Annotated in this window: 74 protein-coding genes, 1 pseudogene and 1 riboswitch; of the genes and pseudogenes, 46 read left to right on the top strand and 29 right to left on the bottom strand. The window is 54.7% G+C overall.

The window, feature by feature from the left end; genetic code table 11:
• Positions 1-589 precede the first annotated feature (589 nt).
• The 4 genes from metA (at position 590) to aceK (ending at position 6602) form a co-directional block, all read left to right on the top strand.
• On the top strand, positions 590-1519 hold the full coding sequence (metA, locus tag PGS10_RS24135) for a homoserine O-acetyltransferase MetA (RefSeq protein WP_045396850.1): 930 nt from the start codon (positions 590-592) through the stop codon (positions 1517-1519).
• A gap of 260 nt (positions 1520-1779) precedes the next feature.
• Positions 1780-3381 carry a malate synthase A gene (gene aceB, locus PGS10_RS24130; RefSeq protein ID WP_045396846.1) on the top strand — a complete coding sequence of 534 codons (1602 nt, stop codon included), beginning with the start codon at positions 1780-1782 and terminating at the stop codon, positions 3379-3381.
• 31 nt (positions 3382-3412) lie between these two features.
• Positions 3413-4717, top strand: coding sequence for an isocitrate lyase (aceA, locus tag PGS10_RS24125; protein WP_015368800.1), 1305 nt, complete (start codon positions 3413-3415; stop codon positions 4715-4717).
• A gap of 100 nt (positions 4718-4817) precedes the next feature.
• Positions 4818-6602, top strand: coding sequence for a bifunctional isocitrate dehydrogenase kinase/phosphatase (aceK, locus tag PGS10_RS24120; RefSeq protein ID WP_316423591.1), 1785 nt, complete (start codon positions 4818-4820; stop codon positions 6600-6602).
• A gap of 51 nt (positions 6603-6653) precedes the next feature.
• Here the strand turns inward: aceK and iclR are convergent, their stop codons facing one another.
• Positions 6654-7484: a glyoxylate bypass operon transcriptional repressor IclR gene (gene iclR / locus PGS10_RS24115; RefSeq protein WP_045396840.1), complete on the bottom strand. Its 831-nt coding sequence runs from the start codon at positions 7482-7484 to the stop codon at positions 6654-6656.
• A gap of 195 nt (positions 7485-7679) precedes the next feature.
• On the opposite strand from iclR, the gene metH reads away from it, so the two are divergent.
• A complete protein-coding gene (metH, locus tag PGS10_RS24110; RefSeq protein ID WP_047045827.1) occupies positions 7680-11363 on the top strand; it encodes a methionine synthase in 3684 nt (1227 codons plus the stop codon).
• 130 nt (positions 11364-11493) lie between these two features.
• Complete coding sequence (locus tag PGS10_RS24105) at positions 11494-13125, top strand: Na/Pi cotransporter family protein (protein WP_015368796.1); 1632 nt, start codon at positions 11494-11496, stop codon at positions 13123-13125.
• Between the two features lie 70 nt (positions 13126-13195).
• Here the strand turns inward: PGS10_RS24105 and pepE are convergent, their stop codons facing one another.
• Complete coding sequence (gene pepE / locus PGS10_RS24100) at positions 13196-13885, bottom strand: dipeptidase PepE (RefSeq protein ID WP_047046472.1); 690 nt, start codon at positions 13883-13885, stop codon at positions 13196-13198.
• A gap of 145 nt (positions 13886-14030) precedes the next feature.
• Here pepE and PGS10_RS24095 point away from each other — a divergent pair, with 145 nt between their 5' ends.
• On the top strand, positions 14031-14276 hold the full coding sequence (locus tag PGS10_RS24095; RefSeq protein ID WP_020079884.1) for a YmjA family protein: 246 nt from the start codon (positions 14031-14033) through the stop codon (positions 14274-14276).
• Positions 14277-14337: 61 nt separating this feature from the next.
• Positions 14338-15213, top strand: coding sequence for a 23S rRNA pseudouridine(2604) synthase RluF (gene rluF / locus PGS10_RS24090; RefSeq protein WP_045396831.1), 876 nt, complete (start codon positions 14338-14340; stop codon positions 15211-15213).
• Here the strand turns inward: rluF and PGS10_RS24085 are convergent.
• Complete coding sequence (locus PGS10_RS24085) at positions 15210-15482, bottom strand: DUF3811 domain-containing protein (RefSeq protein ID WP_045396828.1); 273 nt, start codon at positions 15480-15482, stop codon at positions 15210-15212. The genes rluF and PGS10_RS24085 overlap by 4 nt on opposite strands.
• A 196-nt stretch (positions 15483-15678) precedes the next feature.
• Between PGS10_RS24085 and PGS10_RS24080 the strand changes: the two genes are divergently transcribed.
• The gene (locus PGS10_RS24080) at positions 15679-16041 is read left to right on the top strand and encodes a type II toxin-antitoxin system RelE/ParE family toxin (RefSeq protein WP_315712882.1); all 363 of its coding nucleotides are present in this window, start codon (positions 15679-15681) and stop codon (positions 16039-16041) included.
• Positions 16038-16376, top strand: a complete 339-nt coding sequence (locus PGS10_RS24075; RefSeq protein WP_063415039.1) for a helix-turn-helix domain-containing protein — start codon at positions 16038-16040, stop codon at positions 16374-16376. Before PGS10_RS24080 ends, PGS10_RS24075 begins: the two co-directional genes overlap by 4 nt.
• Positions 16377-16412: 36 nt before the next feature.
• Here the strand turns inward: PGS10_RS24075 and panS are convergent, their stop codons facing one another.
• The gene (gene panS, locus PGS10_RS24070) at positions 16413-17342 is read right to left on the bottom strand and encodes a ketopantoate/pantoate/pantothenate transporter PanS (protein ID WP_015368789.1); all 930 of its coding nucleotides are present in this window, start codon (positions 17340-17342) and stop codon (positions 16413-16415) included.
• Between the two features lie 97 nt (positions 17343-17439).
• Positions 17440-18789 carry a lysine-sensitive aspartokinase 3 gene (gene lysC / locus PGS10_RS24065; RefSeq protein WP_032709596.1) on the bottom strand — a complete coding sequence of 450 codons (1350 nt, stop codon included), beginning with the start codon at positions 18787-18789 and terminating at the stop codon, positions 17440-17442.
• A 183-nt stretch (positions 18790-18972) separates the two neighbouring features.
• Positions 18973-19206: riboswitch (Lysine riboswitch) on the bottom strand.
• 340 nt (positions 19207-19546) lie between these two features.
• Between lysC and pgi the strand changes: the two genes are divergently transcribed.
• Positions 19547-21196 (top strand): glucose-6-phosphate isomerase, encoded by a 1650-nt coding sequence (gene pgi / locus PGS10_RS24060; RefSeq protein WP_020079879.1) that lies wholly within the window; start codon positions 19547-19549, stop codon positions 21194-21196.
• A 49-nt stretch (positions 21197-21245) separates the two neighbouring features.
• On the opposite strand, the gene PGS10_RS24055 is transcribed toward pgi, so the two are convergent.
• The 6 genes from PGS10_RS24055 to PGS10_RS24030 form a co-directional block, all read right to left on the bottom strand.
• Positions 21246-21701, bottom strand: a complete 456-nt coding sequence (locus tag PGS10_RS24055) for an acyltransferase (RefSeq protein ID WP_047045881.1) — start codon at positions 21699-21701, stop codon at positions 21246-21248.
• Between the two features lie 8 nt (positions 21702-21709).
• Positions 21710-22219, bottom strand: a complete 510-nt coding sequence (locus PGS10_RS24050; RefSeq protein WP_316423590.1) for a GNAT family N-acetyltransferase — start codon at positions 22217-22219, stop codon at positions 21710-21712.
• Positions 22220-22327: 108 nt separating this feature from the next.
• Positions 22328-22708 (bottom strand): RidA family protein, encoded by a 381-nt coding sequence (locus PGS10_RS24045; protein ID WP_045396811.1) that lies wholly within the window; start codon positions 22706-22708, stop codon positions 22328-22330.
• A gap of 20 nt (positions 22709-22728) precedes the next feature.
• Entirely contained in the window at positions 22729-23049 is a 321-nt protein-coding gene (locus PGS10_RS24040) for an AzlD domain-containing protein (protein WP_015368778.1), read from the bottom strand.
• On the bottom strand, positions 23042-23782 hold the full coding sequence (locus PGS10_RS24035) for an AzlC family ABC transporter permease (protein ID WP_047045840.1): 741 nt from the start codon (positions 23780-23782) through the stop codon (positions 23042-23044). The genes PGS10_RS24040 and PGS10_RS24035 overlap by 8 nt, the downstream gene beginning before the upstream one ends.
• 83 nt (positions 23783-23865) lie before the next feature.
• Entirely contained in the window at positions 23866-25143 is a 1278-nt protein-coding gene (locus tag PGS10_RS24030; RefSeq protein ID WP_047045843.1) for a serine dehydratase subunit alpha family protein, read from the bottom strand.
• Positions 25144-25507: 364 nt separating this feature from the next.
• Between PGS10_RS24030 and psiE the strand changes: the two genes are divergently transcribed.
• Positions 25508-25918 (top strand): phosphate-starvation-inducible protein PsiE, encoded by a 411-nt coding sequence (gene psiE, locus PGS10_RS24025; RefSeq protein ID WP_015368775.1) that lies wholly within the window; start codon positions 25508-25510, stop codon positions 25916-25918.
• A 193-nt stretch (positions 25919-26111) separates the two neighbouring features.
• Here the strand turns inward: psiE and malG are convergent, their stop codons facing one another.
• The 3 genes from malG to malE all read right to left on the bottom strand — a co-directional run bounded on the left by malG (position 26112) and on the right by malE (position 29881).
• A complete protein-coding gene (gene malG / locus PGS10_RS24020) occupies positions 26112-27002 on the bottom strand; it encodes a maltose ABC transporter permease MalG (RefSeq protein ID WP_015368774.1) in 891 nt (296 codons plus the stop codon).
• A gap of 14 nt (positions 27003-27016) precedes the next feature.
• A complete protein-coding gene (gene malF, locus PGS10_RS24015; RefSeq protein ID WP_045396803.1) occupies positions 27017-28561 on the bottom strand; it encodes a maltose ABC transporter permease MalF in 1545 nt (514 codons plus the stop codon).
• Positions 28562-28690: 129 nt separating this feature from the next.
• The gene (gene malE / locus PGS10_RS24010) at positions 28691-29881 is read right to left on the bottom strand and encodes a maltose/maltodextrin ABC transporter substrate-binding protein MalE (protein WP_047045849.1); all 1191 of its coding nucleotides are present in this window, start codon (positions 29879-29881) and stop codon (positions 28691-28693) included.
• Positions 29882-29908: 27 nt separating this feature from the next.
• Between malE and PGS10_RS24005 the strand changes: the two genes are divergently transcribed.
• From PGS10_RS24005 to ubiA, 6 genes are all read left to right on the top strand, one after another.
• Positions 29909-30085, top strand: a complete 177-nt coding sequence (locus PGS10_RS24005; protein ID WP_015368771.1) for a hypothetical protein — start codon at positions 29909-29911, stop codon at positions 30083-30085.
• Positions 30086-30251: 166 nt separating this feature from the next.
• Complete coding sequence (malK, locus tag PGS10_RS24000) at positions 30252-31361, top strand: maltose/maltodextrin ABC transporter ATP-binding protein MalK (protein WP_015368770.1); 1110 nt, start codon at positions 30252-30254, stop codon at positions 31359-31361.
• Positions 31362-31460: 99 nt separating this feature from the next.
• Positions 31461-32759: a maltoporin gene (locus PGS10_RS23995; RefSeq protein ID WP_015704036.1), complete on the top strand. Its 1299-nt coding sequence runs from the start codon at positions 31461-31463 to the stop codon at positions 32757-32759.
• A 107-nt stretch (positions 32760-32866) separates the two neighbouring features.
• Positions 32867-33814: a maltose operon protein MalM gene (gene malM, locus PGS10_RS23990; protein WP_045396796.1), complete on the top strand. Its 948-nt coding sequence runs from the start codon at positions 32867-32869 to the stop codon at positions 33812-33814.
• Between the two features lie 188 nt (positions 33815-34002).
• Complete coding sequence (gene ubiC / locus PGS10_RS23985; protein ID WP_015704038.1) at positions 34003-34500, top strand: chorismate lyase; 498 nt, start codon at positions 34003-34005, stop codon at positions 34498-34500.
• Between the two features lie 12 nt (positions 34501-34512).
• A complete protein-coding gene (ubiA, locus tag PGS10_RS23980; RefSeq protein ID WP_045396790.1) occupies positions 34513-35382 on the top strand; it encodes a 4-hydroxybenzoate octaprenyltransferase in 870 nt (289 codons plus the stop codon).
• A gap of 51 nt (positions 35383-35433) precedes the next feature.
• On the opposite strand, the gene plsB is transcribed toward ubiA, so the two are convergent.
• Complete coding sequence (gene plsB, locus PGS10_RS23975) at positions 35434-37857, bottom strand: glycerol-3-phosphate 1-O-acyltransferase PlsB (protein WP_045396787.1); 2424 nt, start codon at positions 37855-37857, stop codon at positions 35434-35436.
• A gap of 130 nt (positions 37858-37987) precedes the next feature.
• On the opposite strand from plsB, the gene PGS10_RS23970 reads away from it, so the two are divergent.
• The 4 genes from PGS10_RS23970 to PGS10_RS23955 all read left to right on the top strand — a co-directional run bounded on the left by PGS10_RS23970 (position 37988) and on the right by PGS10_RS23955 (position 40868).
• Positions 37988-38356, top strand: a complete 369-nt coding sequence (locus tag PGS10_RS23970) for a diacylglycerol kinase (RefSeq protein ID WP_045396782.1) — start codon at positions 37988-37990, stop codon at positions 38354-38356.
• A gap of 122 nt (positions 38357-38478) precedes the next feature.
• Positions 38479-39087, top strand: a complete 609-nt coding sequence (lexA, locus tag PGS10_RS23965) for a transcriptional repressor LexA (RefSeq protein ID WP_015704040.1) — start codon at positions 38479-38481, stop codon at positions 39085-39087.
• Between the two features lie 70 nt (positions 39088-39157).
• The gene (gene dinF / locus PGS10_RS23960; RefSeq protein ID WP_047045853.1) at positions 39158-40483 is read left to right on the top strand and encodes an MATE family efflux transporter DinF; all 1326 of its coding nucleotides are present in this window, start codon (positions 39158-39160) and stop codon (positions 40481-40483) included.
• Between the two features lie 175 nt (positions 40484-40658).
• Positions 40659-40868 (top strand): CsbD family protein, encoded by a 210-nt coding sequence (locus PGS10_RS23955; RefSeq protein ID WP_015704042.1) that lies wholly within the window; start codon positions 40659-40661, stop codon positions 40866-40868.
• Positions 40869-40948: 80 nt separating this feature from the next.
• On the opposite strand, the gene zur is transcribed toward PGS10_RS23955, so the two are convergent.
• Positions 40949-41464 (bottom strand): zinc uptake transcriptional repressor Zur, encoded by a 516-nt coding sequence (zur, locus tag PGS10_RS23950; protein WP_045379090.1) that lies wholly within the window; start codon positions 41462-41464, stop codon positions 40949-40951.
• A gap of 114 nt (positions 41465-41578) precedes the next feature.
• Here zur and PGS10_RS23945 point away from each other — a divergent pair, with 114 nt between their 5' ends.
• The 3 genes from PGS10_RS23945 (at position 41579) to pspG (ending at position 43552) form a co-directional block, all read left to right on the top strand.
• Positions 41579-42067, top strand: a complete 489-nt coding sequence (locus PGS10_RS23945; RefSeq protein WP_015368759.1) for a cupin domain-containing protein — start codon at positions 41579-41581, stop codon at positions 42065-42067.
• Between the two features lie 102 nt (positions 42068-42169).
• Positions 42170-43168: a tRNA dihydrouridine(20/20a) synthase DusA gene (gene dusA, locus PGS10_RS23940; protein ID WP_316423589.1), complete on the top strand. Its 999-nt coding sequence runs from the start codon at positions 42170-42172 to the stop codon at positions 43166-43168.
• Between the two features lie 141 nt (positions 43169-43309).
• Positions 43310-43552 (top strand): envelope stress response protein PspG, encoded by a 243-nt coding sequence (gene pspG, locus PGS10_RS23935; protein WP_045396775.1) that lies wholly within the window; start codon positions 43310-43312, stop codon positions 43550-43552.
• A gap of 193 nt (positions 43553-43745) precedes the next feature.
• Here pspG and PGS10_RS23930 read toward each other — a convergent pair whose 3' ends face one another.
• Positions 43746-44729 (bottom strand): quinone oxidoreductase, encoded by a 984-nt coding sequence (locus tag PGS10_RS23930; protein WP_316423588.1) that lies wholly within the window; start codon positions 44727-44729, stop codon positions 43746-43748.
• A 52-nt stretch (positions 44730-44781) separates the two neighbouring features.
• Here PGS10_RS23930 and dnaB point away from each other — a divergent pair, with 52 nt between their 5' ends.
• From dnaB to PGS10_RS23900, 6 genes are all read left to right on the top strand, one after another.
• Complete coding sequence (gene dnaB / locus PGS10_RS23925) at positions 44782-46197, top strand: replicative DNA helicase (protein WP_015368755.1); 1416 nt, start codon at positions 44782-44784, stop codon at positions 46195-46197.
• 31 nt (positions 46198-46228) lie between these two features.
• Entirely contained in the window at positions 46229-47308 is a 1080-nt protein-coding gene (gene alr / locus PGS10_RS23920) for an alanine racemase (RefSeq protein WP_047067000.1), read from the top strand.
• 184 nt (positions 47309-47492) lie between these two features.
• Positions 47493-48686, top strand: coding sequence for an aromatic amino acid transaminase (gene tyrB / locus PGS10_RS23915; RefSeq protein ID WP_047050620.1), 1194 nt, complete (start codon positions 47493-47495; stop codon positions 48684-48686).
• A 248-nt stretch (positions 48687-48934) separates the two neighbouring features.
• The gene (gene aphA, locus PGS10_RS23910; protein ID WP_047045864.1) at positions 48935-49648 is read left to right on the top strand and encodes an acid phosphatase AphA; all 714 of its coding nucleotides are present in this window, start codon (positions 48935-48937) and stop codon (positions 49646-49648) included.
• Between the two features lie 141 nt (positions 49649-49789).
• Complete coding sequence (locus PGS10_RS23905; protein WP_063415047.1) at positions 49790-50206, top strand: secondary thiamine-phosphate synthase enzyme YjbQ; 417 nt, start codon at positions 49790-49792, stop codon at positions 50204-50206.
• Positions 50207-50209: 3 nt separating this feature from the next.
• On the top strand, positions 50210-50563 hold the full coding sequence (locus PGS10_RS23900) for an MmcQ/YjbR family DNA-binding protein (protein ID WP_020079872.1): 354 nt from the start codon (positions 50210-50212) through the stop codon (positions 50561-50563).
• Between the two features lies 1 nt (position 50564).
• Here PGS10_RS23900 and PGS10_RS23895 read toward each other — a convergent pair whose 3' ends face one another.
• From PGS10_RS23895 to uvrA, 3 genes are all read right to left on the bottom strand, one after another.
• Complete coding sequence (locus PGS10_RS23895; protein WP_045396749.1) at positions 50565-50882, bottom strand: hypothetical protein; 318 nt, start codon at positions 50880-50882, stop codon at positions 50565-50567.
• Complete coding sequence (locus tag PGS10_RS23890; RefSeq protein ID WP_047078468.1) at positions 50882-51289, bottom strand: hypothetical protein; 408 nt, start codon at positions 51287-51289, stop codon at positions 50882-50884. Before PGS10_RS23890 ends, PGS10_RS23895 begins: the two co-directional genes overlap by 1 nt.
• Positions 51290-51421: 132 nt before the next feature.
• Positions 51422-54247, bottom strand: coding sequence for an excinuclease ABC subunit UvrA (gene uvrA, locus PGS10_RS23885; protein WP_045396741.1), 2826 nt, complete (start codon positions 54245-54247; stop codon positions 51422-51424).
• A gap of 254 nt (positions 54248-54501) precedes the next feature.
• On the opposite strand from uvrA, the gene ssb1 reads away from it, so the two are divergent.
• Complete coding sequence (gene ssb1, locus PGS10_RS23880; RefSeq protein WP_015368746.1) at positions 54502-55026, top strand: single-stranded DNA-binding protein SSB1; 525 nt, start codon at positions 54502-54504, stop codon at positions 55024-55026.
• Between the two features lie 79 nt (positions 55027-55105).
• Here ssb1 and PGS10_RS23875 read toward each other — a convergent pair whose 3' ends face one another.
• Complete coding sequence (locus tag PGS10_RS23875) at positions 55106-56686, bottom strand: transglycosylase SLT domain-containing protein (RefSeq protein ID WP_410477093.1); 1581 nt, start codon at positions 56684-56686, stop codon at positions 55106-55108.
• A 449-nt stretch (positions 56687-57135) separates the two neighbouring features.
• Here PGS10_RS23875 and iraM point away from each other — a divergent pair, with 449 nt between their 5' ends.
• Positions 57136-57495 carry an anti-adapter protein IraM gene (gene iraM, locus PGS10_RS23870; RefSeq protein WP_045396734.1) on the top strand — a complete coding sequence of 120 codons (360 nt, stop codon included), beginning with the start codon at positions 57136-57138 and terminating at the stop codon, positions 57493-57495.
• Between the two features lie 64 nt (positions 57496-57559).
• Here iraM and PGS10_RS23865 read toward each other — a convergent pair whose 3' ends face one another.
• Positions 57560-57841, bottom strand: a complete 282-nt coding sequence (locus tag PGS10_RS23865) for a YjcB family protein (RefSeq protein ID WP_015704055.1) — start codon at positions 57839-57841, stop codon at positions 57560-57562.
• A gap of 549 nt (positions 57842-58390) precedes the next feature.
• Between PGS10_RS23865 and PGS10_RS23860 the strand changes: the two genes are divergently transcribed.
• Complete coding sequence (locus PGS10_RS23860; RefSeq protein WP_047045874.1) at positions 58391-59995, top strand: EAL domain-containing protein; 1605 nt, start codon at positions 58391-58393, stop codon at positions 59993-59995.
• On the opposite strand, the gene soxS is transcribed toward PGS10_RS23860, so the two are convergent.
• Positions 59980-60309, bottom strand: coding sequence for a superoxide response transcriptional regulator SoxS (gene soxS, locus PGS10_RS23855; RefSeq protein ID WP_015368734.1), 330 nt, complete (start codon positions 60307-60309; stop codon positions 59980-59982). The two genes, PGS10_RS23860 and soxS, sit on opposite strands and share 16 nt — an antisense overlap.
• 84 nt (positions 60310-60393) lie before the next feature.
• Here soxS and soxR point away from each other — a divergent pair, with 84 nt between their 5' ends.
• The 4 genes from soxR to PGS10_RS23835 all read left to right on the top strand — a co-directional run bounded on the left by soxR (position 60394) and on the right by PGS10_RS23835 (position 65311).
• The gene (soxR, locus tag PGS10_RS23850) at positions 60394-60852 is read left to right on the top strand and encodes a redox-sensitive transcriptional activator SoxR (protein WP_045396728.1); all 459 of its coding nucleotides are present in this window, start codon (positions 60394-60396) and stop codon (positions 60850-60852) included.
• 274 nt (positions 60853-61126) lie between these two features.
• Positions 61127-61795, top strand: coding sequence for a glutathione S-transferase family protein (locus tag PGS10_RS23845; RefSeq protein WP_047045876.1), 669 nt, complete (start codon positions 61127-61129; stop codon positions 61793-61795).
• Positions 61796-62167: 372 nt separating this feature from the next.
• A complete protein-coding gene (locus PGS10_RS23840) occupies positions 62168-63517 on the top strand; it encodes an NCS2 family permease (RefSeq protein ID WP_015704058.1) in 1350 nt (449 codons plus the stop codon).
• A gap of 147 nt (positions 63518-63664) precedes the next feature.
• Positions 63665-65311, top strand: a complete 1647-nt coding sequence (locus PGS10_RS23835) for a Na+/H+ antiporter (RefSeq protein ID WP_015368729.1) — start codon at positions 63665-63667, stop codon at positions 65309-65311.
• Between the two features lie 516 nt (positions 65312-65827).
• Here PGS10_RS23835 and PGS10_RS23830 read toward each other — a convergent pair.
• Positions 65828-66709 carry a LysR family transcriptional regulator gene (locus PGS10_RS23830; protein WP_316423586.1) on the bottom strand — a complete coding sequence of 294 codons (882 nt, stop codon included), beginning with the start codon at positions 66707-66709 and terminating at the stop codon, positions 65828-65830.
• Positions 66710-66812: 103 nt separating this feature from the next.
• On the opposite strand from PGS10_RS23830, the gene PGS10_RS23825 reads away from it, so the two are divergent.
• The 7 genes from PGS10_RS23825 (at position 66813) to PGS10_RS23795 (ending at position 74022) form a co-directional block, all read left to right on the top strand.
• Positions 66813-67223 carry a CidA/LrgA family protein gene (locus PGS10_RS23825; RefSeq protein WP_045398169.1) on the top strand — a complete coding sequence of 137 codons (411 nt, stop codon included), beginning with the start codon at positions 66813-66815 and terminating at the stop codon, positions 67221-67223.
• Positions 67216-67905, top strand: a complete 690-nt coding sequence (locus PGS10_RS23820) for an LrgB family protein (protein WP_047047331.1) — start codon at positions 67216-67218, stop codon at positions 67903-67905. Before PGS10_RS23825 ends, PGS10_RS23820 begins: the two co-directional genes overlap by 8 nt.
• A 555-nt stretch (positions 67906-68460) precedes the next feature.
• On the top strand, positions 68461-69021 hold the full coding sequence (locus tag PGS10_RS23815; RefSeq protein ID WP_316423585.1) for a fimbrial protein: 561 nt from the start codon (positions 68461-68463) through the stop codon (positions 69019-69021).
• A gap of 56 nt (positions 69022-69077) precedes the next feature.
• The gene (locus PGS10_RS23810; RefSeq protein WP_316423584.1) at positions 69078-69767 is read left to right on the top strand and encodes a fimbrial assembly chaperone; all 690 of its coding nucleotides are present in this window, start codon (positions 69078-69080) and stop codon (positions 69765-69767) included.
• Positions 69721-72306 carry a fimbria/pilus outer membrane usher protein gene (locus PGS10_RS23805; protein ID WP_316423583.1) on the top strand — a complete coding sequence of 862 codons (2586 nt, stop codon included), beginning with the start codon at positions 69721-69723 and terminating at the stop codon, positions 72304-72306. The genes PGS10_RS23810 and PGS10_RS23805 overlap by 47 nt, the downstream gene beginning before the upstream one ends.
• A gap of 34 nt (positions 72307-72340) precedes the next feature.
• The gene (locus tag PGS10_RS23800; protein WP_316423592.1) at positions 72341-72910 is read left to right on the top strand and encodes a fimbrial protein; all 570 of its coding nucleotides are present in this window, start codon (positions 72341-72343) and stop codon (positions 72908-72910) included.
• Between the two features lie 20 nt (positions 72911-72930).
• Entirely contained in the window at positions 72931-74022 is a 1092-nt protein-coding gene (locus tag PGS10_RS23795; protein ID WP_316423582.1) for a type 1 fimbrial protein, read from the top strand.
• Between the two features lie 41 nt (positions 74023-74063).
• On the opposite strand, the gene actP is transcribed toward PGS10_RS23795, so the two are convergent.
• The 3 genes from actP to acs form a co-directional block, all read right to left on the bottom strand.
• Positions 74064-75713: a cation/acetate symporter ActP gene (actP, locus tag PGS10_RS23790; RefSeq protein WP_047078461.1), complete on the bottom strand. Its 1650-nt coding sequence runs from the start codon at positions 75711-75713 to the stop codon at positions 74064-74066.
• Positions 75710-76024 (bottom strand): DUF485 domain-containing protein, encoded by a 315-nt coding sequence (locus PGS10_RS23785; RefSeq protein ID WP_045398145.1) that lies wholly within the window; start codon positions 76022-76024, stop codon positions 75710-75712. Before PGS10_RS23785 ends, actP begins: the two co-directional genes overlap by 4 nt.
• Positions 76025-76207: 183 nt before the next feature.
• Positions 76208-78166: an acetate--CoA ligase gene (gene acs, locus PGS10_RS23780; RefSeq protein WP_015704069.1), complete on the bottom strand. Its 1959-nt coding sequence runs from the start codon at positions 78164-78166 to the stop codon at positions 76208-76210.
• 414 nt (positions 78167-78580) lie between these two features.
• On the opposite strand from acs, the gene gltP reads away from it, so the two are divergent.
• Entirely contained in the window at positions 78581-79891 is a 1311-nt protein-coding gene (gene gltP / locus PGS10_RS23775; RefSeq protein ID WP_316423581.1) for a glutamate/aspartate:proton symporter GltP, read from the top strand.
• A gap of 35 nt (positions 79892-79926) precedes the next feature.
• Here the strand turns inward: gltP and PGS10_RS23770 are convergent, their stop codons facing one another.
• Positions 79927-80610 carry a tetratricopeptide repeat protein gene (locus PGS10_RS23770; RefSeq protein ID WP_026612428.1) on the bottom strand — a complete coding sequence of 228 codons (684 nt, stop codon included), beginning with the start codon at positions 80608-80610 and terminating at the stop codon, positions 79927-79929.
• Between the two features lie 371 nt (positions 80611-80981).
• Positions 80982-81070: pseudogene (locus tag PGS10_RS25155) on the bottom strand (formate dehydrogenase); the annotation flags it as partial.

Genomic DNA, 81070 nt, shown 5'->3' with positions numbered 1-81070 from the left:
AAAGGCTCAGTCGCAAGACTGGGCCTTTTGTTTTTGTGTTTTGCGGCCAGACGCGCCGCCGTCTCCCCCGGTGGCGCTGCGCTTACCGGGGCTACAGTCCTGTAGCCCGGAAAAGGTGCGCAGCACCGCCTCCGGGGAAAGCCGCTGCCATATCAACGTAAACAAAGGCTCAGTCGGAAGGCCGGGCCTTTTGTTTTTGTGTTTTGCGGCCAGACGCGCCGCCGTCTCCCCCGGTGGCGCTGCGCTTACCGGGGCTACAGACCCTGTAGCCCGGAAAAGGTGCGCAGCACCGCCTCCGGGGAAAGCCGCTGCCATAGCAACGTAAACGAAAGGCTCCGTCGGAAGACTGGGCCTTTTGTTTTTGTGTTTTGCGGCCAGACGCGCCGCCATCTCCCCCGGTGGCGCTGCGCTTACCGGGGCTACCGCTCCTTCCCCGGGCTATACCGCCTGCGGGAAAATCCCACCTCTTAAATCCTCCTTGAAACTTTCTCACCTTACGCTTGCAGACTCGACATTTTGCTTATTCCTGGTTATTGTCAGCTATCTGGATGTCTAAACGTTTATACGTATGTAATGAGGTGATACAGCTATGCCAATTCGGGTGCAGGACGAGCTACCGGCCGTCAATTTCTTGCGCGATGAAAACGTCTTCGTGATGACCACATCGCGTGCTACAACTCAGGAAATCCGCCCGCTGAAGGTGTTAATTCTCAATCTGATGCCAAAGAAGATCGAGACGGAGAATCAGTTTCTGCGGTTGCTGTCGAACTCGCCGCTGCAGGTTGATATCCAGCTGCTACGCATCGATGCGCGTGAATCACGTAATACGCCGACGGAGCACCTGAATAACTTTTACTGCAACTTCGACGATATTCGCGAACAGAATTTCGATGGTTTGATTGTTACCGGCGCGCCGTTAGGGCTGGTCGAGTTTAACGATGTTGCCTACTGGCCGCAGATTAAACAGGTACTGGAGTGGGCAAAGGATCACGTCACGTCAACGTTATTTGTCTGTTGGGCGGTACAGGCCGCGTTAAATATTCTGTATGGCATCCCCAAGCAAACTCGTACCGAAAAGATCTCTGGCGTTTATGAACACCATATTTTGCACCCGCATGCGCTGCTGACTCGCGGGTTTGATGACACCTTCCTTGCGCCTCATTCGCGCTATGCCGACTTCCCGGCCGGGCTGATTCGGGACTACACCGACCTCGATATTCTCGCCGAAACCGAAGATGGCGATGCCTATCTGTTCGCCAGCAAAGATAAGCGCATCGCTTTTGTTACCGGTCATCCTGAATACGATCCGCATACCCTGGCAAGTGAATACTTCCGCGATCTGGAGGCAGGTTTAGCGCCACAGCTTCCGGACAACTACTTCCCGAATAATGATCCAAACAATAAACCGCGGGCGACCTGGCGCAGCCATGGCAATCTCCTGTTTGCTAACTGGCTTAACTATTACGTCTACCAAATCACACCATACGATCTGCGTCATATGAATCCAACGCTGGATTAATCTACCAGCGCGTACGATCCTAAAGCGTTTCAGCATCTCGCCTCAGGCACCTTCGGGTGCCTTTTTTATTTCCGAAAACAACTTCCCCTTCTATTTTAACTTTAATTCTTTTGTTATCAGTATGTTGATGCAATATTAAATTAAAAATGGAAATTGTTTTTGATTTTGAAAAATTCTTGAGTAGTCTTAATTGTGCTGAGCGAAAAGCAAACAACGATCTTTCGCTCTCGCTATCAGGATCAACCAAGAGGAGCTGCACAATGACGCAACAGGCGACAATGACCGATGAACTGGCATTCAGCCAGCCTTATGGCGAGCAGGAGAAGCAAATTCTGACTGCGGAAGCGGTGGAGTTCCTGACGGAACTAGTGAGCCGTTTTACGCCTGAGCGTAATCAACTGTTGGCAGCACGCGTCCAGCAACAGCAGGCCATTGATGGCGGCAAGCTTCCTGATTTTATTTCGGAAACAGCTTCCATTCGTAATGGCGACTGGAAAATACGCGGTATTCCGACCGATTTACAGGATCGCCGCGTTGAAATCACCGGTCCTGTTGAACGCAAGATGGTGATTAATGCCCTGAATGCTAACGTCAAAGTCTTTATGGCCGATTTCGAAGACTCGCTGGCGCCGGATTGGCACAAAGTGATTGATGGCCAAATCAACCTGCGCGATGCGGTCAACGGCACCATCAGCTACACCAACGAAGCAGGGAAAATTTATCAGCTACAGCCCGACCCGGCGGTACTGGTCTGCCGCGTTCGCGGCCTGCATCTGCCGGAAAAGCACGTCACCTGGCAGGGTGAGGCGATACCCGGCAGTCTGTTCGATTTTGCGCTCTATTTCTTCCACAACTACCAGGCGCTGCTAGCGAAAGGGAGCGGCCCCTATTTCTATCTGCCGAAGACCCAGGCCTGGCAGGAAGCGGCATGGTGGAGCAAAGTCTTCAGCTTTACCGAGGATCGCTTTGAACTGCCGCGCGGCACCATTAAGGCCACGCTGCTGATTGAAACGCTGCCGGCGGTGTTCCAGATGGATGAAATCCTGCATGCGCTGCGCGACCACATTGTTGGCCTGAACTGCGGGCGCTGGGACTATATCTTCAGCTATATCAAGACGCTGAAAAACCACCCAGACCGCGTCCTGCCGGATCGCCAGGTGGTGACGATGGATAAGCCCTTCCTCAGCGCCTATTCACGCCTGCTGATTAAGACCTGCCATAAACGCGGCGCCTTCGCGATGGGCGGTATGGCGGCCTTTATCCCGAGCAAAGACGCCGAGCGCAATCGTCAGGTGCTGAATAAAGTCACCGCCGATAAAGAGCTGGAGGCCAACAATGGCCACGATGGCACCTGGATTGCGCATCCGGGACTGGCGGATACGGCGATGGGCGTCTTTAACCGCGTACTGGGCGAACATCCTAACCAGCTGTTTGTTACCCGCAATGACGACGCGCCGATTACCGCCGAGCAGCTGCTGGCTCCCTGCGAGGGCGAGCGCACCGAAGCCGGCATGCGCGCTAATATCCGCGTGGCGGTGCAGTACATCGAGGCCTGGATCTCCGGCAACGGCTGCGTACCGATTTACGGCCTGATGGAAGATGCGGCGACGGCTGAGATTTCGCGTACCTCTATCTGGCAGTGGATCCATCACCAGAAAACCCTGAACGACGGCACACCGGTTACCAAGGCGCTGTTCCGCCAGTGGCTGGCTGAAGAGCTGATGGTGATTCAGGAAGAGTTGGGAGAACACCGCTTCAGCCACGGTCGCTTTGACGATGCGGCGCGACTGATGGAGCAAATCACCACTTCCGACGAACTGATCGACTTCCTGACTCTGCCAGGTTACCGCCTGCTGGCGTAATTCACCCCATCACTATATGGAGCATCTGCACATGAAAACCCGTACCCAACAAATCGAAGAATTAAACAAAGAGTGGACGAACCCGCGCTGGGAAGGCATTACCCGCCCATACAGCGCGGAAGAGGTGGTGAAGTTACGCGGCTCGGTGAACCCGGAATGCACGCTGGCGCAGCTTGGCGCGGCGAAAATGTGGCGTCTGCTGCATGGTGAAGCGAAAAAGGGTTATATCAACAGCCTTGGCGCGTTAACCGGCGGCCAGGCGCTGCAGCAGGCGAAGGCGGGCATTGAAGCCATCTACTTGTCTGGCTGGCAGGTCGCCGCCGACGCCAACCTGGCCTCCAGTATGTACCCGGATCAATCGTTATACCCGGCTAACTCGGTGCCATCGGTAGTTGATCGGATCAACAACACCTTCCGTCGCGCCGATCAGATCCAGTGGGCGGCGGGGATTGAGCCGAACGATCCGCGTTTTATCGACTATTTCCTGCCGATCGTCGCCGATGCGGAAGCCGGTTTTGGCGGCGTGCTGAACGCCTTTGAGCTGATGAAATCGATGATTGCGGCCGGTGCAGCGGCCGTGCATTTCGAAGACCAGCTGGCGTCGGTGAAGAAGTGCGGACATATGGGCGGCAAGGTGCTGGTGCCGACGCAAGAGGCGATTCAGAAGCTGGTCGCCGCGCGCCTGGCGGCGGATGTGATGGGGGTACCGACGCTGCTTATCGCTCGTACCGACGCCGATGCCGCTGACCTGATTACCTCGGATTGCGATCCATACGATCGCGAGTTTATCTCCGGCGATCGCACCAGCGAAGGTTTCTATCGCACCCATGCCGGAATCGAACAGGCAATCAGCCGCGGCCTGGCCTACGCGCCTTATGCCGATCTGGTATGGTGTGAAACCTCTAAACCGGACATTGAACAGGCACGCCGTTTCGCCGAGGCGATCCACGCCCGCTTCCCGGGCAAGCTGCTGGCCTATAACTGCTCGCCATCCTTTAACTGGAAGAAAAATCTCGACGATAAAACCATCGCCAGCTTCCAGCAGCAGCTGTCGGATATGGGCTATAAATTCCAGTTCATTACCCTGGCGGGTATCCACAGCATGTGGTTCAACATGTTCGACCTGGCTCACGCCTACGCGCAGGGCGAAGGCATGCGTCACTACGTCGAAAAGGTACAGCAGCCGGAGTTTGCCGCCGGGCCGGAAGGCTACACCTTCGTCTCGCATCAGCAGGAGGTGGGCACCGGGTACTTCGACAAAGTGACCACCATTATCCAGGGGGGGACCTCGTCGGTAACGGCGCTGACCGGCTCGACCGAAGAATCGCAGTTTTAAGCAATGCCCGGTAGCGCTGCGCTTACCGGGCCTACAAAGGTGTAGGCCGGATAAGCTAACGCGCCATCCGGCATGATGTTGTGCCGGATGGGGGAAAGCGATGACGCGTGGCCTGGAACTACTGATTGCCCAAACCATTTTACAGGGATTCGACGCCCAGTACGGGCGTTTTCTGGAAGTCACTTCCGGCGCACAGCAGCGCTTCGAACAAGCGGACTGGCACGCCGTGCAGCAGGCGATGAAGCAGCGTATCCACCTCTACGATCACCACGTGGGTCTGGTGGTAGAACAGCTGCGCTGCATTACCGAAGGGAAAAGTACCGACGTCGATTTTCTTCTGCGGGTGAAACAGCAGTACACCCAACTTTTGCCGGATTACCCTCGCTTTGAAATTGCGGAGAGCTTTTTCAACTCGGTCTACTGCAGACTGTTTGACCACCGCTCGCTGACCCCCGAGCGGCTCTTTATTTTTAGCTCCCAGCCGGAACGTCGTTTTCGCACGATTTCGCGACCGCTGGCGAAGGATTTTTATCCCGAACGCGGCTGGGAATACCTGATGCATAACCTGCTTGCCGATTTGCCGCTGCGCCTGCCGTGGCAAAACAAAGGGCGTGATATCGGTTATATCGTCAGCCATTTACGTGAAGCTCTCGGTGGAGAACTGTTGTCGCAGTCGCATCTGCAGGTGGCGAATGAGCTGTTTTATCGTAATAAAGCCGCCTGGCTGGTAGGTAAACTGGTTACACCGATGGCGACGCTGCCGTTCCTGCTGCCGATACATCGTAGCGATGACGGACAGCTATTTGTTGATACCTGCCTGACGACCCACGCCGAGGCGAGTATCGTCTTTGGTTTCGCCCGCTCCTATTTCATGGTCTACGCGCCGCTGCCCGCGGCGCTGGTTGAATGGCTGCGCGAGATTCTGCCGGGAAAAACTACCGCCGAGCTGTATATGGCGATTGGCTGTCAGAAGCATGCTAAAACGGAAAGTTATCGCGAGTATCTGCACTATGTTACCCGCAGCGATGAGCAGTTTATCGAAGCGCCGGGCATCCGTGGGATGGTGATGTTGGTATTTACCCTGCCGGGATTCGACCGGGTATTTAAGGTGATTAAAGACCGCTTTGCGCCGCAAAAAGAGATGACCGCCGCCCACGTCCGCGCCTGCTATCAGCTGGTCAAAGAACACGACCGCGTCGGGCGGATGGCGGATACCCAGGAGTTTGAAAACTTCGTGCTCGATAAGCGGCAAATCGCGCCCGAGCTGATGGCGCTGTTGCAGGCGGAAGCGGGGAATAAGTTGACCGATCTCGGCGATCGCATTGCCATCAGCCATCTTTATATTGAACGAAGGATGGTGCCGCTTAATATCTGGCTGGAGCAGGTGGAAGGCCAGGCGCTACGCGACGCGGTAGAAGAGTACGGGAATGCTATTCGCCAACTGGCGGCCGCCAATATCTTCCCCGGCGACATGCTGTTTAAAAACTTCGGCGTCACGCGCCACGGGCGGGTGGTATTCTACGATTATGATGAAATTTGCTACATGACCGAGGTGAATTTCCGCGATATTCCGCCGCCGCGCTATCCGGAAGATGAGTTGGCCAGTGAACCCTGGTATAGCGTGTCCCCGGGCGATGTCTTCCCGGAAGAGTTCCGCCACTGGCTGTGCGCCGATCCGCGGATCGGACCGCTACTGGAGGAGATGCACGCCGATTTACTGCGTGCCGATTACTGGCGCGAACTGCAGACGCGCATTAAAAACGGGCACGTGGAAGATGTTTACGCTTACCGGCGTAAGCAGCGTTTTAGCGTGCGCTATGGCGCCGACAGTAGGCCGGATAAGGCGTTTACGCCGCCATCCGGCAAGGTGCGCCGATCTGCCTGATGGCGCTACGCTTATCAGGCCTACTCAAAATGCCCCTTTGGGGCATTTTTATTATTTAACCCCGCCGTACGCCAGCGTGACTTCTTTTGCAGCCTTAATAACCAATGCGCCAAGCTCGGTCACCCGGTCATCGGTCATGCGTGAAATCGGCCCGGAGATGGAGATAGCGGCGAACGGTTCGCGGTGTTCGTCGTAAATACAGGAGGCGATACAGCGCAGCCCCAGCGCATGTTCTTCATCATCAAATGAATAGCCGCGTTTACGCGTCTGGGCCAAATCCTCTTTCAAATGTACCGGAGAAACCAGGGTGGCGTGGGTGTAAGCATGCAGCCCTTTCCGATGTAGCAGCGTGGTGACCTCTTCTTCGCTCAACTGCGCCAGAAACGCTTTTCCGGCGCCTGACGCGTGCATCGGCAATTTGCCGCCAATCGGCGCCGACATGCGCATCAGCTGCGTACATTGCACCTGGTCGATAATAATCGCCTGATGATCGCTTTTATCCAGCACCGCCAGGTTGACCGTTTCGCCGGAATCTTCCATCAGCTGGCGCAGGATAGGATGGACAATGGCCAGCAGATTGCGGCTTTGCAGGAAGCTGCTGCCGACGACAAACGCATGCGCGCCGATCGCCCAGTGCCCCAGCTCGCCGACCTGGCGCACAAAACCGAGCTGCTGCATGGTGGTGAGCAGACGATGGGTCGTGGAGTTAGGTAGTCCCGCCTGCTGCGCCAGTTCGGTGAGCGCGACGCTGCTATGCGATTCAGAAATCCATTCAAGCAGTTTCAGACCGCGGGTAAGCGACTGAACTTGCCCGCCAGCCTGTGCGGCAGGGGCGGCAGCAGCGGGTTTTCTGCCGCGTTTGGCGGGAACCGGGGTAGCCATGATGAACTCCTTTTTTCTGTATCGTGGAAATGATTTTCGTTTTATTTGGCGATAATGCAATCACAACCAGACTGATCGGAGGAGTGAAGTTGAACTTGTCTCATGTTGCTGCAGGTTTCCTTTTCCAGCAGGGTGGTTTATGCCAGTATGGTTTGTTGGCTTTTTGGTCTGAGTTGAGCGCTGTCGGGAGTCTGTGTGAGTAACAAAGTAGAACAATTACATCAGCAGTTAAAAGAACGCATTCTGGTTCTGGACGGGGGCATGGGCACCATGATCCAGGGCTATCGTCTGAGTGAGCAGGATTTCCGCGGCGAGCGCTTTGCCGATTGGCCGTGCGACCTGAAAGGCAATAACGACCTGCTGGTCCTCAGCAAGCCTGAGGTTATTCGCGAGATCCACGACGCTTATTTCGCCGCCGGCGCGGACATTATCGAGACCAACACCTTCAACTCGACAACCATCGCGATGGCGGATTACCAGATGGAATCCCTGTCGGCGGAAATCAACTTTGCCGCCGCAAAACTGGCCCGCGCCAGCGCCGACGCGTGGACCGCGCGTACGCCTGAAAAACCGCGCTATGTGGCGGGGGTGCTTGGGCCCACCAACCGCACCGCTTCTATTTCTCCGGACGTCAACGATCCGGCCTTTCGGAATATCACGTTCGATCAGCTGGTGGCCGCCTATCGTGAATCCACCAAAGCGCTGGTGGAAGGCGGCTCGGACCTGATTCTGATTGAAACGGTCTTTGACACCCTGAACGCCAAAGCGGCGATTTTCGCGGTAAAAGAAGAATTTGAGGCGCTCGGCGTCGAGCTGCCGATTATGATTTCCGGCACTATCACCGATGCCTCCGGACGTACACTGTCCGGGCAGACGACCGAAGCGTTCTATAATTCGCTGCGCCACGCCGATGCCCTGACCTTCGGCTTAAACTGCGCGCTGGGGCCGGATGAGCTGCGCCAGTACGTGCAGGAGCTTTCGCGGATCGCCGAGTGTTACGTTACCGCGCACCCGAACGCCGGCCTGCCGAACGCCTTCGGCGAATACGATCTGGATGCCGATACCATGGCGGCGCAAATTCGCGAATGGGCGCAGGCCGGTTTCCTTAATATCGTCGGCGGCTGCTGCGGCACCACCCCCGAGCATATCGCCGCCATGAGCCGGGCGGTAGAGGGCTTGCCGCCTCGCCAGCTGCCGGAACTGCCGGTCGCCTGCCGTCTGTCTGGCCTGGAGCCGCTGAACATCGGCGACGATAGCCTGTTCGTCAATGTGGGCGAGCGTACCAACGTTACCGGCTCCGCTAAATTTAAGCGCTTAATCAAAGAAGAGAAATACAGTGAAGCGCTGGACGTGGCGCGCCAGCAGGTAGAAAGCGGCGCGCAGATTATCGATATCAACATGGATGAGGGGATGCTCGATGCCGAAGCGGCGATGGTGCGTTTCCTCAACCTGATAGCGGGTGAACCGGATATTGCCCGCGTGCCGATTATGATCGACTCCTCCAAGTGGGAAGTCATCGAAAAAGGGCTCAAGTGCATTCAGGGCAAGGGCATCGTTAACTCGATCTCGATGAAAGAGGGCGTCGAACCCTTTATTCATCACGCTAAGCTGGTTCGCCGCTACGGCGCGGCAATGGTAGTCATGGCCTTTGATGAAGTGGGCCAGGCCGATACCCGTGAGCGCAAAATCGAAATTTGCCGTCGCGCCTACAAAATCCTCACCGAAGAGGTCGGCTTCCCGCCGGAAGATATCATCTTCGACCCCAACATTTTTGCCGTCGCCACCGGTATTGAAGAGCACAATAACTACGCTCAGGACTTTATCGGCGCCTGTGAAGACATCAAACGCGAGCTGCCGCATGCGCTGATTTCCGGCGGCGTCTCTAACGTGTCGTTCTCGTTCCGCGGTAACGATCCGGTGCGTGAAGCGATCCACGCCGTCTTCCTCTACTACGCTATCCGCAACGGTATGGATATGGGCATCGTCAATGCCGGCCAGCTGGCGATATACGACGATCTGCCTGGCGAGCTGCGCGATGCGGTCGAAGACGTAATTCTTAACCGCCGCGATGACAGTACCGAAAGATTACTTGAGCTGGCGGAAAAATATCGCGGCAGCAAAGCGGACGATAGCGCGAACGCTCAGCAGGCGGAATGGCGCAGCTGGGACGTGAAAAAGCGTCTTGAATACTCGCTGGTCAAAGGCATTACCGAATTTATCGAGCAGGATACTGAAGAGGCGCGCCAGCAGGCCGAACGCCCAATCGAGGTGATTGAAGGGCCGCTGATGGATGGCATGAACGTCGTCGGCGACCTGTTCGGTGAAGGCAAAATGTTCCTGCCGCAGGTGGTAAAATCCGCGCGGGTGATGAAACAGGCGGTGGCCTACCTCGAACCTTACATCGAAGCCAGCAAAGAACAGGGCTCCAGCAACGGTAAGATGGTGATCGCCACCGTGAAAGGCGATGTGCACGATATTGGTAAAAACATCGTCGGCGTAGTGCTGCAGTGCAACAACTACGAAATTATCGATCTCGGCGTGATGGTGCCGGCAGAGAAAATCCTGCGTACTGCGCGCGAAGAAAACGCCGATCTGATTGGCCTCTCAGGGCTTATCACGCCGTCGCTGGACGAAATGGTCAACGTGGCGAAAGAGATGGAGCGTCAGGGCTTCACTATCCCGCTGCTAATTGGCGGAGCGACGACCTCGAAAGCCCATACCGCGGTGAAAATCGAGCAGAACTACAGTGGCCCGACGGTTTACGTGCAGAACGCCTCGCGTACCGTAGGAGTGGTTTCAGCCCTGCTGTCGGCAACCCAGCGCGATGATTTTGTCGCCCGTACCCGTAAAGAGTATGAAACCGTGCGAATCCAGCACGGGCGTAAAAAACCGCGCACGCCGCCGGTGACTCTGCAGGCGGCGCGGGAAAACGATCTGGCGTTTGACTGGGAGAGCTACACTCCTCCGGTGGCCCATCGTCTGGGCGTGCAGGAGGTGGAAGCCAGCATCGAAACGCTGCGTAACTACATCGACTGGACGCCGTTCTTTATGACCTGGTCGCTGGCGGGCAAATATCCGCGTATCCTGGAAGATGAAGTGGTGGGTGAAGAGGCACAGCGCCTGTTTAAAGACGCCAACGATTTGTTGGATAAACTCAGCGCCGAAAAAACGCTGAACCCGCGCGGCGTGGTCGGGCTGTTCCCGGCTAACCGCGTTGGCGACGATGTGGAAATCTATCGTGATGAAACCCGTACCCACGTGCTAACGGTCAGCCATCACCTGCGCCAGCAAACCGAAAAGGTTGGCTTCGCGAACTACTGCCTCGCCGATTTTGTCGCGCCGAAGCTGAGCGGTAAAGCGGACTACATCGGGGCTTTCGCGGTAACCGGCGGGCTGGAAGAAGACGCGCTGGCGGAAGCCTATGAAGCGCAGCACGACGACTATAACAAGATCATGGTTAAGGCCATCGCCGACCGTCTGGCGGAAGCCTTCGCCGAGTATCTGCATGAGAAAGTGCGTAAGGTTTACTGGGGCTATGCGGCCAATGAGAACCTCAGCAATGAAGAGCTGATCCGCGAAAATTACCAGGGGATCCGCCCGGCGCCCGGTTATCCGGCCTGCCCGGAACACACTGAGAAAGCGACCATCTGGGAACTGTTGGATGTGGAAGCGCATACCGGTATGAAGCTCACCGAGTCCTTCGCCATGTGGCCTGGCGCATCGGTTTCCGGCTGGTACTTCAGTCATCCGGACAGTAAGTACTTCGCCGTGGCGCAGATCCAGCGCGACCAGGTGGAAGATTACGCCCTGCGTAAGGGGATGACGGCGGCCGAAGTTGAGCGTTGGCTCGCCCCTAACCTCGGCTATGATGCTGACTAACGAAATATGTTTCGTTACAACAAACAGGGCGCTCTTTGAGCGCCTTGTCTCTTTATTGAAGTTAACCCCTTATACTGAAGGGAGGTTTAAACCTCAGGAACACTTATAACGATAAGGAGAAGCTGATTCTGTGTTAACGCTGTTACACCTACTTTCCGCCGTAGCCCTACTGGTGTGGGGTACCCATATTGTGCGCACCGGCGTGATGCGAGTCTTTGGCGCGCGCCTGCGTACCGTGCTCAGCAGCAGCGTGGAGAAAAAACCGCTCGCCTTCTGCGCGGGGATTGGCGTCACCGCGCTGGTGCAGAGCAGCAATGCCACCACCATGCTGGTGACGTCGTTTGTAGCCCAGGATCTGGTCGCGCTGGCGCCAGCGCTGGTTATGGTGCTGGGTGCGGATGTGGGGACGGCGCTGATGGCGAGGGTACTGACCTTCGACCTCTCCTGGCTATCGCCGCTGCTGATATTTATCGGCGTTATTTTCTTCCTCGGCCGTAAACAGACCCGCGCGGGTCAGCTTGGGCGGGTCGGTATCGGCCTTGGGCTTATCCTGCTGGCGCTGGAGCTCATCGTCCAGGCGGTGCATCCGATTACCCAGGCCAACGGTGTACAGGTGATTTTCGCCTCGCTGACCGGCGATATCATGCTGGATGCGCTGATTGGCGCCGTGTTCGCCATTATCAGTTACTCCAGCCTGGCGGCCGTGCTGCTGACCGCAACGTTAACCGGCACCGGGGTGATCTCTTTCCCGGTGGCGCTATGCCTGGTCATCGGCGCTAACCTCGGCTCAGGCCTGCTGGCGATGCTCAACAACAGCGGCGCCAATGCGGCGGCGCGGCGCGTGGCGCTCGGCAGCCTGCTGTTCAAGCTGGTGGGGAGCTTGATAATTTTGCCATTTGTGCACGTACTGGCTGATGTCATGCACAAATTGCCGCTGGAAGAGTCGGAGCTGGTTATCTACTTCCACGTCTTCTACAACCTGATCCGCTGCGTGGCGATGGTGCCGTTCGCCGGGCCGATGGCGAACCTGTGTAAGCGCCTGATCCGCGATGAGCCGGAGCTGGATAACCATCTCAAGCCGAAGCATCTGGATCCCTCGGCGCTGGATACGCCGGCGCTGGCGTTGGCCAATGCCGCCCGTGAGACCTTGCGTATCGGCGACGCCATGGAGCAGATGCTGGAAAGCCTGCGCAAGGTGATGCACGGCGAGCCGCGCGAAGAGAAAGAGCTGCGGCGGATGGCGGACGATATCAACGTGCTGTATACGGCTATCAAGCTCTACCTGGCGCGGATGCCGAAGGACGAGCTGGCGGAAGAGGAGTCTCGCCGCTGGGCGGAAATTATCGAGATGTCGCTCAACCTGGAGCAGGCGTCTGACATCGTCGAGCGAATGGGCAGCGAGATCGCCGATAAATCACTGGCGGCGCGGCGCGCATTTTCCGTCGAGGGGCTAAAAGAGCTGGATGCGTTATACGAGCTGCTGCTCAGTAACCTGCAGCTGGCAATGTCGGTCTTCTTTTCCGGCGACGTGCCGAGCGCCCGTCGGTTGCGCCGCAGTAAGCACCGTTTTCGTATTCTTAACCGCCGTTACTCGCATGCGCATGTTGACCGCCTGCATCAGCAAAACGTGCAGAGTATCGAAACCAGTACGTTGCATCTGGCGCTGTTGGGCGATATGAAGCGTCTGAACTCGTTGTTCTGCGCTGTTGCCTATAGCGTGATGGAGCAGCCGGATGAAGACGACGAGCGGGATGATTATTAGCAGGATTTACGCTGGGTAGCCCGGATAAGGCGCAACGCGCCGCTATCCGGGTAATGTTCGTCAAACTAGTCTAGAAACGGTGGCCCGCGGCCAGGGTTACCGCTTCTTCTCCCGCTTTGAACAACAGCGTCGGGTTCGGGCCGCCGAGCGTGGCGTGTCCGTCGCTGACCTGAATCCAGTTCCCCTCCGGCAGGCCAATCACCGTTAATTCCGGCGCCACGACCAGCAATTCGCGAATACGTTGCTCACGGGTCTCACCCTGATGCCCGGTCGGCAGCGCGTTGGTGAAGTGCGGGTTAATCTGCAGCGGGAACAGCCCTAACGCGTCAAACCCCTGAGGATCGACAATCGGCATATCGTTGGTGGTACGAATGGTCGGGCAGGCGAGGTTAGAACCCGCGCTCCAGCCGATATACAACGCCCCGCGTTTGACGACATCGACAATCGGCGCCAGCAGCCCGCGGCTGCGACACTCTTTCAGAAGCTGGAAAGTGTTCCCGCCGCCGACGATGACCATCTCGGTACTTTCAATGGCGGCGATAGGGTCGGCGACGCTGTGAATACCGGTCACGCTGACGCCCATCGGCGCCATGACTGCGGCGGCTTTGGCGGTGTAATCATCCCAGCTTTGCGTCACCCCGGCGAAGGGAATAAATACCGCCGAGCGGCGGCCTTTGACCTGGCCGGCAATCAGCGGCAGCGCATGTTCCATCCAGGCTTTGCCCGGTAGCGTTGAGTTACTCAGTAACAGCAGTTCCATCTTTTCATCCTGTGTAAGCATGTCATTTGACGCAGATTCTATCATTGGCCCGGCCTTGAGGCGCTGATATGGCTCACGGTGCAGGCAAGCTGAATGTTATTATCGGGGCCGAAAGCGCAGATGCTAACCACCCCGGAGACGACCTATGAACAATGAAATACCGCTGAAATATTATGACATCGTGGATGAGTACTCGACGGAGTGCGCGGAAGCGGTAAAAGAGTCCGAGCGCGATTGTCTGGCGCATTACTTCCAACTGCTGATTACGCGCTTAATGAATAATGAGGAGATCAGCGAGGAAGCGCAGCAGGAGATGGCCCGTGAAGCAGGCATTGCCGAACAGCGTATCGACGATATCGCCAATTTCCTCAATCAATGGGGTAATGAATAACGTCATCCCTGTTTTTTATCGCCAGTAAGGTGAGGTATATTTCGCTGTCAAAGGAGAAACTATGCTGACCGACTCATCTACTCGATTAAATAAATACATCAGCGAAAGCGGGATTTGCTCGCGTCGCGAAGCGGACCGCTTTATTGAACAAGGCAACGTCTTTATCAACGGTAAGCGCGCCGCCATTGGCGATCAGGTGAAGCCGGGCGATGTGGTGAAAGTCAACGGTCAGCTGATTGAGCCGCGAGAAGCCGATGATTTGGTGTTGATTGCGCTGAATAAGCCGGTGGGTATCGTCAGCACTACCGAAGATGGCGAGCGCGATAATATCGTCGACTTCGTGAACCACAGTAAACGCGTGTTCCCGATTGGCCGTCTCGATAAAGACTCTCAGGGGTTAATTTTCCTGACCAACCATGGCGATCTGGTGAACAAAATCCTGCGCGCCGGCAACGATCATGAAAAAGAGTATCTGGTCACCGTCGATAAGCCGGTTACCGATGAGTTTATTCGTGGAATGGGCGCGGGAGTGCCGATTCTCGGTACCGTGACCAAGAAATGTAAGGTCAAGAAAGAAGCGCCATTCGTGTTCCGCATCACGCTGGTTCAGGGGTTAAACCGCCAGATCCGCCGCATGTGCGAGCATTTCGGCTATGAAGTCATGAAGCTGGAGCGGACGCGCATTATGAACGTTAGCCTGACGGGCATTCCGCTGGGCGAGTGGCGCGATTTAACCGATGATGAGCTGATCGATCTTTTCAAGCTGATTGAAAACTCCTCTTCCGAAGCGAAGCCAAAAGCTAAACCGAAGGCCAAAGCGGCGACCGCCGGCATCAAGCGCCCGGTGGTGAAGATGGAAAAAACCAACGAGAAAGGCCGCCCGGCCTCGAACGGTAAACGTTTCGCTCAGCCGGGACGTAAAAAGAAAGGCCGCTAACGCCTGCCGCGGGTCGGCGTATTCGCCGACCACGAAAATGTCGCTTCTTTGTCTACTTTGTAAGCCTGCTGCTTTTTCACCTGGCGGGCTTTCTTCGCTTCCGCTTCGCGCAGCGCCATCAGCTTATCGATATATTCCTTTTTCACGCTGTTCGTTTCCGCATTGCTCAGCGGGCGGCCGTGCGCGATACGCGCGCGGTCCAGCAGCGTCTTCAATTCGCGCTGTTCGCGCTCGGTCATCTCTTTTTGTGTAATGCGGGGGAGTGCCATGGTGGTGCCCTCAATCAGACCAGAGAGTCCAGTGTACGGCAATCGGCGCAAAATAGAACTAATCCGGAAAATGCCTCGCAGAATATTTGCTGAGTGGGTGACCGATGATGTTGTCTGGATTAGCGTAGCAGCATGGTTTATGTGGTCATCCGCAAACTTATTTTTGCGCGATTTGTGTATAAAATTTTATACAAGGATGTGGTATGTTGAATCAGGGGCAAGTTTACGAAGTATTGTCTGGATGGGGTCTTCCTTTGATGATTTGCGCCAATTTCCTGAGGAGGTCCGCCGGGATGCCGGTTTCCAGCTTTACCGTTTACAGGCGGGGTTAGAAGCTGCTGATTGGAAAGCGATGCCTCAGTTGGGGAGAGGCGTGGAGGAAATACGGTTACGCCATTATTCCGGCGCTTATCGGGTGATTTACCTGGCTCGTTTTGAGGCAGAGGTTTATGTCCTGCACTGTTTTAACAAAAAAACTCGACGTACCGCCGAACATGAAAAACAAATTGTCAGAAGCCGTTTGCAGCTTATACCGCAGGAACACAGGAGTCGTAAATGAATCGTAAGACAGTGGATGGCATCCGTCACGTGACGACAGCAGAGACGGATATTTTCAGTGAACTCGGCTTTGATGACTGTGAAGCGGAGCGGTTAAGGACGCAAGCGGAACAAGAAGTCGAACAACTGATGCTCCTGAAGCGGCAACTCATGCAGGAAATTGCTGAGTGGATAGATGAAAATCAATTGAAGCAAGCGGATGCCGCAGCGAAGTTGAATATTTCACGCCCGCGTATTTCAGATGTGGTAAACCAGAAAACCAGTAAGTTTACCCTTGATGCATTGGTCATGATGTTAATGAAGTTAGGCAAGCCGGTGAGTTTACAGGTGGGATAAACGAAACGTCCGGGCATTTGCCCGGACGTATACCGATTAGCGCTGGTTGCCTTTTTTGGTCGTCGGCTTACCGGACCAGTAACCTGCCAGCAGCGAGCCGGAAAGGTTATGCCATACCGAGAACAGCGCGCCGGGCAGGGCGGCCAGCGGGCCGAAGTAGATTTTCCCGAGGGCCGCGGCGAGGCCGGAGTTCTGCATGCCCACTTCGATCGCCAGGGTGCGGCAGGTGGATTCATCAAAACCGAACAGGCGCCCGCCCCAGTAGCCGCCGAGCAGGCCAATAGCGTTATGCAGGATCACCGCCACGATAACCACCAGCCCCACCGAAGCGATATGCGATGCGGAACCGGCGACCACGGCGCTGATAATTGCCAGGATGCACAGCATGGAGAAGGCGGGAAGGAAGGGTTCCACCGCCTTTACCACTTTTGGCAACAGGTGATGAACAATCAGACCGAGGCCGATTGGGATCACCACGATTTGCAGGATGCTCAGCAGCATGCCCATCACATCGACCTGAATGTGCGCATCAACGTACAGGCGCGTCAGCAGCGGCGTGGCGACCACGCCAACCAGTGTCGAAACGGAAGAGATGGTTACCGACAGTGCGACATCGCCTTTCGCCAGATAGATCATGACGTTGGAAGCGGTTCCGCTGGCAACGCTGCCGACCAGCACCATTCCGGCGGAGAGCTCTGGCGGCATGTGGAACAGCAGCGCCAGTACCCAGGCGGCGAGCGGCATCACCAGGTAATGCAGAAAAATTCCCGCTGCGACCGGCGCAGGTCGTGACAGCACGCGCTTGAAATCGTCCAGCTTCAAATGGACGCCCATGCCAAACATAATCAGCATCAGCAGCGTGGTGACCCACGGGCCGATAGGGGTAAAAGTGGTTGGCGTGTAATAAGCCAATACGGAGAGCAGCAGCGCCCATAACGGGAACAGCCGCGTAAGCGTGGCGAGCATAGTGTATTCCTTGCGACAGTGTTTGTTGTGTTGATGTTGTTATAAAAAAGCCGGGTTCGAGCCCGGCTATAGGTATTTTTTATCGCGCAAAAGAATATTATTCAAACAAATTATGATGCAGCTTCTGCACCACTTTCTCCGCGTCGTCGCCAGGCACCAGGAAGCACAGGTTGTGGCTGGAGGCGCCGTAGCAAATCATGCGGATATTGAACGGTTCCAGTACGCCAAATACCTCTTTGCCGACGCCGCAGGCTTTCGATAATTCATTGCCGATCAGGGCGACCAGCGCCAGGTTTTCTTCCACTTCGACGCGGCACAGCGAAGAGAGCTCGGTCAGCAGCGCCTGAGTCAGCAGGGTATCGCCTGCGGAGGTTGAACCGGTGGTGTCCATGGTCAGCGCAATGCTCACTTCCGAAGTGGTGATCAGATCGACGGAAATATTATGCCGCGCCAGAATACCGAACACTTCAGCCAGGAAGCCGCGGGAGTGCAGCATATGCAGGCTGTGCAGGGTCAGCAGCGTTTGACGACGACGCAGCGCCAGCGCGCGGAACAGCGGTGGATTTTCGGTTTTATGACAGACCATCGTGCCGCCGGCTTTAGGTTCTTTGCTGGAGCCGACGAATACCGGGATATCGCTGCGTACGGCCGGCAGCAGGGTGGCCGGATGTAATACCTTGGCCCCGAACGTGGCCATCTCCGCGGCTTCAGCGAAAGCGATCACATCGATGCGCTTCGCCGCTGGCGCGACGCGCGGGTCGGTTGTGTAGATGCCAGGGACATCGGTCCAGATATCGACACGACTGGCGTTTAAGGCCTCGCCGAGTAGCGCTGCGGTGTAATCGCTGCCGCCGCGGCCAAGGGTGGTGGTACGGCCTTTGGCTTCGCTGCCGATAAAGCCCTGGGTAATCACCAGGCCTTCTTCCAGGCGTGGCGCCAGTTGTTGTTGCGTCAGTTCCGCCAGCGCGGCGATATCCGGTTCGGCGCGGCCGAAACGATCGTTGGTACGCATCACTTTGCGTACGTCGAACCACTGCGCCGCGATACCGCGTTCGCGCAGGATCTCAACGAACAGTAAGGTGGACATCAGTTCGCCGTGGCTCACCAGTTCATCGGTCAAGGCTTCCGAGCTGGCCAGCGAGGCGGCTTCCGCCAGGGTAGTAATGTTTTCCAGCAGACGCTCGATCTCTTCGCGAATAACGTTGGGATAACGTAAACGCTCCAGAATATTGAACTGGATTTGGCGCATTTCATCGAGCTTAGCGAAGCGTTCGGTGGGTTCCAGCCCTGCCGCTAAAGCAACTAAGATATTGGTAACGCCAGCCGATGCGGATAACACCACTACGCGGGTATTCGCATCCAGCAGCGCGACGTCGACGCTACGGTTCATCGCGTCGAAATCGGCCACGCTGGTGCCGCCGAACTTAGCAACAACTAAATCTGTCATAACAACCTCGTGTCAGGGGGCCTGACTTATTAAAACGATTCCTGAACAACCGCTCCTGGTTCGGGCTGGAAATAACCGGAGCGCTACAAAATGTCTTAATAAGCCAGGCCAAATTAACTCAGCCATGGCACAAGGGAAGAGCGAAAAGTAGGGTGGGCGCAGAGCGATAAACAAACTACGATGTCACCCAGAAGTGCTCCACCTTGTAGACCCGTTCGCCGATGACGCGCATCGGTTCGCGAGTATGAAACGCCCGACTGCGAACGCTTCTGGTGACAACCCAGGGGATTCAGCCCCTGTGGCCGGCGACAGACTTAACCAGATGCCTGTGCGCCTCGGCGTTGCTCCCCCTCACGTATTTTCCCCGGACTGGTTCCTCCAATACGGTTACCTGGGCAACGCACCTCTTCTGGCAATTACTGACGTCTTTCACTATGCCTGGGGAGAGACTGGTCATTATACCCCCCAACGATACTCTTCGCTGTAGCGTGAAATGCGCGAGCAATACATACCTACGGTTCCGTAGGCAGTTCAGCTATATAAAGGCTTCCGGACGGGTATGTCAACGACAGGGTTATGCGGATTTTTCATGCATCGGCGGATAACAGAAAAATGCCTAATGATCGCTATAATATGGGGGCTCTTTACCCTATTTCTGACCCCCGTCAACGGCATAACACAAAAATCATCACAATTTTCCGCCGCTGAGGCTACAATCGACCGAAGTCACATTTTTCAAATCAGAAGAGTATTGCTAATGAAAAATATCAACCCAACGCAGACCGCTGCATGGCAGGCATTACAGAAACACTTCGATGAAATGAAAGACGTCACTATCAGCGAGCTTTTCGCCAAAGATAGCGATCGTTTCTCTAAATTCTCCGCCACTTTTGACGATCTGATGCTGGTGGATTTCTCCAAGAACCGCATCACTGAAGAGACACTGTCTAAGCTGCAGGATCTGGCGAAAGAGACCGATCTGGCCGGTGCTATCAAGTCGATGTTCTCCGGCGAAAAAATTAACCGTACCGAGGACCGCGCGGTACTGCACGTTGCGCTGCGTAACCGCAGCAATACGCCGATTGTGGTTGATGGCAAAGATGTGATGCCGGAAGTCAACGCGGTGCTGGAGAAGATGAAAGCCTTCTCTGAAGCAATTATCTCCGGTAGCTGGAAAGGCTACACCGGCAAACCGATCACCGACGTGGTGAACATCGGTATCGGCGGTTCAGACCTCGGCCCGTTCATGGTGACCGAAGCGCTGCGCCCGTATAAAAACCATCTCAACATGCACTTCGTTTCCAACGTAGACGGCACCCATATCGCCGAAGTGTTGAAAGCGGTGAATCCGGAAACCACGCTGTTCCTGGTGGCTTCCAAAACCTTCACTACTCAGGAAACCATGACCAACGCCCACAGCGCGCGTGACTGGTTCCTGGCGACCGCGGGCGATGAGAAACACGTGGCGAAACACTTCGCGGCGCTCTCCACCAACGGTAAAGCGGTTGGCGAGTTCGGTATCGATACGGCTAACATGTTTGAATTCTGGGACTGGGTTGGCGGTCGTTACTCCCTGTGGTCCGCCATCGGCCTGTCTATCATTCTGTCCGTTGGCTTCGATAACTTTGTCCAGCTGCTGTCCGGCGCCCACGCCATGGACAAACACTTCTCCACCACCCCGGCTGAGAAAAACCTGCCGGTACTGCTGGCGCTGATCGGTATCTGGTACAACAATTTCTTCGGCGCCGAAACCGAAGCGATTCTGCCGTACGATCAATACATGCACCGCTTTGCCGCTTACTTCCAGCAGGGCAACATGGAATCCAACGGTAAGTACGTTGACCGTAACGGCAACGTCGTGGATTACCAGACTGGCCCAATCATCTGGGGTGAGCCGGGGACTAACGGTCAGCACGCGTTCTATCAGCTGATCCACCAGGGCACCAAAATGGTACCGTGCGATTTCATCGCGCCGGCTATCACCCATAACCCGCTGTCTGACCACCATCAGAAACTGCTGTCTAACTTCTTCGCCCAGACTGAAGCGCTGGCCTTTGGTAAATCCCGCGAAGTGGTTGAGCAGGAATATCGCGATCAGGGTAAAGACCCGGCTCAGCTTGAGCACGTGGTGCCGTTCAAAGTGTTCGAAGGCAACCGTCCGACCAACTCCATCCTGCTGCGTGAGATCACCCCGTTCAGCCTGGGCGCATTGATTGCGCTGTATGAGCACAAAATCTTCACCCAGGGCGCGATCCTCAATATCTTCACCTTTGATCAGTGGGGCGTTGAGCTGGGTAAACAGCTGGCTAACCGTATCCTGCCGGAACTGAAAGATGGCGCGGACGTTAGCAGCCACGACAGCTCTACCAACGGCCTGATTAACCGTTATAAAGCCTGGCGCGCGTAAATGTTGCGCAATTAAGCCTGAATGCCGGCCCTCGGGTCGGCATTTTTATTTATAGCCGCCGCAGCAGCCTCGCCGGGTTGCCCGCCCAAACGCCTTTCTCGGTGATGGATTTTGTCACCACGCTCCCGGCGCCGATGACCACGCCATCGCAGATACTCACCGCCAGAATGGTGGCGCCGCTGCCGATAGACACGTCATTGCCGATTTCAATGCGCCCCCAACTGTCGCGGTCGGCATTCGGTTTGCCATCGCGGAACATGTCGTTGGCGAACATCACGCCGTGGCCGATAAAACAACGTTGGCCGATGGTGACGTACTCGCAGATAAAACTGTGGGACTGGATTTTGCTGTCCGCGCCGATGCGCGTGTGCCCCTGAATCTCGACGAACGGCCCGACGAAGACGTTATCGCCGAGCTGGCAACCATAGAGGTTGGCGGGCTGGTATATGACCACGTTTTCGCCGCAGATGACGTTGCGAACGCCGGTATCGCGAAGCTCAGGCATAATTTCTCTCATATCGGTTTGGCCAGAATATGTAAGGTGCTTTGTTGGCTGGCGGAATGGAAAATGGTGTCTTTTACATGCTGCATTCCCTGGCGTTCGTAAAAACGACGCGCGCCAGGATTATCGGCAAGGACCTCAAGCCACAGCCACGCTTCACCATTTTCTTGTGCCAGAGCCTCTATGGCGCTAAACAGCCGCTCGCCGTAGCGGTGTCCGGTTTCGTCAGGCATGAGATAGAGCTTATGCAGCAATGTGCCGATACGTCCGTCGCCATCAATTCTCTGCTGGCAGCTGTATTTAGCAAAGCCAACGGGGTGCGCGGATTCGGCGATGAGCCAATGCTGTTCCGCCGCGGCAAGACTTTGACGCAGCGATTCCACGGAATACTCCTGCTGGAGAAATAATGCCAGCTCATCGGCGTTGCGCCAAAGGTGGGCGAAGTGGTGGCGATAGCTGGCATAGCCCATATTACTGAGCTGCGGCGCATCTTCTGGTACAGCCTCACGGATAGTTAACATACTGCGTTCCTCATTCAGATCTCATCGTATAGTGCCTGTAAAATGAGCAAGGAGGAACGGCGAAAAACGGTGGGGAAGGAGGCTGGAGGTTTCCCCCCAGCCGGGTGATTAACGAGCGAAGGCGATGGCTTCGATTTCGACACCGGCGTCTTTCGGCAGTCTGGCGACCTCCACGCAGGAACGCGCCGGAAAAGCGGCCTGATGTTCGGTAAAGAAGGCCTCATAGGCGGCGTTGATGGCGGCAAAATCCTGCAGGTCTTTGACAAACACCGTGGTTTTAACGATCTGCCCGACCGTGAGTCCGGCAGCTTCAACGATGGCTTTCACATTTTCCAGCGATTGCCGCGCCTGTTCGGCGATATCGCCCGGCATGGTGCCGTCCAGCGGATTAATCGGCAGCTGACCGGAGGTGATGGTCATCGCGCCGAGATTGACGCCCTGCACGTACGGGCCGATAGCGGCAGGCGCGTCAGCGGTGGTAATAATCATATGGTTTATCCTTCAAACGGTTACATAAAATAATTTAACAACACCAGCGAGCCGACGCCGCTCACTACTACCCATACCAGGCCTAAACGGAAGCTGGCGAGCGTGCAGATAATGGCGGCGATCACCTTCGGATTCTTTAAGTCAAACTCCATACTGGAATTCACGCTCAGGATCTGAATGGTGATAATGGCCGGCAGGACGGTGACCGGGACAAAGCGCAGCGTTTTGGTCACCCGCTCGGACATCTGGATTTTTCCGGCCAGGCCGATAAACGAAAATCGGATCAGAAAGGTCACGGCGGCCATCCCCAAAGTCAGGGCGATAAAGTAGCTATTATTCATGTTCCAGCGCCTCCACGAGCGGCATTCCGGATTTGGCAATTGCTGCCTGTTTACGTTCTTCAGCCAGGTCGACGCACAGTCCGGCGAGCACGCCAAGCACTGACGCGACGACAATGCCCAGCGAGTAGGGCAGGATGACCAACAGCACGCCGGAGACGGCGGCCACCACGGCGGCGACGGTGCAGGCCTGGCTTTTTATTTGCGGCACCACGATAGCGATAAAAGCGGCGACCATGGCGAAATCCAGACCGTACTTTTCAATGTTCGGGAAGGAAGCGCCGACCAGCGCGCCGAGGAAATCCGCCAGTACCCAAATCGCCCAGAAGGTGATCATCGCCGAACCATAAAACAGATACTTATCCTGCTTATTGCCTTCCATCTCTTTGACGGTGGTGGCGTACACTTCGTCGGTCAGCGCGTAGGACATAAAGCATTTTTTAAAGAATGATGCTTCACGGACGGTACCGGAAATAGAGGCGCTGTACAGTACATGACGTAGATTAATTATTAATGTGGTGAATATAATAACCCCGAGCGTGGCGCCGGTTTTAAGCATATTTAATGCCAGCATTTGCGCCGAACCGGCAATAACAATCGCCGACCACGCCGTGCTCTGCCAGACGCTCATGCCCGCGCTAACGCTTAATGCGCCGACAATAAATGAAAATGGAAAGTCGCCGATGCACAGCGGCATAATAGCGCTGGCGCCGCGTAAGATGACTTTTTTATTCATCTGCTATACCTGCTAATTTATAAATAATAGTGTGGGTAGGGTAGGTTAATCGGGGCCTGAATGTTCAGGCCCGTTAAATATTGTTATTTAGCGACCATGATACTGATAATTTCTTTATCTGTGAGGGTCATTGGTTTAATCACCAGGCGGCACAGGTTATTAATAGTCTGCTCGACATCAGCGCAGACAATACCGTCATTGGCGCCAGCGCAGCTATTTTGCATTGCCATCAGTACGGCCTTAAAGGCGCTGGATACCACAGATGAGACTTTCATCGCACAGCTATTAGAGGCGCCATCACAAATCATGCCGGTAATATCGCTGACCATATTAATAATCGCGGTATTAATGGTGTTGATGTCGCGAGTAAATAGCCAGGCCATCCCGGCGGCGGCACCCATGGCGGCGGTTGAGGCCGCGCATAGCGCAGATAAGCGCGTATAACGAGAATGAATTGAGATGGCAGTGAGATGAGATAGAGACAAAGCGCGCGCCAGGGTCTCTTCATCGGCGCCGAGATGCTCAGCAACCACCACTACCGGCATGGTTGCCGTAATGCCCTGATTGCCTGAGCCGAAGTTAGACATTGCGACCACCGGCGCGCCGCCCATGCGGGCATCTGAAGCGGCGACGGTGTTGATGATCACCTTGCTTAACAGATCGTTGCTCATCAGGCCGTTTTTCACTGCGTCAGAAAAGGTACCGTTAATGTTCAGGCCATATTTTTTGGTTTTGCCTTCTGCCGCCAGCGCGGAGTTTAAGCGCGCGGCTTCGAGAATAAAGCGAATATCATTAAAGTCGACGCTATTAATAAAGCCGTAAGCCTGTTGTAGCGAAAAATTGGACAGCGTTTCGTGCCGGGCGCTTGCATTCTGTTTTTCGCTTAGTGGCTGCGGCTGGTCATTAATATAAAGTTCGACCACGTTAGTGTGGGTTCCTTTTACTACGACACGACAGGTGTTTTCGCCATCAGAGAGAGTTAGATCCAGATGAATAAAGTCCGGGGTCTCTTTGACGGTAATATCAACGGCATGATTGGCGATCAGCTTCTGTGCCATTTCGACGTGTAGCGGGGTGATATCTTCCAGCGTTTTTAATCCCTTTTGCGGATCGCCGCCAAATGCGCCAATTGCGGCGGCCAGCGCTACACCGCAAACGGTGGTGCCGGGAATAGTAACACCCATCGCGTTTTTATAGAGATTGGCGGAAATAAAACCGCTAATTCTGGTGCAAGGCTGATCCAGATATTGTGCGGCGTAGGCTGCAGCGAAGGAAATAGCGACGGGTTCAGTACAACCTAACGCTGGGGCAACTTCTTGTTTGAGCCATTTGATATACAGGGATGCGTTATCGGTTTTCATAATGATTTAATGTCCAAAATTAAATTTTATTCAACTGCGATAATGCTAAGACAATGGATAAGAAAAATCTTACCCTAATAACCATGTAAATAATGCGGATTTTAGAAAATTTTTATCTTGTGAGAATTTTTAAGATATAACTGTTTTAAATGGTAAATGTTTTAATTTTCAATAAGTTGGTTGGTTTTGTTTTAAGCGTAACGGATGATTTGGTTAACTTGCTCACAGCATTGCAGGAAGTAAAATTTTCTCTTAGTTGCATTTACCGCGTTGAAGGACCGATGCTGCTCGCAAAGCGAAGTAGATCTGGATCACACTTTTGCGCTATACAGATCAATAACGTTCATGCATTTGAGGTGTCACTATGCCGTCGGTATATCGTCCGCTGGTTAATTTTGTTGCGAAGGCCATGCAGGCCGTATTGAACCTGGCGCTATTGTGCCTGGGAATTATTCTGGTGGTGTTCCTGGGAAAGGAGACCCTGCATCTGGCGCACGTGCTGTTTACGCCGGAGCCGGTGAGTAAGTACAAGCTGGTCGAAGGGCTGGTGGTCTATTTTCTCTACTTCGAATTTATCGCGTTGATTGTGAAATACTTTGAGTCCGGTTTTCACTTCCCGCTGCGTTATTTCGTCTATATCGGTATTACGGCGATTGTGCGGCTTATTATCGTCGACCATGAGTCGCCGATGGCGGTGCTGATTTACTCTGCGGCGATCCTTATCCTGGTGATTACCCTGTGGTTGTGTAATTCCAACCGCCTGAAACGGGAATAAAAAAAGCGGCCTCCAGGGCCGCTTGACCGACAATCACAAATGAAATTTATGTAGGGTCCAGTAGAGGATTGCAGTGGCATTTGCCCTACTTTTTCAGGGAGAGGTGGGCTGCCGTACCCGGTTGGGGTCGGGTACCACATCCCACCCTCGCTGAAATTTGGGGCGGTAAAACAAGGGTCTAACATGATGAAACTTAACCTTTCACCCCGCCCGCCGTCAGGCCGTTAACCAACCAACGCTGAGCCAGCAGGAAGACGACGGTAATCGGAATCGCCGACAGTACCGCCGCCGCGGCGAAGTCGCCCCACAGGTAGTTCTGCGGATTGAGATACTGCTGCATCCCGACCGCCAGGGTATAGCTGTTCACATCGCGCAGCAGCAACGAGGCCACCGGCACTTCGGTAATCGCGGCGATGAACGACAGAATAAACACGACCGCCAGAATCGGCACCGACAGCGGCAGCAGCACCAGGCGGAAGGCCTGCCACGGAGTGGCGCCATCCAGTGCGGCCGCTTCTTCCAGTGAACCATCGATAGTTTCGAAGTAGCCCTTAATCGTCCAGACGTGCAGCGCGATACCGCCCATATAGGCGAAGATCACCCCGCCGTGAGTGTTGAGGCCGACGAAAGGCAGATACTGACCGAGGCGGTCGAACAACGCATACAGCGCCACCAACGACAGTACCGCCGGGAACATCTGGAAAATCAGCATCCCTTTGAGCAGCGTCGCTTTGCCCGGGAAGCGCATACGGGCGAAAGCATAAGCGCAGGTGGTGGAGAGGGCGACGATGCCGATCGCGGTAATCCCGGCGACCTTAATTGAGTTCCACAGCCACAGCAGCACCGGGAACGGCGGCGGCGTTACCCGGCCATCGGCGTGTTCGACGCTGAAGCCTAATGCCAGACGCCAGTGCTCCCAGGAGATGGTATCCGGGATCAGGCTGCCGGTCGCGAAATTGCCTTCGCGCAGTGAGATAGCGATAACCATCAGCAGCGGGAACATAATCGCGGCGATAAAAATCAGTAACAGAAGATGCGTAGTGAAGAGACGCAGTTTTTGAGATTTAGGTTGGACCATAGCCATTATCGTTATCTCCCTTAATCAAACTTCATGCGCGTGGCTTTTAGATTCACAATCGCTAACGCCCCAACCAGCAGGAAGATAAGCGTGGCGATAGCCGCCGCCAGGCCGAAGTCCTGACCGCCGCCGCCTTCAAAGGCGATGCGATAGGTGTAGCTCACCAGCAGGTCGGTATAACCGGCCGGGGTGGTGGTGCCGAGACGGTCCGGGCCACCGTTGGTCAACAGTTGAATCAGTACGAAGTTGTTAAAGTTAAAGGCGAAGCTGGCAATCATCAGCGGCGTGAGCGGCTTGATCAGCAGCGGTAGCGTAATTTTAAAGAAGTTCTGGAACGGACCCGCGCCATCCATCGCCGACGCCTCGTACAGATCGTCCGGAATCGCCTTCAGCAGCCCCATGCACAGGATCATCATGTACGGGTAGCCCAGCCAGGTGTTGACGATGATAATCATCGTGCGCGCGGTGGTTGGATCGCTAAACCAGGCCGGTTTAATGCCGAACAGCGCGCTCAGCATCATGTTGATTTCACCAAAGCTCTGGTTAAACAGCCCTTTGAAAATCAGGATTGAGATAAATGACGGCACCGCATACGGCAGAATCAACAGCACGCGGTAAATCGCTTTGCCCTTCAACGCTTCCCACTGCACCAGACAGGCCAGCACCATTCCCACGGCGACGGTCAAAATCACCGTCAGCACCGAGAAGACCACGGTCCAGACGAAAATGGCGAAGAACGGTTTCTGGATCCCTTCGTCCTGGAAAACGCGGGTGAAGTTATCCCAGCCGATGGTGACGGTATAACCCGGGCTCAGCTTTTCATTGCCCCAGCTGCCGTCAGCATTGATGGATTGATAAAAGCCGATGTTGTCGTTGGGGCGATATTTCACGCCGCTTTGGTTGTTAGTGAGCGTGCCGTCGTTGGCCAGCGCGTACAGCGGCTGGGTACCGGAGAACTGGCGCAGCGAACTCATAATCACTTTGCTTTCATCCGGCAGCACGGCGGTCAGTTGGTTCAGCGCGGCGCGGTTCTGGGTGATTACGCGTAAATTCGCGCGTTCGCCTTGCGGCAGGACATCGGCTTCTTTTAACGTCAGCTTCTGCTCGCCGCCGAATTTAAAGGCTTCGGAGAGATAATTTTTACCGCTTTCACCGTCCGTCAGCGCCAGCTGCCACTCGTCACCCGCCGGGTAGAGTGAGAAGTTATAGGCTTTGCCGGCCTGGAAAGAACGGTCCATCAGCACCTGCTGGGCACGTTCGAAGGTGAGCTGGTTGGTGCTGCTGTAGTTGGTGAAGGCGATGGCAATAGTACAGATCAGCGGGAACAGAACAAACAGCCCCATCCCGGCGAGACCCGGATAAACATAGCGCCAGGCATAGGCCTTGCGATTGGAAAAGATATACAGGCCAACCGAGCTTAAAATCAGCGTCATGATGGCGAACAGGTACTCCCCCTGGGCGTACATTAAAACAACAAGGTAACCCACCAGCAGGCACAGCAAACCAATCACAGACCATGTGAGTTGCGGGCTTTGCCACCAGTGTTTCTTTTTAACGGCATCCATGGGGATCATCCTCTACAACGTTAAATATCTGTCGACAAAAGTGCCTGATGGCGCTGCGCTTATCCGGCCTACAAGGCGTGTAGGCCGGATAAGGCATTTATGCCACCATCCGGCACGTGTGCGACGGTATTACTTGGTGATACGGCCCTGTGCATCCTTCAGCGCGGCATCGACGGTTTGGCGGCCGCTTGCGGCGTTGATAACCGCGGTACGGACGGCATACCAGAATGCGGACATCTGCGGGATGTTCGGCATGATTTCGCCTTTCTGGGCGTTAGCCATGGTGGCGGCGATACGCGGGTCTTTCTCCAGCTTCTCCTGGAAGGATTTCAGCGCCACGGCGCCCAGCGGTTTATCGTTGTTCACCGCTTCCAGGCCCTGATCGGTCATCAGGTAGTTTTCGAGAAACTCTTTCGCCAGTTCTTTATTCGGGCTGGCGGCGTTAATCCCGGCGCTCAGGACGCCAACGAACGGTTTAGACGGTTTGCCTTTGAAGGTTGGCAGCAGAGTGACGCCGTAGTTAACCTTACCTTTGTCGATGTTCGACCACGCCCACGGACCGTTGATGGTCATCGCGGTTTCGCCTTTGTTGAAAGCCGCTTCCGCGATGGAGTAGTCGGTGTCGGCGTTCATGTGTTTATTCTTAATAAGGTCGACCAGGAAGGTCAGGCCGGCTTTCGCGCCGGCGCTATCAACGCCGACGTTTTTCACGTCGTATTTGCCGTTTTCAAACTTAAACGCGTATCCGCCATCGGCGGCAATCAGCGGCCAGGTGAAGTACGGTTCTTGCAGGTTGAACATCAGCGCGCTCTTACCCTTCGCCTTCAGCTCTTTATCCAGCGCCGGGATCTCTTCCCAGGTTTTCGGCGGGTTCGGGACCAGGTCTTTGTTATAAATCAGCGACAGGGCTTCCACCGCCACCGGGTAAGCGATCAGTTTGCCGTTGTAGCGTACGGCGTCCCAGGTGAACGGATAGAGTTTGTCCTGGAAGGCCTTATCCGGGGTGATTTCCGCCAGCAGGCCGGACTGCGCGTAGCCGCCAAAACGGTCATGCGCCCAGAAAATGATATCCGGGCCGTCGCCGGTGGCAGCAACCTGCGGGAACTTCTCTTCCAGCTTATCCGGATGTTCTACGGAAACTTTAATGCCGGTATCTTTTTCGAACTTTTTACCCACTTCAGCGAGGCCGTTATAGCCTTTATCGCCGTTAATCCAGATAACCAGCTTACCTTCTTCAATTTTTGCGAGGGCAGAGGCGGAAAACATCATCGTCGTCAATGCAGACAGCGCGAGGATGCGAGCGCCAGTTTTGATTTTCATATACCCGTCCTATTTGGTGATGTGCTCGTGGATACACTTGAGTGGTTTAACGCCGATGAGTTTCCTTTTTTAACAACCTCTTTCCATCCTCCCTATGTCTACGCCCCGCCCGCCGTTTATGTGATCCGCATTGCAGAAATGCCGGTAATGGGCCCTGGAGCACATAAAAAAGCCACCGTTTTTGTCGCTTCGATCACGAAATGACGTTGTGCCGGGAACTTCCGGCGGCGAGAGGCGGTTTCTCATCCTCCCGTCTCCTCCCCCATCAAAAACCCGGGGGGTGGAGGATTTGCCAACGTAATGAATGCCGCATAGTCAGCCCATCTTGAATGTGTCTTTAAGTGACAGGTTGTAACGAAGGGAGAAGGGCATGGCGAGCGTACAGCTACGAAATGTAACGAAAGCCTGGGGCGACGTGGTGGTATCTAAAGATATCAATCTCGAGATCCAGGATGGGGAGTTCGTCGTGTTTGTAGGACCGTCGGGCTGCGGCAAATCCACCCTGCTGCGTATGATCGCCGGACTGGAAACGGTCACCAGCGGCGATCTGTTTATTGGCGATACCCGAATGAACGACGTGCCACCCGCCGAGCGCGGCATCGGCATGGTATTCCAGTCATATGCGCTCTATCCCCACCTTTCCGTTGCCGAAAATATGTCTTTTGGCCTGAAGCTGGCCGGGGCGAAAAAAGAGGTGATTAACCAGCGCGTAACTCAAGTCGCTGAGGTCTTACAGCTGGCGCACCTGCTGGAGCGTAAGCCGAAAGCGCTCTCCGGCGGCCAGCGTCAGCGCGTGGCCATCGGCCGTACCCTGGTCGCCGAGCCGCGGGTTTTCCTGCTTGATGAACCCCTGTCCAACCTCGATGCCGCGCTGCGCGTGCAGATGCGTATCGAAATCTCCCGTCTGCATAAGCGCCTCGGTCGTACGATGATTTACGTCACCCACGATCAGGTGGAAGCCATGACCCTGGCCGACAAAATCGTGGTGCTGGACGCCGGCCGCGTCGCGCAGGTCGGAAAACCGCTGGAACTTTATCACTATCCGGCAGACCGCTTTGTCGCGGGCTTTATCGGTTCGCCGAAGATGAACTTCCTGCCGGTCAAAGTCACCGCGACCGCCATCGAACAGGTACAAGTCGAACTACCGAACCGCCAGCAGGTCTGGCTGCCGGTAGACAGCGCTCACGTTCAGGTCGGCGCCAATATGTCTTTGGGCATCCGCCCGGAACACCTGCTGCCGAGCGACATCGCCGATGTCACCCTTGAGGGCGAAGTGCAGGTGGTCGAACAGCTTGGTCACGAAACGCAAATTCATATCCAGATCCCCGCCATCCGTCAGAACCTGGTGTACCGCCAGAATGACGTGGTGTTGGTAGAAGAGGGAGCCACATTCGCCATCGGTTTGCCGCCGGAGCGCTGCCATTTATTCCGTGAGGATGGCACCGCTTGTCGTCGGTTGCATAAAGAGCCGGGCGTATAAGGTTCCCCATTAAAAGAAGACGCGAACCCAGCGCGCAGCCAACCATGCGGCGGCCGACGGGGAAGTGTTCAAAGAAAAGCAATGATCTCAGGAGATAGAATGATGATTACTCTGCGCAAACTTCCACTGGCGGTAGCCGTTGCGGCGGGCGTGATGTCTGCCCAGGCGCTGGCTGTCGATTTCCACGGTTACGCTCGTTCCGGTATTGGCTGGACCGGCAGCGGCGGCGAACAGCAGTGCTTCCAGGCCACCGGCGCTCAAAGTAAATACCGTCTCGGTAACGAATGTGAAACTTACGCTGAACTGAAACTGGGCCAGGAAGTGTGGAAAGAGGGCGATAAGAGCTTCTACTTCGATACCAACGTTGCCTACTCGGTATCGCAGCAGAACGACTGGGAATCTACCAGCCCGGCCTTCCGTGAAGTTAACGTGCAGGGTAAAAACCTGATCGACTGGCTGCCGGGTTCAACCCTGTGGGCTGGTAAGCGCTTCTATCAGCGTCATGACGTTCACATGATCGACTTCTACTACTGGGATATTTCCGGTCCTGGCGCCGGTATCGAAAACATCGATCTGGGCTTCGGTAAACTCTCTCTGGCCGCCACTCGTTCTTCTGAATCCGGCGGCTCGGCAACCTATGCTGACCGCGATCCGCTGACTGGCGAACGCGTTTATGATCATCTGGTACCGAACGACGTCTTCGACGTGCGTTTAGCGCAGATGGAAACCAACCCGGGCGGTACGCTGGAGCTGGGCGTGGACTATGGTCACACCAACGTGCCGGATGACTACTACCTGCAGCCGGATGCATCGAAAGATGGCTGGATGTTCACCGCTGAACATACCCAGAGCATCCTGAAAGGCTACAACAAATTTGTTCTGCAGTACGCGACCGATGCCATGACCTCCAACGGTAAAGGCGTACCGCAGGGCGGCAGCATTAATAACGATGGTTCCATGTGGCGTGTGCTTGACCACGGCGCGGTCTCTCTGGCGGACGATTGGGACATGATGTACGTCGCCATGTACCAGGACGTCAACCTGGACAACAACAACGGTACCAAATGGTGGACCGTCGGCGTACGTCCTATGTACAAATGGACGCCGATCATGAGCACCCTGCTGGAAGTCGGCTACGACAACGTCAAATCGCAGAAAACCGGCGACAGCAACAACCAGTACAAAATCACCCTGGCGCAACAGTGGCAGGCGGGCGACAGCATCTGGTCCCGTCCGGCAATTCGTCTGTTCGCCACCTACGCGAAGTGGGATGAGAAGTGGGGTTACACCGATAGCGGCGTCGCCATGCGCGATACCTCTGGTACCGGTATCAACACTTCCAGCCGCGGCGACGACGATGAGTGGACCTTCGGCGCCCAGATGGAAATCTGGTGGTAATGCTATCCGCATCATGATGAGTAAAAGAGGGGCATCAGCCCCTCTATTTTCGGCCCAGCGCGCTATTGCCTGGCTAACGCTCGGCCATAGGAATTGAGGTGATAACAATGAATATGAAGAAAAGTCTCGTTGCCCTCTGCCTGTCCGCCGGCCTGCTGGCCAGCGTACCCGCAGTCAGTTTTGCTGATGTCAATTTCGTGCCGCAGAATACCTCTGCCGCGCCGTCCATCCCGGCCTCCTCGCTGCAGCAGCTGACCTGGACGCCGGTCGATCAATCGAAAACCCAAACCTCTAAAGTGGCGATCGCCGGTCAAACGTTGAATGTTCCCGGTATCGCCGGGCCGGTGGTGGCCTATAGCGTACCGGCCAATATCGGCGAGTTAACCCTGACGCTGACCAGCGAAGTCGACAAACAGACCAGCGTCTATGCGCCAAACGTGCTGATCCTCGATCAGAGCATGACGCCGTCCGCCTTCTTCCCGAGCAGCTATTTCACTTATCTGGAGCCGGGCGTGATGAGCGCCGACCGCCTGGAAGGGGTAATGCGCCTGACGCCGGCGCTGGGACAGCAGAAAATTTATGTGCTGGTGTTTACCACTCCGCAGGATCTGCAGCAGACCACCAAATTAATCGACCCGGCGAAAGCCTACGCGAAAGGCACCGGTAACGCGGTGCCGGACATTCCGGATCCGATCGCTAAACATACCACTGACGGCACCTTGAGCCTGAAGGTGAAAACGTCTTCGAGTTCCAGCGTGCTGGTGGGGCCGCTGTTTGGGTCTTCCGGCCCGGGCCCGGTGACCGTCGGCAATACCGCGGCGCCGGTCTATAACGCCCCGGCCGCTGCGCCTGTTGTCGCGCCGGTCGCTGCCGCCCCAGCGGCGAAAAGCGAACCGATGCTTGACGATACCGAAACCTACTTCAACAACGGTATCAAGAAAGCGGTTAAACAAGGCGATATCGATAAAGCCCTTAAATTGATGAACGAAGCTGAACGTCTCGGCTCGAAATCTGCTCGTTCCACCTTTATCAGCAGTGTAAAAGGCAAGGGGTGACCGTCTCCCCGCAATGCTGATGTTTAGGCACAGCCTTTAGGTGCGTCCGCCTGGACGCACTTTTTTTTCTCGCGCAGCGGCAACTGTTGCATGCCTGTTGCGCGGATGATCGTATATTGACGTTTGCCCGCCCTCAAAACGCTATTCTGCGATACAATGCCTGCACGTTTTGTACCGGAGAATCAGGCATGCCACATCCTGCGCTTACGCAACTGCGTGCGCTGCGCTATTTTGCCGCCATACCCGAGCTGGACGCGCCGCTGCGCGACTGGCTGTTGCTGGAAGACTCAATGACCAAGCGCTTTGAGCAACAAGGGAAAAAGGTCACCGTGACCATGATTAACGAAGGTTTCGTCGGACGCGACGCGCTGGCGGGCGAAGAAGCCCTATTGCCGGAAGAAGCGCGTTATTGGCTACGGGAAATCATTCTTTGCGCCGATGGCGAACCCTGGCTTGCCGGTCGTACCCTCGTGCCGGAATCGACGCTATGCGGCCCGGAATTAGCCCTGCAGCAGTTGGGGCAGACGCCGCTGGGCCGGTATCTGTTTACGTCGTCGACGTTAACCCGTGATTTTATTGAGATTGGCCGTAGTGCACAGCTGTGGGGGCGACGTTCCCGTCTCCGGCTGAGCGGCAAACCGCTGCTGCTGACAGAGCTTTTTCTGCCTGCATCGCCATTGTATTAAGAGGAAGAGAAAATGGAGTGGAGTCTGACGCAGAATAAGCTGTTGGCGTTTCACCGCCTGATGCGTACTGACAAACCAATCGGCGCGCTATTGCTGCTGTGGCCGACGCTGTGGGCGCTATGGGTGGCATCACCCGGGGTGCCACCGCTGTGGATACTGGCGGTATTTGTCGCTGGCGTCTGGTTGATGCGCGCCGCCGGCTGCGTGGTGAATGACTATGCCGACCGTAAATTTGATGGTCACGTTAAGCGTACGGCTCGTCGCCCGCTACCAAGCGGCGAGGTCACCGAAAAAGAAGCGCGCATATTGTTCGCGGTACTGGTGGGGCTCTCCTTCTTGCTGGTGTTGACGCTCAATACCATGACCATCCTGCTGTCGGTTGCGGCGCTGGCGCTAGCCTGGGTCTACCCCTTTATGAAGCGCTATACCCATCTGCCGCAGGTAGTGCTGGGCGCGGCCTTTGGCTGGTCGATCCCGATGGCTTTCTCGGCGGTAAGTGAAGCGCTGCCGCTCAGCTGCTGGCTGATGTTCCTCGCCAATATTTTGTGGGCGGTAGCCTACGATACCCAGTATGCGATGGTCGATCGCGACGATGATGTCAAAATTGGCATTAAGTCGACGGCGATTTTGTTCGGTGAAAACGATCGTTTGATTATCGGTATTCTGCAGGTTGCCGTGCTGGTATTGATGGGCGCGGTGGGCTGGCTGAATGGGCTGAACTGGGAATTCTACTGGTCGCTGTTTATCGCGGCGGGATTGTTTGTCTGGCAGCAGAAGCTTATCTTCAAGCGCGAACGCGATAACTGCTTCAAAGCGTTTATGAATAATAACTACGTTGGGCTGGTGCTGTTTCTCGGTCTGGCGATGAGTTATCTGCAGTAAATCCTTCTTTCCCCGACTCGCGTCGCGAGCCGGGGAACAGAAGCCGCAACGTTATGCGTCGTCCTGAGCGGCGCTTTCAATCGTCAAACGTACATCCGACGTAATCAAATCCGCCAGCATCTGGTAGACCTTCAGGGTCTCTGCCGGCTCGGCATCGCCGGTATCGCTGATGTAGCCTTCGTCACGCAGGGTCAGCACCAGAGTACTGAACACCGCCTTATCGAAGAACTCCGGCGCGTTGATACCGTGCAGTACCGACAGACGCTGCGCCATGGTGCGGCTTTCTTTCTCAAGCGTACTGCGGTTGATGGACGGGTTGGCGCTCAACAACCAGAAGGTGATCGCGTAGCGCTGTAACGTCTCACGCGCGCCGGCGGCCAACAGCTGCAGGGAACGAGAGTGCGCCGGGTTGACGCTCATCTCATCGCCATTCAGCACCACCAGGCCCTGACGCTGCATCTCTGCCATCAGCGCATCGATAACGCCCGCCAGCTCCTCTTTTTCCCAGCGCAGGAACAGCTCGGCTTTCAGGAACGGATAGAACATCTCGACATGACGCAGCACTTCGCTACGGGTGATGCGGCGATGTTGGGTCACGATAGCGGCCAGCAGCGACGGCATCACCAGCATATGGGCGATGTTGTTGCGATAGTAGGTCATCAGCACCGCCTGCTCGCGCGGCAGGATGATGATATCGCCGATGGTGTCTTTCTCGACTTCGAACTTGTTCATCTGCAGCGCGTGGTCGATAAGCTCGCCGGCGGAAGCCGTCGGCGCGGTCGAATCGGTGGAGTACGGCACGTTACGCAGCAGGTCGAGGTAGCAATCCAACTGCTGGGTCAGCTGCTCACGGGTCAAAGAACGCTGACGCGACGCCAGAAGCGCCGTACAGCACAGGTTCATGGCGTTGGCCGCCCCGGCATTGTTGATGCGCACCATCAGATCGGCGGCGATATTATTCACCGTCGGCGTCAGCCAGGAAGGGCGGACGGCTTCGATAGGATCGATGGCTTCGCGCCATTCCGGCACGTGCTGATTGAGGTAGGTCATCAGCGGCAGCGGTTCGCCGAAGTTAACGTAGCCCTGGCCGAGATTACGCAGTTTGCTGAGGCCGCGCACCATCTGCGGCAGGCTCTCTTTTTCTTTTGTCGCGCCGCGCAGCTCTTTGGCGTAGGTACCGACTTCCATCACGTGCTCGTAGCCGATATAAATCGGCACCAGGGTGATGGGGCGGCTACCGCCGCGCAGCATCGCCTGGATAGTCATCGACAGGGTGCCGGTTTTCGGATCCAGCAGACGGCCGGTACGGGAACGCCCGCCTTCGACGAAGTATTCCACCGAATAGCCACGGCTGAACAGCTCGCCAAGATATTCGCGGAATACCGTGGAGTAGAGCTTGTTGCCCTTAAAGGTACGGCGAATAAAGAAAGCGCCCAGACGGCGGAAAATCGGCCCGGCCGGCCAGAAGTTGAGGTTTATGCCGGCGGCGATATGCGGCGGCACTAGCCCCTGATGATAAAGCACATAAGAGAGCAGCAGGTAGTCCATGTGGCTACGGTGACAGGGCACATAGACAATCTCATGGCCGTCATGCGCCAGCTGGCGTACGCGCTCGGCGTTATGCACGTTAATCCCCTGATACAGACGGTTCCAGGTGAAGCCGAGAATACGGTCAGTCAGGCGGATCATTTCATAAGAGAAGTTAGCGGCAATCTCTTCCATCAGCGCGATGGCGTTCTGCTGGGCCTTCTCGTGAGAAATCTTCTTGCTGCGCGCTTCATCTTCTACCGCGCGGGCGATAGCTTTCGATGCCAGCAGCTTATTGAAGAGATCCTGGCGGGCAGGGAGACGCGGGCCGACGGCGGCCAGACGTTGACGGGCGAAGTGCATACGCGCCACGCGGGCCAGCTTCTGGGCGATGATTTTATCGGTACCGTGCTCATCCGCCATGCGGCGCAGAGAGACAGAAGGCGAGAAACGCACGAAGCTATCGCGGCCAAGCCAGGAGACGGCGAAGAATTTCTGAATACCGTTAAGCATGCGTAGCGGCGGATTCTCTTCGCCTTTTTCGCGACCCGGGGCGCGGCCGAACATCACCGAGACCGGCACCATTTGCACGTCAAGATCGGGATGATTACGGTGCAGATCCAGGTAGTCGTGGAACAGCTTAATGGACTCTTCTTTCGGCGTGTAGTAGGTAAACACGCGCGGGCCGCCGTGGATGAAAACGTAGCGCGGCAGCAGGGTGCCGTCGATTTCCAGTGGTTCAAAAGGGTCGGGTAAGTCATGCGCCAGGCACTGGGCGCGCAGGGTCAGCAGGTCCGCCTTGGAGTTATAAGGCAAGACGTACATTATCGGACGCGAGGTATCGAGCCCTAATTCCTGAGCAGGTTCTGCCGGAATAGACTTGCTTTTTACCAGCACCCGTAATGGTAAATTCAGTAATTTATAGTAAATTCGTTGCCAGCCGGACATAAACGATGTGAAGCCTCTGGTTAATCATGCAAATGCGCGGCAAGAATAACAGAAAGCGTACAAAATTTCCGTTGTCACACGGCAAACACGTACACTCAGCGACGTCATTTACATTAAAAGGTTCTTTTTGATGGCCAATAATACCACTGGGTTAACCAGAATCATTAAAGCAGCAGGTTATTCCTGGAAAGGTTTCCGCGCGGCGTGGGTGAACGAAGCCGCTTTCCGGCAGGAAGGCGTCGCCGCCATTGTGGCCGTGGCGATAGCCTGCTGGCTGGATGTCGATATCATTACGCGAGTCCTGCTCATTGGCTCGGTCCTGTTAGTGATGATAGTCGAAATTCTTAACAGCGCGATTGAAGCGGTGGTTGACCGTATCGGGCCTGAGCATCATGAGCTTTCCGGGCGCGCCAAGGATATGGGCTCGGCGGCGGTACTGCTGGCGATAATCATCGCGTTGATCACCTGGACTATGCTGTTGTGGTCGCATTACCGCTAAGTCTTGTCGGCAACGCTCGCAAAACGCAAAGAATCTCCTGATTTTTATATGATATGTGGTTCCAAAATCACCATTAGCTGTATATACTCACAGCATAACTGTATATACACCCAGGGGGCGGAATGAAAGCGTTAACGACCAGGCAGCAAGAGGTGTTTGATCTCATCCGGGATCACATCAGCCAAACGGGCATGCCGCCGACGCGTGCGGAAATTGCTCAGCGCTTGGGGTTCCGTTCCCCAAACGCGGCGGAAGAACACCTCAAAGCGCTGGCGCGTAAAGGCGCGATTGAAATCGTCTCCGGCGCTTCACGCGGCATTCGTCTGCTGACGGAAGAAGAACACGGACTGCCGCTGATCGGCCGCGTCGCCGCAGGCGAACCGCTGCTGGCGCAGCAGCATATTGAAGGTCACTACCAGGTTGACCCGGCGATGTTTAAACCAAATGCCGACTTCCTGCTGCGCGTTAGCGGGATGTCAATGAAAGACATCGGTATCCTCGACGGCGATCTGCTGGCGGTGCATAAAACTCAGGACGTGCGTAACGGCCAGGTCGTCGTCGCGCGTATCGATGAAGAAGTCACCGTAAAACGTCTGAAAAAGCAGGGCAACGTCGTTGAACTGCTGCCGGAAAACAGCGAGTTTTCCCCGATCGTCGTCGATCTGCGCCAGCAGAGCTTCACCATTGAAGGTCTGGCCGTCGGCGTGATCCGTAACGGTGAGTGGCTGTAACTCCCGTCCTAACGCAGCGTCATCATGATGCATGACGCTGCGATGTTCCTCCTCTGTCTGGTCCCTCTTCATGCTGCTCAACGCCGCCGATAAAGCACTGTGGCGCCTCGCGCTACCGATGATTTTCTCGAACATTACCGTTCCGCTGTTGGGGCTGGTCGATACCGCCGTTGTCGGCCATCTTGATAGCCCCGTATACCTTGGCGGCGTCGCCGTCGGCGCGACGGCCACCAGTTTCCTCTTTATGCTGCTGTTGTTCCTGCGAATGAGCACCACTGGCTTAACCGCTCAGGCCTACGGCGCCAAAGATCCGCAGCGGCTGGCGCGCGCTCTGGTGCAACCGCTGATCCTGGCGCTGGCCGCCGGGCTGCTCATTGTTCTGTTCCGCATGCCGCTCATTGACCTCGCGCTACATATTGTCGGCGGGAGCGAGGCGGTACTGGAGCAGGCCAGACGGTTCCTCGAAATCCGCTGGCTCAGCGCCCCGGCGTCGTTGGCTAACCTGGTGCTGTTAGGGTGGCTGCTTGGCGTCCAGTACGCTCGCGCCCCGGTGATCCTGCTGGTGGTCGGCAACTTGCTGAATATCGTGCTCGATCTGTGGCTGGTGATGGGGCTGCATATGAACGTGCAGGGTGCGGCACTGGCGACGGCGCTGTCGGAATACGCTACCTTTATCATCGGCCTGCTGATGGCGAAACGGGTGCTGGCGCTGCGCGGCGTGACGCTTGCCATGTTGAAGGAAGCCTGGCGCGGCAATATGCGGCGCCTGCTGGCGCTTAATCGCGACATCATGCTGCGTTCGCTGCTACTGCAGCTCTGTTTTGGCGCCATCACCGTCTTCGGCGCCCGTCTTGGCAGCGACGTGGTGGCGGTCAATGCGGTACTGATGACCATGCTGACCTTTACCGCTTACGCGCTGGACGGTTTTGCCTATGCCGTCGAAGCCCATTCCGGACAGGCTTACGGCGCGCGTGACGGTAGCCAACTGCTGGAAGTCTGGCGCGCGGCCTGTCGGCAGTCGGGAATGGTCGCGCTGGCGTTCGCGTTAATCTACAGCGTGGCCGGTGAGCATATCATCGCGCTATTGACCTCTATCCCATCATTGCAGCAGCTGGCCGACCGCTATCTGTTCTGGCAGATGATCCTGCCGGTGATTGGCGTCTGGTGTTATCTGCTGGATGGCATGTTTATCGGCGCGACGCGCGGCGCGGAGATGCGTAATAGCATGGCGGTGGCCGCTGCGGGATTTGCGGTGACGCTGCTCTCTGTGCCCGTACTCGGCAACCACGGCCTGTGGCTGGCGCTGGCCGTGTTCCTGGCTTTGCGTGGGCTTTCGCTGGCGCTCATCTGGCGCCGCCACTGGCAGCGTGGCACCTGGTTTAATTCACCCTCCTGAATGCAAATAGCCCGGCCGAGCGCAGCGCGAGCCGGGAAAATTCTCCCTGCGTGTTCAATTGGCCTGATGGTTAAAAATTCCGAATAACGAATCGGTGTCAGCATTGTCATCTATAGTTATTACCATGTCCGGAACAAAACGGGCTGTTAACCCACCGAATCATGAGGACGTAATGATGAATAAAGACGAAATCAGCGGTAACTGGAAACAGTTGAAAGGTAAAGCCAAGGAACAGTGGGGTAAACTGACCGATGACGATATGACGGTCATTGAAGGGAAGCGCGATCAGCTAGTCGGTAAAATTCAGGAGCGTTACGGCTACGCGAAAGATCAGGCCGAAAAAGAGGTGTCTGACTGGGAGCGTAAGAACGATACGCGCTGGTAGCGAATGCGGTTTTGACCCCCTGTTTATGCCTGTCTAACGGCATAGTGATATGCCGTAGCTTCCCGCTGATGTCGCCCGACTCAGCGGGCTTTCTTTTTAATCTGGATGGTATGATCGTGATGACAGTGTTCGCGGGCGCTGCACGCTTCGACTTCCACGCAGGCCGCGCACAGGCCGTGCGCTTCAATCACATTATGCCGTAGAGCGAAGCCCATTCTGGCCGCCAGCGTATGCATAATATCTTCTACGCCTTCCGCACACTCTTCTTTGACCACGCCGCAGCGATCGCAGATAAACATCGCCGAACTGTGGGTCGGCTGATCGAAAAGGTGGCACAGTACATAGCTGTTGGTCGATTCCACTTTGTGCACAAAACCTTGCTCCAGCAGAAACTCCAGCGCGCGATAGACCGTGGGCGGCTTCGCCTGCGGCTCTTTTTCTCGCAGCAGATCCAGCAGATCGTAGGCGCTAATCGCCCCTTGCTGCAGGCTCATCAGACGCAACACTTCCAGACGCTGCGGGGTCAGGCGTACGCCACGTTGCACGCAAAGCTTTTCAGCCTGCGCTAACATTTCTTGCGAAGTGGTGTTATCCATGAGCATCCTCTGGTTGCGTGATGTTGAAACTGTTACTTTATCACGAACCAGGTAAAACGCCGAGATCCTGCAAGCTTTGCTATACCTGATGTATCTCATTTTCGGGAGAAAACGATGAAACGACCTGATTGCATTCGACATTGGCGCGAACTGGAAGGTGCGGATGATTCCACCTACCCCGATAGTCACGAGCTGTTTTCTATTGGCGCGCCTCTTGCCCGCGGCCTGCGGCTAAATCGGCTGGGCATCCATCATGAACGCTTGCCGCCGGGACGCAGAACCTCTTATCCACATGCGGAAAGCGATGAAGAAGAGTTCATCTACGTGCTGGAAGGCTTTCCGGAAGTCTGGATCAATGGCTACCTATGGAAGCTAGAGCCGGGCGATAGCGTCGGCTTTCCGGCGGGGACTGGCGTGTGTCATACCTTCCTGAATAATACCGAGCAGGAGGTGCGGCTGCTGGTCGTTGGCGAGGCGAATAAAAAACACAACCGCATCTACTATCCGTTGAACCCAGGCTATGCCGCGACTCGCCAGGACCGCTGGGTGGATCACCCTCCGCAGTTCTTTGGCCCGCACGACGGCAAACCGCGGAAAATATAGGCCGCATTTTGACCATGGCGCGTGGCGTTCGACGTTATGCGCCGTGGTTGGTGTTTGTGCTATAGTAGCGCCCCTTTTTACCCGGATGCTTATTTATTCGCCATGATGCCAGAATCCACGTCTACCGCTTTTGCCGCCCACCGTTTTTCTATCGCGCCCATGCTCGATTGGACCGACAGACATTGCCGCTACTTCCTGCGTCTGCTGTCGCGCCATACTCTGCTGTACACCGAAATGGTCACCACCGGCGCGATAATTCACGGTAAAGGCGACTACCTGGCCTATAGCGAAGAAGAACATCCGGTAGCGCTGCAGTTGGGCGGTAGCGAGCCTGCGGCGTTGGCGTACTGCGCGAAGCTCGCCGAGGCGCGCGGCTACGACGAGATTAACCTCAACGTCGGCTGCCCCTCTGACCGCGTGCAGAACGGGATGTTTGGCGCTTGTCTGATGGGTAACGCCGCGCTGGTGGCGGACTGCATCAAAGCGATGCGCGACGTGGTGTCGATCCCGGTAACGGTAAAAACCCGTATTGGCATTGACGATCGGGATAGCTATGAATTCCTGTGTGATTTCATTGAGACCGTCTCCGGCAAAGGGGAGTGTGAAATGTTCATCATTCACGCTCGTAAAGCCTGGCTTTCCGGCCTGAGTCCGAAAGAGAACCGCGAAATTCCGCCGTTGGATTATCCGCGAGTCTGGCAACTGAAACGTGATTTTCCGCATCTGACGATGGCGATTAATGGCGGAATTAAATCTCTGGCAGAGGCTAAACAGCAGCTTGAGCATATGGACGGCGTGATGGTGGGGCGTGAAGCCTATCAAAACCCGGGTATTCTGGCTTCTGTGGATCGCGAGATTTTCGGCGTCGACGGCGCGGATGCCGATCCGGTGGCGGTGGTGCGCGCAATGTACCCCTATATCGAGCGCGAGCTCAGCAACGGTACCTATCTTGGCCATATCACCCGCCATATGCTGGGATTGTTCCAGGGGATCCCCGGCGCGCGTCAGTGGCGTCGCTATCTGAGTGAAAATGCCCACAAAGCGGGCGCCGATATCAACGTGCTGGAACACGCGCTGAAGCTGGTTGCCGATAAGCGTTAAACTTTTCGCTAAAAACTGGTCTATTTCGCCACGCCCTACAGCACTGCTGCGGGGCGTTTTGTTTTAATTCAATGAGTTATACCTGGCATGATTCTTGAAATAGCCAATCAGCTATCTGGTTATTTATTTCGGGAGAAGACCATGCTGGAACTCTTATTTGTTATTGGCTTTTTTGTCATGTTGCTGGTCACCGGCATCTCGCTGCTTGGCATTATTGCCGCGCTGGTCGTCGCCACCGCGCTGATGTTCTTCGGCGGCCTGTTCGCATTAATGTTTAAGCTGCTACCCTGGTTGCTGCTGGCGGTGGCCGTCGTATGGGTTATTCGGGCGATAAAATCGCCGACCACAACCCGCTATCGCCGCGAAGATCGCTGGCGCTACTAAGCCATCATTTTGGGGATTGAGCGGTGTGTCACAACCTGAGTAATTTTGCATAAAACAGCGTAGGCATTGCGTATTAAATCTGTCACTATTAGCGCGATAACGAATTCATCGTGCTGTACCCTACATACAGCCGAACAAAAAAAGTCAGGGCCTCCGTCAGGAGGCCCTAAACTTTTCTGGCGATCTCATCCGGTTACGGTAACAGCAGGCTCGAGCCTTCGGTCACCCGGCTTTCCAGGATCTCATGCGCGCGTCTGGCGTCACGCAGGGCGTATTTCTGATTATCCGCCACATCGACTTTGATCACGCCGCTGGCGATCAGCGAAAATAGCTCGTTGCTGGCTTCCGTCAGCTCTTCCCGGTTGGTGATGTAGCCTTGCAGAGAAGGGCGGGTCACATACAGTGAGCCTTTCTGATTGAGGATACCCAAATTCACGCCGGTTACCGGGCCAGATGAATTGCCGAAGCTGACCATCAGCCCACGTCGCTGAAGACAATCGAGCGAGGCCTCCCAGGTATCTTTACCCACGGAATCGTAAACCACGGCGACTTTTTTGCCGGCGGTTAGCGCCTTGACGCGCTCGGCAATATTCTCTTCGCGATAGTTAATGGTTTCCCAGGCGCCGGCCTGCCGGGCGCGCTGCGCTTTTTGCTCGCTGCCGACGGTACCGATAAGTTTCGCCCCCAGCGCTTTCGCCCACTGGCAGGCAATCAGCCCCACGCCGCCCGCCGCCGCGTGGAACAAGAAGGTTTCATTGGCTTGTATTTCATAGGTTTTGCGCAGCAGATACCAGACGGTCAGCCCTTTAAGAAACGAGGCGGCTGCCTGCTCAAAGGAAATCGCATCCGGCAAAATTGCCGCTTTGTCGGCATGCACGTTATGCACCGAACTATAAGCGCCAAGCGCGGATTGGGCGTATACCACGCGGTCGCCAACGTTGATATGTTTAACGCCGCTGCCGATTTTACTCACGATACCGGCGGCTTCAGTGCCCAAACCGCTCGGCAGCGAGGGCGGTGGATACAGGCCGCTGCGGATGTAGGTGTCGATATAGTTGATACCGATAGCTTTGTTTTCTACCTGGATTTCGTGTTCGGCAGGATCGTTGGGGGTAAACTCAACCGCATGCAGAACCTCGGGGCCTCCATGCGCGGGAAATTCAATTCGTGTTGCCATGTGAACTCCTTTATAATTTTGTGTCTCTCATTTACAGGTAACTCCATTCACTATGGCAGGAAATAAACCCTTCAACAAACCACAGACAGAACCTCGCGAACGCGATCCGCAGCTCGCAGGGTTGAAAGTCCCGCCGCACTCGATTGAAGCGGAACAGTCGGTGTTGGGCGGTTTAATGCTGGATAACGAGCGCTGGGACGACGTCGCCGAAAGGGTGGTGTCGGAAGATTTCTATACCCGTCCGCATCGTCATATCTTTACCGAGATGGCGCGCCTGCAAGAGTCAGGCAGCCCGATTGATCTGATCACCCTCGCCGAATCGCTGGAGCGTCAGGGGCAACTGGATAGCGTCGGCGGCTTCGCCTACCTGGCCGAACTCTCCAAAAATACGCCAAGCGCGGCGAACATCAGCGCGTATGCCGACATCGTGCGCGAACGCGCGGTAGTGCGTGAAATGATTTCGGTGGCCAACGAGATCGCCGAAGCCGGTTTCGACCCCCAGGGGCGCACCAGCGAGGACCTGCTGGATCTGGCGGAATCCCGGGTATTTAAAATTGCCGAAAGCCGGGCCAATAAAGACGAAGGGCCGAAGAACATCGCCGATGTGCTCGATGCCACCGTCGCCCGTATTGAACAGCTGTTCCAACAGCCGCATGATGGCGTCACCGGGGTGAATACCGGCTATGACGACCTCAACAAAAAGACCGCCGGGCTACAGCCTTCGGATCTGATTATCGTCGCCGCGCGTCCATCGATGGGTAAGACGACATTTGCGATGAACCTCGTGGAAAACGCGGCGATGCTGCAGGATAAGCCGGTATTGATCTTCAGTCTGGAGATGCCATCCGAGCAGATCATGATGCGTTCTCTGGCCTCGCTATCGCGCGTCGATCAGACCCGTATCCGTACCGGCCAACTGGATGATGAAGACTGGGCGCGGATCTCCGGCACGATGGGTATTTTGCTGGAAAAACGTAACATCTATATTGATGACTCCTCCGGCCTGACGCCGACGGAAGTGCGTTCGCGCGCCCGGCGTATCGCCCGCGAGCACGGCGGTATCGGCCTTATCATGATCGACTACCTGCAGCTGATGCGCGTACCTTCGCTCTCCGACAACCGTACTCTGGAGATCGCCGAAATCTCCCGCTCGCTGAAGGCGCTGGCAAAAGAGTTGCAGGTGCCGGTGGTGGCGCTGTCGCAGTTGAACCGCTCTCTGGAACAGCGCGCCGATAAACGTCCAGTCAACTCCGACCTGCGTGAATCCGGCTCTATTGAACAGGATGCCGACTTAATCATGTTCATCTACCGTGATGAGGTTTATCACGAGAACAGTGATTTAAAAGGTATTGCTGAAATTATCATTGGTAAACAACGTAACGGCCCGATCGGTACGGTACGACTGACCTTTAACGGCCAGTGGTCGCGTTTCGATAATTATGCCGGTCCTCAGTATGACGATGAGTAAACCTCCGTCTGTCTTTTTTTAAGGAATTCAAATGCAAGCGGCAACTGTAGTTATTAACCGCCGCGCTCTGCGACACAACCTGCAACGCCTGCGTGAACTGGCTCCTGCCAGCAAACTGGTTGCGGTGGTGAAAGCGAACGCCTACGGACACGGCCTCCTTGAGACCGCGCGAACGCTGACCGACGCCGATGCCTTCGGCGTCGCCCGCCTGGAAGAGGCGCTGCGCCTGCGTGAAGGGGGCATTACCCAACCGATATTGCTGCTGGAAGGCTTCTTTGAAGCGGCGGATCTGGCGCTGATTTCCGCGCAGCAACTGCATACCGTGGTACATAGCCCGGAACAGCTGGCGGCGCTCGAACAGGCGGAACTGACCGAACCGGTTACCGTCTGGATGAAGCTGGATACCGGTATGCATCGCCTTGGTGTACTGCCGGAACAGGCAGAAGCATTCTATCAGCGGCTAAGCCGGTGCAAAAATGTTCGCCAGCCGGTGAATATCGTCAGCCATTTCGCCCGTGCCGATGAGCCGGAATGCGGCGCGACCGAGCGTCAGCTGGATATTTTCACCACCTTTACCGAAGGGAAACCGGGGCTGCGTTCTATTGCCGCCTCTGGCGGGATCCTGCTGTGGCCGCAGTCGCATTTCGACTGGGCGCGGCCGGGCATCATTCTCTACGGCGTTTCGCCGCTGGAAAATCACTCTACCGGAGAGGATTTTGGTTGCCTGCCGGTGATGTCGCTGACCTCCAGCCTGATTGCGGTGCGCGAACATAAAGCCGGGGAGCCGGTGGGCTATGGCGGCACCTGGATTAGTGAGCGCGATACTCGCCTCGGCGTAGTGGCGATGGGCTACGGCGACGGTTATCCGCGCGCCGCGCCCTCCGGCACGCCGGTGCTGGTCAACGGCCGCGAAGCGCCGATTGTCGGTCGCGTGGCGATGGATATGATTTGCGTCGACCTCGGTCCTGAAGCGCAGGATAAAACCGGCGATCCGGTTGTGTTATGGGGAGAAGGGCTCCCCGTTGAGCGCATCGCGGAAATAACGAAAGTGAGTGCTTACGAACTTATTACCCGACTGACTTCCAGGCTGGCTATCCGCTACCTCGACTAACGACTGTCAGTGGCATATTTCCCCGATTACGCTACGCTTATCGGGGTAATGAGCAGGGGCGGCGCGCGGCGTCGCCCAGGTTTGCAGCGATCTTTGTCGATAACTTACCAACATCCCCTCGACCTGCCCCAACTTCCGGTTTATTGTGTAAATACCTGCTTTCGTAAACCTGGAGATACATCTCGTGTTTCAAAAAGTTGACGCCTACGCCGGCGACCCCATTCTTTCCTTGATGGAGCGTTTCAAAGACGATCCGCGTAGTGACAAAGTGAACCTCAGCATTGGTCTTTACTACAACGAAGACGGCATTATTCCGCAACTACAGGCGGTGGCGGAAGCCGAAGCGCGCCTCAATGCCCAGCCGCATGGCGCTTCGCTGTATTTACCGATGGAAGGGCTCAATAGCTACCGCCACGCCATTGCGCCGCTGTTATTTGGCGCTGACCATCCGGTGCTGAAACAAAACCGCGTAGCGTCAATTCAAACCCTGGGTGGCTCCGGCGCGCTGAAGGTTGGCGCCGATTTCCTCAAGCGCTACTTCCCGCAGTCACGCGTATGGGTTAGCGACCCGACCTGGGAAAACCACATCGCCATATTTGAAGGGGCTGGATTCGAAGTAAGTACTTACCCCTGGTTCGATGATGAGACCAACGGCGTGCGTTTTGAAGCCTTCCTCGCCAAACTACAGACGCTCCCTGAGCGCGATATCGTGCTGCTGCATCCGTGTTGCCACAACCCGACAGGCGCCGACCTGAGTAACGCACAGTGGGATGAAGTCGTTAAGGTGTTGAAAGCACGCAATTTAATTCCTTTCCTCGATATCGCCTATCAGGGCTTTGGCGCCGGTATGGAAGACGATGCCTACGCTATTCGTGCGATTGCCAGCGCCGGCCTGCCGATGCTGGTCAGCAACTCATTTTCCAAAATCTTCTCACTGTACGGCGAACGCGTCGGTGGGTTGTCGATTGTCTGCGATGATGCGGAAACCGCAGGCCGCGTGCTGGGTCAGTTGAAAGCGACGGTGCGCCGCAACTACTCAAGCCCGCCGAATTTTGGCGCGCAGGTGGTCGCGGCGGTGCTGAACGACGCGGCGCTGAAAGCCTCATGGCTGGCGGAAGTGGAAGCGATGCGTACCCGCATTCTGGCGATGCGTCAGACGCTGGTTGATGCGCTGAAAGAGGCCGTTCCCGGCAAGAACTTTGACTACCTGCTGAAGCAGCGCGGCATGTTTAGCTACACCGGATTGAGCGCGGCACAGGTGGATCGTCTACGCGAAGAGTTTGGCGTTTACCTGATTGCCAGCGGCCGGATGTGCGTAGCAGGACTTAACTCGCGTAACGTCCAGCGCGTCGCTCAGGCGTTTGCCGCTGTAATGTAAGTGCTTACTTACTAATTTACCCTCGTCAGCGTTAAGGCGAGGGTAATATTACCCCCGAAGTGTGATCATGCTCTTTTTATATGATATCTGACCAGAAAATCCTTTCTATCTGTGTGGTCAGGCGTTAAGGTCTTGCTACATTAATGAGCTCACTCATTATTAAAAATAATAACGAATCGATTATTTAGACCCAAAATAACTCAGGTTGCCGCTAAGCGGCCTGGCGCATGAGGGGCATAGGGATAAATATGCGTAAGTTAACTTTGGCCATTAGCGCCACCTGTCTGTTGTTCGCTCTGAATAGCTCCGTTGTCGCTCGCGCTTCTACTCCGCAGCCCATTTGGGAGGGGACGAATGTTGCGATACTTGCCGAACAGGCGCCGATCCATTGGGTATCGGTAGCGCAAATCGAAAATAGCCTGCTGGGCCGCGCGCCGATGGCGGTGGGTTTCGATATCGATGACACCGTGTTGTTTTCCAGCCCCGGTTTCTGGCGCGGGCAAAAAACCTATTCTCCCGGCAGCGAAGCCTATCTAAAGAACCCGGAGTTTTGGGAAAAGATGAATAACGGCTGGGACGAGTTCAGCATGCCGAAAGAAGTGGGCCGCCAGCTGATTGCGATGCATATAAAGCGCGGCGACAGCATCTACTTCGTGACCGGCCGCAGCCAGACCAAAACTGAGACCGTCTCCAAAACCCTGCAGGATGATTTCCTGATCCCCGGCGCCAATATGAACCCGGTGATTTTTGCCGGCGATAAGCCAGGCCAGAACACGAAAACTCAGTGGTTACGGGAGAAGAATATCAAAGTCTTCTACGGTGACTCGGACAACGACATCTCGGCGGCTCGCGATGCCGATGCGCGCGGAATTCGCGTGCTGCGCGCGGCAAACTCCTCCTACAAACCGCTGCCGATGGCCGGATCGCAAGGGGAAGAGGTGATTGTGAATTCAGAATATTAAGGCGCGCGAAACTCGACTCATCTGAACATGAGAAGGCAGCCGCAGGCTGTCTTTTTTTTATACGAATTTCAGCGTTTGAGGTTTTACCTTTTCGCTTCTTGCTGCAAACTTAGAAGGATTCACACATTACAGGAGTCGTTTATGTGGCATCAGCAAACCCTGACATTAGGGCCGAAATCTCGTGGTTTCCATCTGGTGACTAACGAAATTATTGGCCAAGTCCGCGAACTGTCGCATATCAAGGTGGGCCTGCTGCATCTGTTACTCCAGCATACTTCCGCTTCCCTGACGTTGAATGAGAACTGCGATCCCACGGTACGTTTTGATATGGAACAGCATTTTCTCAACGCCGTACCAGACAACGCGCCGTATGAACACGATTATGAAGGTCCTGATGATATGCCCTCGCACATTAAATCCTCGCTGCTGGGCGTTTCACTGATGCTGCCGGTGCAGAACGGCAACGTCATGTTGGGGACCTGGCAGGGGATCTGGCTGGGGGAGCATCGCATTCACGGCGGCTCGCGGCATATCGTCGCCACGCTCACGGGAGAATAAAAAATGACTATATCGGATCTACTGCAGTACTGCATGGCGAAGCCGGGCGCGGAACAAAGCGTTCATAGCGACTGGAAAGCAACGCAAATCAAGGTCGCGGACGTGCTATTCGCCATGGTAAAAGAAGTGGAGGATAAGCGGCCGGCCGTTGCGTTAAAGACCAGCCCGGAGCTTGCCGAGCTGCTGCGGGAACAACATCGCGATGTACGCCCCAGCAGGCACCTGAATAAAGCTCACTGGAGCACGGTCTTCCTTGATGGCTCCTTGCCAGACTCGCAGATTTACTACCTGGTGGATGCCTCCTACCAGCAGGCGGTCGACCTGCTGTCGGAGGATAAGCGGCGGCAGTTAGCCTAGCTTATAACCCCCCTGCCAGCGCCAGCAACGTGATATCGAACAGACGTAATAATGTCGACTGCAGCTGCGCCTGGCGTGCGATACTCTGGTTGTTAGCGCGAATGCGGGCAATATCGCGCTGACCTTCCAGCAGTAGCCGTAGATCGTCTTCGGTCAGCCAGCCCTGGGCTTTTTGCTGCAATGCCTGCAGTAAAAAGAGTCCGCTATCGCGTACTTCACGGTACTCATCGCCAAGTACTTTATTCAGTAATGGCATCCATTCGGCGCTATCAATCGCGCAAGCGGACAACAGCGCGCGAATCTCCATGGTTGTCGGCATTATTCCCTCCCTGTTCGCTGACATTCGCCAGCGATAGCCTGTTGATAAAGATAAAGGGTCTGCCGCGATAAATATTGCGCTTCGGCAGGAGTAAAGGGCGCGCCCAGCATCTGGCGATGGGCGTAAACGCGCAGATAGTTACCTTCAAGTATCCTGAAATTTTCCTGGCGCAACGCATCGCTGTGATCCATCGCCTGCGCGAACTGCTGGCGAATCTGTTCATCTTCTGCGTTCAGTTGTTGATCGTCCTCCGTCGCTGCGGTGGCGATGAACTGCAAATGCAACTGCTTGAGTGTGAGCAATTGCTGATAGGCCGTATCGCTGTAGCGGCCAACCCATGAGCAGGCGCTTACCGCACATAGCGCGGCGGCGATAACAAATAACGGAATGAGGCGTGGTACTCGCATAGTTTTCCCGACATCGGTTGGCGATAGCGACTATCAGACGCCAGAGTGTGCGCACCGGGCAAATCACGAAGTATCAGCGTAAAAAAATGAGATGAAATCAGGCCTCTTCCGCGAAGGAAGAGGCCTGAGAGGTTACTTCAGCAGGGGCTTCAGGAAGCGCGCCGTGTGTGAGGCTTCACATTCGGCAACGGTTTCCGGCGTGCCGGAAACGAGAATCTCCCCGCCGCCGCTACCGCCTTCCGGGCCGAGGTCGACAATCCAGTCAGCGGTTTTAATCACGTCGAGGTTGTGCTCAATGACCACGATGGTATTACCCTGATCGCGTAGCTGATGCAGCACGTCCAGCAGCTGCTGAATATCGGCGAAATGCAGACCGGTGGTCGGTTCATCAAGGATATACAGCGTCTGGCCGGTACCGCGCTTGGAAAGTTCGCGCGCCAGCTTCACGCGCTGGGCTTCACCGCCGGAGAGCGTGGTTGCCGACTGGCCGAGACGAATATAGGTCAGGCCGACATCCATCAGGGTTTGCAGCTTACGCGCCAGCGCCGGAACGGCATCAAAGAACTCACGCGCTTCTTCGATGGTCATATCCAGCACTTCGTGGATGGTTTTGCCCTTGTACTTAATCTCCAGCGTTTCGCGGTTATAGCGTTTGCCTTTGCACTGGTCGCACGGTACGTAGATGTCCGGCAGGAAGTGCATCTCAACCTTGATCACCCCGTCGCCCTGACAGGCTTCGCAGCGGCCGCCGCGCACGTTAAAGCTGAAGCGGCCCGGCGTATAGCCGCGTGAGCGTGATTCCGGTACCCCGGCGAACAGTTCGCGTACCGGCGTGAACACGCCGGTGTAGGTTGCCGGGTTTGAGCGCGGCGTGCGGCCAATCGGGCTCTGGTCGATATCAATGACTTTATCGAAGTGTTCCAGCCCCTGGACATCGCGGTACGGCGCCGGTTCGGCAATCGTCGCGCCGTTCAACTGACGCTGGGCGATGGGAAACAGGGTATCGTTAATCAGCGTTGATTTGCCGGAACCGGAAACGCCGGTAATGCAGGTAAACAGGCCGACGGGCAGCGTCAGCGTCACATCCTTGAGGTTGTTGCCGCGCGCGCCGGTCAGTTTCAGCACTTTTTCCGGATCGGCGGCGACACGCTGTTTCGGCACTTCGATTTTGCGTTTGCCGCTCATGTACTGCCCGGTCAGGGATTCTGGTACCGCCATAATGGCGTCCAGCGGCCCTTCGGCCACCACCTGGCCGCCGTGAACGCCAGCGCCGGGGCCGATGTCGATCACGTGGTCGGCGGCGCGAATGGCGTCTTCGTCATGTTCAACGACAATGACCGTGTTACCCAGGTTACGCAGGTGGATGAGCGTACCGAGCAGGCGTTCGTTATCACGCTGGTGCAGGCCGATAGAGGGCTCATCCAGCACGTACATCACGCCAACCAGCCCCGCGCCAATCTGGCTCGCCAGACGAATACGCTGCGCTTCACCGCCGGAGAGGGTCTCCGCCGAACGAGAGAGCGTTAGATAGTTCAGGCCGACGTTGACGAGGAACTTCAGACGATCGCCAATCTCTTTCAGCACTTTCTCGGCGATTTGCGCCCGCTGTCCGGACAGCTTCAGGTTGTTGAAGAAGTCCATCGCATGACCGATGCTCATGTCGGAAATGGTCGGTAGCGGCGTGTTTTCCACAAACACGTGGCGCGCTTCGCGACGCAGACGCGTGCCTTCACAGCTGGCGCACGGACGGTTGCTGATGAATTTCGCCAGCTCTTCGCGCACCGCGCTGGATTCCGTCTCTTTGTAACGGCGCTCCATGTTGTGCAGCACGCCTTCGAACGGATGGCGGCGTACTGACGTGTCGCCGCGGTCGTTCATATATTTGAATTCAATATTCTCTTTACCTGAACCGTACAGCACGACTTTATGCACATTAGCGCTGAGGGTGCCCCATGGCGCTTCGACATCAAACTTATAGTGATCCGCCAGCGACTTGAGCATCTGGAAGTAGTAGAAGTTGCGGCGATCCCAGCCGCGGATGGCGCCGCCAGCCAGCGATAGCTCCGGATTCTGAATTACCCGATCGGGATCGAAATACTGTTGAACGCCAAGGCCGTCGCAGGTTGGGCAAGCGCCTGCCGGGTTGTTAAAGGAGAACAGGCGCGGCTCCAGCTCGCGCATGCTATAGCCGCAAATCGGGCAGGCGAAGTTTGCCGAGAACAGCAGTTCTTCCGCCTTACTGTCATCCATATTGGAAACAATGGCGGTGCCGCCTGAGAGCTCCAGCGCGGTTTCGAAAGACTCCGCCAGACGCTGCGCCAGATCGTCGCGTACTTTAAAGCGGTCGATAACCACTTCGATCGTGTGTTTCTTTTGCAGCTCTAATTTCGGCGGATCCGAAAGATCGCAGACTTCGCCATCGATCCGCGCGCGGATATAGCCCTGACTGGCAAGGTTTTCCAGCGTTTTGGTGTGCTCGCCCTTACGCTCTTTAATGATGGGCGCCAGCAGCATCAGGCGCTGACCTTCCGGCTGAGATAGCACGTTATCGACCATCTGGCTGACGGTCTGTGCGGCCAGCGGTACGTCGTGATCCGGACAGCGCGGTTCGCCGACGCGGGCGTACAGTAGGCGCAGATAGTCGTGGATTTCAGTAATCGTACCTACCGTCGAACGCGGGTTGTGGGAGGTCGATTTCTGCTCGATAGAAATCGCCGGCGACAGCCCTTCGATATGATCGACGTCTGGTTTCTCCATCAGCGACAGGAACTGTCGCGCATAGGCGGAGAGCGATTCGACGTAGCGACGCTGGCCTTCGGCGTACAGGGTGTCGAAAGCGAGTGAGGATTTGCCAGACCCAGAAAGCCCGGTGACGACAATGAGTTTGTCGCGCGGGATGACGAGGTTGATGTTTTTGAGATTATGGGTGCGGGCGCCCCGAACTTCGATCTTATCCATTCACCTTTCCCGGTAGGTAGATACACGGATTGCCTGGTTTGTTTGAAGGACAAACGGCAGAAACGGCTAATTATGACACAACTTAACCTGTCTGGATATACAGTATTGGAATGGCGCTGCAGTAAGAGGGTGAAAAATTGCATAGCGGCGGGATGTTTTCTGGAATTGGCTTCGCAGCTATCAAATTGCCCCTTTGTGATGTTAGAATTCCCGGTTTACACTTATACAAAACGTATTATTCAGGAGATTCGATCATGGCCAGCAGAGGCGTAAACAAGGTGATTCTCGTCGGTAATCTGGGGCAGGACCCGGAAGTACGCTACATGCCAAGTGGCGGCGCTGTCGCCAACTTCACGCTGGCAACTTCCGAATCCTGGCGCGATAAGCAAACCGGCGAAATGAAAGAGCAGACTGAATGGCACCGCGTTGTGCTGTTCGGCAAACTGGCGGAAGTCGCTGGCGAATACCTGCGTAAAGGTTCTCAGGTTTATATCGAAGGTCAGCTGCGTACCCGCAAATGGACCGATCAGTCCGGTCAGGACAAGTACACCACTGAAATCGTGGTAAACGTCGGCGGCACCATGCAGATGCTGGGCGGCCGTCAGGGCGGCGGCGCACCGGCAGGCGGCGGCCAGCAGCAGGGCGGTTGGGGTCAGCCTCAGCAGCCGCAGGGCGGCAACCAGTTCAGCGGCGGCGCGCAGTCTCGTCCGCAGCAGCAGGCTCCGGCAGCGCCATCTAACGAACCGCCGATGGACTTCGACGACGATATCCCGTTCTAAGGTTTTCCTTATTACGTGCTGCCTGTGCGGTAAGCCAACAAAAAGCCCCGATTGTTCGGGGCTTTTTCATTTCAGGCTCTCAGGCCGCCGGCGTCGGAATTTGAGGCGTTGTGGGCGTAGCCGCGTCGGGCTGCGGCTTGCCCGTTCCTGGCTCGGGTAGCGGCGCGGCAGTCGCTTTTTGTTTACGGGCGATATCATCCATTATCAGCCGATAGGCAATATAGTATTTATAGATATTGCTGACGTAGGTTACCGTCTCAGCGCCGATTTTTTCCGCGGCGAGATTCTCAACGTTGCCAAACCAGATGTTCGGATCAAAACCGCGTTTTTGGGTTTCCGTACGTAGACGCGCGATGCGCGCCGGGCCCGCATTGTAGGACGCGAACGAAAATAGCGCTTTATTCAGCGGCGTCATTGGCTGATCGCCATAGTAATGATCAATCATCCAGCGCATATACTTCACGCCGGCATGAATGTTGGGATCGATTTTCTTAATATCGCCAACTTTCAGCTCCTTGCCGGTGGCGGGCATGACCTGCATTACGCCGATTGCGCCGACGTGGCTACGTACCGATTGATTGAGCCGCGACTCCTGATATCCCTGGGCTGCCATCAGCAGCCAGTCGACATCATAGCGTTCGCCATATTTTCTAAAGATGTCTACCATCTGCAAAAATTTAGCTCGTTCTCTGTTGGCTGCGGCATTTTTAACGTAGGTCGCGCTTTTCAGGTAGCGCAGCAGAATCGTGTTTCCCAGGGTGCTGCCTTGACGATTATTCTTCACGAAGGTATTCAGCACCGCGAGAAGCTGTGGGTTATCTTTGCGGACCGCCCAGGCGATGCTACCGCCATCTCGTAACACAATGTCTTCATGCACCTGAATTTTGGGAAACACCTGTTTCCAGAAAATCGCTTTATGGCGATCCACCACGATCAGAGGAATCAGGCCGGCGTTAAGCATTTCGAGAAGATCCTCATCTTCGAGCGCCTCTGGCGCTTCCTGCAGAATGACCGGCGGCAGCGACGCTTTGGCAAAGCGGGCGTTAAGCGCCTGCAAACTTTCGTAATAGCTGGAGGAGCGTCGAACAAACACGGTTTTACCGGAAAGCTGCTCCAGGCTTTTCACGTTGGGCGATGATGGCCCAGAAACTAATAGCTCTTTGACATCGCTATAGAGCGGGGTGGTAAAGGCGACCTGCTCCTGACGCGATGAAGTAATGGTGAGATTGGCGGCGGCGATATCCCCCTTACCTTCATTCAACGCCTTGAACAGGTTATCCCGCGTCACCGGGATGAAAACGATCCGCACTTTGAGGTGTTTCTGCTTCAGCTTCTTCTCTTTTGCCAGTCTGCTATTGAGATCTTTTTCTAAAGCGATGAAAAGATCGTGGGTGGCGCCGCGCTGGGTACCCTTATCGATAAAAAAGAAGGTCTTGCTGTAGGTCGTTAATACCCGGATCGCCCGCCGGTTGATCATATCGGGAAGATCGCCTTTTTGCGGCTGCATGATGTGATCCATATTGATGGCCAGCTCCGCTTTGTCCTTTTGGGCCGGCGGCGATTTATCCGTCGAAGCCGCTGAAGCGGAGAAGGCAAACATGATGGCCAGAAGGCAGCCGGAAACCATCGCCAGGTGACGTTGAAAACCGAAGATGTTCATGATGCGGCACTCTGCAGGGAGATGGTTATATTTTAGTCAATGCAAACGCGCCCCTGTGCCTTTTTCTACTTACCTCTCCCGGGTTCAGCGCGACGTAGGTGGTATTGTCCTGATTGCGAGAATACAAAAGAAAGAGATGCTTCTCCTACCATAGAATATTTTCGCTTTGCGATCGCTAATTGCTTATCCCATCCAGGTGAATATCAAAATGATATTTTTGTCTGCTATTTAAAATATATTGTAAGGTTATTTATAACCTTTGCATGGTTATGTTTTTTTAGTATTAATACATAATTCGTAGAATGCCCGGATTAGCTTACTTCAAGAGTGGTATGGCCGATGTGTGTCAGGGTTGGTCTATATCACACTATTAATAACCTGCCTTGCAGATAACGGCCTGGAGTGCTATCACTAAATTCTCTCTCAGATTTTACTTACAAGGATGGAAGATGAAATGGACGATTCTTAACACCCTTATCTGCCCGCATACTGGCGTTGCCTTTTCGTCAATATCTGGGCTGCGGTTTCTCAAGTTTATTATCTGGTATGAGGCTGAGCTTTTATTAATTCCCGGCGAAACCATGAAACTTTATTCATCTAAAGTTTTAATTAATGATCGATATCATTCATTAAAAATTTATAACATCACGCGTTACGACGATAAACAGTGGGAAACCTTAAGAGAGCGGCCAACCTGCCCGTACAATTTCGAGGTCGCGGAGCAGGAATCTTGTCTTTATCAATCGTATTGTGCGGTTAAGCGCTGCCCAAACGAGCGTCTACGACCGATGTTATGCGAACAATATTAGCAGGGGCCGGGAAGAGCATCGCTGTTGCTGAAAATAAAAAAGCTTCCCGCAGGAAGCTTTTTTATCAGGTCATCATCATTGGCCATTCTGGCGGCGTCTGGCTCATGACTTCAACCATGACATCTTTAATGTTGCCCCAGATTTTAGCAACATCCACCATGGTGATTCCTAACAAGCCGGTAGCAAACCAACAGGCGGCAGCCAGGCCCAGGCAGCTACAAATAATCGCTAAGCCGGCATAGTCGCTTTTACGTAATTGAATATTCAGCGAACTGGCCAGGAACATCAATACCGCGCTCACCAGGGGCCAGCGCAAAAGTACGACACTGGTAGTAATGGAAGCCATTAACTTATCCTATCTCTCAAAGAAAGTCGGGAGCCTTAGACAACCTGGCGCGATTATCAATAATGAGACGCTCTGGCTATCGGCGGGCACTTCAGGGAGTGATGAAACGACGATTTTGTTTCATCAACTTGTGTGAACTATATCACATTTGCTGATTTATTCGCCAGACAAAAAATGACCTTTTTTGACATTTTAAACCACGTTATTAATAGGGTTAATGGCGGCGGAATGCGCGCCAGCATGTCTGGTGTCTGTTTTTCGACACCGTTAAGGACTGGGCCTGGACTGCCGATAATTGTTCAACGGGTTTTGTTACTTATTACGAGTAATTGTACGGAGAAACCGAATTAGTAAGTGGCTAGTGTCTTAATTATTACGAGAATGTTTCTCGATCCATCTATAAGTAAGTATGATTCATCATTATTAGGTGTGAGGTTTTTACATAAACGTGTTCGTTGCTGAAATTCGCTGTTTTTTATAACAGTCGGTAATGCCTGGTTTTTGTCCTTATACCGTGATTGAGGCGTATCGCATGGATAAAAAGCGGAAATGAGTCGTAACGCGCCGCATAAGGCGTTAAGAATATTCTTCATCATACTGGTGGTTGTGCTGCCGGTGGTGTTGGCGTTGTGGTTTGCGCAAATCAGAGCCCGGGAAGAAATCTCAGATAGACTGCAATCGTTTTCGCAGCTGGCGCTGCAAAAAACGGAAATGGTCATTCATGAATCCGAGCAGGCGCGCGAAAAAGCCATGCACTTTACCGGGGCAATGTGTTCCCCGCAGCATCAGCAGTACATGTTAAATATCGTGCGCGGGCTACTGTATGTTGATGACCTGATTTATGCGAGCGGTAACACTTTCCTCTGTTCCACCGCGGTCCATCCCGAAGAGGGCTGGAGAATAGCTGCCGCGAATTATACTCGAAAGCCCGACGTCTCCATTTACTACTATCGTGATACGCCGTTTTATCCCGGCTATGATATGAATTATATGCAGCGCGGGCATTATGCCGTGGTGGTTAACCCTCTCTCTTATAGTTCGGTTATTTCCAGCGATAAAGATTTAGCTTACGGTGTCTTCGACACCAAAACGAACATGTTTTTCTCCGTGAGTAAAAACGTTGATGCCAGGGAATTACATCGTCTTATTCGCCACGAAGACGCTTTTTTCAATCAGGATGGCCGGGTTTATACCGTCGCCCATTCGTCGATTCGGCCGATTGCGGTCATCATGTCCACCTCGCGCGCCAGCTATTATGCCAGCCTCTACGACCAGATTACCTTGACCCTGCCGTTAGGCATTATTTGCAGCATTTTGATTCTGATGGTCTGGTCGCGAAGCCGTCAGCAGTATCATTCACCGCGCAATAAACTGCAGCGAGCGTTAAGCCACCGGCAACTGTGCCTGCATTACCAACCTATTATCGACATCAAGAATAACCGCTGCGTCGGCGCTGAGGCGCTGTTACGCTGGCCGGGGTTTGACGGTCCGGTGATGAGCCCGGCGGAGTTTATTCCGTTGGCGGAAAACTCAGGCATGATTGCTCAGGTGACGGATTATGTGGTCGACGAGTTGTTCAACGATCTTGGCGAATATCTGGCCAGACATCCACAGCTCTATATCGCGATTAATCTTTCGGCTTCGGACTTCCACTCCGCGCGATTAATTGCGCAGATCACTGAGAAGGCCCGCAGCTATGCGGTTTGCGTGAAGCAAATTAAAATTGAAGTCACCGAAAGAGGATTTATCGATGTGCCGAAAACCACACCGGTGATTCAGGCCTTCCGCGAAGCGGGCTACGAAATAGCCATTGATGATTTCGGTACCGGTTATTCCAACCTGCATAACCTCTATTCGCTCAATGTCGATATTCTGAAGATTGATAAATCCTTTATCGATACGCTGACCACCAACAGTACCAGCCATCTGATTGCCGAGCATATCATCGATATGGCGCGTAGCCTGCGTTTAAAAACCATCGCCGAAGGGGTAGAAACGCTGGATCAGGTGGATTGGTTGCTTAAGCGCGGCGTGCAGTTTTGTCAGGGATGGCATTTTGCCAGGGCTATGCCGCCACAGGAGTTTATGCAGTGGCTCGCCAAGTCCCCGATCTTACTGCGTACGCCGCACGACGGTCGTCAGGCGGAAATCTGATGACGGTAATCGCTGGGAGTGCGATCGAACTCCCGGCGGAATACCCGCGAGAACGTCTGCTGCGAGACGTATCCCAAGTCCATCGCAATATCAAAAATAGGACGTTGCGTGGTTCTCAGCGCTTCAGCGGCGAGCAGTAGCCGGCGCTGGCGAATGTAATCACCCAGCGTCTGGTGGGTAACGGTACGGAACATTCGCTGCAGATACCATTTCGAGTATCCCGATTTTTTAGCGACTACATCAATGTTAAGTGGTTGATCGATATGTTCATCAATCCATTCAATAAGCGTTTGGATAATATCCTGATGGGACATAAAGCGGCCTCTCTCAATTCTCGATTCGTCGTTTTGTCTGTCGGCGAGTATAATTCCTCAAGTTAACTTGAGGTAAAGAGCTTTATGGAAAATAAACCAGCACGCATCAAAATGCTGCTCTCCCCTGGGGAGGTGGCGAAACGAACCGGCGTCGCCGTCTCGGCGCTACACTTTTATGAAAGCAAAGGGCTTATCCGCAGCCAGCGCAACGCGGGCAATCAGCGGCGATATCGCCGTGATGTGCTGCGAGCAGTGGCGATCATCAAGATTGCGCAACGTATTGGTATTCCGCTGGCGACCATCGGCGAGGCATTCGGCGTCTTGCCGGAAGGGCATAATCTGAGCGCCAAAGAGTGGAAACAGCTGTCGTCGCAATGGCGGGAGGAGTTGGACCGGCGTATCCACACTCTGACCGCGCTACGTGACCAGCTCGACGGCTGCATCGGCTGCGGCTGTTTATCGCGCCGCGATTGTCCATTACGCAACCCTGGGGATAAGTTGGGTGAAGAGGGAACCGGCGCACGCCTGCTGGAAGAGGATTAATCGTGATACCTGCAAAAAACTAAAGCGCCACAACAGGGCGCTTTAGTTGTTTTCCGGTCTTTGTCTTTCGCATTATCCCGCTGGCTCACGGGAGGGTTTCCCCCGACGTCGACTCCCCTCAGGTATTGCGCAATGTGTTGAAGGAGGTTCCGGATTGCGTCGACAATGTAATTGTGGCACAGCCTGATGATTTTGCCTGTTGGCGTTGCCGAAATTTTTCCGTCATTGGTCGCCTGTTTCTATAGTTAATTTGAACGAACAACAGGAGAGCGCCATGTTGACGGTCCATCACCTCAACCAATCCCGCTCGCAGCGCGTGCTGTGGGCGTTGGAAGAACTGCAATTGTCTTATCAGGTCGTCTGCTATCAGCGTGAAAAAAACATGCAGGCGCCAGCGGAACTGAAAAAAATTCACCCGTTGGGTAAATCGCCGGTGCTTGAGGATCAGGGGGTGGTGCTGGCAGAGTCCGGCGCGATTCTGGAATATCTGCAGGAAACCTACGATAGCGCCCAGCAGCTGAGGCCGCAGGGGAGGGAAGATAAACTGCAATATCGCTTCTGGCTCCATTATGCCGAGGGATCGTTAATGCCATTGCTGTTGATGAAGCTTATCTTCGCCAGCCTCGGCAAGCCGCCGGTGCCGCTTGGTATGCGCACCCTGGGCGGGGCGTTGGGCAAAGGGGTACAAAAAGCGTGGCTGGATAGACAGTTGGCGACCCATGCGGCATATATTGAACAGCATCTGGCTCGTCAGCCGTGGTTTGCCGGCGGCACGCTGAGCATGGCGGATATTCAGATGAGCTTCCCGGTGATGGCCTTACTGGCGCGCGGCGGCATTCAAGACCTGCCGCACACCCGGCGTTGGCAGCAGCAGGTGGAGTCACGTCCGGGGTGGATTAACGCTATTGAGCGCGGTGGGCCATTTACCCTGCCTGGCGGTTAATACGCCAGAAAGAGGATTAAAACATATAAAAATGTTAATGCATTGCGCACTGACGATAACGTTTGCGCATCGTTTGTCTATTTCCTGAGCTTTGGCGGCGAAATTTGGCAAAATACGACAAACTTCAGTTGAAAAGGGCCAGCTAAAGACAGGATAATCGTTTGCCTTTTTACTTTGCTCGTTTTTTCCCCTGCCGACAGGGGGAGCAAAGACATTCCATATACCGCATTGTATGCGCGGAGTTAAACGTTTGCTTTTTCTCAGCCTCCCTCCTGGCGCCGGGAAACAGCACAAGGAGATGGCGTTTAACTGGCAGTGGACGGTCCATCACGCATGCAAGCGAACGATCAAAATTTTCAGGGGAAGTTTTCTATGTCTACGCCTTCAGCGCGTACCGGTGGTTCTTTAGACGCCTGGTTTAAAATTTCAGCTCGCGGCAGCTCCGTACGTCAGGAAATTGTTGCCGGATTAACGACCTTCCTGGCGATGGTGTACTCCGTCATCGTGGTGCCGGGAATGTTAGGTAAAGCTGGCTTTCCGCCTGCGGCGGTGTTCGTCTCGACCTGCCTGGTGGCGGGCGTCGGTTCATTAGTGATGGGCCTGTGGGCTAACCTGCCGCTGGCTATCGGCTGCGCGATTTCGCTGACCGCGTTTACCGCTTTTAGCCTGGTGCTGGGGCAGCACATTAGTATTCCGGTGGCATTAGGCGCCGTGTTCCTGATGGGGGTATTGTTCACCATTATCTCCGCTACCGGTATTCGTAGCTGGATCCTGCGCAACCTGCCGCAGGGTGTGGCGCACGGCACCGGCATCGGTATCGGCCTGTTCCTGCTGCTGATCGCCGCCAACGGCGTCGGTCTGGTAATTAAAAACCCGCTGGACGGCCTGCCGGTTGCGCTGGGCAATTTCGATAGCTTCCCGGTGATGATGTCGCTGATTGGCCTGGCGGTCATTATCGGTCTGGAAAAACTGAAAGTGCCGGGCGGCATTCTGCTGACCATCATCGGTATTTCCATTATCGGCCTGATTTTCGATCCGAATGTCCATTTCTCCGGGATTTTCGCCATGCCGTCGTTGAGCGACGATAAAGGCAATTCGCTGATTGGCAGCCTTGATATCATCGGCGCGCTGAACCCGGTGGTGCTGCCAAGCGTGCTGGCGCTGGTCATGACTGCGGTATTCGACGCCACCGGTACCATTCGCGCGGTGGCCGGCCAGGCTAACCTGCTGGATAAAGACGGGCAGATCATCAACGGCGGCAAAGCGCTGACTACCGACTCCCTGAGCAGCGTGTTCTCCGGCGTGGTGGGCGCAGCCCCTGCGGCGGTGTATATCGAATCGGCAGCCGGTACGGCGGCGGGCGGTAAAACTGGCCTGACGGCAGTCACCGTTGGCGTGCTGTTCCTGCTGATCCTGTTCCTTTCTCCGCTCTCCTATCTGGTACCGGCCTACGCGACCGCGCCAGCGCTAATGTACGTTGGCCTGCTGATGCTGAGCAACGTGGCGAAAATCGACTTCAATGACTTCGTTGATGCGATGGCGGGGCTGATTACCGCGGTGTTCATCGTGCTGACCTGCAACATCGTGACCGGCATCATGATCGGTTTTGCATCGCTGGTGATTGGCCGCGTGGTATCCGGCGAATGGCGCAAGCTCAATGCGGGCACCGTGATCATCGCGGCGGCGCTGGTCATCTTCTACGCCGGCGGATGGGCGATTTAACTTTTCCTGCTAACGACGGGCGGCTTTGGCCGCCCGTTTAATTTTTAAGCCACATCCTGTTTCCTTTTGCGTTAATCTGAGTAGCGTATCATTTCGAGACATGACGCCTCAGATGTAAAAAAAGAAAACGCAGCAAACAGGGAACACATGGAAATATTCTTCACCATACTCATCATGACCCTCGTGGTCTCTCTCTCAGGGGTGGTTACACGTGTACTGCCCTTTCAGGTCCCACTACCGTTAATGCAAATCGCCATCGGCGCGCTGTTGGCCTGGCCGACCTTTGGTTTGCACGTTGAGTTCGACCCTGAACTCTTCCTCGTTCTGTTTATCCCGCCGCTGCTGTTTGCCGATGGCTGGAAAACGCCGACCCGCGAGTTTATCGAGCACGGCCGGGAAATCTTCGGCCTGGCGCTGGCGCTGGTGGTGGTCACCGTGGTCGGTATCGGCTTCCTGATTTACTGGATTGTGCCGGGGATCCCGCTGGTTCCGGCATTCGCCCTTGCGGCGGTGCTGTCGCCGACCGATGCCGTGGCGCTGTCCGGTATTGTCGGCGAAGGGCGGATACCGAAGAAAATCATGGGCATCCTGCAGGGTGAAGCGCTGATGAACGACGCTTCTGGCCTGGTGTCGTTAAAATTTGCCGTTGCCGTGGCGATGGGCACGATGGTGTTCACCATTGGCGGCGCCACCGTTGAGTTCCTGAAGGTGGCGATTGGCGGCATCCTGGCCGGTTTCGTGGTCAGCTGGCTGTATGGCCGCTCAATGCGTTTCCTCAGCCGCTGGGGCGGCGATGAACCGGCAACGCAAATTGTGCTGCTGTTCCTGCTGCCGTTCGCTTCCTACCTGATTGCCGAACATATCGGTTTCTCGGGGATCCTGGCGGCGGTGGCCGCGGGTATGACCATCACTCGTTCCGGGGTGATGCGTACCGCGCCGCTGGCTATGCGCCTGCGCGCCAACAGTACCTGGGCCATGCTGGAGTTCGTGTTTAACGGCATGGTGTTCCTGCTGTTGGGCCTGCAGCTGCCGGATATCCTGTCGAGCTCGCTGGTGGCGGCGGAAGCCGATCCGAACGTTGAAACCTGGATGCTGTTCACCGATATCGTGCTGATTTACGCTGCGCTGATGCTGGTGCGTTTCGGCTGGCTGTGGACGATGCGTAAGCTTAGCCAGCGCTTCCTGAAGAAGAAACCGATGGAGTTTGGCTCCTGGACCACTCGCGAGCTGCTGATCTCCTCCGTCGCCGGGGTGCGCGGGGCGATTACCCTCGCCGGTGTGCTGTCGATTCCGCTACTCTTACCGGACGGTAACGTCTTCCCGGCGCGTTACGAGCTTATTTTCCTTGCCGCCGGGGTGATTCTTTTCTCCCTGTTCGTCGGGGTGATCGCGTTGCCGATTCTGCTGCGGCGTATTGAGTCCACCGACCACGTACAGCAGCGCAAAGAAGAGCGTCTGGCGCGCGCCGCGACGGCGGATGTGGCGATTGTCGCGATTCAGAAAATGGAAGAACGCCTGGCGGCGGATACCAAAGAGAATATCGACAACCAGCTGCTGACCGAGGTGAGTTCGCGCGTCATCGGTAACCTGCGTCGCCGTGTGGATGGGCGTAACGATGTCGAAACCTCGATGCTGGAAGAGAGCCTTGAGCGCCGTTTCCGTCTGGCGGCGCTACGTTCGGAACGCGGTGAGCTGTACCACCTGCGCGCGACGCGGCAAATTAGCAACGAGACGTTGCAGAAGCTGCTGCACGATCTCGACCTGTTAGAAGCGCTGTTAATCGAAGATCAGTAACCTTAAGTCCCGGTAAGCGCGACGCTTATCGGGGCTACTCGCGGCGCCGTTTTTTGTCGGGTGGCGGCTAACGCCTTACCCGACCTACGGTCCGTGCGACCTGCCTTTAATTTATTCACTATGCTGGCTGACACTACTGGTGCTGGCGATCTCAAAATCCCCCGGTGGCGCTAACGCTTACCGGGGCTACAGCACTGCGCGATTTGGTAGCCCGGAGAAGGCGCAACGCGCCGCGTCCGGGAAAAATCCTTAAAAAGTTGCCAGCCGATAACAGTATCTACGGTCCGTGCGGCCTGCCTTTAATTTATTCACTATGCTGGCTGACACTACTGGTGTTGGCGATCTCAAAATCCCCCGGTGGCGCTGCCGCTTACCGGGGCTACAGCACGATGCGATTTGGTAGCCCGGAGAAGGCGCAACGCGCCGCGTCCGGGAAAAACCCTTAAAAAGTTGCCAACCGATAACAGTATCGACAGCCTATATGTAGCCCCGGTAAGCGTTAGCGCGACCGGGGAGTTACTCCAGCCAGAACGCTTTACTGCATTCCAGCCACGCCTCGGCGCTGCGCGACATATACACCCCTTCCCGCCAGATCATCCCTAATTCCCAACGTAATTCGCTCTCCAGCGGGATCCAATAAAAATCCTCGGCATCAAGACGCTGGCAAATCGGCTCCGGCAAAATCGCCACGCCAATGCCCGCCTGCACCATTGCCGCCAGAAAATCCCACTGACCGCTGCGCACGGCGATACGCGGCTTGACATCACGCTCGGCAAACAGGCGCATCAGCTGTTGGCTGAGGGCGAAATCTTCGTTGTAGATAACCAATGGATGCTGCGCCAGCTTTTGCGGCGAGATCGAGGTGATATCCTGCCACTGCGCTGTCTTCGGCACGAGGACGCAGAGCGGGTGGCTAAAGAGTGACAGCGTGGTCAGGCCGCTGGCCTCATCGACCGGTAGCGCGGTCATTGCCAGATCGAGTTCGCCGTTGCTGACCGCCTGCTGTACCGTTAAGCCGCCGAACTCGGAAATTTTCAGCTCCACGCCGGGATAACGCAGGCGAAAGCGGCTGATGGGCTCAGCCATCAACATGCCGACCATCGGCGGGATCCCCAGGCGCAGTACGCCTTTATTCAGATGGTTAATATCGCTGAGTTCGGCTTTTAACTGGCTGAATTCGCCGAGTATCGCCTGCCCGCGTTCGAAGACTACCCGGCCGGTATCGGTTAATAACAGCTTGCGGCCATCACGGATAAGCAGGGTGCAGTTGAGCTCATCTTCCAGATTTTTGAGCATCTTGCTGATGGTGGGTTGCGTGACGAAGAGCTTCTCCGCCGCGCGGGTAAAGCTTTGCTGGCGGACGACTTCGACAAAATACCGCAACGTACGTATATCCATGATTATTCCCTGAGACTATACCTGTGATGATTTTAATTCATTTCTGTCCGCAAGGGCGGCTCTCTATACTGCACCCCTGACTTATTTTTAGGGAATTCCGCTCATGGCCTTCGCGCCAGCACGTGTTGCGCCTTTCGTGATGCAACGTCTTCAGGTACCGGTTCAGGTACTGCTCTATGCCGGGTTGTTTGTCTGCGCTGAATATCTGGTGAATTGGCTACATCTCCCGCTTCCTGCCAATCTTGTCGGCATGTTGATGCTGCTGATGCTTATCGTCTGCCGGGTGATACCGCTCAACTGGGTGCGCGCAGGCGCGCGCTGGCTACTGGCGGAAATGCTGCTGTTTTTCGTCCCGGCGGTGGTTGCCGTCGTTAACTATGCGCAACTGCTGATGGTGGACGGCTGGCGTATCTTCCTCGTCATCGCGTTAAGCACCACTATGGTACTGGGCGCCACGGCGTGGGTAGTGGATAAGGTGTATCGCTACGAAGTGAGCAGGCTGAAAAATGAGTGATTTTACCCTGAGCATGCTGTGCCTGGCGGTCACCCTCGGGCTCTATTTCGCCAATAAGCGTCTCTATCGCCGCTTCCATAAACTGCCGTTGATGCCGCTGGTGCTGACGCCGGTACTGTTGGTGCTGATCCTCGTCTTTGGTCATATCTCCTATCAGAGCTATATGGGCGAGTCGCACTGGCTATTGTGGTTATTGGGGCCGGCCACCATCGCCTTCGCCGTACCGGTCTATGACAACCTGGCGATTATTAAGCGTCACTGGATGTCGTTGACCGCGGGAGTGGTGACGGCGTCGGTGGTCGCCGTTACCACTTCCGTTTGGCTGGCGCGTCTCTTCACTCTGCCTGACGAAATTCAGCGTAGCCTGGCGGTACGCTCGGTGACCACGCCGTTTGCGCTGGCGGCGGCGAAACCGCTCGGTGGCCAGCCTGACCTGGTAGCGCTTTTTGTGGTGGTCACCGGGGTATTTGGTATGGCGATTGGCGATGTGCTGTTCTTACGCCTGTCAATCCGCGCCGGTATGGCTAAAGGGGCGGGGTTCGGCGCGGCGTCGCACGGCGCCGGAACAGCCCGCTCCTATGAACTGGGCCAGCAGGAGGGCGTGGTCGCCAGCCTGGTGATGATGCTTTCCGGCGTAGTCATGGTGCTGGCGGCGCCGCTAGTTCGTTGGGCGATATTTTAAGATTCCGCAGTCTTACCTCAAAGGACAACGGGTAAGACTGCTGAGTTCACCCCGGTAAAATATTACGTATCCATAGGCTATTTATCTTAATTAGTATGAAATGTGTTTAGGTTATATTCTTAATTTCATTGTGGGATGTTTTTGTTGAATGCTGTTTGGAAAGATCTTATGTTATTTAATTTGTAAAAATATATTTCTAAATGACGGATTATTTAATGAATTTAATAATGATTAAACAATTATTAATTTGTGCTGTGAATTATATGAATGCATAACATGCTGATAATATGTGTATTTGGTTTGTTTTTATAATAGGTGATTAATTCATTCTAATGGATGATGTTAGCAATACTTATTGAAAAATATTTTTCTCAAGATATTATTTTTATGCGGGATGCTATTATTGAATGGATTCAATAAGCGATTACCTGGTCAATTTTAAATTATTTATAAAATATTGCATGTTGTTTTTATAAAAATCTGACGGCGCTAATTTTGAATTCCATTCTTTAATATACCTGCATCAAGCAATTGACGGATTGATTGTCGTTTACAATGGATATGGGAATTCATATGAAAATCAGTAAGAAATATGTGTTCAGCGCGCTGGCAATTTCTGCCTCCTGCATGCTGTCGACCTATGCGCAAGCTGCATCGAATACGATTACTTTCAACGGTACCGTTTCTGATACCACCTGTACCGCAACAATTGATGGTGGGGTGACGTCTATCGAAATGGGAACCACTTCAGTGGCGGATTTGAAAGCGAATACCTATGGTGCTGCGAAGAATTTTTCATTTTCCCTGGCTAACTGTCCTGGCACTGAAGAGGGGGGCAACGCTATCGCCCGCGTTACCTTCGGTGGCGAGGCAGATGCTGCGAACAGTGATTACTTCAAAAACCAGGCCTCAACTTCTGCAGCTTCTGGCGTAGCGGTCGCCATCTTTGATAACGCAGGTAATTTGCTGAAAAATAATGAAGAAGGCGCCGATGTGGATATTTCATCAGGGGCTGCGACTATTCCATTTACCGTGAAAATGGTCAAGTCAGGCGCTTCTGATCCAACGAAAGGGGCAGTAAAAACGACCGTGACTTATAACGTGACTTACTATTAATTAATTTTATATGGAGAAAGGGGAGCGGTATGTAGATTCCCCTTTATTATGGGTATATGAGATATCGTTTATTTTTTATTAGCTTATTGCTAACCCTTTCGAATGTGCAAGCGAGCGTAGTGGTCGGCGCGACTCGGGTGATATTTGATGGTGCCAAAGAGAGTACGGTAGTGGCTGTTGATAATAAAGATAATACCACTAATATTGTCCAGTCCTGGCTTTCTGTCGTTGATACTTCATCACCTGAAAAAGACTCATTTATTATAACACCACCGCTATTTCGTTTAAATTCTGGTGAGAAAGGTTTTGTCCGGATAGTGCGTTCAGGGAAGCCATTACCAACCAGTCGGGAGTCCATGCTTTGGCTAAATGTTAAAGGCATACCCGCAATGGATAATGTGCCAGATAAGAACACGGTGCAGTTCGCTATTAATTCTAAAATTAAACTTATTTATCGTCCCAAAGAGCTGCAGGGACAAATCCCAGAAAATTATGCTGCTAAATTACAATGGAGTCACAATAGCAACTTTTATAGCGTAACAAATAATTCACCGTTATATATGAATTTTTCACAAATAAAGATTAACGGTAAGAATGTATCTGGAATATGGTTCGCGGCACCATTTTCTACGTTAAAGATACCGGCAAAAGATGTTTTATCCTCTGCGAGGAACAAAGAAATCACATGGAGCGTGATTAATGATTATGGTATGGCAGGGAAAAAGTATTCCGCAATCATACAGTAGCGTTACTCTATTTCATACTCCAGGGTATATCGGAGCAGCATTCTTGCTATACGCCACTACCCTAAGTTCTGGCGCGCAGGCCGGAGAATACTTCAACCCGCATTTACTGGAAGTGACTGAAAGTAGCGCTACCGCCGTGGACTTATCCTGGTTATCTCAGGATACGATTCCACCCGGTAGCTATAATCTGGATATTTATATTAATGATAAATATATATCTACCGAGGTGATTGAATTTAAAGAAAACACGGATAAACAAGAGACCAGGGTTCAACCCTGCATTGGCGTTGGACTGCTAAAATCATGGTCAATTAATACCGCGCGCTATCCGCAGCTTGCGGATATGGCAACGCAGTGCGCCTCTCTGTCAGCGATCCCTGGTCTTGAATACTCAGTGTCGTTGTCGCAGCAGCGCCTGGTACTTTCCGTGCCCCAGGCGGCGCTGCTCAATCGCCATGGAGACTATGTTCCGGAGGAGCAGTGGCAACAAGGAATCAACGCGGGGTTGCTTAACTATAGTTTGTCGGGGCAATGGAATACGCCGCGGCATGGCGGTAGCGCTACCGAAAGCCAGTTTGCGAGTTTGCAGCCTGGTATAAATCTGGGACCGTGGCGTCTTCGCAACTATAGTACGTTTGATCACGGCGATGACGGTAGTCACTGGCAATCGGTGTATAGCTATCTGGCGCGCGATATCCATATCCTGAAAAGCCAATTCATTCTGGGTAATACCTATACCTCGTCGGGTATTTATGACAGCATAAATTTTACTGGCCTGCAGTTGAGCTCGGATGAGGAAATGCTGCCGGACAGTCTTCACGGCTTCGCGCCAACGATTAAAGGTATCGCGCGCACCACCGCCGAAGTCACCGTTTATCAGAATGGCTACAGTATCTATAAAACAACGGTTGCTCCTGGGGCTTTCGAGATTAAGGATCTTTATTCAACCGGGAGTGCCGGCGATCTCAACGTTAATATTAAAGAGTCCGACGGTAGCGAGCAAAATTTTGTTGTGCCTTATGCCTCGTTGGCTATTTTGCAACGCGAGGGGCAGTTGGACTATGCCTTTAGTAGCGGAAAAACGCGTGCCTCCAGTTCCGGTGATAAAGAATATAATTTTGTCCAGTCGACGGTGGCATACGGCGTTTCAAGTAATATTACGTTATATTCGGGGCTACAGCAGGCTGAAGATAAATATACTAATATATTAATGGGTTCTGGTTTTAACTTAGGAAGCATTGGTGCGTTGTCGTTTGATGCTTCTCAATCATTGGCCAATATTAAGCAAAACGAATCCCGCTCTACGTTATCGCAAAAAAAGGGACAATCCTTACGCCTGCGTTTTAGTAAAAGCTTTTTGCAGACGGGAACTAATTTTTCGGTGGCTGGTTATCGCTATTCTACTGCGGGATATTATTCCTTTCAGGATTTTATCGATAAGACCTCAAATGACCAGGATTGTTGTACATTAACTGGTCGGAAAAAAGGGCGCTTTGATGCCTCAATATCGCAATCGCTGTTTGGGTATGGTTCTCTGTCGCTTTCCTTAGTGAATGAAACTTACTGGGATAGTTCGCGAATGGATTCATTGGGCATTGGCTATAGCGGTTCGCTGGGAAAAGTTTCTTATTTCATTAACTATTCATATAACCGTAACGTACAAAGTAGTGAAAGTCATGGAGAGACGAAACCTGGCAGCGATACTATTGTGTCGTTAACGCTGTCTATACCGATAGGCGAAAGGCTCTCGTCTAATTACAGCATGAGTTCTGGCCGTGCAAGCGACACCACCCACAGCGTAGGATTGAACGGCATGATGCTGGCGGATCGATCGCTTAACTGGAATGTTCAGCAAGGTTATAACGCCAGTAATAAAAGCACTTCCGGAAATATTGGTGTGGATTATCAGAGTTCCAAAGGGGATATTTCCGCCGGCTACGGCTATGACCATTATAGCAATCACTATAACTATTCATTACGCGGAGGCATGATCGCCCATGCGGGCGGACTCACCTTTTCCCGATTCCTCGGTGAGAGTTCCGCCCTGATTGAAACACCCGGTGTGAGCGATGTGGCGGTCCGCGGACAAACCAATGTCACAACCGATTCCTCAGGTTACGCTATCGTGCCATATATTCGGCCATATCATGTCAATAGCCTGTCATTGGATGAACAACGGATTGCGGGTGCGGAGGTTGATAATGTGGTGAGAAACGTGGTACCGACGCGTAACGCGATAGTCAGGGTGCAATACGATACCTATATTGGAGCAAAGGCCATGGTCACGTTAAAGACGGCGACCGGCGTCGCGCCATTTGGCGCTATTGTGACTTTAGAAAAACAACCACAACGGCGCCAGGATATTCGCAGCAATATCGTTGGCGATGACGGGCAGGTTTATATGACGGGTCTTCAGCAAAAAGGAACTATGCTGGCGAAATGGGGCGAGGGGCGCAATGAACAATGCCGTGCAGATTATGATTTGACCGTGAAGGGAAAAAATCAGGAGATTATTTTCTATCAAGCACTGTGTCATTAACTTAAATGGTTGCTCAAAGGAATGAGGTTTGAATATGGGTGATGTTAAATGTATCGGCGGTATCTTAATCTGTTTATTTGGCTATTTAATCTGTGCGCTTTTTGTTATTTCGACGCCAGCATTGGCCTATGAGGATTCAAGCACGATCAATTTTAACGTTTCTGGCAATATTGAGGAACCATCCTGTGACGTTGCAATAAAACCCTCTGCCACCATTGATTTAGGCACGGTGTCGTATCAAACGTTAACCGGTAAAGCAGGATCCAGTGGGGAAAGCACGCCGGTCAAGCTTGAGTTTAGCAACTGCTCCGCGGGAACCTCTACGGTCACCTTATCCTTCAGTGGCTCCTATTTTGATGATGCCAATGCTTCAATTTATAAAAACTATCAAACCGGTAGTGATGGGGCCAGCGGTGTCGGAATGCAACTGCTTAGCCAGGCGGATAACCAGCCATTAGGGCCGAACGATCGGTATGTTTATACGTTTGATGATAGTGCTGGCTCTCATACATTTAACATGATCGCCAGAATGTATTCACCTTACGGAAAAATTAGCGCTGGCATTGTGGGATTTACCGCAACCTTTGATGTCATCTATAAATAATTCGATGTACAAGGAATGGTATGAGTAAATATATATTAATGTTACTGCTGATTTTCCCTGTGTTGAGTTGGGCTTGTGAGGGGGTGAATTCTGGCGATGTATCGATGACTAATTTGCCTGAGAAGATTTTACTTAGTGCCGGAAATTACTCGGCCGGAACAGTATTATATGACTCAGGTAAGATAACTCGTTCGCAGGCCGCGCTACTCAACTGTCAAGGTGATATATATGCTAACTTTCAGTGGGCATCAAATAACACAGAAAATTTAATCGGCGATAATATCTATACCACCTCGTTACAAGGCGTAGGGTTGAGAGTCAAAGTTTGGTTAAACGTTACCGGCGAATATAATGGCGATAGCGGTGATTTCAATAGCGATTATCAGCAGCATTTTATTGGTGATGTTAATTACTACCTTGGCAAACCTTCCGGCGTACTGGATTATTATGCTTCAACCAATTACTCACCGGCTTACCAGCTACAGCTGGTGGCGACCGGCGGCCCAATAGCGACAAATAGTAAATTGTCGTTGAACGATCCGGTGGCGACGGTCTCTGCGAAAGACAGTTCAGGTACTATCGTAATTTCCCAGCTGCATATTAGCGGCACCACGACTATTCAACTCACCCCGATGGGTTGCATGGTCAGTAGCTCAGGATTGAATTTCGCGATGGGGACGGTAAGCGCTTCGGCATTCAATTCCGCGGGGAAAGCTGGCTCTGCAACTCAATCGGTGACGCTCTCCTGTGAGCCGGGGACTAACGTTGTAATGCGGGTGACGGCCGCGGAAGCGAGCGGCGATAACCCGAACCATACGGTGATGGCCTTAACAGCGGATGGTAATGCTGCCACCGGCGTTGGCGTACAGCTTAATCTGAAGGACAATGCGCTGCCGCTGAATACGGATATCAGCTTATATTATTCAAGCCGCACGACGGTGACCAATAACGGCGCGGATGCCGGCTATACCGTTTTTACCAATCCTGATTTCCCCGGCGGCGCATATGCTATGCAGTCGCTCATGTTTACCACCAATTATTACAAAACAGCGGAGACGGTGACGGCGGGATCGGCAAATGCGAGCGGGGTGATAACCTTTACCTATAACTAAAATATAGCCTCTTCCTCAGCGCGAGGAAGAGGCCGATACCATTAGTGCGCCTGGCCGCGTTCGATACCGATACCGGTTTGTGAACGGATAAACTGGGCGCGGAACTGCTCGCGCTCGCGCATCCCTTCTGCGGAGTTATCGGTAATCGAGAATAGCCAGATGCCGATGAACGCGATGGCGATGGAGAACAGCGCCGGGTATTCGTATGGGAAGATGGCTTTCTCGTGACCGAGGATCTGCACCCAAATGGTCGGGCCAAGGATCATTAAAATCACCGCGGTCAGCAGGCCGAGCCAGCCGCCGATCATCGCGCCGCGGGTGGTCAGCTTCGACCAGTACATCGACAGCAGGATAATCGGGAAGTTACAGCTGGCGGCGATAGAGAACGCCAGGCCGACCATGAAGGCAATATTCTGGTTTTCGAACAAAATCCCCAGCAGAATCGCTACCACGCCGAGGATCAGCACGGTAATTTTCGATACCTTCAGCTCCTGACGTTCGGTCGCGCCTTTGCGGAACACGTTAGCGTAAAGATCGTGAGAGACCGCCGATGCCCCCGCCAGCGTCAGCCCGGCGACCACCGCCAGAATCGTGGCGAAAGCTACGGCTGAGATAAAGCCGAGGAACAGGTTACCGCCGACGGCATCCGCCAGATGCACCGCCGCCATGTTGTTGCCGCCGATGAGCTGTCCGGCCGCATCTTTAAACGCCGGATTCGCCCCCACCAGCATGATCGCCCCGAAGCCGATGATAAAGGTCAAGATATAGAAGTAACCCATAAAACCGGTAGCGTAGAACACGCTCTTACGTGCTTCTTTGGCGTCGCTGACGGTGAAGAAACGCATCAGGATGTGCGGCAGGCCCGCGGTACCGAACATCAAGCCGAGGCCGAGCGATAGCGCCGATATCGGGTCTTTCACCAGCCCGCCGGGGCTCATGATCGCCGCCCCTTTCGGGTGCACCGCCATCGCTTCAGTGAACAGATTATTGAAGCTGAAACCGACGTGCTTCATCACCATAAAGGCCATAAAGCTGGCGCCGAACAACAGCAGAACCGCTTTGATAATCTGCACCCAGGTGGTGGCGAGCATGCCGCCAAACAGCACGTACAACACCATCAGCACGCCGACCAGCACCACCGCAACGTGGTAGTTGAGGCCGAACAGCAACTGGATGAGTTTGCCGGCGCCAACCATCTGCGCAATCAGATACAGCGCCACCACCACCAGCGAACCGCAGGCGGAGAGAGTGCGAATCGGCCCCTGCTTCAGGCGATAAGACGCTACGTCGGCAAAGGTGTAGCGACCGAGGTTACGCAGGCGTTCGGCGATCAGGAACAGGATAATCGGCCAGCCGACGAGGAAGCCGAGCGAGTAGATCAAACCGTCGTAGCCGGAAGTGTATACCAGCGCGGAAATGCCGAGGAACGAGGCCGCGGACATAAAGTCGCCGGCGATCGCCAGACCGTTCTGGAAACCGGTGATATTACCGCCCGCGGTGTAGTAATCGCTGCGCGAACGCACGCGTTTTGACGCCCAGTAAGTGATATACAGCGTCAGGGCGACGAAAATCACGAACATGATAATCGCCTGCCAGTTGGTCGGCTGCCGCTGCACCGCGCCGGTAATGGCATCGGCGGCGTTGGCCGCGAAAGGGAGCGTGGCGGCAAGCGCCGTCAGGACTTTTTTCATGATGCTTGCACCTCGCTAATCACGCTTTTGGTCAACTTGTCGTATTCGCCGTTTGCCCGCCAGACGTAAATGCCGGTCAGAACGAAGGAGATGATAATGACGCCGATACCAATAGGGATGCCGCGGGTAACGCTGGTGCCTTCATGCAGCGGCGTCCCAAGCCAGCCGGGCGCGAAGGCGATAAGCAAAATAAAGCCTACGTAAATGACCAACATAATGACTGACAGAATGGCGGCAAACCGTTGCCGTGATGCAACTAACTCCCTGAAATGCGCACTATTTTCTATCCGCTGACAAATTTGTTCATTCATCTTAGCGTCTCCAGAGGTAACCCTTATGTCATCCATCGGCTATCCGTCGGCAACAGTGACCCGCCCGACGTTATTACGTCGAGTAGCCGCTGGTTTACCGCTTTCCTGCTGAACAGAATCCTTGGGGGGAGTTTATGTTTTTAACCTCTCCCTCCAGAGAGGGAGAGGGGGGTAGGTATCGTGTTAAGAAGGCATCGCAATGGCCTGCTTCTCTTCGAGCAGTTTGTCCACTACGCCCGGATCGGCCAGCGTCGAGGTATCCCCGAGATTACTGGTATCGCCAGCGGCAATCTTACGCAGAATTCGGCGCATGATTTTGCCGGAGCGGGTTTTCGGCAACGAGTCGGTCCAGTGCAGTACATCCGGCGTCGCCAGCGGGCCAATCTCTTTGCGCACCCAGTTACGCACTTCGGCATACAGCTCCGGCGTCGGCTCTTCGCCGTGATTCAGCGTCACGTAAGCGTAGATGGCCTGGCCTTTGATGTTATGCGGAATACCAACCACCGCCGCTTCGGCGATTTTCGGATGCGAGACCAGCGCGGATTCAATTTCCGCGGTGCCCAGACGGTGGCCGGAGACGTTCAGTACGTCATCGACGCGACCGGTGATCCAGTAGTAACCATCTTCGTCGCGACGGGCGCCGTCGCCGCTAAAGTACATATTTTTAAAGGTTGAGAAATAGGTCTGCTCGAAGCGCTCATGATCGCCAAACAGGGTACGCGCCTGGCCAGGCCAGGAGTCGGCGATCGCCAGATTGCCCTCGGTCGCGCCTTCCAGCGGCGTCCCTTCGTTGTCCACCAGTACCGGCTGGACGCCAAAGAATGGACGCGTGGCGGAACCGGCTTTCAGTTCGGTGGCGCCCGGCAGCGGGGTAATCATGAAGCCGCCGGTTTCTGTCTGCCACCAGGTGTCCATCACCGGGCACTTCTCGTTGCCGATCTTCTTCCAGTACCACTCCCAGGCTTCCGGGTTAATCGGCTCGCCGACCGAGCCGAGAATGCGCAGTGAGGAACGATCGGTACCTTCGATAGCTTTGTCGCCTTCCGCCATCAGCGCGCGGATCGCCGTCGGCGCGGTGTAGAGAATATTGACCTGATGTTTGTCCACCACCTGGCACATGCGCGCCGGGGTCGGCCAGTTTGGTACGCCTTCGAACATTAGCGTGGTGGCGCCGCAGGCCAGCGGGCCGTACAGCAGGTAGCTGTGACCGGTGACCCAGCCCACATCGGCGGTGCACCAGTAGATATCGCCCGGATGATAATCAAAGACGTATTTGAAGGTGGTTGCGGCATATACCAGATAGCCGCCGGTGGTGTGCAGTACGCCTTTCGGCTTGCCGGTCGAGCCGGAGGTATAGAGGATAAAGAGCGGGTCTTCAGCGTTCATTTCCACCGCTTCATGCTGGTCATCCGCTTTTTCAATCAGATCGCTCCACCACAGATCGCGACCTTCCTGCCAGTCGATTTTGCCGCCGGTGCGCTTGAGGACCACCACGTGCTCGATGCTGGTGACGTGCGGATTTTTCAGCGCATCGTCGACGTTTTTCTTCAGCGGGATGGCGCGACCGGCGCGTAATCCTTCGTCAGAGGTGATCACCAGGCGAGCGCTGGAGTCGATAATGCGTCCGGCAACCGCTTCCGGCGAAAAGCCGCCGAAGATTACCGAGTGGATGGCGCCGATGCGCGCGCAGGCCAGCATGGCCACGGCGGCTTCCGGCACCATCGGCATATAGATAGCAACGACATCGCCTTTTTTAATGCCCAGATCGAGCAATACGTTGGCAAAACGGCAAACATCGCGATGGAGCTGGCGATAAGTGATGTTTTTACTCTGGCTGGCGTCGTCGCCTTCCCAGATGATCGCGGTCTGGTCGCCGCGCTCGTGCAGGTGGCGGTCGAGACAGTTGGCCGCGAGGTTCAGAGTGCCATCTTCATACCATTTGATGGAGATGTTTCCCGGCGCGAAAGAGGTATTTTTTACCTGCGTATAGGGCTTAATCCAGTCGAGGATTTTGCCCTGCTCGCCCCAGAAGGCATCTGGGTTGGTGATGGATTGTTGGTAGTTCACCTGGTACTGTTGCGGATTCATCAGGCAATGTTCCGCAATCTCTGCGGGAATAGGGTGTTTATGTATTTGGCTCATGGCTTTTTTTCTCCTTTAACTTGTTAAATATATGTCAAATAACCGTTAAGAATAGGGGCTTTATGAGCTTTGTTTACTATTTGGGGGGCAGATCACGCATTGATTAAACTGAATGAAATTCAATCAAATGAAACTTTGAAATGAAATAATTCATTTGCTGTATTTATAGAAACTGAATGTGTTAAATATTTTTTATAACAAATACTTATGCAATGTAATGCGCTGAAATGGGCGGATTTATGCAGAAAACCAGAGGAAAGCGCTGTTCTTAAAGGCTTGCGCAGCATGCCGTGCAAATGATACTGATATTGCGCGTTAAATAACCCCATAAAGCAACGCAACACAATTCATACCCCTTTCAGTGGGTGCCATTACCTCCCGGAATGGTGCCTTTCATTGAGGAAGTCAGTAGTGATGAAAAAAACAAAAGTCAGCCTGGCCTGGCAGATTTTGCTAGCCCTGGTGCTTGGCATACTTCTGGGCAGCTACCTGCATTACCACGCCGAAAGCCGTGATTGGTTAATCTCAAACCTCCTGACCCCGGCGGGCGATATCTTTATCCACCTGATTAAAATGATTGTCGTCCCGATTGTCATCTCGACGCTGGTGGTGGGCATTGCGGGCGTAGGCGACGCTAAGCAACTGGGCCGCATCGGCGCCAAGACCATCATCTATTTTGAAGTGATCACCACGGTGGCGATTGTTCTGGGGATCACCCTGGCGAACGTCTTCCAGCCGGGCAGCGGCATTGATATGTCGCAGCTGGCGGCGGTCGATATCTCGAAATATCAGAACACCACCGCGGAAGTGCAGAGTCACGCGCATGGCCTGATGGGAACCATCCTGTCGCTGGTGCCGACCAACATCGTCGCCTCGATGGCGAAAGGCGATATGTTGCCGATTATCTTCTTCTCGGTGCTGTTCGGCCTGGGGCTTTCTTCCCTGCCGTCTACTCACCGCGAGCCGCTGGTGACCGTGTTCCGCTCTATCTCCGAAACCATGTTTAAAGTGACGCACATGGTAATGCGCTATGCGCCGGTCGGGGTCTTTGCCCTGATCTCGGTGACCGTCGCCACCTTCGGCTTCGCTTCGCTGTGGCCGCTGGCTAAGCTGGTTATCCTGGTTTACTTCGCGATTCTGTTCTTCGCGCTGGTGGTGCTGGGTATCGTGGCGCGGGTATGTGGGCTGAGCATCTGGAGCCTGATTCGTATCCTCAAAGACGAGCTGATTCTGGCTTACTCCACCGCGAGCTCCGAGAGCGTACTGCCGCGTATCATTGAGAAAATGGAAGCCTACGGCGCGCCGGCCTCAATCACTAGTTTTGTGGTGCCGACCGGCTACTCCTTTAACCTCGATGGTTCGACGCTATATCAAAGCATCGCGGCGATCTTCATCGCCCAGCTGTACGGTATCGACCTCTCCCTGTGGCAGGAAATCACTCTCGTGCTGACGCTGATGGTGACCTCAAAAGGCATCGCGGGCGTACCGGGCGTCTCCTTCGTGGTGCTGCTGGCGACCCTGGGTAGCGTGGGGATCCCGCTGGAAGGGCTGGCGTTTATTGCCGGCGTCGACCGTATCCTCGATATGGCGCGTACCGCGCTGAACGTGGTCGGCAACGCGCTGGCGGTGCTGGTTATCGCCAAGTGGGAACACAAGTTTGACCGTAAGAAAGCGCTGGCGTATGAACGCGAAGTGCTGGGCAAGTTTGATAAAACCGCCCAATAAGATGTCAGAGCCCGGCCATTCGCGCCGGGCTTTTTTTAGCCTTTGGTTATCCTGTCGAACTCTTCACATCCGGTATCAAACCCCTCCTGACAGCTGACGTTAAGCCAGTGCAGCGCTTTTTGCGGGTTTGGTTCGATAAAACCTTTCTCTCCCTGCTGGAACATCATCCCTGCCCAGTATTCGGCATAGCCGGTGCGTGAAAGCGCCGAGCTGCCTTTGAAGTACTGCGCGGCCTTGAGGTCATCTTCCGGCGGCAGCACGCCGCTAGCGTAGATAAGCCCCAGCAGCATCTGCGCATCGACGGCGGAGTCGCTCTCTTCATCTTTGGCCGCATCCTGCAGCAGTCTGATGGCGTGCGCATAATCGGTGGGTCCGGCCTGCTGATTGACCAGCACCCGGGCGAGGATAATCTCGCCGGCCTTGCTGCCGGCCTGCACGGATTTTTCCGCTAGCTGTCGCGCCTGTTGATAGTCGGCCTGCTGCGGGTTACGGATTTTAAGCTGAGCCAGCAGCGCCATTGCGTCGCCATCGCCCTGCGCCGCCGCTTTCTGCGCCCAGTATTCGGCCTGTTGGTAGTTGCCGGAGCTAACCCAGGTATCCGCCAGATAAAACTGCGCGCGCGGGTCGCCGGCTTCGGCCTGCTGTTGGTATTGGCTGCCCGGATCCGCAGCGTCTGCGGCGAAGCTTGTCAGCGCCAGCAGTAAATAGAGGTATTTCATTTTTTTATTATCAGTAAGGAAGACCCCCGCAGTATAAAGGGCGACGGAAAAGAAGAAAATGGCGGGAATTAGCGGGGTGAATACCCGGATAGCGGCACATGGCGCCTTATCCGGGCTACGGTTCGGTAGTCGGTTGGTAGCCCCGGTAAGCGTAAGCGCTACCGGGGAGGGTTCCCGGATGGCGGCGCATGGCGCCTTATCCGGGCTACGGTTCGGTAGTCGGTTGGTAGCCCCGGTAAGCGTAAGCGCCACCGGGGAGGGTTCCCGGATAGCGGCGCACAGCGCCTTATCCGGGCTACGGTTCGGTAGTCGGTCGGTAGCCCCGGTAAGCGTAAGCGCTACCGGGGGAGGGTTGGTATGGCCGCCGAACCTTAACCCATCGCGCTTTCGCGCAGGCGGGCTTTCAGCTTGTTGTACTCATCGATCACGTACTGCTCCGCCGCGCGCTGATCGGCAATCC

Source organism: Klebsiella sp. 141153, assembly GCF_032601995.1.
GTDB classification, from domain to species: Bacteria; Pseudomonadota; Gammaproteobacteria; order Enterobacterales; family Enterobacteriaceae; genus Klebsiella; species Klebsiella aerogenes.
This window is presented reverse-complemented; position numbering and strand designations above follow the sequence as displayed.

Bases quoted from the DNA above. Each gene is read 5' to 3' on its own strand.
- metA (WP_045396850.1), top strand. From the start codon at position 590: ATGCCAATTCGGGTGCAGGACGAGCTACCGGCCGTCAATTTCTTGCGC.
- aceB (WP_045396846.1), top strand. From the start codon at position 1,780: ATGACGCAACAGGCGACAATGACCGATGAACTGGCATTCAGCCAGCCT.
- aceA (WP_015368800.1), top strand. From the start codon at position 3,413: ATGAAAACCCGTACCCAACAAATCGAAGAATTAAACAAAGAGTGGACG.
- aceK (WP_316423591.1), top strand. From the start codon at position 4,818: ATGACGCGTGGCCTGGAACTACTGATTGCCCAAACCATTTTACAGGGA.
- iclR (WP_045396840.1), bottom strand. From the start codon at position 7,484: ATGGCTACCCCGGTTCCCGCCAAACGCGGCAGAAAACCCGCTGCTGCC.
- pepE (WP_047046472.1), bottom strand. From the start codon at position 13,885: ATGGAACTGCTGTTACTGAGTAACTCAACGCTACCGGGCAAAGCCTGG.
- PGS10_RS24095 (WP_020079884.1), top strand. From the start codon at position 14,031: ATGAACAATGAAATACCGCTGAAATATTATGACATCGTGGATGAGTAC.
- rluF (WP_045396831.1), top strand. From the start codon at position 14,338: ATGCTGACCGACTCATCTACTCGATTAAATAAATACATCAGCGAAAGC.
- PGS10_RS24085 (WP_045396828.1), bottom strand. From the start codon at position 15,482: ATGGCACTCCCCCGCATTACACAAAAAGAGATGACCGAGCGCGAACAG.
- PGS10_RS24080 (WP_315712882.1), top strand. From the start codon at position 15,679: ATGTGGTATGTTGAATCAGGGGCAAGTTTACGAAGTATTGTCTGGATG.
- PGS10_RS24075 (WP_063415039.1), top strand. From the start codon at position 16,038: ATGAATCGTAAGACAGTGGATGGCATCCGTCACGTGACGACAGCAGAG.
- panS (WP_015368789.1), bottom strand. From the start codon at position 17,342: ATGCTCGCCACGCTTACGCGGCTGTTCCCGTTATGGGCGCTGCTGCTC.
- lysC (WP_032709596.1), bottom strand. From the start codon at position 18,789: ATGACAGATTTAGTTGTTGCTAAGTTCGGCGGCACCAGCGTGGCCGAT.
- pgi (WP_020079879.1), top strand. From the start codon at position 19,547: ATGAAAAATATCAACCCAACGCAGACCGCTGCATGGCAGGCATTACAG.
- PGS10_RS24055 (WP_047045881.1), bottom strand. From the start codon at position 21,701: ATGCCTGAGCTTCGCGATACCGGCGTTCGCAACGTCATCTGCGGCGAA.
- PGS10_RS24050 (WP_316423590.1), bottom strand. From the start codon at position 22,219: ATGTTAACTATCCGTGAGGCTGTACCAGAAGATGCGCCGCAGCTCAGT.
- PGS10_RS24045 (WP_045396811.1), bottom strand. From the start codon at position 22,708: ATGATTATTACCACCGCTGACGCGCCTGCCGCTATCGGCCCGTACGTG.
- PGS10_RS24040 (WP_015368778.1), bottom strand. From the start codon at position 23,049: ATGAATAATAGCTACTTTATCGCCCTGACTTTGGGGATGGCCGCCGTG.
- PGS10_RS24035 (WP_047045840.1), bottom strand. From the start codon at position 23,782: ATGAATAAAAAAGTCATCTTACGCGGCGCCAGCGCTATTATGCCGCTG.
- PGS10_RS24030 (WP_047045843.1), bottom strand. From the start codon at position 25,143: ATGAAAACCGATAACGCATCCCTGTATATCAAATGGCTCAAACAAGAA.
- psiE (WP_015368775.1), top strand. From the start codon at position 25,508: ATGCCGTCGGTATATCGTCCGCTGGTTAATTTTGTTGCGAAGGCCATG.
- malG (WP_015368774.1), bottom strand. From the start codon at position 27,002: ATGGCTATGGTCCAACCTAAATCTCAAAAACTGCGTCTCTTCACTACG.
- malF (WP_045396803.1), bottom strand. From the start codon at position 28,561: ATGGATGCCGTTAAAAAGAAACACTGGTGGCAAAGCCCGCAACTCACA.
- malE (WP_047045849.1), bottom strand. From the start codon at position 29,881: ATGAAAATCAAAACTGGCGCTCGCATCCTCGCGCTGTCTGCATTGACG.
- malK (WP_015368770.1), top strand. From the start codon at position 30,252: ATGGCGAGCGTACAGCTACGAAATGTAACGAAAGCCTGGGGCGACGTG.
- PGS10_RS23995 (WP_015704036.1), top strand. From the start codon at position 31,461: ATGATGATTACTCTGCGCAAACTTCCACTGGCGGTAGCCGTTGCGGCG.
- malM (WP_045396796.1), top strand. From the start codon at position 32,867: ATGAATATGAAGAAAAGTCTCGTTGCCCTCTGCCTGTCCGCCGGCCTG.
- ubiC (WP_015704038.1), top strand. From the start codon at position 34,003: ATGCCACATCCTGCGCTTACGCAACTGCGTGCGCTGCGCTATTTTGCC.
- ubiA (WP_045396790.1), top strand. From the start codon at position 34,513: ATGGAGTGGAGTCTGACGCAGAATAAGCTGTTGGCGTTTCACCGCCTG.
- plsB (WP_045396787.1), bottom strand. From the start codon at position 37,857: ATGTCCGGCTGGCAACGAATTTACTATAAATTACTGAATTTACCATTA.
- PGS10_RS23970 (WP_045396782.1), top strand. From the start codon at position 37,988: ATGGCCAATAATACCACTGGGTTAACCAGAATCATTAAAGCAGCAGGT.
- lexA (WP_015704040.1), top strand. From the start codon at position 38,479: ATGAAAGCGTTAACGACCAGGCAGCAAGAGGTGTTTGATCTCATCCGG.
- dinF (WP_047045853.1), top strand. From the start codon at position 39,158: ATGCTGCTCAACGCCGCCGATAAAGCACTGTGGCGCCTCGCGCTACCG.
- PGS10_RS23955 (WP_015704042.1), top strand. From the start codon at position 40,659: ATGAATAAAGACGAAATCAGCGGTAACTGGAAACAGTTGAAAGGTAAA.
- zur (WP_045379090.1), bottom strand. From the start codon at position 41,464: ATGGATAACACCACTTCGCAAGAAATGTTAGCGCAGGCTGAAAAGCTT.
- PGS10_RS23945 (WP_015368759.1), top strand. From the start codon at position 41,579: ATGAAACGACCTGATTGCATTCGACATTGGCGCGAACTGGAAGGTGCG.
- dusA (WP_316423589.1), top strand. From the start codon at position 42,170: ATGATGCCAGAATCCACGTCTACCGCTTTTGCCGCCCACCGTTTTTCT.
- pspG (WP_045396775.1), top strand. From the start codon at position 43,310: ATGCTGGAACTCTTATTTGTTATTGGCTTTTTTGTCATGTTGCTGGTC.
- PGS10_RS23930 (WP_316423588.1), bottom strand. From the start codon at position 44,729: ATGGCAACACGAATTGAATTTCCCGCGCATGGAGGCCCCGAGGTTCTG.
- dnaB (WP_015368755.1), top strand. From the start codon at position 44,782: ATGGCAGGAAATAAACCCTTCAACAAACCACAGACAGAACCTCGCGAA.
- alr (WP_047067000.1), top strand. From the start codon at position 46,229: ATGCAAGCGGCAACTGTAGTTATTAACCGCCGCGCTCTGCGACACAAC.
- aphA (WP_047045864.1), top strand. From the start codon at position 48,935: ATGCGTAAGTTAACTTTGGCCATTAGCGCCACCTGTCTGTTGTTCGCT.
- PGS10_RS23905 (WP_063415047.1), top strand. From the start codon at position 49,790: ATGTGGCATCAGCAAACCCTGACATTAGGGCCGAAATCTCGTGGTTTC.
- PGS10_RS23900 (WP_020079872.1), top strand. From the start codon at position 50,210: ATGACTATATCGGATCTACTGCAGTACTGCATGGCGAAGCCGGGCGCG.
- PGS10_RS23895 (WP_045396749.1), bottom strand. From the start codon at position 50,882: ATGCCGACAACCATGGAGATTCGCGCGCTGTTGTCCGCTTGCGCGATT.
- PGS10_RS23890 (WP_047078468.1), bottom strand. From the start codon at position 51,289: ATGCGAGTACCACGCCTCATTCCGTTATTTGTTATCGCCGCCGCGCTA.
- uvrA (WP_045396741.1), bottom strand. From the start codon at position 54,247: ATGGATAAGATCGAAGTTCGGGGCGCCCGCACCCATAATCTCAAAAAC.
- ssb1 (WP_015368746.1), top strand. From the start codon at position 54,502: ATGGCCAGCAGAGGCGTAAACAAGGTGATTCTCGTCGGTAATCTGGGG.
- PGS10_RS23875 (WP_410477093.1), bottom strand. From the start codon at position 56,686: ATGAACATCTTCGGTTTTCAACGTCACCTGGCGATGGTTTCCGGCTGC.
- iraM (WP_045396734.1), top strand. From the start codon at position 57,136: ATGAAATGGACGATTCTTAACACCCTTATCTGCCCGCATACTGGCGTT.
- PGS10_RS23865 (WP_015704055.1), bottom strand. From the start codon at position 57,841: ATGGCTTCCATTACTACCAGTGTCGTACTTTTGCGCTGGCCCCTGGTG.
- PGS10_RS23860 (WP_047045874.1), top strand. From the start codon at position 58,391: ATGAGTCGTAACGCGCCGCATAAGGCGTTAAGAATATTCTTCATCATA.
- soxS (WP_015368734.1), bottom strand. From the start codon at position 60,309: ATGTCCCATCAGGATATTATCCAAACGCTTATTGAATGGATTGATGAA.
- soxR (WP_045396728.1), top strand. From the start codon at position 60,394: ATGGAAAATAAACCAGCACGCATCAAAATGCTGCTCTCCCCTGGGGAG.
- PGS10_RS23845 (WP_047045876.1), top strand. From the start codon at position 61,127: ATGTTGACGGTCCATCACCTCAACCAATCCCGCTCGCAGCGCGTGCTG.
- PGS10_RS23840 (WP_015704058.1), top strand. From the start codon at position 62,168: ATGTCTACGCCTTCAGCGCGTACCGGTGGTTCTTTAGACGCCTGGTTT.
- PGS10_RS23835 (WP_015368729.1), top strand. From the start codon at position 63,665: ATGGAAATATTCTTCACCATACTCATCATGACCCTCGTGGTCTCTCTC.
- PGS10_RS23830 (WP_316423586.1), bottom strand. From the start codon at position 66,709: ATGGATATACGTACGTTGCGGTATTTTGTCGAAGTCGTCCGCCAGCAA.
- PGS10_RS23825 (WP_045398169.1), top strand. From the start codon at position 66,813: ATGGCCTTCGCGCCAGCACGTGTTGCGCCTTTCGTGATGCAACGTCTT.
- PGS10_RS23820 (WP_047047331.1), top strand. From the start codon at position 67,216: ATGAGTGATTTTACCCTGAGCATGCTGTGCCTGGCGGTCACCCTCGGG.
- PGS10_RS23815 (WP_316423585.1), top strand. From the start codon at position 68,461: ATGGATATGGGAATTCATATGAAAATCAGTAAGAAATATGTGTTCAGC.
- PGS10_RS23810 (WP_316423584.1), top strand. From the start codon at position 69,078: ATGAGATATCGTTTATTTTTTATTAGCTTATTGCTAACCCTTTCGAAT.
- PGS10_RS23805 (WP_316423583.1), top strand. From the start codon at position 69,721: ATGATTATGGTATGGCAGGGAAAAAGTATTCCGCAATCATACAGTAGC.
- PGS10_RS23800 (WP_316423592.1), top strand. From the start codon at position 72,341: ATGGGTGATGTTAAATGTATCGGCGGTATCTTAATCTGTTTATTTGGC.
- PGS10_RS23795 (WP_316423582.1), top strand. From the start codon at position 72,931: ATGAGTAAATATATATTAATGTTACTGCTGATTTTCCCTGTGTTGAGT.
- actP (WP_047078461.1), bottom strand. From the start codon at position 75,713: ATGAAAAAAGTCCTGACGGCGCTTGCCGCCACGCTCCCTTTCGCGGCC.
- PGS10_RS23785 (WP_045398145.1), bottom strand. From the start codon at position 76,024: ATGAATGAACAAATTTGTCAGCGGATAGAAAATAGTGCGCATTTCAGG.
- acs (WP_015704069.1), bottom strand. From the start codon at position 78,166: ATGAGCCAAATACATAAACACCCTATTCCCGCAGAGATTGCGGAACAT.
- gltP (WP_316423581.1), top strand. From the start codon at position 78,581: ATGAAAAAAACAAAAGTCAGCCTGGCCTGGCAGATTTTGCTAGCCCTG.
- PGS10_RS23770 (WP_026612428.1), bottom strand. From the start codon at position 80,610: ATGAAATACCTCTATTTACTGCTGGCGCTGACAAGCTTCGCCGCAGAC.